Genomic DNA, 115343 nt, shown 5'->3' on the forward strand with positions numbered 1-115343 from the left:
GGCCGGCTCGCCCTCGCCCGTGGCCACGACCACGACCGTGTGGCCGCCGGCGCATGCCTCGATCAGCTGCTCGGCGGTCGGGGCGGTCTCGTCGACCGCTATCCCGGCCTCGCGCAGATACGGCAGCTGCGGATGCGCGCCGTCCGCGCACAGCACGCGGTCGGCGGCGTGCAGCGCCTGCCACGCGGGCCAGGACAGCAGGCCGGGCGCGACACGGTGGCTGGTGGTGAGCAGGACGATGCGGCCGGGGGCGGCTTCGGGGCTGGTTGCGTTCACGATCCGAACGTAACCCACGTCGCCGACGGCCCCCGAAGTTATCCACAGGCCCTACTTGTCCACGGGCTCTACTTGTCCACAGGCCCTACATCGTCGGCTGCGTCCCGGCCGCCGTCACCTCACGCACCCACGGCGTCTTCGCGTCGGCCCGGCTGCTCTTCTGGACGTCCCAGGTGCCGTAGCGCGGGTTGAGGTCGATGTCGAGTTTCTTGGACGCCGCGGTCAGGGCGTTCCAGAAGGCGGGCTTGCCGGTGTCGGTGCCGAGTGAGGTGGCGAGTTTCTGGGCCTCCAGCTGGAGGCGGAGGTTCTCGTCGAGGCGCTGCGGGGGGATGCCGTACTGCTGGAGCCAGGCCGTCTCCAGCGCCTTGGCGCCGCCGACCTGCTCCTCCAGGCCGCCGCGCATCCCCTGGAGCTCCTTGCGGGTGACGGTCACGCCCGCGTCCTGGGCGGCGCGGTGCAGCACCCGGTCGAGGACCATGGTGTGCAGGACGTCGCGCGGGAGAGTGCCGGACTTGGCGATGACCTGCGCGTACTGGGTCTCGTCGGGTACGGCCGCGCGCTGTGCGTCGCGCACCTCGCTCACCCTGTTCTCCAGCTGCGCGACGGTGATCCGCTGGCCGCCCACGACGGCCGCCGCACCAGGATGCGCATCGCTTCCGCAGGCGGTGAGGAGGGGGGCCGCAGCGGCGATCGCGGCGGTGAGGAAGAGCGCGGTGCGACGGCGGCGGTGCAAGGAAGCCTCCCGAGGAGATTGTGCGACGGTGCACAAAGTCTTGCGGTGATCGATGGTAGGCAGTGGGCAAGCTCTGGCCAACCCATTCGACCAACGATTCACCAGGACTTCGGGCACCGAAGCACCCCCGCCCGGCCCACTCGGCACACTCCGCCCCCTCAGGGCGCTCGGTCCGCCGGGCTCCGCACGGCTGGAACTAGCCGCGCACCTGCCCCAGCCACTGCAGCGTCCGGCGCACCTCTCCCGCCAGCGGGTGCCCCGGTCCCTTCAGGCGTTCCACGTCGAGCAGCAGCCGGGCCAGGGTGTCGTGGGCCGCGGGGCGGTCTCCGAGGGCGAGGAGGAGGTGGCCGATACGGCGGCGGACGTCGTGGGCGAGTTCGGGGTCGCCGCCGGAGACGTACTGGTTCTCGTAGTACGGCAGCAGCGCGCGGTACTCGGTGAGCGCGGCCGCCGGTTCGCCGAGCTGCTCCAGGCACTGGGCGGCGTCGCAGCGGAACCGCAGGGACTGCGGGTCGGCCTGGCCGGCCTCGGCGGCGCGTTCGTCTGCGAGGCGGCGCAGTTCGGGCAGCGCGCGCCGGTACTGGCCGTCGTCCATGAGCGTGGCCGCGTACTGCTTGCGCAGGGTGCGCACGACCGGGGAGTGCTCGCCGTGCTGCTCGGCCGCGGCGGGCAGGATCGCGCCGAGGATGTCGACGGCCTGGGTGATACGGCCCTCGCCGAGGAGCCGCTTGACCTCGTCGACGGCGCGGGCGACGTCGGGCTTCTCGGGCGCGGCCGGCGCGGGCGTGACGGGCGCGGGCTGTGGTGCGGGCGTACGCGCGCGGTCCGGCCAGGGGGCGTGGGGGCGCAGGAAGGGGCGGGTGGGGTCGAGGGGCGCTCCGGTGGGCGTCCCGCGCGTGGGCAGAAGCAGCGCCAGGTGCTCGTAGACCTCCTGTGCGGAGGCCGGGCGGTGCTGCGGGTCCTTGGCGAGCAGGCGCAGGACCAGGGCTTCGAGTGCCTCGGGGACCTCGGGGCGGATGCGCCGCACGGGGACCGGCGGCTCGTACAGGTGCCGGTGCAGCACGCCGAGCGCCGTCGAGCCGGAGAACGGGACGTCGCCGCTGAGGAGTTCGTGCAGCAGTACGCCGAGTGCGTACAGGTCGGTGTACGGGCCGACCGCGCCGCCCATCGCCTGCTCGGGGGCCATGTAGGCGGGCGAGCCGATGGGGGTGCCGGTGTGGGTGAGGCGGGTGGTGTCGGCGTCCATGACGGAGGCGACGCCGAGGTCGAGGACGGTGACCGTGCCGTCCTGCTTCACCATCACGTTGCGCGGCTTGAGGTCGCGGTGGACGATCGGCACGGCGTGCACGGCGCTCAGTACGGCGCACAGTTGCGCGGCGACCGCGACCGCCCACTGCCAGGGGTACGGGTCGTGCTCGATGAGGTGGTCGGAGAGGTCGGCGCCGTCGACGTACTGCATGACGAGGAACAGCTCCTCGCCCTCACTGCCCGCGTCGTGCACGGTGACCAGCCCGGGGTGGTCGACCTGCGCGGTGACCCGGCACTCGCGCACGAAGCGCCGGCGCAGCTCGTCCGCCTCCTGGCCGGCCACCTTGTCGGGGCGCAGCAGCTTCACCGCCACGCGCCGGTCGAGCCGTTGGTCGTACGCCGTCCAGACCTGCCCCATGCCGCCCTGTCCGATGAGCGTGGACAGTTCATAGCGGCCGGCGACGACACGTCCTGTCGTCACGGTCACCTTCCGCCCTCGGGGTTGCCGTCCTGCCGGGCGTCGTGCCGGCGCAGGTAGTCGCTGAGTTCGTCGAGCTCGGCGCGCACCTGGTCGATGCGCGCGGGCGCGGGGCGCTGCGGAGCCGGGGGCGGCGGTACGGGGCTGTGGGGGGCGGCGTCGCGGGGCGTCGGCGTGTGGGGTATCGGCGTGTGGGGCATCGGGGGCGACTGCGGCACGGTCGACGATGTGTACGGCGGCTGCGGATAGCCGTAGGCCGGGGCGGCCGGGGGCCGCTGCGCGGGGTAGCCGGAGAAGCGGAGCTGGTGGAAGTGGCGTATGTCCGCGGAGAGGTAGTACGAGATCGACAGGACCGTGCCGCCCAGGAGGAGGAAGAGGCCCAGCCAGCCAGCCGCTGTGTGGATCTCGTCGCCGGGCTCGGAGCCCAACAGGTACAGGCTGAGGATCTCCACCACGATCGACGCCACGAACAGGCCCCAGTCGAGCGCCTTGCGGGTCACGATGGCCAGGCGGAGCATCATCGTCCACATCAGCAGGCCGAAGCTGAGCACCGAGATCACGACGAAGCACACGCGCAGGAAGACCAGCCACCCGGTCGGCGGCGGCTGCTTCACCGGCTGCGTGTAGCCGTGGCCTTGCATGGCTGCTCCTGGTGCCTGAAGTGAACGTACGAGGTCCGCCGCCCTGCCCGCTGCGGGACGACCGGTGCGGGACAACCTCGGTCGTGCGATTGCGGCTTCGAGCGTATAGGTCGACACCGACATACGGTCACTGGTTGTACCGAACCGTTGTCGTGCTGATCACTCGGTACGACGGCGCAGGTGGGGCGGAGGCTCGGGTTCCGCGTCGGCTCACTGCGAGTGCCTTCATAGCGGACGCCGTCACAGCGGGTGCCGTCACAGCGGACGCCGTCACAGCGGGTGCCTCATCCACACGTTGGGCTCGACGTACACGGCGTAGTCCCGTTCCGGCTCGCACCGCACCGGCACCAGTGCGCCGGGGACCTCGATCTCGCCTGCGGTGTCGAAGGGCAGGCTGGTCCAGTCGCGCCACTGCTCCAGGGAGCCGGCGACGGTCATGGAGGCCGGGGCGATGGAGTCGATGGTGGCGCCGGCACGGGCGTGGACGCGCAGCCACGGGTCGTGGAGCAGGCCGTCGGGGCGTACGCGGTGGGCGTACTCCTCGATGGGGGTGTGCGGTTCGAGGTGCTTGGCGCTGGGGCGGACCGGGGCGACGACCTCGTCGAAGCCGTGGGCCCTGGCGTTGTCGCGCATCGCGGAGAGCATCCGGGCGGACAGTCCGTGGCCCTGGGCGTGCGGGGCGATGACGACGGAGATGGCGCTGACCGTGTCGGGCCGGGTGCCGCCGCGCAGGTCGGCGAAGGCCCACACCAGCACCTGGTCCCAACCACGCGCGGGCAGCCGGTGACGGCCCTCGGCGGCGAGCGCGAACGGCACGCTGTAGGCATGGGCGACGACCTCGCCCCGCTCGTCCTCGGCGAACTGCACGTACTGCGGGAGTTCGCGGGCGATCCGGCCGTAGTGGGCGTTGCCCACGAGGTCGTGGACCACGAACTCCGGCCATGTGTCCGCCATGTCGACGACCCGCTCGAACATCTCGGGGCGTTCGGCGAGGCTCCATACCTTCGGTTCCATGGCCGTCACCGTAGGCGCGGGCGACGTCACCGGGAAGCCGTTTTCGACCCGCCCCTCGGAGCACCGTCGCGTGCGGGGTCACCCCCCGCACTGGGTCAGCATCGTCTCCTTGTCCGCGGCCGTCACCGGCAGTTCGTACTTCAGCGACACCTGGGCGAAGCGCACCGCGTACGAGCAGCGGATCCCCTTGTTCGGGGGCAGCCAGGACGCGGGGCCGGAGTCGCCCTTGGAGCTGTTGGTGGGGCCGTCGACCGGTATGAGGTTGAGGGGGTCGTTGGCGATGTCCTGGCGTTTGCCCTTCGGCCAGCGGGAGGCGCCCATCTGCCAGTCGTACGACAACGGCATGACGTGGTCGATCTGTACGGTCGTCGCACGGGACTTGGCCCAGTCGATCGTCCGGCCCGTGTACGGGTCGTGCAGCGTCATGGAGCTGACGACGCAGTCCGAGCCGGAGCGGTAGCGGACGTCCTCGCCGTCGCGCTTGAGGAGGTCGTTGCGGGTGTCGCAGCCGTTGCGGGCGAACGGGATGCCGCCCGGGGCCGAGTCCATCCAGGCGTAGCCGAACTCGTCCCGGTCGTAGCCCGTCTTGGGGCCGCGGCCCTTGGTCGCCACCTTCTCGATGAGGGCCCGCGCCTCGGCCCTGTCGGCGTCGGACGACAGGGGCGCGAGCCCCGGTTTCGTGCCGTCGGGGTTGTCCAGCGGGCTGCTGGCGCGGCCGGAACCCGCGGCGGGGACGGAGCCGGAGGGCTCGCCGTCCACCGGTAGGTCGACGTTCTCGCACCCCGCCAGCACCAGCACCATGCCGAGCATCGCCGCGGCGCTCGCCGCCCCGCCCTTCAGACGCATCACGATGCGCCCCTCCCCTTGTTGCCCGTTCCGCCCCGCACAGGCGGTTTTCCCTGGTACGCCGTCGCGAACACGGTAGCGACCCGGCGCACGGCGGCATTCAAGAGGTCCAGACCCGGAATCCGGATCGGAAGTCCGGACCGGAGGCTCCGGCCACAATCGGGTTCCGGCCGCAATTGGGCCAATCGCGCATACTTCTCAACCCGGGCGTATCGTCGATGGTGAGTCACCTCCGGAAGGAGCTCTGGATGGGCATCTTCGACAGGTTCAAGAACCGCCAGGCCCAGGAAAAGGCCAGGAACGTCTCCGACACCGCGGAGCGGAAGGCCAACGAGAAGACGGGCAACAAGTACGAGAGCCAGGTCGACGACGCGCAGCAGAGGATGGAGCGCGAACTCGGCATGGACCGCGACAGGCCGCCCGAGCAGCCGTAAGGCCGGAGACCCACGGAGGACCACGAGCCCCGGTCGGGCACGGTGGCCGGCACGGGGAACACCCGCGAGGGAACCCACGAGGGCGCGCCCTCAACGCCTCGGCCGGTGCCGCCTCACGGGCGGGCTTCCACTGAACCACCTTGAGAACAGAGGCCGTCCGCGGAGACCCACCTCCCGCGGGCGGCTTCAGACCTTCCCGATCCCCAACGTCGTCTCCGAAGGCAGCAGACCGGAGGACAGCACCGCCACCCAGAACTCGCCGAGCAGTTCCACGAGGCGGTCGATCTCCTCGATCGCCAGGGCCTGCCAGGGGGCGGCGGCGAGTCGGTCGGTGTGTTCCTCGACCGTGCGGCGCAGGGCGCGGCCCGCATCCGTGGCCGAACCGTCGGCGTCGACCAGGCCTCGGCCGGTCAGGCGGGCGTGGGCGGCCGCCCATTCCTCGGGGCTCCAGCCTCGGCTTTCGAACCGTTCGGCGGATGCGGCGCCTATCGCGGCGAAGGACACCAGAGACTCGACGGGATCGAGGCCGGCCACGAGCAGGGCCGCTATGTGACCGTCGCCGCGGTGTTCACGCAGGAGTGTCGCCGCGTGCCAGAGCTGGAGGTGGGGCGCGTCCGGCCAGTCCAGGGCGGCGTTGGCCGCGGCGAGCGGACGGCCCGCGGTGTCGGCCGCCTCGGCGGCACGGCGGACCAGGGCTGCGGCTTCCGCCAGTTCGGGACTCTCCGTACGGTCGCCGAATATCGTGCGGTAGGCCCGGTCGATCCCTCGCACCCGCGCCTGCAGCAGGGCATCGGGGCTCGCGATCTTCCACGCGGAGTCGACATGTTCGGCGACCATGCGAGGGCTGAAGCTGTGGAAGGCGGACGTGACCTGTTCCGCGCCGACCGCACCCAACGGCGCGGCCCGGTACGGGAAGTAGCTCGACCAGCGCTCCTCCGCGGCGAAGCCGAGCGCTTCGGCCTCCTCGAAGACCTCCGGCGCGTAGTACAGCACCGCGTGCAACGGCTCCAGCAGGTGCCAGAGCTGACGGACGCGGCCCGATTCCATACCGACCTCGTGCTTCGCCATGACGCGACTCCCCAGTTCGATGTCGCGGGATCCCCGAGCCCCACAACTTGACACTGACAAGATTGCCTGACGCCACCTTAACTTGTCAATGCCTAGATTGTGCGTACGCTGCTGCTCATGACGCCCGCACATCAGCCGCCCCCGCAGCAGAAGCCGTCCGCCGCCCCACCGTCGCCCCCAGGCCGCCCTTACCACCACGGCGACCTGCGTCGCGCCATCCTCAGCACGGCGCTGGACGTCATCGCCTCCGACGGCCCCTCCGCACTCAGCCTGCGCGACCTCGCCCGCCGCGCCGGCGTCTCGCACGCGGCGCCGGCCCATCACTTCAAGGACCGCACCGGACTGCTCACGGCGATCGCCGCCGAGGGGTTCGGGCTGCTCGCGGGCGTGCTCACCGAGGCCGCGGACCTGAAGGACGCGGGCGTCCGCTACGTCCGCTTCGCACGCGAGCACCCCGCGCACTTCCAGGTGATGTTCACACCTGAGCTGCTGCGCGCCGACGACCTCGAACTGACCACCGCACGAGCCCTCGCCGGCGACGCACTACGCGCCGCCGTCTCCGCCGTACGGCCCGAGGGCCTCGGCATCGACACCCGCCTGGCCGGTGTCGCCGCCTGGTCCCTGGCCCACGGCTTCGCCACGCTGCTCCTCAGCCACAACCTCGACGGCCCGGTCGGCGACAAGGACCCCGAGGAGGTGTTCCGGGCGCTGGCGGCGATGCTGTTCCGGGGCGAGGTCTGAACGAGGCCCGCGGCCCGAGGTCGGAGGCCCCGGAGTCGCGGGAGCCCCGAGGCCGGAGCCACGGAGTCCGGAGTCCGAGCCCTGAATCCCGAGCCCTGAATCCCAACCCCGGAGGTCTACGTCCGGACTCCCCAACTGATCCCGAAACAACGCCAACTACGCTTGACCTCAAGTTCGCTTGAGGTCCCAGAGTGGTCGCCATGACCACCCAAACCACGGACGCCGAGTCCACCGAAGCCGTCGCCGACGCCAAGTCCACCGAAGCCGCAGCCCTCACCGCCATCGCAAAGGTCGTCGCCACCGTCGAACGCACCCAGCGCGCCAAGGACCCCGACGGCTTCCTCGCCCTCTTCCACCCCGACGCCCTGTGGACGACCGGTCACGGCAAGGTCCTCCTCGGCCTCGACGCGATCGCCGAGTTCACCCGTGCCGTGCTCCCCGCGGCGACCATGGACGGCGAGGTCACCTACGAGGTGACGCACACGCAGTTCCTGCGCCCCGACGTTGCGGCCGTCAAGGTCCGGCAGGTCTACCACTCACCGGAGGGCGACACGGAGGGCGCGCCGCTGTACGTCATGACCAGGCAGGACGACGGCAGGTGGCTGCTGCACGCCTGCCAGAACACCGAGGTGCGGGTCGACTAGTCGGCGACAGGGCCCGGCCGCCGCGTCCCGCACCCCGGGCCGGGTCACGACCCCAGGATCGACGCCAGGAACTCGCCGACCCACCCGAGCAAGTCCCGCCCGACAAGCGGCTTCCCGCCCACCTTCGCGGTCTTCGGGCGCGGCACCAGCACCTGGTGCACGGCCGGCTTGATGACGGTGCCCGGGTAGAGCCGCTTGAGCCGGAGCTCCTGCGACTCGCGCAACTCCACCGGCGCGAAGCGGATGTTGTTGCCCTGCAGGACGATCTCGCCGACTCCACACGCGCGTGCCAGCATGCGTAGGCCTGCCACCAGGAGGAGGTTCTCCACCGGCTCCGGCAACTTGCCGTAGCGGTCGGTGAGTTCCTCTCGTACGGCCTTGACGTCCTCCTCCGTGTTGGCGGAGGCGATGGAGCGGTAGGCCTGGAGGCGGAGTCGCTCGCCCGGCGCGTAGTCGTGCGGGACGTGGGCGTCGACCGGGAGCTCGATCTTGACCTCCAGCGGCGGCTCCTCCTCCACCCCGCCCTCCAGGGACGCCCGGTAGTCCGCGACCGCCTCGCCGACCATACGGACGTACAGGTCGAAGCCGACGCCCGCGATGTGGCCGGACTGTTCGCCGCCGAGCAGGTTGCCGGCGCCGCGGATCTCCAGGTCCTTCATGGCGACGTACATGCCCGCGCCCATCTCCGTGTGCTGGGCGATGGTCGCCAGGCGCTCGTGGGCCGTCTCCGTCAGGGGCTTCTCCGGCGGGTAGAGGAAGTAGGCGTAGCCTCGCTCCCTGCCTCGGCCCACCCGGCCGCGCAGCTGGTGCAGCTGGGACAGGCCGAAGTTGTCGCCGCGCTCCACGATCAGGGTGTTGGCGTTGGAGATGTCGATGCCGGACTCGACGATCGTCGTGGACACCAGGACGTCGAACTTCTTCTCCCAGAAGTCGACGACCACCTGCTCCAGCGCCTGTTCCGACATCTGGCCGTGGGCTGTGGCGATACGCGCCTCGGGGACGATCTCGCGCAGGCGGGCGGCCGCCCGGTCGATCGACTCGACCCGGTTGTGGATGTAGAAGACCTGGCCCTCGCGCAGCAGTTCCCGGCGGATCGCGGCGCCGATCTGCTTCTCCTCGTAGGGGCCGACGAAGGTCAGGACCGGGTGGCGCTCCTCGGGGGGTGTCGTGATCGTCGACATCTCCCTGATGCCCGTGACCGCCATCTCCAGGGTTCGGGGGATCGGAGTCGCGGACATCGTGAGTACGTCCACGTTCGCGCGCAGCTTCTTCAGCTGCTCCTTGTGCTCGACGCCGAAGCGCTGCTCCTCGTCGACGATGACCAGGCCCAGGTCCTTGAACTTGGTCTCCGAGGAGAACAGACGGTGGGTACCGATCACGATGTCCACCGAGCCGTCCTTGAGGCCCTCAAGGGCCGCCTTCGCCTCCGTGTCGGTCTGGAAGCGGGACAGGGCGCGGGTGTTCACCGGGAACTGCGAGTAACGCTCCGAGAACGTCCCGAAGTGCTGCTGCACCAGGAGGGTGGTGGGAACCAGTACGGCCACCTGCTTGCCGTCCTGCACGGCCTTGAACGCGGCTCGCACCGCGATCTCCGTCTTGCCGTAACCGACGTCGCCGCAGATCAGACGGTCCATCGGGACCGACTTCTCCATGTCCTCCTTGACCTCGGCGATGGTCGTGAGCTGGTCGGGCGTCTCGACGTACGGGAAGGCGTCCTCCAGCTCGCGCTGCCAGGGGGTGTCCGAGCCGAAGGCGTGCCCGGGCGCCGCCATACGCGCGCTGTAGAGCTTGATCAGGTCGGCCGCGATCTCCTTGACGGCCTTCTTGGCCCGCGCCTTGGTCTTCGTCCAGTCGGCGCCGCCCAGGCGGTGCAGCGTGGGGGCCTCACCGCCGACGTACTTGGTGATCTGCTCCAGCTGGTCGGTGGGGATGTACAGCCGGTCGCCGGGCTGGCCGCGCTTGGCGGGGGCGTACTCCACGACGAGGTACTCGCGCGTGGCGCCCTGCACGGTCCGCTGCACCATCTCGATGTAGCGGCCGACGCCGTGCTGCTCGTGGACGATGTAGTCGCCCGTCTCCAGAGTGAGCGGGTCGATGGTCTTGCGGCGGCGGGCCGGCATCCGGGCGCCGTCCTTGCCGGCCGCCTTCTGTCCGGAGAGGTCGGTCTCGGTCAGGACGGCCAGCTTGAGCAGCGGGTCCACGAAGCCGTAGTCGATCGAGCCGCACGCGACGTGCACGACGGACGGGGAGATCTCCCCCAGGTCCGCCTCCAGGCGCGCCGCCACGCCCTCGCCGCCGAGCACCTCGACCGTACGCGCCGCCGGGCCGTGGGCCTCGGTCACGAAGACCGTGCGCCAGCCGTCGGCGAGCCAGCCCTTGGTGTCGGCGAGGGCCTTCGCGGTGTCGCCGCGGTACGACTCGGGCGCGTGCATGCCGAGTTTGAGGGTGTCCGCGTCGAGCGTCTCGTCGGCCGCGAAGGGCGACACCGACCACCACATCATGTCCAGCTCGCGGGCGCGCTCACGGACGTCCGCGATGGACCACAGGGAGGCCGCGCCGACGTCGATGGGCGCCTCGCCGCCGCCGGCCGTGGCGGCCCAGGACGCCTGCAGGAACTCCTGGGACGTGGCCACGAGATCGGCCGCACGCGTGCGTACCCGTTCCGGATCGCATACGACGGCCATCGCGCCCTTGGGCAGGACGTCGAGGAGGAGTTCCATGTCGTCGACGAGGACGGGCGCGAGGGACTCCATGCCCTCGACGGCGATGCCCTCGGCGATCTTGCCGAGCAGTTCGCCGAGTTCCGGGTGCTGTTCGGCGAGGGCACGCGCGCGTGCGCGCACGTCGTCGGTGAGGAGGAGTTCGCGGCAGGGCGGCGCCCACAGGCCGTGCTCGGCGACTTCGAGGGAGCGCTGGTCGGCGACCTTGAAGTAGCGGATCTCCTCGATGTCGTCGCCCCAGAACTCGATGCGCAGGGGGTGTTCCTCGGTGGGCGGGAAGACGTCGAGGATGCCGCCTCGTACGGCGAACTCGCCACGCTTCTCGACGAGCTCCACGCGCGCGTACGCCGCGGCCGCGAGGGCCTCCACGGTGGCGTTGAGGTCGGCGGTCTGCCCGGTCCGCAGGGCTACCGGTTCCAGGTCGCCGAGGCCCTTGACCTGCGGCTGGAGGACCGAGCGGACGGGGGCTACGACGACGGAGACCGGGCCCGTCTCGGGGTCGTCGGGGCGGGGGTGGGCCAGGCGGCGCAGGACGGCCAGACGGCGGCCCACGGTGTCGCTGCGGGGGCTGAGGCGCTCGTGCGGGAGGGTCTCCCAGGACGGGTAGTCCACGACGCCCGCCGGGGGGAGGAGGGAGCGCAGGGCTGCCGCCAGGTCCTCGGCCTCCCGACCCGTCGCCGTCACCGCGAGGAGGGGGCGGGTGGTCTCGCGGGCGAGGGCGGCGATCGTGAACGGGCGGGCCGCCGGGGGGCCGACCAGGTCCACGTGCATGCGGTTGCCGTCTGCGGCGGCCGTGATCGCTTCCGCGAGGGCGGTGTCCTTGACTACGGCGTCGAGCAGACCGTGCAGGCTCATTCGGGGGCGCTTTCGTCCGGGGTGGGCAACGCGACGGGCCCGACGCGTGTCACGGGCCGGGGGGTTCCAGCGTACGTCGCTGCGCGGGCGGGTGCCGGGGCTGTGGATAACGTCCGTTCTCTGGTGGGGGGCGTTGTTGCGGGTGTGTGCGGCGCGGTTGTGCTGCGCTGCTCGGCGGGCGGTCGTTTCTCGCCCCCGCCGCCCCTACCCGTCCCATCCCCAGGGGCTGCCGCCCCTTCGACCCCGGGGCCTTTCTGGGGGCTGCCGCCCCCAGACCCCCGCTTCGGCCCCGAAAGGGCCTCGTCCTCAAACGCCGGACGGGCTGAAGGGCACGGACCGGCATCGAAAGGGGGACGGCTCACGGGACGAAGTCCCCCTCCCGTGCACCCGGGATTCCGCCCCGGTCCCCCCGGCGAGTGAAGGCCACGCATGTACACCGCGTAGGGTCCCCTCATGCCCACCCCCGCTCCCTCTGCGACGCCGAACACGTCCTCCGAGCCCCACATACCGACGCAGGCCACGTCCGGACGCTCGGGGGCCGAGCGGTCCGATGCGGGCCGGCGTGATCCGTGGCTGCTCGCCGCGGTGCTCTTCGTGGGGTATGCGGTCGTCTCCGTGGGGCGTTATCGGCATCTGGGGCAGCGGTCCTGGGATCTGGGCATCTTCGAGCAGGTCATCCGCTCCTACGCGCATCTGCAAGGACCCGTGGCCGACCTCAAGGCACCGGGCTTCAACATCCTGGGCGATCACTTCAGCCCGGTGACCGCCCTCCTCGCACCGCTCTACCGGGTCTTCCCGTCCCCGGTCACGCTGCTCGTCGCCCAGGCCGCGCTCTTCGCCCTCTCCGCCGTCCCGGTGACCCGCGCTGCCTCCCGGTTGCTCGGGCGGCCGCGTGGGCTCGCGATCGGCGTCGCGTACGGGCTGTCGTGGGGGCTGCAGCAGGCCGTGGACTTCGACTTCCACGAGATCTGTTTCGCCGTACCGCTCATCGCCTTCAGCCTGGAGGCGCTGCTCGCCCGGCGTTGGCGTGCCGCCCTGCTCTGGGCGCTGCCCCTCGTCCTCGTGAAGGAAGACCTGGGGATGACGCTCGCCGTCCTCGCCCTGGTCGTCGCCCTGCGGGCTCGACCGCACTCGGCGCGCGACGCCCGGTACGCGATCGGCGTCGCCGTCTTCGGCGTGCTGGCCGTCGCCGTCACGCTCCTGGTCGTCATACCGAGCTTCAACACCGCCGGCACCTACGACTACTGGAACAAGGTCAGCGAGTCGGACGGCGGTGGCCCCTTCGACGGCCTCGACACCAAGCTCCGCACCCTCGGCTGGCTGCTCATCCCCACCACCGGGCTGCTCGCCCTCCGGTCCCCGATCCTGCTCATCGCCCTGCCCACCCTGGGGTGGCGGTTCGTCTCCTCTTACTCGGAGTACTGGGGCACCGACTGGCATTACAGCGCCGTCCTGATGCCCGTCGTCACGCTCGCCCTCGTCGACGCCCTCGACAGCACCCGCAACAGCCCGCGCGCGTGGCTGCGGTCGTACGTCCATCACCTGCCGGCCGCCGTCGCCGCCGCCTCCCTCGCGCTGACCACCTCGCTGCCGCTGTCCGCGCTGACCGAGAGCGAGATCTATCGCAAGCCCGCGCGCGTGAGCGCCATCGAGCGGCTGCTGGCCGAGGTGCCGGACGGGGCCTCCGTCGAGGCGAACATCGCCCCGATCAGCCGGCTCACCTCGCGTTGCCGCGTCTTCTGGATCACCAACACGCGCGGCATCAACCCCGACTTCATCGCCCTCGACAACTCCCGCAAGCGCTACCGCGACGTCGAGGCCTACTCCAAGGCCCTCCACCCCGACGCCCGGTACACCGTCCAGGGCACCGCCTACGGAGTCGTACTCCTCAAGCGGCAGAGCCAATAGCCAAGAGCCAAGAGTCCATAGCCGATGGCCAACAGCGAATCATGACCTTGGGCCCGGTCCGGAAGGTGATCCCCTCCGGGCCGGGCCCGTCCCCCGCAACCCCCGTGTGCGGTGGCTACTCGGTCGGCCGATCGGTTGGTTATTCGGTGGCTATCGCGTTCAGTACGTTCATCCGGCCCGCCCGGAACGCCGGGATCAGTGCCGCGAACAGCCCCACGAACGCCGAGCCGATGAAGACCCCGATGATCGTCGGCCAGGGGATGTCGAGGACGTTCAGGCCCTCCAGAGCCAGCAGCTGCTGGGCCGTCGCGCCCCAGCCCATGCCGAGCCCCAGGCCCAGCAGGGCGCCGAACAGGGCGATCACCACCGACTCCATGCGGATCATGCGGCGCAGCTGGCGGCGGGAGAGGCCGATCGCGCGGAGGAGGCCGATCTCCCTCGTCCGCTCGACCACCGACAGCGCCAGGGTGTTCACCACGCCGAGGACCGCGACGATGATCGCCAGGGCGAGCAGGCCGTAGACCATGTTCAGGAGCTGGCCGACCTGGTCCTTGAGCTCCTGCTTGTAGTCGGTCTGGTCGCGGACCTGGTACTGCGGGTAGTCGTGCAGGGACTTCTTCAGGGCCGCGTACGCCGCCTCCTCCTGGCCCTCCTTCGCCTTGGCGAACATGATCACGCTCTGCGGGATCCGGTCGGCGGGGAGGTACTTCGACAGGGTCTCCATGCTCGTGTAGCGGGCGCCCTGGTCGATGGAGGTGTCGTCGTCCGTGATGGCCGCGACCTTCAGCTTGGCCGTCTCGCCGCCCTTGAAGGCGACCGTGATGGTGTCACCGACGTGCACGCCGTGCTTCTTGGCGTAGTCGGTGCCGACCGACATGGCGTCCTTGCCGTAGGCGGCGGAGAGGGTGCCCTCCGTGGTCGTACGGCGCACGTCCTCGGCGTAGGTCGGGTCCGCGGCCGTGAGCCCGGTGTCGTCGGTCTTGCCGTCCGGCGAGGTCAGGGTGGCGTCGACGTCCGTGTAGCGGGTGACGTGGGCGAGGCCCGGTGTCTCCTGCATCGCCTTCTCGGCCAGCGGCACGATCCGCTGCTGCTGGGTCATGACGATGTAGTCCGCGCCGACGGACTTGTCGAGCTCGCTCGTCGCCGAGGCGACCATCGAGGAGCCGACCACCGACAGGCACGCCACCAGCGCGAGGCCGATCATCAGGGCGGCGCCCGTGGCACCGGTACGGCGCGGGTTGCGCAGGGCGTTGCGCTCAGCCATGCGGCCGACCGGGCCGAAGGCCCGCAGCAGGACCGCGCTGATCACGCGGACGACGGCGCCCGCGAGCAGCGGGCCGATGACCACGAAGCCGATCAGGGACAGCACCACGCCGCCGCCCAGCATCAGCGCGCCGTCGCTCGCCTTGTCGGCGGTGGCCGCCGCGTAGAGGGCGAAGGCGCCCGCGCCGGTTAGGACCAGTCCGATCAGGCCGCGTATCCAGCCCGCCTTGCCGTCGGCCGGCGTGCCGGCGTCGCGCAGGGCGGCCATCGGGGAGACCTTTCCGGCCCGGCGGGCCGGGAGGTAGGCGGCCAGCACGGTCACCACGACGCCCAGGACCAGGCCGACGACAGGGGTCGTCACCTTCACCGTCAGGTCGTCGGTGGAGAGGTTCATGCCGGCCATCGACATGAGCTTCATCAGGCCGACCGCGATGCCGACACCGGCACCGACGCCGAGGATCGATCCGACGAAGCCCAGCAGCAGCGCCTCCACCAGCACGGACCGGTTGACCTGCCGGCGTGAGGAGCCGATCGCCCGCATGAGGCCGATCTCGCGGGTGCGCTGGGCGACCAGCATCGAGAAGGTGTTGATGATCAGGAAGATGCCGACCAGGAACGCGATCCCGGCGAAGCCGAGCATGGCGTACTTGATGACGTTCATGAACGCGCCGACGTCCTTGCGGTTCTCGTCGGCGTTCTCCTTGGCCGTCTGGATCTTGTACGGGCCGTCCAGGGCCGAGGCGACATTGCTCTTGAGCTGTGCGTCGCTCACGCCGGCCGCCGCCGTGACGGAGACCTGCGTGAAGCGGCCGGTCGCGCCGAGCAGGGTGCGCTGGGCGGTCTCGGTGTCGAAGTAGACGACGGCCGCGCCCGGGTTGGTCACCTTCCAGGAGGCGATGCCGACGATCCGCGCGCGGATGTCGCCGGTGGCGGCGATCGTGCGCAACTCGTCGCCCAGCTTGAGGTCGTGCTTGTCGGCGGTGTCCGCGTCGACCATGACCTCGGTGGGCCCGCGCGGGGCGTGCCCGGAGGTGATCTCCATGGACTTCAGGTCGTTCTGGGTCCAGTTGCCGGCGAAGGTGGGCGCGCCGGTGGTGGAACCCATGTTCTTGTTCTCGGAGTTGACGACGGTCACGCTCGTCGAGGCGACCGCGCCCTCCGCCTTCTTGACGCCGTCTACGGCCGCGACCTGCTCGACGGCCGAGGCGGGCAGCGAGACGGGCTTGCCGGTGCCGGCGCCGTTGTCCTCGTCCTTGGCGTCCTTGGGGCTGACGGTGACGTCGGACGAGGTGACGGCGAAGAGCTTGTCGAAGGTGGTGTTCATCGTGTCGGTGAACACCAGCGTCCCGCACACGAAGGCGACGGACAGCAGCACCGCCACGGCCGACAGCGCCATCCGCCCCTTGTGCGCGAAGAAGTTGCGCATGGAGGTCTTCAGGACGGTCATGACGTACGTCCCCGGGCGTCGAAGTCCTTCATGCGGTCCAGGACGGCGTCGGCGGTCGGCTTGTACATCTCGTCGACGATGCGCCCGTCGGCGAGATACAGCACGCGGTCCGCGTACGAGGCGGCGACGGGGTCGTGCGTGACCATCACGATGGTCTGCCCGAGCTCGTCGACGGATCGCCGCAGGAAGCCGAGGACTTCGGCACCCGCGCGCGAGTCGAGGTTTCCGGTCGGCTCGTCGCCGAAGATGATCTCCGGGCGGGCGGCCAGGGCACGGGCGACGGCGACGCGCTGCTGCTGACCGCCGGAGAGCTGGGTGGGCCGGTGCTTGAGCCGGTCGGAGAGGCCGACCGTGTCGACCACGCGACCGAGCCACTGGCTGTCCGGCTTACGGCCCGCTATGTCCATGGGCAGCGTGATGTTCTCCAGGGCGTTGAGCGTCGGCAGCAGGTTGAACGCCTGGAAGATGAAGCCGATCCGGTCCCGGCGCAGCTGTGTGAGCTTCTTGTCCTTCAGCCCGGTGATCTCGGTCTCGTCGAGGTAGATCTGACCGCCGGTGACGGTGTCGAGCCCGGCGAGGCAGTGCATGAGCGTGGACTTGCCGGACCCCGAGGGGCCCATGATCGCGGTGAACTGGCCACGCGCGATGTCCACGTCGACATGGTCGAGAGCGACGACACGGGTCTCCCCCGACCCGTACGCCTTGACGACCTGCCGCGCCCGCGCGGCAACGGCCGTACGCCCTCCAGTGCCCCCGTGCCTGGGAATGGTCACAGCCGATGTCACGGTATGTCTCCTAAGTCGCTCAACAGGTGAATCACGAGAACTTGCTACGACAGTCAGTCTCGTGGCGGGAGAGGGTCCGGCGCGCTGGTGCCCGGCCCCGTCTTGTGCGGGGGAAAACCCCACCCCCGTTGGTTCGGTCAGCCGCCCCCCAGCGGCGTAAAGCCAGGTTAAGGACGAGCCCTGCCCCGTCTCGTCCTCCGGCGGTACGAACCCTCCCCGAGACCTAGTACGGAGGTCCCCCTAGGGGCAGTCCTCCCACCGGTGGACCCCTTCTCAGGGTCGTCTCCCCCGTTGGACGCATCCAGGCTCCACCCTCCCGCGGCGTCAGGGTCAAGTGGGAAGCTGTTCGGCGGCAGATAGGTGCAAGGGGAAAGCAACAGGGAGGGACCGCGGTGGGCGGTACGACACCCGCGATACGCGACACCGCACAGCGCACCGGAACCGACAGGCGCCGAGCCGTGGTCGCGGCTCTGATGCTCGCGATGGCGCTGGCGGCACTCGACTCCACCATCGTCTCCACGGCCGTACCCCAGATCGTCGGTGACCTGGGCGGCTTCTCGGTCTTCTCCTGGCTCTTCTCCGGATACCTGCTGGCCGTGACCGTGACCCTCCCGGTCTACGGCAAGCTCTCCGACACCTTCGGCCGCAAGCCGGTGCTGATCGCGGGCGCCGTGCTATTCCTGCTGGGGTCGCTGCTGTGCGCGGTGGCGTGGAACATGGCGGCGCTGATCGCGTTCCGGATCGTGCAGGGGCTGGGCGGCGGGGCCCTTCAGGGCACGGTCCAGACGCTGGCCGCCGACCTGTACCCGCTCAAGGAACGCCCGAAGATCCAGTCCAAGTTGTCCACGGTGTGGGCGCTTTCGGCGGTGGCCGGACCTGGGTTGGGCGGGGTCCTGGCGGCGTACGCGGACTGGCGCTGGATCTTCCTCATCAACCTGCCCATAGGGGCGGTGGCATTGTGGCTGATCGTGCGCCATCTGCACGAGCCGGAACGCGAAACGACGGGCACACGCGCGCGTATCGACTGGGCGGGCGCGCTGGCGGTGTTCGCGTGCGGGGGCGTGCTGCTGACGGCGCTGGTGCAGGGCGGGGTGGCGTGGCCGTGGCTCTCGGCGCCGTCCTTCGCCCTCTTCGGTACGGGACTTGCCCTCGCGGCGGTCGTGGTGCTGGTGGAGCGCCGGGCGGCCGAGCCGATCATCCCCGGGTGGGTGTGGCGACGCCGGACGATCGCGGCGGTGAACCTGGCGCTGGGCGCGCTGGGACTGCTGATGGTGGCCCCGGCGGTCTTCCTCCCCACGTACGCGCAGGCGGTGCTCGGCCTGGCCCCGGTGGCGGCCGGATTCGTGCTGTCCGTCTGGACGTTGAGCTGGCCGGTGTCGGCCGCGCTCAGCCAGCACGTGTACCGAAGGATCGGCTTCCGCAACACGGCGATGCTGGGCATCGCAGCGGCCTCCTTGATCCTGCTGGCGTTCCTGTTCCTGCCGTATCCCGGGCAGGCCTGGCAGCCGACGCTGCTGATGCTGTTGCTGGGCGCGGCACTGGGCCTGTTCCAACTGCCGCTGATCATCGGCGTGCAGTCGACGGTCGGCTGGTCGGAGCGGGGTACGGCGACGGCGTCCATCCTCTTCTGCCGGCAGACCGGCCAGACGGTGGGCGCGGCGCTCTTCGGCGCGGTGGCGAACGGGGTGCTGGCGTCGCGGCTCGGCGGGGCGAGCGACCTGGACTCGGTGACGCGGGCGCTGGATTCCGGCGGCACGGCCCCGGAGGCCACCCGACGGGCCATCGCCGACGCGGTGCACGCCGTGTATCTGGGGGCGTCCTGCGCGGCCGCGCTGGCCTTCCTTGTGCTGTTGCTGCTGGCGCCGAGGCGCTTCCCGGTGCTCAAGGAAGACGGACAGTAACCCCGGATGACTCGGGTTCCCGCACGCGTGGGCAGCGACGCATGCTCATGCGTCAGCCCAGGGTGATGCGGGCCGCGACCGGCAGATGGTCGCTGCCGGTGGCGGGCAGGGTGCGGATGTGACCGACGGTCGCGGAGCGGGCCATCACCTGGTCGATCCGGGCCAGCGGCAGGTTGGCGGGGAAACTGAAGGCGAAGCCCCGCTCCGCCACGTTCATCCGTGAGGTCAGCGGGGCCAGCCCACGGTCGTCGACGGTGCCGTTGAGGTCGCCCAACAGAAGCACCGTTCCCAGCTTCTCGGCGGCGACGGCCCGGCCCAGCAGTTCGGCGCTCTCGTCGCGCCAGGAGGACGCGAGGCCGCTCGCCCGGACGCGGACCGAGGGCAGATGCGCGACGTACGCCGCGACGACGCCGTGCGGCGTGTGGACCACAGTCCGCAGCCCGCGACTCCAGGCCTCCGTGATCCCCCGGGGTTTTATGTCCACCAGCCGGACACCGGTGAGCGGATGCTTCGACCAGAGCCCGACGGTGCCCCGGACCGCGTGGTACGGGAAGTCCCGGGCGAGCGCCTTCTCATAGACCGGCAGCGCCCGCGGCACCAGCTCCTCCAGCGCGATGAGATCGGGCTCGGCGTCGGCGAGGGCGCGGGCGGTGCCCGCCGGGTCGTCGTTCTCGTCGCTGACGTTGTGCTGCACCACGACCAGCTCGCGCGCGCCGGGCTTCGCCGCGGGCAGGAGCAGCCCGCCGATGAGGTGCGTCCAGGCCGCGACCGGCAGCAGGAGGGCCACCAGTGCGATGGCCGACCGGCGCAGCAGGGCCGCGCCGAACAGCACCACGACCACCAGGCCGAGCCACGGCAGGAAGGCTTCCAGCAGACTGCCCAGCCGCCCCACGGAGTTGGGCACCGCCCGGTGGAACACCAGCAGCGCGGCGGTCAGTACGGCGAGTGCCGCGAGCACCCGTCCCCGCGCCCACGGGGCCGCCGTTACCGCATTCACCGCCTTCACCGCCGACGTCACACCACTGTCCGCCCGCTCGTCCGCCCGCTCCACCATGGCTTCCCGTCCTCTTGATCTCGCTTTCCAAGACGAGCCGCGCAGTGGATCAGTTTCGAGGACGGTTCAGCCGGACGCGGGTATCGCGTTCGCCAACTCCGCACCATCCACCGCCCCTAGGGCACCCCCTCATCCCCGTTCCGGGGACGGACCACCCTCCCGGAGGACGCCCGGTCGCCTTGCCGCCAGGTCTGCTGGAGTCATGGAATTCAACAGGCGTACGGCGATGGTGGCGGGCTTGGGCGCGACGGTGGCGGCGACGACGGGCATCGGCACGCGCACCGCCCGCGCGGCCGGCCCGGAAGGGATCACCGTCCCCGGCGAGTCCCCGACCCGCACGAACATCCCGGTCGCCCGCGACCGCCGCGCCTCCGGTGGCCGCTACCTCGCCCTGCTCACGAGCGAGCACCCCCCGCCGGACACCGGCTGGTTCGCCACGTACCGCGTCCACGTCCCGCACTCGCACTCCCACTCCCACTCCCACGTCTACGCGCTCACCGCCGTCGCGACCGCGCCCGTGGAGACACCGCACACGGAGGCCGTCGCCTCGTACCTCCAACTGTCGGTCAACGACGGCCCCTTCACCGACCTCGCCCGCTCCCAACCGCACTGGTACGGCTCTCCGCCCGCCTGGGGCGACCTGTCCGTCCTGGATCTCGGAACCTGGGAACTCCGCGGTGGGGACAACACGTTCACCTTGCGGGTCATCGAGCCCACGATCCTTGACAGCACAATTGCTTACGCCCTTTCTCTGGACCACCTCACCCTGCGCCCCCTGCCCGGCCCGGCTCTCCGCGAGGCCCATGTCCGCCGCCACCGCGTCGGCACCCAGGCCCACCTCCGCCTCACCCTCGACGGACACGCCACCCGCCCGCACCCCGTCCGCTACACCGTCACCGACCACTCCGGCCACCAGGTCACCGACGGCGGTACGACCATCCGCGCAGGCCACACCACCACGACGGTCCCCCTCCCCGCCGACCTCCCGCCCGGCCACTACCGCATCCGCACCGACGACGGCACGACCAGCACCTTCGCCCGCCTCCCGGCCCGCCCCGCGGTCACCGACGCGACCGCCAACCGCTTCGGCGTCAACGTCTGGGCGTCCTCCCTCCTGCCGCCCTCCCGGCTGGACGAATTCGCCGCCGCCGTACGGGACATGGGGGCCGCCTGGATCCGCGACGGACAGTCCTGGCCGGTCGCCGAGCCCGCACCCGGTGCGTACGACACCGCGCACCACGACCGCCTCACCCGCACGCTGCGTGCCCACGGTCTCGCGGTCCTGGACGTCCTCTCCCCCGCCCCCGAGTGGGCGATGACCGACGCCTCGCTCCCCCTCCCGGCGGACCTGCGCCACGCCTACCGCTACGCCCGCCGCCTCGCCCTGGCCGCCCCTCAGGCGCTCCAGCTCTCCAACGAGCCCGACGTCGACACCACCCGCAGCACCGGCGACGCCCACGCCGCGTTCGTGAAGGCTGCGGCGCTCGGCATCAAGGACGCCTGCGACGAACCGCCGCTCGTCGTCCTGCCCGGCATCGCGCAGTCCGGCCCCTTCCAGGACCTGATGCTCGCGAACGACGTCGTCCGGTACGCCGATGTGTGGGCCTTTCACGGCTATCCCGATCCCGCCGAGCAGGACGATCCCGCGTTCCCCGGCGCGGCGGACGAGCAGCACACGCTCGCCCGGCGGCACGGGGCCGATGATGTGCCGCTGTGGATGACGGAGTGCGGAGCGTTCCTGGAGACGTCGCGCGACCCCGATCCGGCGCAGGAGCGCGTCCAGGCACGGTTCCTGGTGCGGTCGATGGTGGAGGGCCTGGCCGCCGGGAACGGCCGGCAGTTCTGGTTCGCGGGGCCGCCGCTGCACGACGACGGCGTGTACTTCGGCCTCCTCGACCGGGACTTCGGGCCCCTCCCCGCCTACAGCGCCTTCGCCGCGCTGACCTCGCTGCTCGGCGCGGCGCACTTCGTCGGGCCGGTGCGGCATCTGCCCGACGGCGTCCGGGGGTTCGCCTTCGACGACGGATGCCGGCAGCGGGTGACGGTCGTGTGGGCCGAGCGGCACACGCGCGTGCGGCTGCGCGTGCCGGTGCCAAGGGTGGCCTACGACATCATGGGGCGGCCGTTGGCGGACCTGCCGGAGGGGGCCGCCGTGATCGCGTCGCCGGATCCGGTCTACGTCGTCTCGCCGCGTGCCGGATCTCCCGACCTACAGGGTGCCGGTGTGCGCCGCGGCCCCGGCGCGCTCTCCCGCGCACCCTCCCGCGCTCTCTCCCCCGCCGAGCACATCGTCCTCAGCCAGCGCTACGCCGCCCGCAACGCCGCGCCCGGCAAGGACAACGGCGACGCGCCGCCGCCGTACGGCTACCGCCTCGGCCGCCGTACGCGCATGACCGTCGACGTCTACAACTTCGGTGGCTCGGGGCAGTACGTGACCCTCGCGGCGGAGGCGATGGGGGCGGGATGGTCGGTGGAGCCGGTGGCGGGGACGCGGGTGTGGGTGCCGGCCGAGGGGCGGGTCGGTGTGGAGTTCGTGGTCGTGGCGGGGAGTTCGGTGCGGCGGCGGGTGGATCGGCGGCTGGCGTTCCGGGCGCGGCTCGACAACCTGGTCGGCGGGCGCGGCGAGGTGCCCGGCAGCGTGGCCCTCGTTCACCTCAAGTAGTGCCGCGGTCGCCTCCAGTAGCCCCACAGCGGATCCAAAAGTCCGAGTTAACCCGGGTAACACCCCAGGTCAGGCACGATTCGGTGGAGCAAGCGCGTACCGACCACTCAGTTTGGTGAAACCCTCGACCATCCCCGGTACTGCGCAGTAACGTGCGTGGTTCGCCCGCCCCCCACACTCCCTGCGGTCCGCCACACCGGACCCGAGCCGCGCAAGGAGCACCGGGATGTCCTCCCCGTACCACCCGTACGACCCGCACGACCCGCACGACCGGCACGACCGGCACGACCCGCACGACCCGTTCTCGCCGTTCCCGCGGTACCCGGCCACACCGGCACCCCCGTCTCCGTCCGCGTCCCCCTCGTACGCCACCTACCCCTGGCAACCCCCCACCCCGCCGGAGCCGACCGCACCCCCACGCCACCGAACCCCGGACCACCCGCCCCTCGGGCACCACAGCGACCTGCGGATCCTGCGCACCGCCTACCGCTGGCAGCGGCGCGTGGCCACGCTCACCGCGCTCGGGTACTTCACCCTCTTCCTGATCCTGTCCGCCTTCGCGCCGGGATTCATGACGAGCACGGTCACCGACGGGCTGCCCACCGGCCTGCTGCTCGCGCTGCTCCAACTGCCCGTCACCTGGCTGGCGATATGGCTGTACGAGCACACGGCCGGCCGTTACGTCGACCCGCTCGCGGACCGCATCCGCAAGGAGGCCGCGGTGGAGGCCAAGCGCGAGGCCGGCAACAGGGAGGCCCGGCGATGACAGACTTCAGCTCGGACGCGCAGGCCTGGTCGCTGGTCGCGTTCTGCACCGTGGCCACGATCACGCTGCTGCTGTGCGTGATGATGGGCCCGGACCGGGACGACCTCGACGAGTTCTACACGGGCTACAGCTCCCTGTCCCCCATGCGCAACGGCCTGGCGATCGCGGGCGACTACATCAGCGCGGCGACCGTTCTGGGCACGACCGGGGTGGTCGCGCTGTGCGGCTACGACGGCATCGTGCTGGCGCTGAGCACGGCCCTGTCGCTGATGCTGCTGATGTTCCTGCTCGCCGAACCCCTGCGCAACGCGGGCCGGTTCACGATGGGCGACGCGCTGGCGCGCCGGATGCCGGGGCGGGGCGTGCGCGTCGCGGCCTGCGCGGTGACGCTGGCCGCGCTGGTGCCGCTGATGCTGGTGCAGTTGGCGGGGACCGGGCAGCTGCTGGCGTTCATCCTGGGGTTCTCGGGCGACTCCCTGAAGACGGGGTGCATCGTCGGACTGGGTGTGCTGATGATCAGCTACGCGGCGATCGGCGGGATGAAGGGCACGGCCCTCATCCAGATCCTGAAGATGGTGATGCTGCTCGGGTCGGGCGCCGTGGTCGCCGTACTGGTGCTGGGGCGGTTCGACTGGGACCCGGGCGCGCTGTTCGACGCGGCGGCCGCGCAGAGCGGGGTCGGGTCGGCGTTCCTGGAGTCGGGGCTGCAGTTCGCGGGCGGTCCGCATCCCCGCCTCGACATGATCAGCTCCCAGATGGCCGTCGTCCTCGGCGGTGCGGTTCTGCCGCACATCACGATGCGTATGTACACGGCGAGCGGTGCGCGCCAGGTGCGACGGTCCATGTCCTGGGCGGTGTCCAGCGTGGCGCTGTTCGTGCTGGTCATCACGGTGGTCGGCTTCGGCGCCACGGCGCTGATCGGGCGGGAGGTGATCGCCGGGGCGGATCCGCAGGGCAACACGGCGTATCTGCTGGGTACCAGGGCCGCGTTCGGCGCCGACGTCTCCACCATGGAGACGCTCGTCTTCACCGCGGTCACCACGGCCATCTTCCTGACCGTGCTCGCCTCGGTCGCGGGCATGATCCTCGCCTGCGCGAACTCCCTCGCCCATGACGTGTTCGCCACCCGGCTGCGGGAGCTGTCCGGCCGCCGCGAGATGGCGGTGGCGCGACTGTCGGCGCTGGCGGTGGGCGTCCCGGCGATCGTGCTGGCGACGATGGTCCAGCACCGCAGCCTGCAGCCACTGGTGACCCTGTCCTTCACCCTCGGCGCCTCCGCCATCGCGCCGGCCCTCGTCTACAGCCTGTTCTGGCGCCGGTACACCCGCGCCGGCCTGCTGTGGACGCTGATCGGCGGCTCGGCGGTGGTGCTGGTCCTGATGCCGGGGACCAATCTTGTCTCCGGGTCACCGGTTTCCGCCTTCCCCGAGGCCGACTTCAACTGGTTCCCCTTCACGACACCCGGGCTCGTGTCGATTCCGGCCGGGTTCCTCCTCGGGTGGCTGGGGACGGTCGCGTCCGGGCGGGGCAAGTCGGAGGAACAGCGACGGCAGTACGAGGCCGTGGAGGGGTGGATTCTGGCGGGGGCGGTGCGGAGGGGGAGCTGAGCGGAGGGCCGAGCGAGGCCGAAGGAGGGCTGAGCGGAGGGCCGAGGGAGGCAGGGAGTGCCGTGGGGTGGCCCGGTGTTCGGGTCACTCGCCGGGCGGGGTGTAACTCGGCGTCCGGACGGGGTGCATCTCGGCGTCCGGGCGGGGTGCATCTCGGCGTCCGGGCGGGGTGCATCTCGGCGCCCGGGCCTTCGGGGCCCTTGCCCGAACGTACCGGCCCGCAACCGGCGTCACTCACTCCTGGGACGCCTGCCGGGTCAGCGTCATCAGGCTGTTGCGCATCTGGTCCATGTGCGTGCGCACCTCGTCCCACGTCTTCCCGTGCTCGTGCAGCATCCGATCCGTCTCCTGGGCGATCTCCTCCGCGCGCTTCCGAGCCTCCGCGAGCAGCTCGGTCGCGTGCGCCCGCGCCTCCTCCTGCAACCGTTTCGCCGAGTTCTCCGCGTCCGCCAGCACCAGCTCGGCCTCGGCCACCGAGGCCTCGGCCCGCGCCACCCGTTCCACCTCCGACGCCTGCAGCGCGGCCATCCGCTCCTCGGCCTCCCGCTCGACGTCGGCAGCCCGCGCGGCCTGGTCCTTCGCCTGGTCGGTGAGCAGACCGTTGGTGCGCTGCCGCGTCTCCCGCAACGGCCCGAGCACCTCCCCGCGCCCCTCCTTCAACGCCCGCCGGGCGGCGATACGGATCTCCCCCGCCTCACCGCGCGCCGCGAGCAACCGCTGACGGGCGTATTCATCGGCCTCGACGACCACGACCTCGGCGTGCGCCTGCGCCGATTCCCGCACGCCCTCCGCGTACACCTGCGCCTCCTCCACCACGCGCCGCGCGTCCTGCCGCGCCCCCTCCCGCATGACCGCGGCCTCCGCCTCCGCCAACTCGAAGATCCGCCGCGCGCCCTCCCCGAGCGTCTCGTACGTCTGCGGGGACAGTTGCGCCACCGTCTCCCGCAACCGCTCCGCCTCCTCCTCCATCTCCCGGGCGAGCACGGTGAGCCGGGCGGCCCGCTCCCAGGCGGCGTCACGGCTTCGAAAGACGGCATCGACGTAGGCGTCGACCTGGTCGGGACGGTAGCCACGCCCGCGTACGACCACGAAGTCGTGGAGTGAGCCCGGTGCGCCGCTCATCCTGAACCCCTCTCCGCCGAGGAAGCGAAAATGATGATTTAGCGCACATCTTGATGTATCGGGCGGAAGCGTTCATAACGCGACACTCCGCTTGCGGGACACGGGCGGAGGCACTGAGCCCGCAGGAAAAGCGCATATGGGCGCATACGAAAGGGCCGGCTCCCGGTCGCACAACCGAGAGCCGGCCCTTTCACCCCCGCACGCCGCTGTCAGCGGCAGCCGGGTGATGTCACGTCAGACGTCACTTCAGAAGGAGCGATCGGGTGGTGTCACAGCAACCCGTCCCACATCTGCTCCAGCAGCACCGACCACCAGCTCTCCGGCGACCCGAGCGCCGCCGGGTCGAGGGAGGCCAGCTGGGCCTGGAAGTCGACGGTCCAGCGGCCCGCCTGCTCCTGGTTCAGGCCGAAGCGAAGACGCCACATCCGGCCGAGCAGCGCCAGGCAGCGCTGGAACTCGGGCAGGCCCGTGTTCACGAACTGCGGCGGTACGGGCGCACCGCCCGGGCCCGCCTCCACCGGCACGGCGACGATGCTCGCCGTCCCGTACTGGACACAGAGCGCCTTGCCGAAGTCGCTGCCCATGACGAGGTACGACCCCGCGTCCGACGCCGGCTGCACCCCACGCTCCTGCGCCAGCTCCGCCAGCGTCGGAACGGGCCGCCCCGGCTGGGCCTGCGCCCAGAAGAACGGACCCAGGTCCATCGGCAGACCACCGACGACCAGGCTGTGCGCCACGACCGGCGGCACGCCCTGCCGGGACACGGCGGCCTGCTCGAACCGGAAGATCCCCGGCCCGAACGTCCCCGCCAGCTCCTGCGCCACACCCTCCGGCGGAATCGGCGGCGCCTGCTGCACCTGCGGCAGCGGGGCGCGCACCGGCGCCGGGCGGGCGGGCCCGTCGGCCACTTGGTGCAACTCACCCTGGTGGGCGAGCAGTTGCCGCATGCCCTGCTGCCGGCTCGCGTGGTCCATGCCGTACGGCGCGATGGACGTGATCCGCGCCTGCGGCCACTGCTCCCGGATCATCCGCGCACAGTACGCACCCGGCAGCTCGCACGACTCCAACTCCGTGTGCAGCTCCAGCACCTGGTCCGACGGCACGTTCATGCCCCGCAGCTCATGGAAGATCTGCCACTCCGGATGCGGAGTCCCCGGCGCCGAACGCCGAATCAACTGCTGCTCCGATCCGTCCTGCGCGCGGTAGCGGAGAACGGCCTGGTAGCCGGGGCCGACAGTCGGCTGGCCGGTGGGGGGCTGGGGGTAGCCGTAGGCCGGAGGTTGGCCCGGTGCGGAGGGCTGGGCCGGGGCCGGAGGGCCGGGGTGTCCGGGCTGGCCGGGCGGCGGTACGGCACCTGGCGGCATCGGGGGCTGGGGGGTGGCCGAGGGCATGCCGGGGGCGCCGGGTGGGGCGGGGACTCCCGGGGCCGGGGGCATGCCGGGAGAGCCGGCGATGCCGGGTGCGCCAGGCGGTTGTGGAGCGCCGGGGGCAGGCGGCATGCCGGGAGAGCCGGGTACGCCAGGGGGTAGCGGGGCGCCGGGGGCGCCGGGGGCGCCCGGGGCGGGAGGCATGCCAGGGGCACCGGGGGCGCCGGGCGCGTGGGGAGCACCAAGGGCGGCGCCGGGACCGGCTGGAGCGCCGGGCGCACCCGGAGGCTGCGGCAGACCGCCGGGTGCCTGCGGAGGCGGAGGAACACCAGGGCCGCCCACCGGGGGCGCGGCCAGCACCGTCTCCGCGTGGTGAACGGCACCGCGAGCGCCGCCTGCAGAGCCCTGGGCGCCCTGCCCACCGGGGATACCGGGAGGCTGCGGAGCGCCCGGGGAGTGCGGGGCGCCGGGAGCTCCGGGAGGCTGCGGGGCGCCGGGAATGCCAGGCGCACCCGGAACACCGGGGACTCCAGGAGGCTGCGGAGCGCCAGGCATGCCCGAAGCACCCGGACCACCAGGCCCGTTAGGGGCACCAGGCGGATTCGGGGCACCCGGAACACCGGGGACACCGGGCGGCTGCGGAGCGCCAGGCACACCCGAAGCACCCGGACCACCAGGCGCGTTGGGCACGCCAGGCGGATTCGGCGCACCCGGCGAACCAGGGGCACCCGGGGCACCCGGGGGCTGCGGCGGACCCCCCATCTGACTCGGGTCGGCCAGCATTGTGGCGGCATGGTGGACCCCGCCCGGAGGCGTACCGGGCGGATTCGGCGCGCCGGGCGCACCAGGAGCACCCGGGGCACCGGGCGGCTGCGGAGCGCCAGGCCCGTTCGCGCCCCCCGGCCCCTGCGGCGCACCCGACCCCGCAGCACCCTCAGGCCCATCCGGCCCCAACGCCGACACGAGCTGCGTCGGAACGTACCCACCCGCCGGCGGCGTACCCGGAGCACCCGGCGCAGGCGGAGGCGTACTCCCCGCCCGCGCACCCGGCATCCCCGGAGCACCCGGCGGAGGCGGCGGCGTCGCCCCACCCCGCGCACGCGAAGGAGGCGCCGCCTTACTGGTCGCCGCATCGGCGATGTCCCCGGCGTTCGGCGCGAGCGGCCGCCCCGGGGCACCAGGCGCCTGCGGCACACCCGCACCACCGGCCGGCCCGCCCTGCGGGTAGCCGTAAGACGGCGCAGGCGGCGGCGTCGCACCCGGCGCAGGCGTACCCGGCCCACCCGCACCCTGCGGATACCCGTACGACGACCCACCCGGCACCGGCGGCGGCGTGCTGCCCTGCGCACCCGGCGCGTCCTGGCCGCCGACCACCGTGGGCGGAAGCCCGCTGCCACCCGACATCAACGCCGTCTCGGCATCCGGGGGCGCACTGTCCTCACCACTCAACGGCGGCGCGAACACCGTCTCCGGCAACGGCACGGAACGGTCCTCACCGATATCGATGCTGGTGTCGGTCCCGGCCCACGGAGTCGCGCCCTCAGGCACACCCGGCACGGGAGTCGCCGAAGCCCCAGCCGCAGACGCACCGGCATCCGAGCCCGTCCCCACCGGAACCCCACCCGACGTACCGCCGGAGGCACCCGCACCCGCACCACCGCCAGAACTGTCCCCAGCCCCACCATCCCGCCGCTGATCCGAGATCCCCAACTTGTCCGCCGCCTCCTGCAACCACTCCGGCGGCGTCAGCAGGAACGACGTCTGGTTCAGGTCCACCCGAGCCGGAGCAGCCGGCGCCTGTTGCGCCGCCGCTCCCCCACGGCCGTACTCCTCCTCGTACCGGCGAATCACCTCGCCCACCGGCAGCGACGGCCACAACGTGGCCTCCCCGCTGTCCCGGGCGAGAACCAGCCGCTGACCGCCCCCGCCCGAACGGGGCCCGTCCGCCCGGTCCTCGGCCCACACCACGAACCCGAGCTCGAACTCCCGCACCCGCACCTCACGATGCTGGTACGACGGCACATCCCCGTTGATCCACTCTTCCGCGCGCTCCTGCGCCTGTGCGAACGTCACCATCGCGAAGCTCACTCCCCCACCGAAGCCGCAGAAGACGCAGAAGACGCAGCGGACGGCGAAGCCACCGGCACCGCCCGCGCGAACCCACCGTCCACCATCAGATTCGCCACCGTCTCCAACTCCGGCGGAGATCCCGCCAGCCGGGACAGGAACGTGTCGAAGTCCTCACCGCACGGCACCAGCAGGCGCTCCACCCGATCGGCCGCCGGCCAGGCCGGATCCACATCCCGCGCATCGTCGTACGCGCAGAACCACACCGAACCGAGCCGCTCGCCCCGCACCTTCACGGCCAACAACCCGCCCTGCACGAACCCGACACCCAGATAGTCCTTGGTCAGATGGTCCCGCAGGCACTTGTTGACGTAGACCAGGTCATTTATCGCCGCCTCGTCCCGAACCGTGAACAGCGGCTGATCGACCAACAGCCCCAACTCCGCGTCCAGAGCCGTCCCCACGGGAGCGCACCCGCCCGCCGCCTTCAGAAACGACCGATACGCACCCGGCAGCCGATACCCCAGGTCCTCCTCGACCCCCAGCACCTGCGACTCCGTCACCGCCACACCCGACTTCGGCAGCCCGAAATGCGCCGGCCGCGTGTCCTGCAACGGCCGCGTCCCCCGCTTGTTCTGGTCCACCGCCGACGTCGCGATCCCACCGTGATGCCGCAGCAACGCCTTCACCTCGACCGGAACCAACTCCAGCCGCCGCGAACCCATCACGTGATGCCACGTCCAGCCGTGCGGCGTCGCCACCGCCGGCACCGTGTCCCACAGATCGTGCCCCGACGCCGCCAGCGCCGCGTTCGCCGACACATAGTCCGTCAGCCGCAACTCGTCGACACCGAAGCCCTCCGGCGGCTCCGCGATCTCCGCCACCGCACGCGCGTACGGCGAGAAATCGGGGTAACCACGCTCGTCGACCCGTACTCCTCTCGGGTGACGGGACGCGCGTACCGGATCCGGGAAATGCACGACCTGCCCGGCGTAGGCCGCGTTCGGCGGCGCGGCTTGCTGCCCGAGCCGACCTGTCGTCATGGCGGTTGCCCCCTGCGGCGTTCTGATACGGGACGCCACGACCACCTTCGGTCGTGGCGCCCCGTATCGACTGTCTCGTCTGCGTCCACGCGTCACCGCATGGAAAGCGGTGCCGACAGCCTATGCGGTAGTACGACACCGGTCACCGGCGCCGGTCATGACCCCCTCCGCTTCCGTGACCAGCCGTCACCCCGCCGTGACAGCCCGCCCAAACCCGGGCGTGTCGCGCCGCCCCAGCTTCCGCACCCGCCACGCCGTTTGGCACTCTGTGACGTCCGAGAGCATGCCCGGGGGATGCTCGGGAGGGGATGACGATCATGAACACGACGCAGACGGGACCCGACGCGGCGAGGTCAGGCGACCCCCGCATCGGCTGGAGCGCCACCGAAACCCCCCACGCGCCCGCCCTCCGCCACCGCCGCGACGGCATACTCCCCACCGTCGCCGCGGCCCTCTCCGTCCGCGGCGCCACCCTCACCGGCACCGCCGCCCGCGGCGACCAGCCCCCGGAGCTGCACCACCTCGTCCAGGACTTCCTCGACACCCTCACCAGCGGCGAGCGCGACCGCTTCACCGGCCGCTGCGCCGAGACCATCCTCATCTCCCGCCACCTCGCCGCCGTCGACGCCACCCGCAGCAAACGCGCCGCCCGCAAACCCATGACCAACGGCGAAGGCCGCAAAGCCCTCAAACAGGCCAAGCTCACCGCCCGCCGCATCCGCGAGGACGGCGACCCCCTGCACGGCAGCTTCGCCGCCCCCTGCCGCGCCTGCACCGCGCTCAGCACCCATTTCGGCGTCTACATCGTCGACCCGAAAGCGGCAGGCGGCTGACCCACCCCACCCCACCCCACGAACGTCCCACCCCACGCACGCCCCCTCCACTCAACCCCCCGCACGTCCCATAGGCACCGACGAACGAAGGGCAGATGCACACCGACCGCACCTCCACCACCCGCTTCCCCGTCCCCGTGGACGCCGCCCTGCGCACCGCCGGCTGGCAACCCGGACGCTGGGACATCAAGCAGGCCGAGATCTGGGCCGACACCCTGCGCGAACACACCTCACCCGCCGGCCACCGCCACGCCGTCTTCCCCGCCGCGGTGGAAGCCTGGGCCGAATTCGGCGGCCTCCACATCACCCCCAACGGCCCCGGCCGCCAGGTCGCCCCCGCGAGCGTCCACTTCGACCCGCTGCACGGCCTCCACATGGCCCGCACCCTCGGCGACCTCGGCCGCGCCCTCGACACCGAGGTCTGCCCCCTCGGCGCCGAAACCGACACCCAGGCCCTCCTCGCCATCGACACCGAAGGCCGCGTCTACACCCTCGACCACACCGGCGACTGGTACCTCGGCCCCGACATCGACCAAGCCCTCTCCGGACTGGTCACAGGCATAGAACCGGTACGACTGACGGCGGGCTGACCCCCGAAAGAGCCGCAACAGCAACAGCCCGGGAAGGCAACGGGACCCGACACGCCGCGCGGCTACGCCGCCGCCGGAATCACCGCCGACACCCGAAAACCCCCCGCATCCGTCGGCCCGGACACGAACACCCCGCCCAACGCCACGACCCGCTCCTTCATCCCCACCAGGCCGTTACCCCCCGACGGCAACCGCGCCGACGACGCCGACGACACCTCCGGCGGCGGCTCGTTCTCCACCTGCATCGCGATCTCCGTCACCCGATGCGCCAGCCGCACGTGCGTCTTCGCCCCCGCCGCATGCTTGTGGACGTTGGTCAACGCCTCCTGCACCACCCGGAACGCCGTCTGCTCTATCTCCCGCGCATACGACCGCGAATCCCCCTCCACCGACAGATCCACCACCATCCCCGCGGCGGCCGACTGCCCGATCAACTCATCCAACTCGGACAGACAGGGCCCCTCGGCAACCCCCTCCTCCGGCCCGCCCCGCTCCCGGTCGGCCGCGGCGGCGGCAGCGGCCCCCACAGCCGCAAGCGGTACGACAGCCTGCTGAACCATCCCCCCACCGCCGGCAACAGCACTCGTACCGCCCCCACTCCGCAGCACCCCGAGCATCTCCCGCAACTCGGTCAACGCCTGCCGCCCCATGTCCCCGACCAACGCGGCGTTCTTCACCGCCTTCTCGGGGTCCTTCCGAGCCACCGCCTGCAACGCGGCGGCATGCACGACCATCAGGCTCACCCGGTGCGCGACGACGTCATGCATCTCCCGGGCGATCCGCGTCCGCTCCTCGCCGCGCGCCCACTCGGCCCGCTCCTCCGCCCGCTCGGCGAGCAGCTGAAGCTCCCGCTCAAGACTGTCGGCCCGCTCCCGAAGGCTCTCCATCAGCCGCCGCCGGGCCCCGACATACAGCCCGAGCAGGAGGGGCGGCGCGGTCATCCCGAGAGCGGTGGTGACCGAGGCGAACGGAATCACCCAGTCACCAAAGGTCAACGCCCCCCGGGCCACGTCCTGCCGCACCCACACGAACGTCACGATCAGCATGCCGACGAACGACATGCCCGCCAGCGAGGCGATGATCCGCCGCGGCAGTTCGGAGGCGGCGAGGGTGTAGAGCCCGACTATGCCCATCAGGAACCCCATCTGGGCGGGCATCACCGCGATCGACACGAGCACTACGGCGATGGGCCACTTTCGCCGCAGCACCAGCACCGAGCCGGCCAGAACCCCGAACACCACCCCCGCGGCCACCGGAATCCCGGCATCCCCCGCGAACCCGGCCCCCTCGACCCCGCACTCCAACGCTGACGCGACACCCAGCCCCACGTCCAGCACCGCACTGCGCAACCTGCCCCACCACCACGGCCCTGCCCCCGGTGGCGGAGCCTCGGCGTGGTCTTCCCCCGTCGTGGTCATGACTCCAGCCTACGGGCCGTACGGCGCCGATTTCCGGGGAGTTTTGACGACTGGCCTACACCACACTCCGTGACGGAACGTAAGCGAAACCACCCGATATCCCTCGTCACGAAGAGCGCCCATCCATACCGTCGCATGGAGGGCGCCCGGTACGGCATAGTGTTGGGTGCCGACTCGGCGGCCTGACCAACTGTCCGGTTTAGTCGAGTTTGATCCCCCGTGGTGTAATTGGCAGCACTGTGGCTTTTGGTGCCATCTGTCCGGGTTCGAGTCCTGGCGGGGGAGCCCATGCTCGGTTCGGGCCCTGACTGATCACAGCTCAGTCAGGGCCCGCTCCCATGTCCCCCACGAAACGCCCCGGTATCCTGCGGATGTCACCCCACCCCCTCCACAGCCGAAGGGCATCCCGTGAGCGCCATTCGCCCGGCAGCCGTCGTCGTACTCGCAGCGGGTGAGGGCACCCGTATGAAGTCGGCCACACCCAAGGTCCTGCACGAGATCTGCGGACGCAGCCTCGTGGGTCATGTGCTCGCCGCCGCGCGTGAGTTGCAGCCCGAGAACCTGGTCGTGGTCGTGGGGCACGCGCGGGAGAAGGTCACCGCGCATCTCGGTGAGATCGACCCCGGCGTGCGCACCGCCGTGCAGGCCGAGCAGAACGGCACGGGGCACGCCGTGCGGATGGCCCTGGAGGAGCTCGGCGGCTCGGTCGACGGGACCGTGGTCGTCGTCTGCGGCGACACTCCGCTCCTCACCGGCGAGACCCTGACCCACCTCGCGGCGACCCACTCCGCCGACGGCAACGCCGTCACCGTGCTGACCGCCGAGGTCCCGGACGCGACGGGCTACGGGCGGATCGTGCGCGACGGTGCCTCCGGTGCCGTGACCGCGATCGTCGAGCACAAGGACGCGAGCGAGTCGCAGCGGGCGATCCGGGAGATCAACTCCGGGGTTTTCGCGTTCGACGGGCAGCTGCTCGCCGACGCGCTCGGGAAGGTGCGTACGGACAACAGTCAGGGCGAGGAGTACCTGACCGACGTCCTGGGGATTCTGCGCGAGGCCGGTCACCGTGTCGGTGCCTCGGTCGCCGCCGATCACCGTGAGATCGCGGGGATCAACAACCGTGTGCAGTTGTCCCAGGCGCGTCGCATCCTCAACGACCGGCTCCTGACCCGCGCGATGCTCGACGGCGTCACGGTGATCGACCCCGCGAGCACCTGGGTCGACGTGGCCGTGACCTTCGAGCAGGACGCGATCGTCCACCCGGGCACCCAGCTCCAGGGTTCCACTCATCTCGGTGAGGGTGCGGAGGTCGGGCCGAACAGCCGGCTGAAGGACACCAAGGTCGGTGCGGGGGCGCGGGTGGACAACACAGTGGCCGACGGCGCCGTCGTGGGGCCGCAGGCGACTGTGGGGCCGTACGCCTATCTCCGTCCGGGGACGCGTCTTGGCGCGAAGGGCAAGATCGGTACGTACGTCGAGACGAAGAACGCCTCGATCGGTGAGGGCACGAAGGTGCCGCATCTCTCCTACGTCGGGGACGCGACGATCGGTGAGCACACGAACATCGGTGCCGCGAGCGTGTTCGTGAACTATGACGGACAGGACAAACACCACACGACTGTCGGTTCGCACTGCCGTACCGGTTCGGACAACATGTTTGTGGCTCCTGTCACGATCGGGGACGGTGCGTACACCGCTGCCGGGTCCGTGATCACGAAGGATGTGCCGCCCGGTTCGCTGGCCGTGGCCCGTGGTCAGCAGCGGAATATCGAGGGTTGGGTGGCTCGTAAGCGTCCGGGCAGCGGGGCCGCGAAGGCGGCCGAGGCGGCGTCTCGGCAGGTCGAGGGCAAGGACTGACCGGAAACGGGTGCGTCAAACACGGCGTACCGTGATAAGTGCAACCCAGTTGAGACACCTCTGAGGAGACAGCTGTGACCGGGATCAAGACGACCGGCGAGAAGAAGATGATGTTCTTCTCCGGCCGCGCCCACCCCGAGCTTGCCGAGGAGGTCGCCCAGCAGCTGGGGGTCGGGGTCGTCCCGACCAAGGCTTTCGACTTCGCGAACGGCGAGATCTACGTCCGTTACCAGGAGTCGGCGCGTGGCGCGGACTGCTTTGTGATCCAGAGCCACACGGCTCCGATCAACCAGTGGATCATGGAGCAGCTGATCATGATCGACGCGCTGAAGCGTGCGTCGGCCCGCTCCATCACGGTCATCGTGCCGTTCTACGGTTACGCGCGGCAGGACAAGAAGCACCGTGGGCGTGAACCGATTTCGGCGCGTCTGATCGCGGATCTGATGAAGACGGCCGGTGCGGACCGAATCCTGACCGTGGATCTGCACACGGACCAGATCCAGGGCTTCTTCGACGGCCCGGTCGATCACCTCTTCGCGCTTCCGCTGCTCGCGGACTATGTGGGCCAGAAGGTCGACAAGGCGAAGCTGACGGTCGTCTCGCCGGACGCCGGGCGGGTGCGGGTGGCCGACCGCTGGTGTGACCGGCTGGGTGCGCCGCTGGCCATCGTGCACAAGCGGCGCGACAAGGACGTGGCGAACCAGGTGACCGTCCACGAGGTCGTGGGTGAGGTCAAGGGCCGGGTGTGTGTCCTGGTCGACGACATGATCGACACCGGTGGGACGATCTGTGCCGCGGCGGACGCCCTGTTCGCGCACGGTGCCGAGGACGTCATCGTGACGGCGACGCACGGTGTGCTGTCCGGCCCCGCGGCCGACCGGCTGAAGAACTCCCGGGTGAGCGAGTTCGTGTTCACGAACACGCTGCCGACGCCGGGTGAGCTGAGCCGTGATCTGGACAAGCTGACGGTGCTGTCGATCGCGCCGACGATCGCGAGTGCGGTGCGTGAGGTGTTCGAGGACGGTTCGGTGACGAGCCTGTTCGACGAGCAGTAGAGATCCTCGCGGTAAAGATCCTTTTGGTACGGCCTTCCTGTCCGAGTAGACTGCTTCAGTTGCTCGGCGAGGGAGGCCGTACCTGTTGGCGCAGGTGTCGGTTGTCCGTTATCGACGCGCTCTTCGTAGCAGGCCGTTCGTGGCCGGGTGACCACGTCCGTTTCTAGTTCTACGAGGAGTGATCCGTATGTCCGAGGTGAAGCTGAGCGCCGAGACGCGCACCGAGTTCGGCAAGGGTGCCGCGCGTCGTATCCGTCGTGACAGCAAGGTTCCGGTCGTTCTGTACGGCCACGGTTCGGACCCGCTGCACCTGACCCTGCCGGGTCACGACCTGCTGCTCGCGCTGCGTACGCCGAACGTCCTGATCGCCCTGGACATCGACGGCAAGGCGAACGAGCTGGCCATTCCGAAGTCCGTGCAGCGTGACCCGATCAAGGGCTACCTGGAGCACGTCGACCTGCTGCTGGTCAAGCGCGGCGAGAAGGTCACGGTCGAGATCCCGGTGCACACCGAGGGCGAGCTGGCCGCCGGTGGCAACCTGCTGGAGCACGTCCTGAACGCGCTGCCGGTCGAGACCGAGGCCACGCACATCCCCGAGTCGGTCACGGTGTCCGTCGAGGGTCTGGAGGCCGGTGCCTCCGTCCTCGCGAAGGACATCACGCTGCCGAAGGGCACCACGCTGGCCATCGAGGAGGACGCTGTCGTCCTGCAGGTCCTGTCCGCGCAGGCCGAGGAGGCCCCGGAGGGCGAGGGCGCCGAGGGCGAGGAAGTCGCCGAGGCCTGATTCTCGGGTCTGGCAGAGGCGTGATCCTCGGCTCTGTCATCGGTTCGTCAGCCGCTGTTCCCGTACGGGGCAGCGGCTGGCGCGTATCAAGGAGAGATGGACGTGACGACCGATCCGAGCGCCCCCTGGCTGATCGCCGGCCTCGGCAATCCGGGGCCCGAGTACGCCATGAACCGGCACAACGTCGGCTTCATGGTGGCGGATCTGCTGGCGGAGCGGATCGGGGGGAAGTTCAAGCGGGCCGGTAAGGCTCAGGCGCAGGTCATCGAGGGGCGGATCGGGCCGCCCGGGCCGCTGAACCGGCGGGTGATCCTGGTGAAGCCGATGTCGTACATGAATCTCTCGGGCGGACCGCTGAACGCGCTGCGGGACTTCTACAAAGTGCCGTTGGGAAACATCGTCGCCGTCCATGACGAGTTGGACATCGACCACGGCACGCTGCGGTTGAAGCTGGGCGGTGGGGACAACGGGCACAACGGGCTGAAGTCGATGACGAAGGTGATGGGTTCGGACTATCACCGGGTGCGGTTCGGGATCGGGCGGCCGCCGGGTCGTATGCCGGTGGCGGACTTCGTGTTGAAGGACTTCTCGTCGGCGGAGCGCAAGGAGCTCGACTACTTCGTGGACCGGGCGGCGGATGCGGTGGAGTGTCTGGTGATCGAGGGGTTGGAGCGGGCGCAAAGCACGTACAACTCCTGACTTGTCCGCCCGCTCGATCGGGCCGAGGTTGACCGGGCGTAGGGGCATGGCCAAGGATCGCGGCCATGCCTTCTGCCGTTGTCTCCAGTCAGGGTGCCGTGGCCGCGCTGCGGTTCGGGCGCCTCGCGACGATGGGTACGGTCGCGGTGCTGATCCTGATCGCGGGTGTGTGGGCGTCGTGGGGCACCGCCCAGCATGTGATGCTCACGAAGGGGCGGGAGAGCGGCACGATCGAGGTGGCGCGGTGTGGTGCGGAAACGTGCAGTGGGCCGTACACGCCGATCTCGGCGGGGTCGCAGCGGCGTGAGTCGGTCGTCATCGAGAAGAACGTGGCCGTGCGCAAGGGGCAGACGTACACGGTCGTGATCAAGCCGGGCAGCGACGATGTCGTACGGTCCGGACCCGCGGGCATCCTCTATGCCTGGGTTCCCTTCGGCGGGGCGCTGTTGCTGGCGTCGGTCGTGGTGGCGGGCGGGCTGCGGCGGACGCGGGTGGCGTGGGTGCTGGCGGGGTCGGGGGTCGCCTTGCTCACGGCGGCATTTGTGGTGGTCTGACGGCATGCCAGGAGCGGCCGCACCTGTGGAAATTCTGTTCGTTCCCTGTTCGTGATTGACCTGGAGTCAGTCCCGGCCGGAAGCTGAGCCGCCCCCTCCACATCTTCCCGTTCCTTCTCGAAGATGGACTACTGCCCCATGCGTACCCTCAATCGCGCCGGTGCCCTGTCCGCCGTCGCCGCGGCCGCGTTGCTCTGCACTCCGGCCGCCGCCCACGCAACCGCTCCCGGAGACAACGGCACCGTAAAGATCCATGACGCCGCCACCGGCGAAGAACTGCGCAAGAACGAACCGCACGTGTGCGAGTTCTACCTGGACGCGTTCGGTTTCGACAGCGTCCAGCAGGTCAGCTGGCACATCGAGGCCTGGGCCCCGACGGCCGCCGTCAAGGGCGCGACCGTGAAGTCCGGCGCGATCACGCTGGACGGCGAAGGCCACGGCCGCACGCTGGACATGACCCTGCCCGACGGGCACTACAAGCTGTTCTGGAACTTCGAGGGAGAGAACGGGTCCGCCAAACACAAGGTGTTCTGGACGGACTGCGAGGACGGGGAGCAGGGCGGCGGCACCACGAACACGCCGTCCGCGCCCGCGTCCGAGACTCCGGGCGACTCCACGACCGAGCCGGCCGCGAGCCCGTCCCCGTCCGCCGAGGCCGCCCCGTCGTCGTCACCCTCACCGCAGGGCGGCGCCGAGGGTGACCTCGCCGAGACCGGGAACGGTGCCCCGGTGGGCCTGCTGTCCGCGGCTGCGGCGGCGCTGCTGGGTGCGGGCGGGTACCTGGTGTTCCGGCGTCGCAAGGCCTGACCCGGAGCGGAAGTAGAGCCGAAAAGAGCGGTGCCCCCGTGCTTCGTACGAGCACGGGGGCACCGCTCTTTTCGCTGGTCAGCCGGTGTTGCGCAGGCCTGCCGCCACGCCGTTCACCGTGAGGAGGAGGGCGCGGGCGAGGATCGGGTCGGCCTCGGCGCCCGCTGCCGCCGCGTCGCGCTGGCGCTTGAGCAGAGTGACCTGGAGGTAGGAGATGGGGTCCAGGTAGGCGTCGCGGATGGCGAAGGTCTGCTTGAGGACCGGAGCGGCGTCGAGGAGTTCCCTCTCGCCGGTGATCTTCAGGACTTCGGCGACGGTGAGGTCGTGCTCGGCGCGGATGGTGTCGAAGACGTGCTTGAGCTCGTCCGGTACGAGGGTGTCGACGTAGTGCGCGGCGATCCGCAGGTCGGTCTTCGCCAGCGTCATCTCGACGTTGGAGATGAAGTTGCGGAAGAAGTGCCACTGTTCGTGCATCTCGTCGAGCACGGTGTCCAGGCCGGCCTCGCGCAGCGCCCTCAGACCGGAGCCCACGCCGAACCAGCCCGGGACGATCTGCCGGGACTGCGTCCAGCCGAACACCCACGGAATGGCGCGCAGGCCGTCGAGCGAGACGCCCGAGCCGGGGCGGCGGGAGGGCCGCGAGCCGAGGTGCAGGTCGGCGAGCTGGTCCACCGGCGTCGACGCGAGGAAGTAGGACGGCAGGTCCGGGTCCTCGACGAGCTTGCGGTAGGCGGCGTGGGCCGCGTCGCTCGCCACGTCCATGGCGGCGTCCCAGCGGGCGAGAGCCTCGTCGGACTGGCGCGGCGCGGTGTGCAGGGCGGAGGCCTGCAGGGTGGCCGCGACGGTCAGTTCCAGGTTCTCCCGGGCCAGTGACGGCACCAGGTACTTGTCGCTGATCACCTCGCCCTGCTCGGTGACCTTGATCTCGCCCTCCAGGGTTCCCCAGGGCTGGGCGAGGATCGCGTCGTGCGAAGGGCCGCCGCCGCGGCCGACGGTGCCGCCGCGGCCGTGGAAGAGGCGCAGGCGCACCCCGTAGCGGTGGGCGACGTCGCGCAGGCGGCGCTGGGCGCGGTGGATCTCCCACTGCGAGGTGGTGATGCCGCCGAACTTGGAGGAGTCGGAGTAGCCGAGCATGACCTCCTGCACGTCCCCGTTGAGCGCGACCAGGCGCCGGTAGGACGGGTCGGAGAGCATGTCCTCCAGGATGGTGTCGGCGGCCTTGAGCTCGTCGGTGGTCTCCAGGAGCGGGACGATGCCGATCTTGGCCCAGCCGGCGTGCAGGTCGATGAGGCCGGCCTCGCGGGCGAGGACGGCGGCGGCGAACACGTCGTCGGCGCCCTGGCACATCGAGATGATGTACGACTCGATGACCTCGGGCCCGAAGACGGCGAGGGCCCGCTTGACGGTCTGGAAGACACCGAGGGTCTTCTCGCCGGCCGCGTCGACGGGTGCCGGGGTGGGCGCGAGGGGCCTGCGCGACCTGAGCTCCTTGGCGAGGAGCTTGGAGCGGTAGTCGCGGGGCATGTCGGCGTAGCGCCAGGACTCCTCGCCGAGGCGGTCGAAGAGCTGGCCGAGGGCGTGGTGGTGGGCGTCGGCGTGTTCGCGTACGTCCATGGTGGCGAGCTGGAGTCCGAACGCGGACAGGGTGCGGATCGTACGGTTCATGCGGCCGTCGGCGAACAGCGCGCCCCGGTGCTCGCGCAGCGAGGTCTGGATCAGGGTGAGGTCGGCGAGCAGTTCGCCGGTGCCGAGGTAGTCGCGGCCGGTCTCGTGCGGGATGCCCTTGGCGAGGCGCTGCTTGGTGTTCTCCAGCTTCTGCCGGATGCAGGTGGCCTTGAGGCGGTAGGGCTCCTCGGCGTTGAGGCGCTTGTAGCGGGGGCTGATCTCGGGGAGGTTTTCGAGGTCGGCCTTGAGGGACTCCAGGAGTTCCTCGGTGGCGCCGGTGTAGCGGATGGAGTTCGACAGGAAGCCGCGCAGCTCGTCGATCATCTCCAGGGCGTCGTTGATGCCGTGCTCGTGCTGGAGGATGAGGACGTCCCAGGTCACCTGAGGGGTGACGTTGGGGTTGCCGTCGCGGTCGCCGCCGATCCAGGTGCCGAAGGTGAGGGGGCGGGTGGTGTCGGGGAGCTGGTAGCCGACGCGCTCCAGTTCCGCGGTGAGGTCCTCCAGGACGTCGCCGACGGCGCCGGCGTGGAGTTCGTCGAGGTAGTAGATGGCGTTGCGGGCCTCGTCGGCGGGCTCGGGGCGTACGACGCGCAGCTCGTCCGTCTGCCAGACGAGGTCGATGTTCTCGGCCAGTCGGGTGTCGTGGCGGCGGCGGTCGCCTTCGAGGACCGGGGTCTCCAGGAGCGCCGCGATGCGCCGGAGCTTGTTGAGGACGGAGCGGCGGGCGGCCTCGGTGGGGTGGGCCGTGAACACCGGGCGAACGTTGAGGTGCTCGATCGTCTGGCGCAGGTGCTCGGGGTCGGCGTCCTTGAGACGGTCGGCCGTGCGGGCGAGGAGGCCGCCCTCGGCGGCACGCTTGGCGCGCAGCTCGCGGCCGCGGTGGACCTGCTCGGTGACGTTGGCCAGGTGGAAGTAGGTGGAGAAGGCGCGGACCAGCTTGGCCGCGGTCTCCAGCTCCGTGCCGCGCAGCAGCTCGGCGGCGGCGTCGCCGTCCTCGCGGGTCAGGCGGCGGACCTTCTCGACGAGGTCGAGCAGCTCGGGGCCCTCCTGCCGGACGAGGGTCTCACCCAGGAGGTCACCCAGTCGGCGGATGTCGGCTCGCAGCTCAGTGCTCGTGGTCGTCTGGGACACAGTCTGGTCGTCGGCACTGCTCACAGGTGCGGCTCCTTGCAGTGTTGAAGCTCGTCCGGGAGGGAACCCGGGGCCGAGGGCCGCGCGGCGAGTGCCGCATACGGCTCCTGACATCCGGGAAGAAATCAGAGCGGACCGCGCTGTCCGACCGACACCAGGATAGGTGTGCATGCGGACGCGCAGACTCTCGGGCTCTTGCCGCCGGGCAGCGCACTGCCATACTTACGACGCCGTAGGTTACGGAACCGTAGGGACCGTTTTAACGGAACCTGGGAACAGTTCCCACAGCCCCGGCATCTGCCACAACCCTCGAAACCCCACAGGGGACGCCCATGACCACGAGCTCCGATGTGATCGAAGACGCCCCGAAGGCGAACGACGACACCCAACTTCCCTCAGCCACCCTCGGCGGCGAGAAGAAGGGGTCGGTCGAGCAGTTCGCGCTCCTTCTCTTCATCGTCGTCCCGTTCCTGGCGCTCGCCGCCGCGGTGCCGATGGTGTGGGGCTGGGGCGTGAGCTGGCTGGACCTCGGTCTGCTGGCCTTCTTCTACTTCTTCGCCTGCCATGGCGTCACGATCGGGTATCACCGCTACTTCACGCACGGTTCCTTCAAGGCGAAGCGTCCGCTGCGCATCGCGCTCGCCGTCGCGGGCTCGATGGCGGTGGAGGGTCCGCTGGTCCGCTGGGTCGCCGACCACCGCAAGCACCACAAGTTCTCCGACGCGGAGGGTGACCCGCACTCCCCGTGGCGTTACGGGGAGACCGTCCCGGCGCTGATGAAGGGCCTGTGGTGGGCGCACATCGGATGGATGTTCGACGAGGAGCGGACGCCGCAGGAGAAGTACGCGCCGGATCTGATCAAGGACAACGCGATCCGCGCGATCTCCCGTCAGTTCATCTCCTGGACGATCCTGTCGCTGGCGTTGCCCGCGCTGATCGGCGGTCTGGTGACGATGTCCTGGTGGGGCGCGTTCACGGGCTTCTTCTGGGGGTCGCTCGTCCGGGTGGCCCTGCTGCACCACGTGACGTGGTCGATCAACTCGATCTGCCACGCGGTGGGCAAGCGGCCGTTCAAGTCGCGTGACCGTTCGGGCAACGTGTGGTGGCTGGCGGTCCTGTCGTGCGGTGAGTCCTGGCACAACCTGCACCACGCCGACCCGACGTCCGCGCGGCACGGTGTGGAGCGCGGGCAGATCGACTCCTCGGCGCGGATCATCCGCTGGTGCGAGATGCTCGGCTGGGCCTATGACGTGCGCTGGCCGTCACGCTCGCGTATCGATTCGCGCCGGAACACCGAGGAAGGCGGTTCCCAGCGCCGGAAGGAACCCGTAAAGACGGCATGATTGACGCCGTGGCGACCGACTCCAGCAGTACCCCCAGCAACGAGAAGCCTCGGCGGACGCGCCGTACCCGGATGACCGGTGCGGAGCGCCGCCAGCAGCTGCTGGAGATCGGTCGCACCCTGTTCGCCGCGAAGGGTTTCGAGGGCACGTCGGTGGAGGAGATCGCGGCGAAGGCCGGGGTGTCCAAGCCGGTGGTGTACGAGCACTTCGGCGGCAAGGAGGGGCTGTACGCGGTGGTGGTGGACCGCGAGATGCGGCGCCTGCTGGACGGGGTGACCGGCTCGCTGACCGCCGGGCATCCGCGTGAGCTGCTGGAGCAGGCGGCGTTCGCGCTCCTGGACTACATCGAGGAGTACACGGACGGTTTCCGCATCCTGGTCCGCGACTCGCCCATCCCCCAGTCGACGGGTTCCTTCGCCTCGCTGATCTCGGACATCGCGACCCAGGTGGAGGACATCCTGGGCCGCGAGTTCAAGAGCCGCGGCTTCGACCCCAAGCTGGCCCCGCTGTACGCGCAGGCCCTGGTCGGGATGGTCGCCCTGACCGGCCAGTGGTGGCTGGACGTCCGCCGTCCGAAGAAGGCGGAGGTGGCGGCGCATCTGGTGAACCTGGCGTGGCACGGGCTGGACGGCCTGGAGGCGAAGCCGCACTTGATAGGGCGCCGGAAGAACTGATGCGCGCGGCGCCGGGTGCGTCAGTTCCCGGCCCTGCGCGTCAGTGCTTGAAGGTGTCCTTGCCCTTCTCCTTCGCCTGGCGCGCGTCGCCCTTCATCTGCTCGGTTTTGCCTTCGGCGGTCATTCGCTCGTTGCCGACCATGCGGCCCATCGCTTCCTTGGCCTTGCCCTTGATCTGTTCCTTCTTGGCCCTGGCCTTCTCTTCCTTCGCCACGTTTCTCACTCCCGCAAGGTTCGACGTCGGGGTGTCACTCAGCGGGTGACCCTCCGCCGGACGGCTCAAACAGGGGTCACGGGCTCCAGGAACTCCAGCCGGTTGCCAAGGGGGTCGTACGAGTAGAACCGCCTGTGCCCCGGCAGGGTCTCGTCCCACTCCACCCGCGCTCCCCGCGCCGCCAGCCGCGCGGCGTACCGTTCGATCCCGGTGACCCGCAGCCCGGGATGCGCCTTCGTCGCGGGTCGGAAGTCGCTCTCGATGCCGAGGTGCAGCTGCACGCTCCCCGCCTGGAACCAGCAGCCCCCGCGTGCCGCGAGCGCGGCCGGCTTGGGGATCTCGGTCATGCCGAGGACGCCCACGTAGTACGTCCGCAGCCGCTCCTCGGATCCCGGCGGGGCCGCGAGCAGGACATGGTCGACGGCGGTGATCATCAGGCCTCCTTGCGGGCCACGGCGAAGATCCGGCGGAACGGGAAGGGCGTGCCGTGCCGGCCGGGCAGATAGGCCTCGCGCAGGGCGGTCCGGTAGTCGCGCAGGAAGGCCTCCCGCTGGTCGGGGGCGTCGGCGAGGGCCGTGAGGACGGGGCGCAGTCCGGTCCCCTTCACCCAGTCCAGCACCGGATCCTCGCCGGTCAGGAGGTGGATGTACGTCGTCTCCCACACGTCCGCCGTGCAGTCCAGGTCGGCCAGCTTGCCCAGATAGGTCTCCGGGGCGAGCACGGCGTCCTCGTGGCGCAGGGTGCCGGCGAGGTCGTGCCGGTGGGCGAGGTCGCGCATCAGGCGGTGGCTGGGGGCGTCGAAGTTGCCGGGGACCTGGAAGGCGAAGGTGCCGCCGGGGCGCACGCCCCGTACCCAGTCCGCGAACCGGTCCGCGTGCCCCGGCACCCACTGGAGCGTGGCATTGCTGACGATCAGGCCGTACGGCTCCTCGGGCGTCCACGTCCGTACGTCGGCGTGGGCGAAGTCGAGGCGCCCGCCGCCCGGCGTCGGCCCTTCGTGCTCGGCGTAAGCCTTGTCGAGCATCTCGGGAGAGTTGTCGTAGCCGGTGATGTGGGCGGTGGGCCAGCGCTGCGCGAGCAGGGCGGTGACGTTGCCGGGGCCGCAGCCGAGGTCGGCGATGCGGGGGCGTTCACCTGGCAGGTCGGGGACGCGGGCGAGGAGGTCGGTGAAGGGGCGGGCGCGGTGGTCGGCGTGGCGCAGGTACTGGGCGGGGTCCCAGGTGGGGGCGGCGGCAGCGGACATGGCGGAGGCCTCCTGTCTCTCGCTCTCCAGCCTGCCCCCATAGATATCTTGACGTCAAGAGACTTCACGTCGACACAACCACTACACTGATCGTCATGGAGGACGAGGTCGATCGGCTGGTCGCAGCGTGGCGCCGGGAGCGCCCGGACCTCGACGTGGAACCGCTCGAGGTGCTCAGCCGGGTGAGCAGACTGGCCCGGCATCTGGATCGCGCACGTCGGCTGGCCTTCTCCGAGCACAGCCTGGAGCCCTGGGAGTTCGACGTGCTGACCGCGCTGAGGCGCGCGGGGACGCCGTATCAGCTCTCTCCGGGGCAGCTGCTGACCCAGACCCTGGTCACCTCGGGCACGATGACGAACCGTATCGACCGGCTGGCCAAGAAGGGGCTGGTGGAGCGACTCCCCGACCCCAGTGACCGGCGTGGTGTGCTGGTCCGCCTCACCGACGAGGGCCGCGACCGGGCGGATCAGGCGCTCGCCGGTCTGCTGGATCAGGAGCGGGCGATTCTCTCCGAGCTCTCGCGGGCGCAGCGGGGGGAACTGGCCGGTCTGCTGCGGCAGCTGACGGCGCCGTTCGACAACATCCCTGGGTGAACGCTCCGCTGGGGAAGCCGCAAATAGGCCGTCTTGTTGTCTGCGGCGCCGTTTTGGCTTGTCGCGCAGTTCCCCGCGCCCCTGGAGCGGCGTTGCCGCCCAGGGCACTGGTCATGCGCTGCTGCTTTCCTCCGGCAAGATCCGTGCGGTCGGGCCCAGGTCCACCGGCCCTACCCCGGCCCGGCGCGCGAGCGCGACCGCGGCCAGGGTGGAGTGGACGCCCAGTTTGCCGAGGACGTTCTGCATGTGGGTGCGGACGGTGTGGGGGGAGAGGTACAGGCGCTCGGCGACTGCCTTGCGGCCCAGTCCCGCCACCATGCACCGCAGGACTTCACGCTCTCTCGGCGTCAGCGACTCCACCAGCCGTTCGCTCTCGGTGCGGTGCTTGCGCGCGGCCGTCAGCTCCCGCAGGACGCCCGTGAGCAGGGCGGGCGGCAGATGGGTCTCGTCGCGCAGGACGCCGCGGATGACGGTGAGCAGCCGGGACAGTGAGCAGTCCTTGGCCACCCAGCCGGACGCCCCGGCCTGCAGGGCGAGCGCGGCCCGGCGCGGATCGTCCTTCTCGGCGAGGACGACGATCCGTACGGCGGGCTGCCCGGAACGGACCCCGGCGACCAGCGAGATGCCGTCGACGAGCCCGTCCTCGCCCACCTCCTGAACGGGTACGGCCGGCCGGACGCCCGGCACATTGCCGCCCAGGTCGGCGTCGACGAGCAGCACGTCGTACCGTCGCCCCTCCGCCGCCGCACGCTCCAGACTGCGCAGCGCGGCCGGACCGCTGCCCGCGGCGGAGACGTCGACATCGGGCTCGGCTGCCAGTGCGGCGGCGAGCGACTCGGCGAAGATGCGATGGTCGTCGACGACCAGGACTCGGATGCGAAGCACGAAACCCCCTTCCCCAAGCTCTCGAAGAGCGGGGGATACCCCATCGTCACAGGACGACACCGGGAGACGAACACCTTCGCGGGCACGATGCCCGAAGCACGGATGGCCGCACGGCCGCCGCCGTGCAAGAACTGCTACCCCCACTTCGGGCGTCGTACCCGACCTGTCTCGCCCCCTGATCAGCACCGGCCCCCACCGGTGCTGCTCATCAGAGTACGGGCGGGGGGCAGGAGCGGAAGGTAATTTGCAGAACTGGTTGGCCGACGCGTTTATGGTGAGCCGCATGTTTCGTCTGGAGACAGAAGTCGACAAGTCACGGCAGGATCTGCTCCGTCGGCGGCTGCGGGACACCAACACCGCGGCCTCCCCGATCCTGCGCGCCCTGCGCGGAACCCCAGGTGAACGTGAACTTCCGCTCCAGGTATGGGCCTTGGACGACTCCGGCGACGTGGCCGGCGGGCTGGTCGGTCACACCTGGACCACCTGGCTCCATGTGACGTACCTCTGGGTCGACGAACGCCATCGCGGCGTCCGTCTCGGTTCGCATTTGCTCGCACGCGCGGAGCGCATGGCCCGCCTTGAACGGGGCTGCACGGCCGCACGCGTGGAGACGTGGGACTTCCAGGCGCCGGAGTTCTACAAGAAGCGCGGATATGACGTGGTGTGCGTGATCCCGGACTATCCGCCGGGGATCACGGAGTACACGCTCACCAAACGGCTGGGGTGAGCTGCGGGGGGGGCAGACAGGTGTGATGTCAAGGCGATGATCCGTCACCCTATGGACGCCCAGGTCGAGTTGGGATTTCATGACTGCATGACGAGCCGAGAGCGGTGGACCCTGGCTCTCTGGTTGGCCGGGATCGCGGTGGCCGTCTGGGCGGTGATCCGGTTCGGCCTTGAGCCGGTGACGGCGGCCCTGGGGATCGGTGGGACGCTTCTGATCGCCTCGCCCGCCAGGTCCCTCTTCCAGCGCACCTGGGCATGGAACGCCGAGCCCAGCGAGGGTGACCGGCTCGATGCCGCCGCGGCCGCGTTGAACCACGCGATCGAGCGGCACTGGACCACCGAGGCGGGCCGTCGCAGACAGCACCTGGAAGTGGACCGCATCCCCGTCCTGTGGGACACCGTCCGCGAACCGCCCTCCCGCACGACGCCCGCCGGGGACACCGGCCCACTGACCCGGCAGGGCGTCCTCGACGCGCTGGTCGACGACTACCTCGCCCACCCCTCCCGCCTGGTCATCGTCGGCGACGCGGGATCCGGCAAGACGGGCCTATGTGTCGAGCTGACCCTCGCGCTGTGCCGCCGGGGCGACCTCGCGCGCATCCCCGTACTGCTCCAACTCTCCGCCTGGGATCCGGAGACGAGCTTCCAGGACTGGATCGTCCGGCGCCTGACCGAGGACTACCGGTTCCTCGGCGACACCGTGAAGTACGGCTCCGGTGCGGCCAGGGAACTGCTCGTCCACCGCAGGCTGCTCCCGGTCCTCGACGGTCTCGACGAACTGCCTCCCGAGGCGCGGGGGCAGGTGCTGCGTGCCCTGCGGGAGAACACGCACCTGCCGACGGACACCGTCCTGACCTGCCGTACCGAGGAGTTCCACGCGACGACGGCCGAGGAGCCGCTGCCGGACAGCCGCATCGTGCGTCTGCTGCCCGTCGCGGTCGAGGACTCGATCGCCTATCTGGAGTCCCACTTCCCCGACGACCTGGACCGCTGGGCACCCGTCCTGCACAGTCTGCGGACCGACCCGACGGGGCCGTTGGCCACCGCGCTGTCCCGACCGCTGCTGCTCTTCCTGACCCGGGCCACCTACCAGCCCCGGGGCAGCTCACCGAGCGAACTCCTCGACGACGGCCGGTTCCGTACCGGCGAGGCGATCGAGGCGTATCTGCTCGACATGTTCGTCCCCGTCGTCTTCGACTCGCCGCCCGTGGGTGCCGACGACGGCAACCCGGGCCGTCCCGCACGCCACTGGCCGGCGCCCGCGGCGCTGCGGTATCTGCGGTTCCTCGCCGAACGGCTGGACTCCCGCCGCCGCGACGGGGAACACGGCGCCGCCGATCTGCGCTGGTGGGAGCTGCGCGAGCTGGCGGGTGTGCCGCGGTACGCCTTCGTCGTGATACCCGGGGTGATCGGCACGGTGGCCTGCTGTCTGCTCGGTCTGCTCCTGTTCGGCCTCTTCGGGCGGCCCGCGTTCGGCGCCCTCTTCGGCGGCTCGGTCGGCCTGGTCTTCAGCCCGCTCCTCGGCCTCGTCCGCACGGAGCCGCCACGGCGGTTCGCGCCACGCCGCTCCGCACAGCACCGGCGTCTGGTCCTGCGGCCCCTGTTCCTCGACCTCGCGTTCGGCCTGATCGGGGCGGTCACGGGAGGGCTCATCGCGGGGCTGCTGTACCCGGTGACGTACGGGATCGCGGCCGGTCTGGCCTACGGTGTCGTCTTCTCGACCGCTCGCCGGTTCACCCGCCCCACCGAGCCGAAGCAGGCGGTCACCCCGCTGAGGTCACTGCGGGACGACCGCGACGCGGTGCTGTACGCGTGGCTGTTCGGCTCCGTGGCGGGCGCGGCCGTGGGCGGCCTGCTGGCCACCGCCGGCATCCACAAGGCGCGCTACGACCTGGTCTTCTCGGCGTCCGCCACACTGACGGGCATCGCCGGCGCCCTGGTCGGCGCGCTGCTCGCCGGGGCCGGACTGGGCATGGTCGTGCTGTCGACGAGCGCCTGGGGCCACTTCAACACGACCCGGTGGTGGCTGGCCTGGCACGGCCGTACCCCCTGGCACCTGGTCACCTTCCTCGACGACGCGTACCGGCTGGGCGTGCTGCGCTCCACGGGCGCGCAGTACCAGTTCCGGCACGCGAGCCTCCAGCACCACCTGGCCGCCGTCCGCCCGGCCGTCGCCCCGGCGCCGACGGGCTCAGCCGATCAGACGGCCGCCGGCTGACGAGTCGGCCGGTGCGGGGAGCCCGTCGGGCGAGGCCGTGAAGAGCAGGGGTGTGCCCAGGACCCAGAACGTGGTGCGGCTCGGCCAGTAGCTGCCCTGCCGGGTCCGGGACGCCTCGGCGTGGTAGGCGGCCTCGGGGAAGCGGACGCCGCCGGAGCGCACCCGCCCCGCGGTGACGACCAGTTCGATGTCCGTGAGATCCGCGTAGACCGCGCCGACGGCCGAGTACTGTCGCCCGGGCAGCGGAAACCCGAACTCGACGGTGATCCGCGAGGTCGGCCCCGACTCCCGCTCCGCCGCCTGTCTGTCCAGCAGGTCCCGCACGTCGTCGGAGCGTGCCAGCTCGTAGCTCGACTCGTTCCGGCGAGCCGGCCCGGGTCCCTGGCGCCCCTGAACGGTGCAGCGTACGACCTCGAACCAGGTGTCGCGCAGGGCCGCGCTCTGCGTCGCCAGCCACCGCTGCTCGTAGTGGCGCTGCCGCTTCTCCGTCCTGCCCAGCGCGAACACGCGGGCCAGCAGCCACAGCGCCAGTGCCGCGACGACCCACCTCAGGTACGGCCGCGCCTCGGGTGCCACCACGAACTGCACGGCGACCAGGAGCACCAGGATCAGCGCGAAGCCCCGCCGGTTCGCCCGCTGCGCCTCGGCGAAGCGGGGCGCGGTCAGCCGTACGAGAAGAACCCTGGCCAGGGCCGCGGCTCTCGAATCCGTCGGATACAGCGGCACTTGCAGATCGGGCCTCAGCACGCCGCCACGGCGGCCCGGTCGGCCCGGCGATTCGGCTGCTCCTGGTGAAGTGTCCACATCGACCGTCCATTCCGGACCGGTGTTACCCCCGTTAAGACCGTACCCGAACGCCGCCCGCCGTCACCTCCCTCTTGGGTGCGCGAGGGGCGCACGGCGTTGCGACGGTATGGACTACGCGCAACGGCCCACGGTAAGGCTTCACGGCATGGGGGAGGCAAGGAGCGACACACGAGGTGATGCGGCGGCGGTCTTACGGTGTGCCGTCTCGGCGCGGGGCTGGGGTGCGCTCGCCAGGTTCCTGTGCGCCGACTCCCGGGAGGTGGTGCGTGCCTTCGACCGGACCGTGCTTCCCCTGGTCGAGCGCACGGTGCCCGACCCCGCCCTGCGCCGCACGATCCGCGCGACCCTGCTCGGCACCGCCGTGAAGGTGGGGTTCGCCATGTGGGGGTACGCGTCCATGGCGCACGTGCCCTTCGACGCCGAACTGACGGTCCTGGGCAGCTCGTTCACCCGCCTCTACGACGATCTCGTCGACCACGGCGACCGGGAGGGGCTCGACACCGACCTGGCGTCCCTGTTCGAGGGTGAGCCCTTCCGCCCGCACTCCCGTCCGGAGGAACTGCTGCTCCTCCTGCACGCCGCCCTCGTCGTACGGCTGCCCCACCCGCCCGACGACCCGATCCACCCCCTCCTGCGGGAGCTGCACGCGTTCCAACTGCGCTCCCGCGCCCAGCGGGACCCCGGGATCACCCTGCCGGAGGTCCTGGAGATCACGCGGGGAAAGGGCGGGCTCGGCATGGTCGCCCTGCTCTCCCTGCTCCGCCCCGGGATGTCCGGGCCGGAGCGGGAGCTGCTCAGCGAGCTGGGGTACGTCTTCCAACTCCTCGACGACCTGCACGATCTCGCCCTCGACCGGGCCGACGGCCTGACGACCAGCGCGACGCTGGGCGCCTTCTCCCTCACCGAACTGGCCGCCCGCGTCGAGGGCCTGCGCTCCCGTCTCACCGCCCACTACGGGAGCGCCCGCCCCTTGACCGTCCACCTCGCCCTGACCCTCGTCGGGGTCCCGCTGGCGGCTCGTCGACGAGCCGGGCGCCGCGGTCAGCCGCGGCCGAGGTCCGGCTCGCCCGCTCTGCTGTTCTCCCGGGCCGGGAACATCAGGCCTGAGGCCGGCTCACCCGCCGCGCCCCCGCCGCCGGCACCGCCTCGAACACCCGGGGCGCGGTGAACCCGGCGGAGGCGAAGGCCTCTTCGACGGCCTTGGTGATGGTCTCGACGTCGGCCTCCTCCGCCAGCACGATCGCCGAGCCGCCGAAGCCGCCGCCCGTCATGCGGGCGCCCAGGGCGCCGCTCGCCAGGGCTGTGTCCACGACCATGTCCAGCTCGGGGCAGGAGATGCGGAAGTCGTCCCGCAGCGAGGCGTGGCCCTCCGTCAGGACCGGGCCGATGGCTCGGGTCTCGCCCGACTCCAGCAGGGCGACGACGCGCTCGACGCGCTGGTCCTCGGTGACGACATGGCGCACCAGGCGGCGTACCTCCTCGTCGTCGCCGAGCCGGTCCAGCGCCGCGTCCAGGTCGTCGTAGGCGACATCCCTGAGCGCGTCGACGCCGAGCAGCGCGGCGCCCTTCTCGCAGCCCGCGCGGCGCTTGCCGTACTCGCCCTCGCTGTGGGAGTGCTTGACCTGGGTGTCGACGACCAGCAGGCGCATGCCCTCGGCGGCCAGGTCGAAGGGGATCTGCTTCTGGGAGAGGTCGCGGGTGTCGAGGAACAGGGCGTGGCCGGCCTCGCAGCAGGCGGACGCCGTCTGGTCCATGATCCCGACCGGGGCGCCGACGTAGACGTTCTCCGCGCGCTGGCAGAGGCGGGCCAGCTGCCAGCCCTTCAGGCCCAGGTCGTAGAGGTCGTTCAGGGCGAGTGCGACCACGACCTCCAGCGCCGCCGACGACGACAGGCCCGCGCCCGCCGGGACCGTCGAGGACAGGTGAATGTCGGCGCCGGTCACCGCGTGGCCGGCCTCACGCAGGGCCCAGAGCACGCCCGACGGGTACGCCGTCCAGTTCCGGTCCGACTCGGGGGCCAGGTCGTCGAGCCGCAGTTCCACGACGCCGCCCTCGACGTCCGCCGAGTGCAGCCGCAGCACGCCGTCCTCGCGCCGTGAGACCGCCGCGACCGCGGTGTGCGGCAGCGCGAACGGCATGACGAAGCCGTCGTTGTAGTCGGTGTGCTCGCCGATCAGGTTGACCCGGCCCGGCGCGGCCCACACCCCCTCCGGCTCGGCCCCGTACAGCTCCCTGAACCGCTCGGCGACCGCGGCTGCCGTGTCGACGCTCATCCCCTGACCCTGACCTTTCCGTACCTTCTACTTGCCGCGCTGCTGCGCGAACTCCCACGCGTCCGCCACGATCCCCGCGAGGTCCGCGCGGGACGGGTTCCAGCCGAGCCGCTCGCGGGCGGCGTCGGCGGAGGCGACCAGGACCGCCGGGTCGCCGCCCCGGCGCGGGGCCACGACCTCCGGGATCGGGTGCCCGGTGACCTGGCGGACGGTCTCGATGACCTCGCGGACGGAGAAGCCGTTGCCGTTGCCGAGGTTGCAGATGAGGTGCTCGCCCGGCCGGGCGGCCTTCAGCGCTAGGAGGTGGGCGTCGGCGAGGTCGGCGACGTGGATGTAGTCGCGCACGCAGGTGCCGTCCGGCGTCGGGTAGTCGTCGCCGAAGACGGAGATCGCGTCGCGCCTGCCCTGGGCGACCTGGAGGACGAGCGGGATGAGGTGCGACTCGGGGTCGTGGCGCTCGCCGCAGTCGCCGTAGGCGCCCGCGACGTTGAAGTAGCGGAGGCTGACCGCGCCCAGGCCGTGGGCCGCCGCCTCGCCCGTGATCATGTGGTCGACGGCGAGCTTCGAGGCGCCGTACGGGTTCGTGGGCTGCGTCGGCGCCGACTCGACGATCGGCACCTCCTTCGGCTCGCCGTACGTGGCCGCAGTGGAGGAGAAGACGAGCTTGCGTACGCCGGCCTCGCGCATGGCGCCGAGCAGGGCCATGGTGCCGCCGACGTTGTTGTCCCAGTACTTCTCGGGCTTCACGACCGACTCGCCGACCTGCGAGAACGCGGCGAAGTGGAGCACCGCGTCGAAGGAGGAGTCCAGCCACTTGGCGGCGTCGCGGATGTCGCCCTCGATGAACGACGCCCCGGACGGCACACCCTCACGGAAGCCGGTGGAGAGGTTGTCGAGTACGACGACCTCCTCGCCCGCCTCGATCAGGTGCTGCGCGACCACGCTGCCCACGTAGCCCGCGCCACCGGTGACCAGAAACTTCCCACTCATTGACTCGCTACCTCTCGCAGTCGCTCGGCCGCGCGCTCCGGCGGCACGTCGTTGATGAACACGCTCATGCCGGATTCGGAACCCGCGAGGAACTTCAGCTTGCCGGAAGTGCGGCGGATGGTGAAAAGCTCGAGGTGAAGCGCGAAGTCCTCACGCACGACGCCCTCGAAGTCCTCCAGCGTGCCGAACGGCGCCTGGTGCCAGGCGGCGATGTACGGCGTCGGAGGCTCCCCTTCCCCGAATATCCGGTCGAAGCGCCTCAAGAGTTCCAGATACACCTTGGGGAACTCTGTGCGCGCGTCCTCGTCGAGGGCGAGCAGATCGGGCACCCGGTGCTTCGGGTACAGGTGGACCTCGTACGGCCAGTGCGCGGCGTACGGCACGAAGGCCACCCAGTGTTCACTCTCCAGGACGACCCGCTCGTCGGCGAGTTCACGCTCCAGGACGGCGTCGAAGAGGTTCTCCCCGCCGGTCGCGTCCTTGTGCGCGGCGACGGAGCGCAGCATCAGGGCGGTGCGCGGGGTGGTGAAGGGGTAGGCGTAGATCTGCCCGTGCGGGTGGCCGAGGGTGACACCGATCTCGGCTCCGCGGTTCTCGAAGCAGAACACCTGCTCGACGGAGGGCAGCGAGGACAGCTCCGAGGTCCGGTCGGTCCAGGCGTCGAGCACGAGCCTCGCCTGCTCCTCGGTCAGGTCGGCGAAGGAGGCGTTGTGGTCGGACGTGAAGCAGACGACCTCGCAACGGCCGGAGTCCCCGGCGAGCGAGGGGAAGCGGTTCTCGAACACGGCGGCGTCGTACGACGAGTCCGGGATCTCGCTCAGCCGGTCGCCCTCGGAGGGGCACAGCGGGCACTCGTCGGCCGGCGGGTGGTACGTCCGCCCCTGCCGGTGCGAGGCGATGGCGACCGCGTCACCGAGCAGCACGTCATGACGGACCTCGGACGTCGTGACGGTCCGGTCCAGGGGACGGCGGTCGACCGCGTCGCGCACCGTGTCGTCACGCAGGTCGTAGTAGATGAGCTCACGACCGTCCGCCAGTCGGGTCGAGGTCTTCTTCACGCCGGACTCCATTTCGAGCCACTCAGGTCTTCCGAGACTCCATCAAACAGAACTAAACACAGAGAAACACAACTCACCACGGCAGTCAACATCACAATCAAACAAAGAGCGTCACAGGACGTGTTCAATTACTGAACGCAGGGGCGTAGGTTCCGCGCTGTATCGGTTCGCCAAACGAAGCGAGTACATATGAACACCCCCACACAAACCCCCACGTACTCCCCCACCCATCTCGCAGCCGAGCTACGGCTCCCCACGAACTGGCTCGACTACACGCTGCTCGGCATCTACTTCGTCGTCGTGCTGGGCATCGGCTTCGCCGCCCGCCGCTCGGTGAAGACCACCCTCGACTTCTTCCTCTCGGGCCGCTCCCTGCCCGCCTGGGTGACGGGCCTCGCCTTCATCTCCGCCAACCTGGCCGCCACCGAGATCCTCGGGATGGCCGCCAACAGCGCGCAGTACGGTGCGTACACCGTCCACTGGTACTGGATCGGCGCCATCCCGGCCATGGTCTTCCTCGGCCTGGTGATGATGCCCTTCTACTACGGCAGCAAGGTCCGCTCGGTCCCCGAGTTCCTGCTGCTGCGCTTCGACAAGTGGGCGCACCTGCTCAGCTCGGTCCTGTTCGCCTTCGCCGCGATCCTGATCGCCGGTGTGAACCTCTACGCCCTGGCGATCGTGGTGGAGGCCCTGCTGGGCTGGCCGCAGTGGGTGGCCATCGTCGTGGCGGGCTTCTTCGTGCTGGCGTACATCACCCTCGGCGGTCTGTCCTCCGCGATCTACAACGAGGTCCTGCAGTTCTTCGTGATCCTGGCGGCCCTCATCCCCATCACGGTGCTGTCTCTGAAGAAGGTGGGCGGCTGGGACGGCCTGAGCGACAAGCTGACCCAGACCCACGGCGACGACTTCGTCACCGCCTGGGGCGGCACCGGCATCGGCGAGGCGAACCCGCTGGGCGCCAACTGGCTGACGATCGTGCTCGGCCTCGGCTTCGTGCTGTCCTTCGGCTACTGGACGACGAACTTCGCCGAGGTCCAGCGCGCGCTGTCCGCGAAGAACCTCTCGGCGGCCCAGCGCACCCCGCTGATCGCGGCGTTCCCGAAGATCTTCATCGTGTTCCTGGTGATGATCCCCGGGCTGGCCGCCGCGGCCCTGATCCCCGGCTTCGGCACCGAGGAGTCGGGCTACCAGTACAACGACGCCATCCCCTACCTGATGGAGGGCCTGCTGCCGAACGGTGTGCTGGGCATCGCGGTGACCGGCCTGCTGGCGGCCTTCATGGCGGGCATGGCGGCGAACGTGTCGTCCTTCAACACGGTGTTCACCACGGACATCTGGGCGAGGTACGTGGTCACGGACCGCGAGGACTCCTACTACGTCCGCTTCGGCCGCCTCATCACGGCGATCGGTGTGATGGCGTCGATCGGCACGGCGTTCCTCGCCTCCTCCTTCTCCAACATCATGAGCTACCTCCAGACCCTGTTCTCCTTCTTCAACGTGCCGATGTTCGTGGTCTTCATCGTCGGCATGTTCTGGAAGCGGGCGTCGATGAAGTCGGGCTTCTGGGGCCTGCTGGCCGGCACGACGGCGGCGATGGTGAACTACTTCGTCCTCTACAAGCAGGACATCATCTCCATCCCCTCCGACCAGGGCGCGAACTTCGTCTCCGCGATCGCGGGCTTCGTGGCCGGCGGGGTCGTCATGGTGGCCGTATCCCTCTTCACGGCACCGAAGCCGGCAGAGGAACTCCAGGGGCTGGTCTACGGCACCCGCTCCCCCGGCATGGCCGAGCCGCCGGCACCGGGCGACGAGGCCTGGTACCGCAAGCCGGCGCTGCTGGGGTGGGGAGCGATCGTGCTGGCGGCCGCCTGCTACATCCCGTTCTCCTTCTGACGACCGGAGGTTGAGAGACCATGACCGAGAACTCCGACCGCTCCGAAAACCCCGAGCGCCCCGGCCGCTCCGGACACTCCGGGTACTCCGACAAGGACGTCCAGCGGGAAGTCACCGATCTGGAGGGGAAGTCCGCGACAGCCGCCCGTCTCTTCGACATCCGGCGCATCATCGGCGGCCTCTTCGTGCTCTACGGCGTCATCGTCACGATCACCGGCCTCACCGACGACGACGCCGCGATCGACAAGGCCGAGGGCGTCAACATCAACCTCTGGACCGGGCTTGGGATGCTGCTCCTCGGCCTGTTCTTCCTGGCGTGGCTGAAGCTGAGGCCTGCGGCTCCGCCGCCGCCGGACGTGCAGACGCCGCCGGACGTGCAGAATCAGTGAGGGAGGGTCGGCTCAGCGGCTGCGACGACGCTACCGACAGTAAAGTCTTGGGCAAGCGCAACTGATCTGCGCGCGGTCAAGAGTTTCTGTGGAGCGTTCGGGTGAGCAGTGGGTGGACCGTGGACCAGACTGCCCTGGACGGCACCGACGACGTGACCGGTGTCCAAAGCCTCGTCCGCAGCGGGAGATTCGTCGCCGTGGCCGCCCCGCTCGCCCTCGTGGCGCTGACCGCGGCGTGGCTCCTGCTGGGGGCCACGCCGGTGCGCGCCGCGATCATGTGGGGCTCCCTGGCACTGCTCACCGTATGCCTGCTGATCCTGGCCGTGGCGGTGGTGCGCGGAGGCAGCCGGTCCCGTAGGGAGACCTACCGGCGGGCCGAGCGGGCCGCATCGGCGACCCCGGGCCACGGCGAAGGCGCCGTGCCGTTGCGGCTGGGCGGTGCGCGCGGGCAGTCGATCCGCATGGTGGGCGTGCTGGTCGCCGTTCCCGCGCTGCTGGCGCTCGGAGGGACGCTGGGCGCAGCCGACGCGCGGGGCACCGGCACGAGTGCCGTGCTGGCCGAGGCGGATGCGGTGATCAAGCCGCTTCCGATCGTGAAGATCGAGAACGAGGTGGCGGACGGCAGCAGCCGACGCGCCGATGCCACCGCCGACTTCACCGTCCTGCTTCCCTCGACGACCGGGCGGGACGGTGCGCGCGCGACATTCGAGGCGACCACCAATCAACGCCAGGCCGTCGGCGGCGACCTGTACGTGGCGTACGTCCCGGACCGGCCCGATCTGGGGGCCATCGGTGACGACCAGCGCGAGGACGTGGAGCGCCAACTCGCCGGGCGGGCCGTGGAGGTCGGCACCGCCTGGCCGATCGCCGGGCTGTGGGTCCTGGTGACCCTCGCCCTGGTCATCGGCTGGTGGGTGACCGGCAGTACGCGGCGCCGCGCGCGCACCGTCGGCTCCGACTGGCATGCCCTGCGGGTCACCGTCACGGGGGCCGGCGAGCACGTCGACGCGCCGCCGGCCGGCGGTACCTCGGTGGCCGACGAGCGCAAGCAGCGGGAGAACACCCGGCGTCTGAAGGGCCTGGTCCTCCAGGGCGGCGGCAGTGAGATCCCCTTCCACTCCCAGATGTCCAGCGAGGCCGCCGGGGACGCCCTGTCCGGTACCCACGGCTGGCTGCTGTGGAATCCGCGGCGGCGCCGGGGCCGGGACGTCCTGGCCGACCTGGTGGGCGACGACGGCTGGCAGCTGCCCGGCGCGGTGCCGGTCCCGGTGGCCGAGCAGATCGCGAAGGCGGGGCTCACCGTCCCCGCGCAGCCTGACCCGCAGCGGCGCGTACGGCCCCTGGACCTCGGCGCGGGCTGGCTCGCCACGGCGTCCGTGCCAGTGCTCGCGGGCTGGGCGTTGGCACTCGGCTGCCTGGCCGCGCTGCTGCTGGTACCGGACGACGGCACCTGGCGGCCGTGGACCGCCGCCGCCGGAGTGCTGGTCCCGGCCCTCGGCTTCGCCTGGCAGGGCACGGCACGCGAAGAGGGCCGAGCGGATTGAGGCCCGCACGCGGGTGAGCGGGCGGGCTAGCTAGAGCTGCTTACTGATTGGCTGGCTGACTGGCTGACCGGCTGAGCGAGGCCAACGGCATCCGGTGAGGCCGGAGTTCTCAGGACTCCGGCCCCACCCCCGTCTCCGGTGACGAGTGCGGCACCGGCCCCGCCCGCTCCAGCAACCCCGTCCGCGCCGCCAACGCCGCCGCCTCCAGCCTCGAACCGACCCCCAGCTTCATCAGCACCCGCTGGACATGGGTACGAGCCGTGGACGGCGCGATGCCCATGCCCGCCGCGATCAGCCGTGTGTCCTCGCCGTCGGCCACCCGGACCAGGACCTCGACCTCCCGGGGGGTGAGCATCTGCAGCAACCTCTGCCCCTCGTCGTCCGGTTGGGCGGCCGGGTTGAGGAGTTCGCTGAACGCGCCCTGGAGCAACTGCGGTGCCACCGCCGCCTCTCCCGAGCGCGCCTTCATGATCGCCCGCTCGACACCCTCTATGCGCTCGTCGTGCCGTACATAACCGGAGGCGCCCGCCGCGAACGCCGCCGCTATGCCGCGCGGGCTCGGCACCGGGCCCAGGACGAGAACCGCCACCTGCGGGCGCTCCCGCTTGATCTTCACCACCGGGTCGAATATCCCCGGTTCCGCCGGTGTCGCCGTCCCCAGCAGGCACACTTCCGGCGCCCGTGTGATCACCAGCTCCGCCGCCCCCGCGGCGGGCGCCGCGGCGGCCAGCACCCGGTGTCCTCGCAGTTTCAGTGCCGAGGCCAGTGCCTCGGCGAGCAATCGGTGGTCGTCGACCACCATGAGCCGAACTCCCATCGAGCAACCCCCCAGTCCCCCCAATGGATCTCCATCAATACCCAGGACGGGCCAGGCCAGTCCGGATGCCCCACTCTGGATGCCCACTGGTCCGCGCGGGCAGAAGCCCCCTCCCGGCTCCCCCGCCCTTCATGCCCCCGGAAGCTACACGCTTGTTCGACGTTGCGCTCCCCCTACCGGTGAGAAGTGCCCCGGAACGGCGGAATTTCTGGCTTTCCGCGCATTAGAGGACGACGAGCAGCAGGCCCCTCATCAGTCACCCGCGCCGAACGCGATCACCAGGTACTTCCGCTCGCCCGGGCGGGCCGACCCGGCCGCAGTCGTCGCCGAGATCGCGGAGATCGCCGAGATGTACAGGTGCCCCTGCGTGTAGAGGTACTCGGCGCGCTCCGGGAGCATGCCGGCCTCGGCGTCCCGCACGGCCTGCGTGGCCGGGTTCTGGAGCAGCCGGGTCTGCTTGAACGTGCGGCCGTCGATGCTGACGACCTGCCCGCCCTGGGCGGCGTACGGCGCCCGCTTGTACGCGAGCAGGTTGCCGTCGTCCATCCGCAGCGGCGCGATCACATAGCCGTCGCCCGCGACCGCACGCTGCCCGGTCCGCCTGCCGGTGGTCAGGTCGAACGCGACGATCTCGTTGGTCTGCGCGGAACCGACGGCGCCCGCCCGCACCTTCGTCGGCAGATACAGCCGGTCCTTGCCGACCGCCGCCTGTGAGCACTGCTCGATCCTGCTGATGAGGTCGCACACCGCCGCGTACTGCTCGCTCGGCGCCGAGATCCGCGTACGCAGCCTGCCGGTCCTGTTGTCGAGGGAGAAGTACTCCGAGACGCCGCTGCCGTCACCCGCGGCGACCAGCAGCGGGTCGGTCGACACGATGCCGACGTGCTCGATGCCGTCGGGCATCCGGTACGCCGAGATCACCTGCCCGGACTGCGGGTCGATGGTCTGGATGTGCGGTTGGAGCCCACTCTGCGACCGGCACTTGCGCAGCGCCACCAGCTTGGGACCGCCGCCGTACCCGGCGTCGTAACAGGTGTCGTTGGCCTTCGGCGTCCAGAGCGATGCGCCCGAGGTGATGTCGAACGCGGCGCCACCGCCGGCACCGCCGACGGCGACCGTGCGCGCGCTGATGGTGATGTTGTCGAACCGGATCGGTGCGTTGCCGCGCAGGGCGGAGCCGGTCCACAGCTTCCGGCCGGCGTCGAGGTCGATCGCCGAGACCTGGGTGCAGCCGTGCGTGGGCTTCGCCTTGGTCGGCATCGCGGGCTCGTGGACGATCGCCGTCAGGTCGTCCTTGGTGGTGTGGCCGGTGACCGTGCACACCGGGCCGGGCAGCGGGATCGTCCACAGCTTGGTGCCCTTGTCCGGGTCGTAGCCGACGATCTCGGCGACGCCGGTCTTGACGTACGCCTTCCCGGTCAGCCAGGAGCCGGGCACCGCGCCGCTGCCGGCGTCCAGGGCCTTGGGCGACGGGATCTGGAAGAGGACCTTGGAGGCGGTCCGGGCGGGCACCTTCTCGCTGCCCTGGGACGTCGTGCCGTCGCCCCCGTCGACCTGGCCGCCGGTGCCGCCGTCGGCGCCGGCCGTGGCGTCCTTGGCGTCCCCGTCACCGGAGTTGGCGTACAGGACACCACCGCCGATGATCAGCGCGATCGCCACGACCGCCGCGACGACGACGGCCGACCAGCCCTTGGCCCGCCGCCCGCCGCCACCGGGCCCGGCGGGCGGGGTGGGCGGGGTGGACGGGGTGGGCGGGGACGGCTGCGGGATGCCGTAGCCGGAGTTCCAGTCGTACGGATCCTGCAGCCGGCCGTACGGGCCGGGGGGCGGAGGCGGCACGGGTGGCCGGGGAGGCCGTGGCGGCGTGTGCGGCGCGCCGTAGCCACCCGGTTGCGGTGGCTGGGTCATACGCGGCTCTCCCCTCGCGCACTGATGTGGTGCCGCTGCCGCGCCGTCGCGTTCTCGCCACACCGGCGGGTCTCGGCCCGTTGTCGAGCAAGTCTTTCTACCACTCGCCAGGTCGGGCGATCCGCTGCGGTTCGGCAGCGCCCCTGAAAGGGGCGCGGGGCTGTGTCGATATGCGGCTCCGCCGCGGGGCGCGACCAGCCACGATGGCGCCGCAGACGATCGACGGACCGGAGCGCCACTTCTAGCGGAGCGCTACGCGTCCTCGGCGAGCTCCAGCCAGCGCAGCTCCAGTTCGTCCCGCTGACCGGCCAAGTCGCGCAGTTCGGCGTCGAGTTCGGCGACCTTCCCGAAGTCGGTGGCGTGCTCGGCGATCTGGGCGTGCAGCTTGGTCTCCCGCTCGGAGAGCTTGTCGAGCTGCCGCTCGATCTTCTGCAGCTCCTTCTTGGCGGCGCGCTGATCGGCGGCGCTCTTCTCGGGGACGGCCTTGTCGGCGGCCGGAGCGGGGGTCGCGGCGGCGACCTGGGCCTCCATGCGGTGGCGGCGCTCCAGGTACTCGTCGATGCCGCGCGGCAGCATCCGCAGGGTGGCGTCGCCGAGCAGGGCGAAGACGCGGTCCGTGGTGCGCTCGACGAAGAACCGGTCGTGGGAGATGACGATCATCGAGCCCGGCCAGCCGTCGAGGACGTCCTCCAGCTGGGTGAGGGTCTCGATGTCGAGGTCGTTGGTGGGCTCGTCGAGGAAGAGGACGTTGGGCTCGTCCATGAGCAGCCGCAGCAGCTGGAGGCGGCGGCGCTCACCACCCGACAGGTCCCCGACCGGCGTCCACTGCTTCTCCTTGCTGAAGCCGAACGTCTCGCACAGCTGACCGGCGGTCATCTCGCGCCCCTTGCCGAGGTCGACGCGCTCGCGGACCTGCTGTACGGCTTCCAGGACCCGCGTGGCCGGGTTCAGCTCGGCGACCTCCTGGGACAGATAGGCGAGCTTGACCGTCTTGCCGACGGCGATCCGCCCGCCGGCCGGCTGCGTCTCGCCCTCGGTGCGCGCCGCCTGTTCCATGGCGCGCAGCAGCGACGTCTTCCCGGCGCCGTTGACCCCGACGAGGCCGATGCGGTCGCCGGGCCCGAGCTGCCAGGTCACGTGCTTGAGCAGCAGTTTGGGACCGGCCTGGACGGTCACGTCCTCCAGGTCGAAGACCGTCTTGCCGAGCCGGGACGAGGCGAACTTCATCAGCTCGCTGGTGTCCCGGGGCGGCGGTACGTCCTTGATGAGCTCGTTGGCCGCCTCGACCCGGAAGCGCGGCTTGGACGTACGCGCGGGGGCGCCGCGGCGCAGCCAGGCCAGCTCCTTGCGGACCAGGTTCTGCCGCTTGACCTCCTCGGTCGCGGCGATGCGCTCGCGCTCGGCGCGGGCGAAGACGTAGTCGGAGTAGCCGCCCTCGTACTCGAAGACGTCGCCCTTCTGCACGTCCCACATGCGGGTGCAGACCTGGTCGAGGAACCAGCGGTCGTGGGTGACGCACACGAGCGCCGAGCGGCGCTCGCGCAGGTGCTGGGCCAGCCAGGAGATGCCCTCGACGTCGAGGTGGTTGGTGGGCTCGTCGAGGACGATCAGGTCCTGGTCCTCGATGAGCAGCTTGGCGAGCGCGATCCGCCGCCGCTCGCCGCCGGAGAGCGGGGCGATGACGGTGTCGAGACCCTGCGGGAAGCCGGGCAGGTCGAGCCCGCCGAACAGTCCGGTGAGCACGTCCCGGATCTTGGCGTTCCCGGCCCATTCGTGGTCGGCCATGTCCCGGATGACCTCGTGCCGGACGGTCGCCTCGGGGTCGAGCGAGTCGTGCTGGGTGAGCACACCGAGCCGCAGTCCGCCGGAGTGGGTGACCCGGCCGGTGTCGGTCTCCTCCGCCTTGGCCAGCATGCGGATCAGGGTCGTCTTGCCGTCGCCGTTGCGGCCCACGACTCCAATGCGATCGCCCTCGGAGACGCCGAGCGAGACACCGTCGAGCAGGGCACGGGTGCCGTACACCTTGCTGACGTTCTCGACATTGACCAGATTGACGGCCATTTCTCTCCTGCCCAGGGGGACGATCAGCCTCCCAGCGTAGTCGGGCGCACCGACAGTTCCTCGCCCCGCGTCCGCCCGGGCCCCCGAACCCGTACCGAGCCCGCACCGAACACGCCCCGTACCCGCCCCCTTACGCGGACGTAGGGATTCCCCTAATTGACGTGATCACCTCAAGACCGTCACCGTATCGGCACAGGACAGGCCACCCCCCACCGCCCCGTCCGTGCACGTCTCCCGAGAAGGGGTCCCACCCCCATGTCGTTCGTGCAGCACGCCCCCATGTCCCGCCGCAGACGCACCGGCCTCGCCGCGCTCGTCTCGGCAGCGGCCCTGTTCGCCGTGGGCGCCGCCACCACCGCTCCCGCCTCGGCCGCCCCCGCCGAGGGCGTCGTCCAGGGCGCCGACGCCCCCGGCGCCATCAAGGACAGCTACATCGTCACCCTCAAGGACAACGCCGGCTTCCCCGCCGCCTCCGCCAAGGGCAAGGCGCTCGCGAACCGGTACGGCGCCGAGGTCGAGCGCACGTACAAGAGCGCGCTCAACGGCTACGCGACCGAGATGAGCGCGACCGAGGCCAAGCGGCTGGCCGCCGACCCGGCCGTCGAGCGGGTCGTCCAGAACAAGACGGTCCACATCAACGGCACCCAGACCAACCCGACCTGGGGCCTGGACCGCATCGACCAGGCCGACCTGCCGCTCGACTCCTCGTACACCTACCCGGACAGCGCGGGCAGCGGGGTGACGGCGTACATCATCGACACCGGCGTCCGCATCACCCACAGCGACTTCGGCGGCCGGGCCTCCTACGGCTACGACGCGGTCGACGGCGACTCCACCGCACAGGACGGCAACGGGCACGGCACACATGTGGCGGGCACCGTCGCGGGATCGACGTACGGCGTCGCCAAGGACGCGGACATCGTCGCCGTGCGCGTCCTCGACGACGACGGCTCCGGCACGACCGACGGTGTGGTCGCGGGCATCGACTGGGTGACCGAGAACGCGCAGTTCCCGGCCGTCGCCAACATGTCGCTGGGCGGCAGCGCCGACTCGGTGCTCGACGAGGCGGTCGAGAACTCCATCGCGGCCGGCATCACCTATGCGGTCGCGGCCGGCAACGACAACACCAACGCCTCCTCCAACTCCCCGGCCCGCGTCTCGGCCGCGCTCACCGTGGGCGCCTCGACCAGCGCCGACGCGCGGTCGTCGTTCTCCAACTACGGGTCCGTACTGGACCTGTTCGCGCCGGGATCGAGCATCACGTCCGCGTCCAACGCCTCCGACTCCGGCACCGCGACCTACTCGGGTACGTCGATGGCGTCCCCGCACGTCGCCGGCGCGGCGGCCGTCTACCTGGGCGAGAACCCGAGCGCCTCGCCCTCCGCGGTCGCCTCGGCCCTGACCTCGGCGGCGTCGTCCGGCACGCTCACCAGCGTCGGAACCGGCAGCCCCAACCTGCTGCTCCAGGTCACCCCGGCCGGTGACGACGACGGCGGCGACACCGGCTCCAGCTTCGAGTCGGCGACCGACGTCTCCATCCCGGACGCGGGCTCGGCCGTCTACTCGCCGATCACCGTCAGCGGCCTCACCGGCAGCGCGCCCAGCGACCTGTCGGTGTACGTCAACATCGTCCACACCTACCGCGGCGACCTGGTGATCGACCTGGTCGCGCCGGACGGCTCGACCTACCGCCTGAAGAGCAGCAGTTCCTCCGACTCGACGGACAACGTCGACGCCACGTACACGGTGGACGCGGCCGGCGAGACGACCGTCAACGGCACCTGGCAGCTCAAGGTCCAGGACGTCTACAGCGCGGACACGGGATACATCAACAGCTGGAAGCTGACCTTCTGAGCCCCGGCTGAGAGCACCTGGAACGAGCGTGCGCCCCGGGGCGGGATCCCCGGGGCGCGTCGCCGTGTTCGCTCAGGCCATTCGCTCAGGCCATTCGCTCTGGTCAGCGGCGCGCGGCCGCCGCGCGGACCTCGCCGAGGAGGTCGTACATGATCTGGCCGGGGCACTCGGTGGCGAAGTAGTCGCGGTGGCCACCGATGGTGTTCGTGTCCTTCTTCGTCCCGTTGACGGGGTTGGTGTACGTGACCTTCGCTTCCGGGTCCAGGCCCTTGAACCGGGTGATCACCTTGATCAGCCGGATCAGGGAGGCCTTGGCGGCCTCGGTGGGACCCTGCGCGTCGAGGTTGCCGATCAGGGCTATGCCGAGGGCGCCGGAGTTGTAGCCCACGGAGTGGAAGCCGGTGACGAGGTCGCCGTCCGGGTTGAAGGCGGGGATGCCGTCGTCGCCGGAGTAGCGGCCCTCGTAGACGTTGCCCGCCTCGTCGATGAGGAAGTGGTAGCCGATGTCGCCCCAGTCGTTGGTGATCGCGTGGAACTCGTAGATCGCGCGCACCGTGGCGGCCGGGTCGGGATCGGCGTTCGGCGTCGCCGTGTGGTGGACCGTGATGATCTGCAGCGGGTAGTAGGTCTCGGGCGAGTTGACCGAGCCGTCCGCCTTGAACCGCTTGGACTCGTCGGCGCCCCAGGCCGGCCGCGAGAGGTAGCGCACGCCACGCACGCGCGTGGGCTCGCTCGGCACCTTGAAGGTGCGGTCGGGGCCGTCGGTGGTGTCGATCGCCAGCGAGTGCACACCGTCGATGTCGGTCGGGGCCTTCACCTCGTACGCGGTGGCGTTCTGGGCGGCGACCAGGGCCGTGCCGCCGTCCTCGACGGCCGCGCAGCCGCTCGCGAGGGTCTGCCAGTTGCCGTCCGCGAGGCGGATGGCGGCGCCCTCCTTCGCACCGGACCAGCGCACACCGACGTAGGAGGCGGCGAAGGCGGTGGCGGCCTCGCCGGTGCCAGTGGCGGCCTCGGTCCGGGTGGCGGGGAACTTCTCCGGCGTCGTACCGGAATCGCCGGAGCCGGCGGCCGAGTTGTCCGTTTCGCCGGAGTCGGTGGCCGCGAACACCATCGGCGTCACCGCGGCACCGGCGGCCACGGCACCACCGGCGGCGATCACGCCACGCCGGGAGAGCGAGCGCTTTCTACGGTGGGACGGCTGTGCGGGGGTGGGGGTTTCGGACACGGGGAAGTACGCCTTCCAGAAGTGCAGATGACAGCGTCGAGCGGGGGGAGGCCCGACGCTTGAAACGTCAAGCGACCCTAACGTCCCCGCCCGCCCCACGCGTACTCCGATCGCAGTACATTCGTGTGAAGATCGGGCAAAGAAGCCCTACTTGTGAGTACGGCGTCACGCTCCGGCTCCGTCCACCCGCTGCTGTGGGATCAGCGCCGCCGCCGGGGCCAGGCCGCGCCCGTGGACCGTCTCCTCGCCGACCGGCATGTCGTCACGCAGCAGGCCCTCGGGGACGAGGAGGGCGGCCGTGACCCCGCCGTTCGGCGACGCCCGCAGCTCGACGCGCAGCCCCTGCCGCTCCCGCAGCCGGTTCACCACGAACAGGCCGATCTGCTTGGCGTCGAGGAGGTCGACCTTCTCGGACTGGATCTTGCGGTTGGCCTCGGCGAGGGCGTCCTCGTTCATGCCGAAGCCGCTGTCCTCGACCTCGATGAGGAGCCCCTCCCGCATCCGGGCCGCGCGCAGCTGCACCTGGGTGCTCGGCGGGGAGAACGACGTGGCGTTCTCGACCAGTTCGGCGAGCAGATGGATGACGTCGGCGACCGAGCCGCCCACCAGCGACACCCTCGGCACCGCCCAGATCTGCACCCGCTGCCCGCTCTCGATCTCGGCGACGGCCGCCCGCAGCACGTCCGCCAGCGGAATCGGGTCCCGCCAGCCACGGCCCGGCGCGATGCCGGACAGGATCAGCAGGCTCTCGGAGTGCCGGCGCATCCGGGTCGCCAGGTAGTCGACGCGGTACAGGTCCTGCAGCTCCGCCGGGTCCTGCCGGCGCCGCTGCATCCCCTCCAGCAGGTCCAGCTGACGGTGCAGCAGCACCTGGCTGCGGCGCGCCAGGCTGACGTACACCCCGGAGATCCCGCTCAGCAGCTCGGCGCGCTCGCTCGCGGCCTTCAGCGCCGCGCGCTGTACCGCGGTGAGCGCCGTGCCGACCTGGGCCAGTTCGTCGCCGACCAGGCGTCGCATGGGTGCCTCGGCGTCGATGTCGACGCCCTGCCCTGCATGCAGCTTGCGCATGGCCTGCGGGAGGCGGCGGCCGGCCACCTCCAGGGCGTCGTTGCGCAGGTCGAGCAGCTCGACGATGAGCCCGCGTCCGACCAGCACGGAGACCAGCAGCGACAGCAGCACACCCACCAGGCCGAGTACGACGGCCACGCCCGAGGCGCCGAGGGTGTCCCAGCCGAAGGGGTCGGCCTGCGCGGTGGCCCCCGTACCGGCCGCCGTCTCGGCCTCGGTCAGCCCCGTCAGCACACCGGACGCCGCCGTGTCCCAGCCCCCGAGCGACGTGCGCGTCACAGCCGCCGCACCGGGACCGGCATCGCGCACCCGGTTCTCGACGGCCCGCACGCGCGCGTACCCGTCGCCGTCCAGCACCTCCTCGTACGCCGCCCGGTGCCCGGCCTTCAGGTCGGCGACCGCCGACTCCAGCAGCTCGCGCTGGGTGGCGACGGCGCCCACGAACAGCGCGTACTCGCCCTGACTCAGCGTCCCGCGCGCGTCGGCGGCACCCAAGAGCGCCTGCTCGCGGGCCAGCGCCTCCCGCGCGCGGGCGAGTTCGAGCACCACGCGCGCCTCCGAGGCGGCGTCGGTGCCACGGTCGTCGGTGAGCGCGCCGGTGACGGCGAAGGCGTGCTCGACGATCGCCGAGTAGGCGGTGTACGCGGCCGAGGGCGCCCCCGCCTTCTTCGCGGTGGCCTCGGTACGCAGCCGAGCCAGGCTTCCGGCGTCGCTCTCCAGCCGCTCGATGCGCCCGGGCAGGCTCGCGTCGAGGAGGGCGGCATCCGAGCTGGAGGAGTTGATGCCGTTCAGCAGGGCGGTGGCGGACTTGTCCGTGACCTTGCGGGCCTCGGTGAAGCCGTCAGGAGCGGCCGCGTACCGCATCGCGGCGGTCCGCTCGGCCTGCAGCGCGGCGACGAAGTCGTCGACCGGGGTGAGGAGTTCGGAGTTGACGTCCTTGGCGCGCTCGGTGTCACCGATACCGGCCACGGTCGTCACAGCGGCGAAGCCCCACAGCGCCATGAGGGACACGATGGGCAGCATCAGCAGAGAGACGATCTTCGCCCGGACGGATCTGGGGCGCAGGCGGGCGGAGGTACGGGGGAGGCGCATGGGGTGGAACCTCGTTCAGGGAGGAAAACGGATCTATGGTCCGGCGGTTCGACAGCGCACCCAAGGGGCGCGGGGCTGTATCGATTTGCGGCTCCGCCGCGTGGGCGCGACCAGCCACAACGAGTCCGCAGACGGACGACAACCGAAAGCGGCACTACCTACGCCGTGGTGAGCTCCACCTCGCGGAGCAACTCCGCGGCGGCAGCCGACTCGTTCCGCTTACCCGTAGGCGACAGCGCAACGTACGCCGCGGCCAGGAACAGGAACGACCCGAGCAGCACGGCCAACGGAAAGATGAACTCCGTCGCGGTGGCCCCCGGCAACTCCGCGCTACTGGGAGCGAGGGAGATGCTCACGGCGTACATCGCGGTGTAGTGCATGCTGCTCACAGCGAGCCCCATCACCAGCGCGGCGACAACGGCCAGCACGGATCCCCGCACCACCAGCGTGAGCGTCAACGCGGCGGTGGCGGCCACGACCGCGATCGCCACGGAGGCGATGACGAACAGCGGGTCGTAGTCGACCTCGCCGTGCAGGTTGAGCGCGGCCATGCCGGTGTAGTGCATGGCGGCGACGCCGAGGCCGGTGCCGAGTCCGCCGAGCACGACCGACATCACGCGCGAGCGGCCGTATCCGGCGGTGAAGACGCCGGCCGCGACCACGGCGACGGCCATCAGCAGGCTCAGGACGGTGATCGGGACGTCGAAGCGGATCGGGGTGCCGTCGACGCTGAAGCCCATCATGGCGACGAAGTGCATGGTCCAGATGCCGGAGCCGATGGCGAGGGAGGCGAGCAGCAGCCAGTTCCGCTTGGAGGCGCCGTCCGCCTCAAGTGCCCTGACGGTGCAGCGCAGTCCGAGGGCCGAGCCGACGCAGGCCATCGCGTAGGAGAGGACGGGAGTGACCCATCCGGCGCTGAAGTGGTCCATGTGCCCCATGGGGACTCCTCAGGAGGTACCACCGGTAAGGAGGACCGGGGAGGGCCGATCATGCCAGCCGTCCCCATGACGCAGAGTGGCGTGAAAGGGACCATGAAGGGTGATGTAGAACAATCAACTACCGTGAACTAGCTAACACTTGACCTGCATACCTATGCAGGTCAAGGAGTCGCATTGCCCCAGGTGGAGATCCTGTGGGGGTTTTATGCAGGCAGTACGGTGGCGCCCGGCACCGGCCCCGACGCCGTACGCACCGCCCGACAGGTGCCCGACGACCGTAGGGTTTCAGCCACCTTCTCCGCGGACTCGGGATCACGGGCGAGGAACGCCGTGGTCGGTCCCGAGCCGGAGACGAGCGCCGTGAGCGCGCCCGCGCCCCGGCCGGCGGCGAGGGTGTCGGTGAGCTCCGGGAAGAGGGAGAGCGCGGCGGGCTGGAGGTCGTTGGAGACGGCCGCGGCGAGCGCGTCGGGGTCGCCCTTCGCGAGGGCGTCGAGCAGCGGCTGGGAGGCGACGGGCTCGGGGATGTCCGTGCCCTCGGCGAGCCGGTCGAACTCCCGGAAGACGGCCGGCGTGGACAGCCCGCGGCCCGCCATCGCGAACACCCAGTGGAAGGCGCCGCCCACGTCGAGCGTACGGAGCCGCTCGCCCCGCCCGGTGCCGAGCGCGGCGCCCCCGACGAGGCTGAACGGCACATCGCTGCCCAACTCGGCGCAGATGTCGAGGAGTTCCTCGCGGGAGGCCCGGGTGCCCCAGAGCGCGTCGCACGCGAGCAGCGCCCCCGCACCGTCCGCGCTGCCGCCCGCCATGCCGCCGGCGACCGGGATGTCCTTGGCGATGTGCAGATGCACATCGGGCGTACGGCCGTAGCGCGCGGCGAGCGACTCGGCCGCGCGGGCGGCGAGGTTCGTACGGTCGAGGGGGACCTGATCGGCGTCCGGGCCGTCACAGGTGACGCGCAGGCCGTCGGGCGAGGGGGTCACGGTGACCTCGTCGTACAGGCCGACGGCGAGGAAGACGTTGGCCAGGTCATGAAAGCCGTCGGGGCGGGCGGCACCCACGGCGAGCTGGACGTTGACCTTGGCGGGCACCCGGACGGTGACGCTCGCGCTCACTTACTCGGACTCCTTGTGCTGGGCGGCTTCCTTGTGCTCCGCAATGCGCACGAACTCCTCGACCGTGAGCGCCTCTCCGCGGGCCTGCGGGGAGACCCCGGCCGCGACGAGGGCCGTCTCGGCGGCCGCCGCCGAACCCGCCCAGCCGGCGAGCGCGGCGCGCAGGGTCTTGCGGCGCTGGGCGAAGGCGGCGTCGATGACGGCGAAGACCTCGCGCCTGGAGGCGGTGGTCTTGAGCGGCTCGGTGCGCCGCGTCAGGGAGACCAGGCCGCTGTCGACGTTCGGGGCGGGCCAGAAGACGTTGCGCCCGATGGCGCCGGCCCGCTTGACCTCGGCGTACCAGTTGGCCTTCACGGACGGCACGCCGTACACCTTGGAGCCGGGCGGGGCGGCCAGGCGGTCGGCGACCTCCGACTGCACCATGACGAGGGTGCGTTCGATGCTCGGGAAGGCTTCGAGCATGTGGAGGAGGACCGGGACGGCCACGTTGTAGGGGAGGTTGGCGACCAGCGCCGTGGGCGGCGGGCCCGGCAGCTCGGCGACATGCATCGCATCGGAGTGCACCAGCGCGAAACGGTCGGCGCGCTCCGGCATACGGGCCGCGATGGTGGCGGGGAGCGCGCCGGCCAGGACGTCGTCGATCTCCACGGCGGTGACGCGGTCGGCCACCTCCAGCAGGGCGAGCGTGAGGGAGCCGAGCCCCGGTCCCACCTCGACCACCACGTCGTCGGGGCGGACATCCGCCGTGCGGACGATACGGCGGACCGTGTTCGCGTCGATCACGAAGTTCTGGCCGCGCTGCTTGGTGGGACGCACACCGAGGGCTGCCGCCAGCTCACGGATGTCGGCGGGGCCAAGGAGGGCGTCGGGGGTGGGGCTACTCACCCGACAAGGGTACGGGGGTCGGGGACAAGGCCTGTCCAGCCGGGCTCGGCCGCACGTCGCCCGACCGAACCGGCGGCACGAAGGCACGCCCGCCCGCGGCCGGCCCTCACCCCTGCAGGCGGCCCCCGCAATGCGGCCAGGGACTCGTGCCCTGCCGCACATACAGCTTCTTCGCCCGAGCCGTCTGCTCCGCCGCCGGTGCGTCCTGCGGCCGCCCCGACCCCCCGAGGCTCCGCCAGGTCTCGGTGTCGAACTGGTACAGCCCGCCGTACGTCCCCGACGAGTCCACCGCGTCCGGCCGCCCCCCGGACTCGCACGCCGCCAGCCCCTGCCAGTTCAGCCCGTCCGCACCGCGCACGGACGTCGGCAGCGGCTTCGTCCCCACCTTCACGATCTGCGTCTGCGGCTCCCGCACCACCTCGGAGCGGATCCGCCGCGGCTTCTGCCGGACGCCGTTGACCATGCGGAGCGAGTACGTGATCCGTCTCAGCCCCGGCACCCCCGCCCGCTCGACGACCTCCGTGCCCTTGAAGACCGCGGGATCCTCGACCCGCTCCACGGCGAAGTCGATCGCCTCGTCGCGGATCTCCTTCCTGCCGGTGATCCTCAGGACCGTGACCGCCTGCCCGTCGCGCGGGAAGGTGTCGAGCGGGACGGACGTGGTGTCCTGCCCGCGCAGCGAGATGCCGGCCTGCTCCACGACCTCGCCCACGGTCGCCGCGTTCGTGCGGATGGTGCGCGCAAGACCGTCCGCCATGATCGTCACCGTGCGCTCGGTCCGCACGTCCAGCGCGAGCCCCTCGCGCCCGATGCGCCGGGAGCGCGACGTCGACAGATACGCCCCCTCCGCACGCACCCCCAACTGCCTGAGCGCCTCCTCCACCGTGTGCGCCGTCGTCCACACCTGACGCCGCTGACCGTCGAGCGTGAGCCGCACGGGCCGCCCGTAGCGCACCGCGACCTCGTCACCGCTGGTGAGCGGCGCGTCGGGAGCGGGCGCCACCACATCGTGCGCCCCCACCTCCACGCCCTCCTCGGTGAGCAGTTCGGTGACGTCGTCCGCGAAGGTGTGCAGGGTGCGCGGCTTGCCGTCGACCCTCAGCTCGATCGCCTTGTCCTTGGCGACGAAGGCCGACGTCCCACCCGCGAGGAACGCGACGACCAGCGCCTGCGGCACGAGCCGGCGCATGGACCCCTCCCCCCGCTCGGCGGTCCGCGCCCGGCGCCGATGCGCGGCCCGCCGACCACGCCCTGGGCGCACAACCGGCTCGGGCTCCGGCTCGGGGACCTCATAGGCGGGTTCGTACGGGTCGTCGTTCGCCTCGTACGCCCCGTACGTCCCGTACATCTCGTACGCGGGCCGGTAACTGTCCGTACGCATCCCGTACGGCCCGTGGGCTCCCTGCACCCCCTGGACCCCGTACGCCAGCGTCTGGGCACTGTACGGGTCGAAGCCGCCGTACGCCCGCGGCTCGTGGCCGGCCGGGCTGGGGCCATACGTCTCGAACTGCGCGTTGCTCACGAGGACACGCTCCAGCGGAGGACTCCGGATCGGGCCACCAGAACCTAGCGGAGGGGTGGTGACTCTCCAAAGCGACTCGGCTACGCACAGTCGCGAGGGGACCCGGCGTAAATCCGTACGAGGGCTGTCCGGCCGTGATCGGTCAGTAACCGAAGGCGCGAGCCGTGTTCGAGCCGAGGGCCGCCGCCAGCGCGTCCTCCTCGATGCCCCGAACGGCGGCCATGGCACGCACCGTGATCGGAATGAGATACGGCGCGTTGGGCCGTCCGCGGTACGGGGCCGGGGTGAGGAAGGGTGCGTCGGTCTCCACGAGGAGCAGTTCCAGGGGGGCCACGGCGACCGCGTCCCGCAGGTTCTGGGCGTTCTTGAAGGTGACGTTGCCGGCGAAGGACATGAAGTAGCCGGCGCCGGCGCACACCTCGGCCATCTCGGCGTCCCCGGAGTAGCAGTGGAAGACGGTGCGCTCGGGCGCGCCCTCCTCCTTGAGCACCCGCAGCACGTCCGCGTGTGCCTCGCGGTCGTGGATGACCAGGGCCTTGCCGTGCCGCTTGGCGATCTCGATGTGGGCGCGGAAGGACGCCTCCTGCGCCTCCTTGCCTTCGGGCCCGGTGCGGAAGTAGTCCAGGCCGGTCTCGCCGACGCCCTTCACCTGGGGGAGTGCGGCGAGGCGGTCGATCTCCGCGAGCGCCTCGTCGAGCGCCCGCTCACCTCCGGGCTCGCGCGCCCCCTGCCGCGACCAGCCGTCGGGGTCCCCGTGCACGATGCGCGGAGCCTCGTTCGGGTGCAGGGCGACGGTGGCGTGCACGGCGTCGTACCGCGCCGCCGTCTCGGCGGCCCACTGCGAGCCGCGTACGTCACAGCCCACCTGCACGACCGTGGTCACCCCGACCGACGCCGCCTTGGCCAGGCCCTCCTCCACCGTCCCGGACTGCATGTCGAGGTGGGTGTGGGAGTCGGCGACCGGCACCCGGAGCGGTTCCGGGAGGGGCGGGGCGGCGTGCTTGTCGGCGGCGTTCGAAGGCATGCCCCGATCCTACGAAAGGGGCATGCCCGGCCGGCCGGGGCGCTCGGCTCAGCTCGCCCTGCGGTGGAAGACGTGCAGCAGATCGGAGAGATGCCAGTGGTGGTCCGGCTGCTGCCCGTCCGCCGCCGCGTCCTGCTGCGAGGAATCCGCCTGCCGGGGAATGGGGCGGGGGCGGTGCAGGGAGTTCTGCACGGAGGACACCTGGCCGGGCCGCATGATGCGCACGACGTGGCCGTCGCAGTTCTGGCACGTGGGCCGGCTCAGCGGCGACGGCACGACCTGGCCGTTCGCGACGTACATCACGAACTCGTGGCCGTCACCGTCTATGTGGTGCTCTATCTCGTACGACTGCTCCCAGCCGTGCCCGCAGCGCATGCAGGCGAACGAATACGACTCGTGGACGACGGCGGTCGCGGCGCTGCGAAGGCCCGTGGTCTGCTGTGCGATCTCACTCATGCCAGCTCCTGTGGTCCGCTGGGTGGGACGGGTCGCGTCCCACAACCCAGTGGACTCCTCGGCAGGAGCGAAGGCACGCCATCTGTCCAGTGTTGGCGTCGACTTGGACGTTCCTTGCCGAAAGGGCCGGGTCCCTTTACCCCCGCATGGGGCGCACGCTCATGCGATATACGCCCTGCTCACACGGCGTCTCACGCCCCCGCGTTCTTGGCCGCCACCACAGCGTCGAAAACCTCCCGCTTCGGCACTCCGGCCTCCGTGGCCACCGCCGCGATGGCCTCCTTGCGCCGCTCCCCCGCCTCTTCGCGCACGCGAACACGCCGTACGAGCTCTACGGCGTCGACCTCCTCGGCCCCCTTCTCCGGGGCCCCCTCGACCACGACGGTGATCTCCCCGCGCACACCCTCGGCGGCCCACGCCGCCAGCTCCCCGAGCCCGCCGCGCTTGACCTCCTCGTACGTCTTGGTCAGCTCCCGGCACACGGCGGCCCGCCGCTCGGCGCCGAACACCTCGGCCATCGCGGCGAGCGTGTCGTCGAGCCGGTGCGGTGCCTCGAAGTAGACGAGCGTGCGCCGCTCCTCGGCCACCTCCCGCAGCCGCCCCAGCCGCTCCCCCGCCTTGCGCGGCAGGAACCCCTCGAAGCAGAACCGGTCGACGGGCAGCCCGGACAGGGCGAGCGCGGTGAGCACGGCGGACGGCCCCGGTACGGCGGTGACGCGGATGTCCTTCTCCACGGCCGCCGCGACCAGCCGGTACCCGGGGTCGGACACGGACGGCATCCCCGCGTCGGTCACCAGCAGCACCCGCGAGCCCTCCAGGAGCGCCTCGACCAGCTCGGGCGTCCGGGCCGACTCGTTGCCCTCGAAGTACGACACGACCCGCCCGGCCGGCTGCACGCCCAGCGCCTGGGTGAGGCGCCGCAGCCGCCGGGTGTCCTCGGCGGCGACCACGTCCGCGCCGGCCAGCTCCTCGGCGAGCCGGGGCGGGGCGTCCTTGACGTCGCCGATGGGAGTGCCTGCCAAAACAAGGGTTCCTGTCACGTTTCCATCCTCCCAGGGCGCATCCACGGGACTCCCACAGACCTGTTCCCTACGATGGCGCGGTGACCAGTACAGCGTCGTCCATGGACTCCACGGACACCCGGCAGGGCCAGGCACCGCACGAGCAGCGACCGTCGTGGCAGCAGCGGCTGCGCCGATTCGGCTACACGGCGGCGGCCGGAGGGGACGTACGCGACCGGCTGGTGCCGCCGTATGTGCGGCCCAGCCCGCGGATGTGGGAGTTCCTCGGCGTGTCGCGCCCGCTCGCGGAGCGGATGGTGCGCTGGTCGGCCTGGGGCGGTCCGCTGCTGGTCACTCTGCTGGCCGGGGTGCTGCGGTTCTGGAACCTGGGCAGCCCCAGGAAGGTGATATTCGACGAGACGTACTACGCCAAGGACGCGTGGGCGATCGTCCACCGCGGCTTCGAGGTCAGTTGGGACAAGAACGCCAACGACCTGATCCTGTCGACCAACGGCGACGTGCCCATCCCCACGGACGCGGCGTACGTCGTGCATCCGCCGGTCGGCAAGTACGTCATCGGGCTCGGCGAGCTGATGTTCGGGTTCAACCCGTTCGGCTGGCGCTTCATGACGGCACTGCTGGGCACGCTGGCCGTGCTGATGCTGTGCCGCATCGGCCGCCGTATCTTCCGCTCCACGTTCCTCGGCTGCCTCGCGGGCACGCTGATGGCGGTGGACGGGCTGGCGTTCGTGATGGCGCGCACCTCGCTGCTCGACGGGGTGCTGATGTTCTTCGTGCTGGCGGCGTTCGGGTTCCTGGTCCTCGACCGCGACCGAGCGCGCGCGAGACTGGCCGCCGCGCTGCCGGTCGACGCCGACGGCAGGGTCCGCCCCGACGCGCACATCGCCCAGACCCTGAGCCTCGGCTGGCGCCCGTACCGCTGGCTGGCCGGCCTGATGCTGGGCCTGGCCATCGGCACCAAGTGGAACGGCCTGTACTTCCTGGTCGCGTTCGGCCTGATGACGGTCCTCTGGGACGTCGGTGCCCGCAAGGTCGCCGGTGCGTACGCCCCGTACACGGCGGTCGTCAGGCGCGACCTGGGCCTGGCCTTCCTGGCGACGGTCCCGGTGGCGATCGTCACGTACATCGCGTCGTGGACGGGCTGGATCCTCTCCTCGACCGACGGCAGCGGCGGCTACTACCGCGACTGGGCCACCGCCAACGGCCGCACCAGCAGTTGGTCGTGGCTGTTCCCCGACTGGTGGCTCAGCCTGTGGCACTACGAGCACCAGGTGTACGAGTTCCACGTCGGCCTGTCGTCCCCGCACACCTACCAGTCCAACCCGTGGAGCTGGATCGTCGACGGCCGCCCCGTGTCGTACTTCTACGAGTCCCCGCTCCCCGGCAAGGACGGCTGCCCCGTCGACGCGGGCGAGAAGTGCGCCCGCGAGGTCCTGGCCATCGGCACCCCCCTGCTGTGGTGGGTGGCCGCCTTCGCGATCCTGTACATCCTGTGGCGCTGGGCCTTCCGCCGCGACTGGCGCGCCGGCGCGATCGCCTGCGGCGTGGTGGCGGGCTACCTCCCCTGGTTCCTCTACCAGGAACGCACGATCTTCTTCTTCTACGCCATCGTCTTCCTCCCCTTCCTCTGCCTGGCCGTGGCCATGCTCCTCGGCGCGATCATCGGCCCACCGGGCGCCGGCGACACCCGGCGGGTGGCGGGGGCGACGGGCGCGGGTGTGCTGGTGCTGCTGATCGCGTGGAACTTCATCTATTTCTGGCCGATCCACACGGGGACGGCGATCCCGGTGGACGACTGGCGGTCGCGGATGTGGCTGGATACCTGGGTGTAGCTGGACGGATGCCGTCACGGCGCGACGGGCCCGGGTCACGCCGTGACGGTCGTTGTTGGACCCACGCCTCATGATGTGGCTGCCGTCCCGTCAAGGTCGCATGGCCACCGGGCTCCCGTCGCTCGTTGGCGCCCGCGCTGCCACCACGCGGGCCTCAGCGTCGTCAAGTCACGAGTTTCCGTGCCATGACCTGAAGCTGTCGGCGAGGCGCAATGGAGTCATGGACGAGAGCGCGGGCAGGCCGCCCCCGCCTCGGCCCCCACCGACACCTATCCGCCTTGAGGAACGACCAAATGACTCTCAGCAATCAGCATCGCTACGCCTTCTTCACGGCCATGACCGACTCGGCGCCCGGTCGCTCCCCTCCCTGGCCCTCACGCTGCCCCGGGCGCCTCGAAAAGGCAGCTTGGCGAGCGATTGATGATGTCTATGTTGGAACTCCTCGGGAGCGGCACCAGCGCCGCACTCATCCTTGCCGCCACTGTGGCGGGGTCGCGCGTACTACTCGTCTTGATCGTGCTGATCAGCCCCAGCAGCACCAGGGGGAAGGCAGCCAGGGATCTACTGGGTCTGCTCCTCTCCAAGAGCAGCCGGGACGGCGAGGAGAGCGAGCCCCCTTCTCCGTGAGACTTTTGCAGACGTGGACCACCCCGGAATGAAGCGCTTCCTGGACCTGCGCCAGGCCCCGGACGCATAGGAACCGCTCAACACGCCGCCCCTCCCTCATGCGGCTGCGATGGCATCCAGCTTCCGCTGGATCGCGTTCTCGGCTCTCTGCTCGGAGTTCTTCAGCAAAGCCAGTAGCAGAACGCCACCAGTGCCAGGCAAATGGCATAGAAGGGCAAGGAGCTGGTGAAGGCGGCCGCTGCTTCGGACAGACGCTTGAACCACACCGTCCGCGCCGCAGGATGTCGAGCGGTCATAGCCACTGCCTTCCACGCTGTGGTCGGGCCGGCCGACCACGACTCGCCGGCAATGGCACCAGCGTGTGGCCTGGGCCGGGAGCGCGCATGCGGGGCGCGCTTGGCGCTCATGGGCTGGCGCTGCTCGGGGCTAACAGGTGCAACAGGTGCAACAGGTGTCGTGGTATCGCCAGTTCAGGGGAAGCCCGGCTGCAGCCGGGCCAGGCAGGTCCCATTCCGGGTGCGGTAGGAACGTGTGGCGATCTGTCACAGCGGTTCCTCCACCCATCGGTTGGCCCCCGCCCGGGCGGCGGGACCGGGACGCGGGCCGGTCACCGGCGCTGCGCCGTGCCCAGCTCGTCGGTGTACCGGCCGAGGGCGTCCTCGGCCGTGGGGGCGGGGCCGAACAGCTGCTCCTGGCGGCTCGGATCGGCGACGTAGCGGCCGCTGTCGAACCAGCCGAACATCGCGGCCATGTCCTTGACCAGGGGCATGAAGCGGCCGGCGACGGCTCCTGCGGCGCGGGCGACGGCGGAAGGGACGGCCCACACCTTGATCTTCCTTCCGGCCCGGTTGCCCATCAGGTCGGCCATCTCGCGCATGCTGACCGGACGGTCCCAGCCGATGTCGACGCGCTCACCGTTGTCGGCCTCGGCGTCGACGGCGGCCGCCAGGTACGCCGCGAGATCGGAGGTGTGGACAAAGGTCAGCGGAACGGTGGTCTTGCCGATCCACATCAGGCGGCCCTTGTCGATCGGGTTCCCCGCCATGGTCGCGATCTGGTCGAGGAACGCCCCTGGCCGCAGTGCGACGAACGGGACGCCGAGCTGTTCGAGCTTGTCCTCGGCGATCTTCTTGTGCCAGAAGTGCGGGACTTGGGGTGTCTGGTCGCTGGTGAGGATGCTGGTCAGGACGAAGCGCCGGATGCCGGTGCGGTGGGCGGCCTCGGCGAGGTTGGCGTTGCCGACGGTGTCGATGTCGTGCGCGTTCTTGCCGCCGCGGGTGTAGCCGGCAGCGGTGGTGATGACGGCATCGGCGCCGTTCATGGCGGCGACGAGTGAGTCGAGGTCGAGCATGTCGCCGCGGGCGATCTCGACACCCCGGCTTTCGAGCCTGCTCGCGTCGGTGGTCGGTCGGACCAGGGCGCGGACGTTCTTACCGCGTTTGAGTAGTTCGTCGACGACCTTGCCGCCGAGGGAGCCGGTCGCACCGACGACGAGGACGGGGAGGGTGGTGGTCATGGGGGTCTCACTTTCCATCAGGTCAGTGGTGGGGGGATTGGGTGGGCAGGCAGGGGTGGCCGGGGACGTGGGCGCCGTCGGCCCGGGTCGCTCAGAGGGCCGAGGCTGTGGTGGACGGATCCGCGGCGCGGGTCACCGTCGGCCTTCAGGAGCTTGCGGAGGTCGAAGGTGCCCCGGACGGGGGTAATGCGGCCGTCCTTGATGTGCGGCCGACCGGCGACGGGGAAGGGCTCGCCGGCCCCGCCGGGTGTTGGCCTTTCCCCCGGATGAGTTCCGTCCTGCTTGCACCGGGACAGCTCGCGCTTGCCCCTTACGCCGAGGCCCCGATCACCCCGTTCTCCCTGACGTGCGGGGGTGATCGGGCGGGTTCCGCCACATCCGCCGGCTCGGCTCACCGGGCTTCTTGCGACAGTCGGGGAGCCTGGCTCCGTTCAGCACGGGCCTTCGTGAGCCGACTGCGCTGCAGCACTGTCCACTTCGCAGGAACGCTGGAAACGATGCGCACTCCCGGCCGGAACCGGGGTGCAGGCCGAGGGGAGTTACTCGGACTCTTCTTGCGGAACAGCGCGGCTGTTGATCGCGTCGGCGATGGCGTAGGCCGTGCGGACGAATGACTCTGCCTGCTGCGCCGACAGGTTCCGCGCGGAGGTCTCCTCCAGGGCCTGCCACATGGCTGCGATGGGCTCGCGCATGGCACGGCCCTTGTCGGTGAGGTGGACCACCATGACGCGCCGGTCGTGTTCGGCCGGCTCGCGGATGAGCAGGCCGGCGTCCTGCATGCGGCGTAGGGACTTGGAGACGGTGGAGTGGTCCAGGCCGACGCTTTCGAGCAGCTCGGACTGGGTCTGGCCGTCCCGGTCGAGGAGTTGCATCAGCAGCAGTTCCTGTCCGGGATGCAGGTCCATCTCGCGGAGCATGGCGGCGGCGCGGGCGCGGTGAGCGCGGGCGAGCTGGAAGATCGCGTAGCTCATCGGCCCCTCGCTGGCCGTGCTGGGGGTGCGGGGTGTGGGGGCGGGCATGGGTCGGTTCCTCAGACGGTGTAGGTGGGGTAGTCGGTGTAGCCGGCCACTCCGCCGCCGTAGAAGGTCGCCGGGTCGGGGGTGTTCAGCGGCGCGTCAGAGCGTAGCCGCTCGACGAGGTCCGGGTTGGCGAGCGCGAGGGCGCCGACGGAGACGAGGTCGGCCGTGCCGTGGTCGATGTCCTTGGCGCGGGTGGGCAGGTCGGTGCCGGCCCGGTTGAGGATCAGCGTGGTCGGCCACAACTCGCGCAGGGTGCCCAGCAACTCCTCGTCGCCTGCGTGCATCACGTGGAGGTAGGCGAGGCCGAGCCGGCTGAGGGCGCGCAGGAGCGCCGGATACAGCTCGACGGTGTCGGACTCGGCGATGTCGTTGTAGGGGTTGCCGGGGGAGATGCGCAGGCCGGTGCGGTCGGCGCCGATCTCGTCGGCCACGGCGGCGGCGACCTCGATGGCGAAGCGGATGCGGTTGTCGAGGGAACCGCCGTAGCGGTCGGTGCGCTGGTTGGTGTTGTCGGACAGGAACTGGTGGACCAGGTAGCCGTTGGCGCCGTGGATCTCCACGCCGTCGGCGCCTGCCGTGACGGCAGCCGCTGCGGCGCGGCGGAAGTCGTCGACGGTCGCCGCGACCTCCTGCGTCGACAGAGCACGGGGTGTCGGCATCTCCTGGGGACCGGACGCGGTGAACATCGCGCCCTGCGGCCGGATTGCCGATGGGGCGACGGGCTGGCGCCCGTGGGGGGTGTTGTCGGGGTGGGAGATGCGTCCGGTGTGCATCAGCTGGATGACGATCCGGCCGTCGGCCGCGTGCACGGCGTCGGTGACCTTGCGCCACCCTGCGATCTGCTCGTCATTGTGGATGCCGGGGGTGAGGAGGTAGCCCTGGCCGTCGGCGGAGGGCTGGGTTCCCTCGGTGATGATGAGCGCGTGCGAGGCCCGCTGGGCGTAGTACTCGGCGTTCAGTTCGGTCGGTACGCCTTCAGGGGTGGAACGGTCACGGGTCATGGGGGCCATGACCAGGCGGTGCGGGAGGGAGATGTCACCGACGGTGGTCGGTGTCCACAGGGAGTTCAGCATGAAGGGTCCTTGGGTGCGGTGATGAACAGGTGGTGTTCGGGAAAGCGCGGGCGCGACGGCAGGAGAGGCGGGCGTGATCAGTCGAGGGTGAGGACGAGCTTGCCCCGGACATGCCCGGCGTCGCTGACCTGCTGGGCCGTGGCTGCCTCGGCGAGCGGGTAGGCGGTGACGGTGGTGACGACCTTGCCGGTCGCGGCATCTTGCGCCAGGGCGGCCAGGCGGGCGGCCGAGCGTTCCTGGCCACCGCTGGAGAAGGTGATGCCGAGCTGGTGCGCGCGGAAGTCGGCGATGGTGACGATGCGCTCGGTGCCGCCGCGCAGGGTGATGGAGTCCTCCAGGGCTCCCTTCCCGGCCAGGTCGAACACCGCGTCCACGCCGTCGGGGGCGAGTGCCAGGACCCGCTCGACCAGGCCCTCGCCGTAGAGGGTCGCGGTGGCGCCGAGCGAGGTGAGGTAGTCCTGGTTGGCGGGGCCGGCGGTGGCGATGACAAGCGCTCCGCGGGCCGTGGCAAGCTGGACCGCCAGGGTTCCGACCGCTCCGGCCGCGCCGTGCATCAGCACCGTCTCCCCGGCGGCGACGCCCAGCAGGTTCAGGACCCGCTCAGCCGTCTCGCCCGCCACCGGCAGCGCGACCGCGTGCTGCCAGTCGAGGCCGGCGGGCTTGGGGGCCACGGTGGTGGCCAGCGCGTACTCGGCGTACGAGCCGGTGTCCGACCAGCCCAGCACCTCGTCACCCACCTGCACATCCCGCACGCCCTCCCCCAGGGCGTCCACCACGCCGGCGAGCTCGTGACCGGGGAGGGAGGGGAGCGGCGTGGGGAACACGGCCTCCAGTGCCCCGGAGCGGATCTTGCCGTCCAGCGCGTTCAGCCCGGCCGCCTTGACGCGGACGCGGATCTGCCCGGGACCGGGCTGCGGGACCTCGATGTCCGCCTCGCGCAGCACTTCCGTGCCTCCGAAACGGTCGAACAGGATGGCTTTCATGACGACTCCTCTCGTGTCGCCGCCCGATTAGGTGGCTGGACACATAACTAACGTAACAGTAAACATGTGGCTAGCCAAGTATTTGCTTGCAATCGCCGAGTACGCCTGGCCAGGGCGTGAACGGCTGGGTCTGCCGCAGGTGAAGGACGACGTGATTGTTCTGTACGCCATGCGCCGGCCGGACGAGATCCGCGACCCCGCCGAGCTGCCGCCCCCGCCCATGGAACTGACCCCGGACGAGATCGACGGCGCGCCGGCACTCATGGACTCCATGACCCGAGACGACCTCGACAGCCCTCAGTTCCTCGACACGTACACCGATGCGCGGCGCAGATCATCGAGGCGAAGCGCGAGGACAGGCCCCTGCCCGAGGCGCCCGAGCCCGAGGCGCAGAGCGACAAGGTGTTCGACCTGGTGGCCGCCCTCAAGGAGTCCGTGCCCGCATTCCCCGGCCCAACCAAGGGCTCGGCCCGACTCCAGGCGGACGGCGGCGCGTTTGGGGCCCGCATGCGTGGGCCGTGGCGCGGATCTACGTTGTTTCCATGCGTGCGCTGGGTAGCTCAGTGTGCTGGCCGCGGTCCTGGCCGCTTTGCAGTCCTTTCTCGGCTATCCCCAGCTCGCCGAACACCACCGGCAGGCAGTCCTCGAATACGGCCGTATCCGGCGCCGGATGGAAGTCGCCCTCGCCGGAGATCCAGAGCGGATCACGGGCGACCTGCTGAGCTCGTTCGCCACGGAGCTGGATACCTTGCGCCTGACGGCTCCCTCTCTGCCCCAGCGAGTTCACGACCGCGCGGTGCAAGCTGTGGAAGAGACGGAAGGCCGGGACAGGGCAGCGGCCGCATGGGCATGACGGGTGGTGCCACTTCTGCAGCCACCCTGGCAGGTCCCCGTTGACGACCGGCGGTCGCGGATGTGGCTGGATACCTGGGTGTAGGCATACCTGGGGTCCAGCCTGCGTAACAGGAGACGGCGATGATCGTTCACTTGGGCATGAACGTAACCAAACGGACAATTGCCGTCATCGCCCTCGCCGGTGCGGCCATCATGTCGGCCGCCACCCTCGCCGGCGCCGACACCCCCAGCGCGCAGCCCGCGAGCACCAACCTGGTGTACCCGTACTCAGCCGCCTACCCGCCGGGCGTTCTCCCCCTGGCGGCCGCCGTTCCCGCGGTCGCCCTCCTCGGCATCAACCCCCTGGGCGTCCTCTGAGGTCGTCTCCCGCTCTGAGCGCCGCAGTCGGCCGGTCGGTCCGACTGCGGCGCTCAGCCATATCCGCCAACAAAGGAAAACACCGCCACAGGTTCCCCTCGCACCACTTACAGTTCGGGTGACTAACGGGGAGGGGACCATGTCCAAGGGGGTCAAAGTCGCCGTAATAGGCGGCGTGTTCGCCGTGATGGTGGGCGGTGCCGGGTACGGCGCGTACAACATCATGTCCGCGTTGAACGGGGGTGGGGCGACGGGGGCCGCGGGGCCGGCGCCCGTGCGGTCGGGGCCGCCCAGTGCGGAGGAGGTCGAGGAGACCACGGGGAAGTTCTTCGCGGCCTGGGAGAAGGGGCAGGCGGCGCAGGCGGCGTCGTACACGAACAATGACGCCGCCGCCGAGCGGGTGCTGACGTCGTACGGCGAGGGCGCCCACATCACCGGCGTGAAGATCACCCCGGGGAGCGCGAGCGGCGACACCGTGCCCTTCAGCGTGAAGGCGAAGGTGTCCTACGGCGGGAAGTCCAAGGCGCTCGACTACAAGAGCGAGCTCACCGTCGTCCGCGGGCTCACCACCGGCAAGGCCCTGGTCGACTGGGAACCCACCGTGATCCACCCGGAGTTGAAGCGGGACGACACCCTCGTCACCGGCGAGGCGGCGAGCCCGCCCATCGAGGCCGTCGACCGGAACGGCACCGTGCTGACGAAGGAGAAGTACCCCTCGCTCGGCCCCGTCCTGGACACCCTGCGCGAGAAGTACGGCGACAAGGCCGGCGGCGAGGCCGGTGTCGAGCTCGCGATACGGCACGCCGACGAATCGCCGGACACCTCGCTGCTGACCCTCGCCAAGGGCAAGGCAGGCAAGCTGGAGACGACGCTCAGCGCGAGCGTGCAGGCCGCCGCCGAGCAGGCCGTGAAGAAGTACGCCCAGTCCTCGGTGGTGGCCCTCAAGCCGAGCACCGGCGAGGTGCTGGCGGTGGCGAACCACCGCGACGACGCCTTCAACGCGGCCTTCGAGGGGCGCGTCGCCCCCGGCTCCACGATGAAGATCATCACCGCGGCGATGCTCATCGACAACGGCGTGACCACGATGAACGGCCCGGCCCCCTGCCCGCCGACCGCCATATGGCAGAGCCAGACCTTCAAGAACCTCACGGGCCTGGAGCCCGACGAGAGCGCGAACGCCACGCTGGCCAGTGGGTTCATGCGCTCCTGCAACACCGCCTTCATCAAGCTCGTCGACGAGGACCCGCTCACGGACGCCTCGCTGACGGCGGAGGCCGAGGAGCGGTTCGGACTCGGCCGCGGCGACTGGAAGACCGGCATCACGTCCTTCGACGGCAGTGTCCCCGCCGCCACCGGCCCGGACCGCGCGGCAAACGCGATCGGCCAGGGCCAGGTCCAGATGAACCCGCTGAACATGGCCTCGGTGACGGCCACCGCGATCACCGGCGACTTCCGGCAGCCGTATCTCGTCTCGCCGGAGCTCGACGACCGCCAACTGGCCACCGCCAAAGGGCTCCCGTCGAGCACCGCCGCCCAGCTGAAGCAGATGATGCGGCTGACCGCGACCGCGGCCCAGGGCACCGCCGTACAGGCCATGTCCGGGCTCGGCGGCGACATCGGTGCCAAGACCGGTTCCGCCGAGGTCGACGGCAAGGCCACCTCTGACAGCTGGTTCACCGGATTCCGTGATGATGTGGCGGCCGCGGCCATGTCCGAGCAGGGCGGCCACGGCGGCGACGCGGCGGGGCCGATTGTCGCAGCCGTGCTACGAGCGTCCGGCTGAACTTATCCCTCGCGGCACGGGACTCTAGTGTGGTCGTCGTCGTTGGTATGCGTGAGGTCGGCGGGGCGGCGGGGGCCCCTGAATACGCGAGGGAACTGAAGGCAGTGGGTAACAGAAGGCGCGTCGCCGAGCGACGGAAGACCAACCCCGCGGTGCTCGGCGGGATGATCGCCGTGGTCGTCGGCGGCGCCGGGTTCGGCGTCTACGCCCTGTACGGCGGTGGGGCGGCGGCCGACAGCCGTACGCCGACGGCGTCCGCCGCCGACCAGAAGGCGAAGAAGGTCAAGACCGGCCCGCTGTCCGCCAAGGAGGTCAGCGGCGCGGCCGAGGCCTTCCTCACCGCCTGGCAGCAGGGCAAGGTGACCCAGGCCGCCGCCGCAACGGACGACACCACGGCCGCCCAGTCGCTGCTGACGGGCTACACCAAGGACGCCCACATCACGGACGTCACCCTCACCGAGGGCACCCGCACCGGCGCCAAGGTCCCCTTCACCGTGAAGGCGACGGTGACGTACAAGGGCACCAGCAAGCCGCTGACGTACGACAGTTCGCTGACCGTCGTGCGCCGCGCCGAGGACGGAAAACCGCTGATCGAGTGGCACTCCGCGATCGTCCACCCCGACATGAAGGACGGCGACACCCTCGTCACCGGCGAGTCCGGTACCCCGCCGGTCAAGGCGCTCGACCGGGACGGCGGCGAGCTGACGGAGAAGGAGTACCCGTCGCTGGGCTCGGTCCTGGACGGGCTACGCGAGAAGTACGGCGAGAAGGCCGGCGGCAAGGCGGGCGTCGAGCTCCAGGTGGTCCGGGGCAAGGAGTCCAAGAAGGCCGAACTGTCCGACAAGACCCTGCTGGAGCTGAGCAAGGGCACGCCGGGCACGGTGAAGACGACGCTGAGCCCGGCGCTGCAGGAGGCCGCGGAGAAGCAGGTGGCCGCCAAGTCGAAGGCGTCGGTGGTCGTCCTGCGCCCGTCGACCGGCGAGATCCTGGCGGTCGCGAACTCCTCGAAGGGCTTCAACACCGCCTTCCAGGGCTCCCTCGCCCCCGGCTCCACGATGAAGGTCATCACCTCGTCGCTGCTGATCGAGAAGGGCCTCGCGTCGGCGGACAAGCAGCACCCCTGCCCGAAGTACTTCACGTACGGCCACTGGAAGTTCCAGAACGACGACAAGTTCGAGATCAAGGGCGGCACCTTCAAGGCGAGCTTCGCCCGCTCCTGCAACACGGCCTTCATCAGCCAGGCCCCCGAGCTGGACAACGACAGCCTGACCAAGCAGGCCCAGCAGGTCTTCGGGCTGGCGATGAACGACTGGTCCGTCGGCGTCCCGACCTTCGACGGCGCCGTCCCGGTCCAGTCCCAGGCCCAGATGGCGGCCTCACTGATCGGCCAGGGCGGGGTGCGGATGAACCCGCTGAACATGGCGTCGGTCTCGGCGACGGTGAAGACGGGCACCTTCAAGCAGCCCTACCTGGTGTCCCCGACGGTCGACAACCGCACCCTCGCCACCGCCTCCCGCAACATGTCGGCGGGCACGCTCTCGCAGTTGCGCGAGCTGATGGCCTACACGGCGGCGTACGGCACGGCGGCGGAGGCGATGGCCGGGGTCACCGGTGACGTCGGCGCGAAGACGGGCTCGGCGGAGGTCGACGGCCAGAAGAAGCCGAACGGCTGGTTCACCGCGTACCGGGGCGACCTGGCGGCGGCGGGCGTCGTGCAGTCGGGCGGCCACGGCGGCGAGACGGCGGGGCCGATCGTGGCGGCACTGCTGAAGATGGGCGGCTGAGTCTCAGCCGATGAATGGCTGAGACTCAGCGCCGCAGCTGGGACTCCGGCTGCCGCGTGGGTGCAGCGGCGGCCAGATACGTCCGCCGCAGAAACCTCATCAACGCCTTCGACTCGAACTGGACCACGGAAACACCCTGGGCCGAGTGGAACTCCACCACGGCCTGCACCCGCCCGCACGGCCACACCCGTATCTCGCCGCTCTCGGTCGGCGCCCGCAGCCCCTGCTCCAGCAGGGAGCGCGAGAACGTCCACTCATGTGCCTCGCGGCCGGGCAGACGGATGCGCACCGCGCGCGGATCGGTCTCGGGGTCGTACTTCAGGACGACCGGTACGGCGTCCTGTTCTTCCACCAGAATGTCCGCGTCCGTGACGATGTGGGCTCGTGCGTACTGCTCGACTACAGACATCGGACCGGCCCCTTACCCTGGGTGACCTGTGCGAAAGCTATGCATTCGCTCCCCCTCCAATGTCGCATATCTTCCGGAATGCGCCCCCTGGAGCAGGCATATATCACGTGTGCGATACACAAGCAGACCGCTCTTGCGAACGGTTCGCATTTGGCCACATCATCGAACAGTGCATGTACCTGATGGATTCATAGACGCCCCCACCTCGGTCGCGACCGGCGTGGTCGCCGCTGCCGCCGTCGCCGTGAGCCTGCGCGGCGCACGCCGTGAGCTCGACGAGCGGACCGCCCCGCTGGCCGGCCTGGTGGCCGCGTTCATCTTCGCGGTGCAGATGCTGAACTTCCCGGTGGCGGCCGGGACCAGCGGACATCTCCTCGGCGGCGCCCTGGCCGCGATACTCGTCGGCCCCTGCACCGGCGTGCTGTGCGTCTCCGTGGTCCTGCTCATGCAGGGCATCCTCTTCGCGGACGGCGGCCTGACCGCGCTCGGCGTGAACATCACGTGCATGGGCATCGTCACCGTGGTCGCGGCGTACGGCCTCTTCCGCGGCCTGGTCAAGATCCTGCCGCGCACCCGCCGCTCCGTGACCGCCGCCTCCTTCGTCGCCGCGCTCGTCTCGGTCCCGGCCTCGGCGCTCGTCTTCACGGCGCTGTACGCGGTCGGCGGCACCACCGACGTCTCTCTCACCAAGGTCGCCACCGCGATGGTCGGCGTGCACATCCTGATCGGCATCGGCGAGGCCGCGATCACCTCGCTGACGGTGGGCGCCGTGCTCGCCGTACGGCCGGATCTCGTCCACGGCGCCCGCGACCTGCGCCAGCGCCTCCAGCTGCGGGTGAACGGCGAGCTGGTCGACGCCCCCGCCGCCGAGCCGGCGGTCCCGGTCGCCGCCCGTTCCCCCCGCAGGATCTGGGCCGTCGGCCTCGTCACCTCCCTGGTCCTCGCCGCGTTCGTCAGCTTCTACGCCTCCGCCAACCCGGACGGCCTGGAGAAGGTGGCCGCCGACAAGGGCATCGACAAGAAGGTCGAGGAGCACGCGGCCGCCGGCTCGCCGCTCGCCGACTACGGCGTCAAGGACATCGAGAACACCCGGCTGTCCGGAGGTCTCGCGGGTGCCATCGGCGTCGGCGTGACCGTGGTCGCGGGTACGGCCGTCTTCTGGGCGGTGCGCCCCCGTCGTACGACCGACACGCCCGCCCCGTCGACCGCGTCCACGAGCGCCTGACATGGGCACCGGGCACGCCGCCCACCAGCTCTACCGGCCCGGGCACTCGCCCGTACACGCCCTGCCCCCGCACACCAAGCTGGTCGCCACGTTCGCCTTCGTGCTGGTCGTGGTGTCGACGCCGCGGGAGGCGATGTGGGCGTTCGGCCTGTACGCCGTGCTGCTCGGGCTCGTCGCGTACGCCGCGCGCGTGCCCGCCGGCTACCTGCTCAAGCGGCTGCTGATCGAGGTGCCGTTCGTCGCGTTCGCCGTGCTGATGCCGTTCGTGGCGGAGGGCGAGCGCGTCGAGGTGCTGGGCCTGTCGCTGAGCGTCAACGGACTGTGGGGCGCGTGGAACGTGCTGGCCAAGGGCACCCTGGGCGTCGCCGCCTCCGTCCTGCTCGCCTCCACGACCGAGCTGCGCGCACTGCTCCTCGGCCTCCAGCGGCTGAAGCTCCCGCCCCTGCTCGTGCAGATCGCGTCCTTCATGATCCGGTACGGCGACCTCATCACGGACGAGATGCGGCGGATGCGCATCGCCCGCGAGTCGCGCGGCTTCGAGGCGCGGGGCATCCGGCACTGGGGCGTGCTCGGCAAGTCGGCGGGCGCGCTGTTCATCCGGTCCTACGAGCGCGGCGAGCGGGTCCATCTGGCCATGCTCAGCCGCGGGTACGCCGGTTCGATGCCGGTGATCGACGAGGTGACCGCGTCCCGGGCGCAGTGGTCGTACGCCCTCGCTCTTCCGTTCGCGGCCCTCGCGGTCTGCCTGTTGGGATGGACCCTGTGACTGACACGCCCACCGCACTTTCGACTGACACCGCACCCTCGCTGGAAGTCTCCGGCCTCGCCTTCGCCTACCCCGACGGCCACCAGGCCCTGTTCGGCGTGGACTTCTCCATCGCGCGCGGCGAGCGGGTCGCGCTGCTCGGGCCGAACGGCGCCGGGAAGACGACCCTCGTCCTGCATCTCAACGGCATCCTGACCGGCGGCGCGGGCACGGTGAAGGTCGCCGGGCTGCCCGTCGGCAGGCAGCACATGGCCGAGATCCGACGCCGGGTCGGGATCGTGTTCCAGGATCCGGACGACCAGCTCTTCATGCCGACGGTCCGTGAGGACGTCGCCTTCGGGCCGGCGGCGGCCGGGCTCAAGGGGCCCGAGCTGGAGGAGCGCGTCGACCGGGCGCTCGGCCAGGTCGGCATGGCGGAGTTCAAGGACCGGCCCCCGCACCACCTCTCCTTCGGCCAGCGGCGCCGGGTCGCGGTGGCGACGGTGCTCGTGATGGAACCGGAGATCCTCGTCCTCGACGAGCCCTCCTCCAACCTCGACCCCGCCTCCCGCCGTGAACTGGCCGACATCCTGCGCTCGTTGGACGTCACGGTTCTGATGGTCACGCACGACCTTCCGTACGCCCTGGAGCTGTGCCCGCGCTCCCTCGTCCTCAGCGAGGGCGTGATCGCGGCGGACGGAAAGACCGGGGAACTCCTCGGGGACGAGGAGCTGATGAGCGCCCACCGGCTGGAGCTGCCGTTCGGTTTCGACCCTCGCTCCGTGACAATGGGCGCGTGACGGAACAAGAGGACGCCGGGTCACTGCTCCTTGACGAGCAGCTGTGCTTCGCGCTGTACGCCGCCCAGCGCGCGGTGACAGCCGCGTACCGCCCCCTTCTCGACGAACTCTGCCTCACCTACCCCCAGTACCTCGCCATGCTGGTCCTGTGGGAACGCGGCGAGACGACGGTGAAGGAGCTGGCGGCGGCGCTTCGCCTCGACTACGGCACCGTCTCCCCGCTGCTGAAGCGCCTGGAGGCGGCGGGGCTGGTCCGTCGTGAGCGTTCGGCGCGGGACGAGCGGTCGGTGCTCGTCGCGGTCACCGGGGAGGGCGAACGGCTGCGAGAGCGCGCCGAGTGCGTACCAGGGACGCTGCTCACGGAGACCGGGCTCGGCGGCCCGGAGGTCGCCCGGCTGCGGGAGGAGTTGTGGCAGCTGGCGGCGAAGGCGTCGGCGGCGGCCGAGCGCAACCGCTGATCCCGGAACCACTGATCCCGCAATCGCTGACCTCGGGTTACCGACAGTTGCCCACCCCACATACCGGCGGGATTGCTACCGACCAGTACCTTGTGCACGATGTACTTGTGCGCGCTTTGTATGGGGGAGGGCCAAACATGACCGCCGAGGGCACCGCCGTCGACACCCGTCCGACGAAGATCACGTACGTCGCCGAGGCCACCGCGCACGGCGGCCGGGACGGCTTTGTCAGCAGCCAGGACGGCCAGATCGACCTCAAGGTCGCGATGCCCCCGGAACTGGGCGGCGACGGCAACGGCACCAACCCCGAGCAGCTCTTCGCCGCCGGATACAGCTCCTGCTTCCACAACGCGCTGATCCTCGTCGGCAACCGCGAGGGCTACGACCTCACCGGATCCACGGTCGCCGCGAAGGTCGGCATCGGCCCCAACAAGCATCGCGGCTACGGCCTCGCGGTCGCCCTCAGCGTCTCGCTGCCGGTGCTGGACCCGGACATCGCGGCCAAGCTGGTCGACGCGGCGCACGACGTCTGCCCGTACTCCAACGCGACCCGTGGCAACATCGACGTCACGATCCTGCTCGGCTAGCGAGACGTCGGCCACACATCGGAATCCAAGGCCACGGACCCGTGTTGGACTGACCGTCGAAGGCGCACGAGAGGTGCGGGACGGTCGCAGAGGGAGCACGGGCGTGGACGTGAACGGCACAGTGGCCGAGGGCTTCGAGCCGGTCAGGGAGGCGTTCGCACGGAACTTCGACACGCTCGGGGAGCGGGGCGCGGCGGTCGCCGTGTACCGGGACGGGCGCAAGGTCGTGGACCTGTGGGCCGGAACGAAGGACGTCGACGGTACGCAGCCGTGGGAGCGCGGCACCGCGCAGGTCGTGCGCTCGGCGACGAAGGGCGTCGCCGCCGCCGTACCCCTGTTGCTGCACCAGCGTGGGGAGCTGGACCTGGACGCGCCGTTGGCCGAGTACTGGCCGGAGTTCAAGGCACATGGCAAGGAACGTCTGCTGGTCCGGCACGTTCTGAACCACCGCGCCGGGCTGCCCGTCCTCGACCGCCCACTCACGCCCGAGGAGGCGCTCGACCCGCACCGCGGCCCCGCGGCGGTGGCCGCGCAGGCGCCCGCGTGGGAGCCGGGCACGGATCACGGCTATCACGCGCTGACGTACGGCTGGATGCTCGACGAGCTGGTCCGGCGCGTGACGGGACGGTGGGCCGGCGAGTGGCTGGCGACGGAGGTCACCGGCCCGCTCGGCGCCGACCTGTGGCTGGGCCTCCCGGAGGCTGAAGCCACCCGAGTCGGCCGGACCGGCCGCGTAGAAGGTCCCGAGCCGACGGGCGGGTTGCGCTCCCGCCCGAAGCGCTCCGTCACCGAGGCCTACGACGACCCGAACTCCCTCACCCGCCGCGCCTTCGCCGCCATCACCCCGTTCCCCGACCAGAACACCCCCGCGTACCACGCCGCCGCCCTCCCCGCGACGAACGGCATCGCCACGGCCGACGGTCTGGCCCGCGTCTACGCGGCCCTGATCGGCGAGGTCGACGGCATCCGCCTCTTCGACCCGCCCACGGTGGATCTGGCCCGCACCGAGGAGTCCTCCGGCCCCGACCGCGTCCTGATCGTGAACACCCGCTTCGGCCTCGGCTACATGCTCCACGGCACCGCGTCCCCCTTCCTGGCCCCCGGCTCCTTCGGCCACCCCGGCCGCGGCGGCGCCCTCGGCTTCGCCGACCCGGAATCAGGCATCGCGTTCGGCTACGTGACGAACGGCTTCCGCAAGACGGTGACGGCGGATCCGAGGGCGCAGGCGTTGGTGCGGGGGGTGCGGGCGGCGCTGGGGTGATCGGCGGGGCGGGGGGGGGCGGCCGGACGTCGAGGGGCGCGGCCCGCGCCCGGGCCGATGACGGCCGATCCAGGGGCGCTGGCGTTGGTACGGGCGCTGCGGGTGGCGCTGGGGAACCGCCCCGCCGGGTGGCGGGCGGGTGTGGAGGGGCGCACTGCACCTGCGGGCATGCAGGCCTCGTCGACCGCGCGGGCGCGGACCGGGCCCGTGACGGCAGGTCCGAGGGCATAGGCGTCGGCGCAGGCTGTGCGGGCAGCGCTGGCGTTGGTGCGGACAATGCGGGCAGCACTGACGTAGCCACCACGTCGGGCGCCGGAGCGGGCGGCGGGCGGGCGTCGACGGGGCGCGTGGCATCCACGGACGCGCAGCCCTCACTGACCGCGCCGGGGCATCTCAGCCACGCAGGCGTGCATCGGCCGGCCGGGCCGGCGACGGCGGATCCGAAAGCACAGGCCTTGTCACAGGCACCGCGGATGACGCCTACGCAACCAGCCGGGCCGCGCGCCGGGGCGGGCAGCGGGCGGGCAGCGCCAACGGGCGCGCGGCGTCAAGGGCGTATAGCCCTCACCGACCGCGCGCAGGCGTCATCGGCCACGCGGGCGCGACCCGACGCTCGGACCAGTGACGGCCGCTCGGGCCGGCGACGCCGCCCAGGCATGTGACGCCGCCCAGGCACGTGACGCCGCCCAGGCCAGCAGCGGCACCCCAGCCAGTCGCGGCGCCCATGCCGATGACGCCGCTCGACGGATCTCCAACCGCTCGGCGGCGATGAAGACAGGACGGGGCCGGCGTGGTCAGACGTGGATCGGGTGGGACGTGCGGCCCGAGGCCTGGTCGATTTCGCCGTGTGCCTTGGTGAGTAGTTGCATCGCCAGTTCGTTCAGGGCGCGGGCCGCGGCGACCTCCTCGCCGACCCGTGGCTGATTGGAGTCGGTGTGGTGCCGTGTGGCGTGTCCGTGGGCGCGTACCTCGGAGCCGTCGGGGAGACGCACCAGCGCGACCGCCCGCGTGTGCTGATCGTCCTCCAGGAACTCCAGCTCGACATGCCATCCCACTGTGGTGTGCATCATGACGATCACCTCCGGAAGACCTGCTTCCAGGGTGCGCCCGAGAGGGCACCGGCGACCAGTCGGGCTCGGCATACTCTTGCGACACTTCAGAGCGACAGGAAACGACAGGGAACGGCAGGGAACGACAGGAATGGTCCATGGGCGCCCTTGAACAGGACTGCGTCTTCTGCGAGATCGTCGCCGGCACCGGCGAGGCGCGGGTGGTGCACGAGGACGAGCACACCCTCGCCTTCTTCCCGCTGGCGCCCGCCACCCGCGGGCACACCCTGGTCGTGCCGAAGGCGCACACGGCGGACCTCTGGGTGATGGACGAGGCAGCGGCTCAGCGGCTCTTCCACACCGTGATGCTCGTCGGCAGGGCGCTCCGCGAGGTTCTCCGGCCCGCCGGCATGAACGTCGTCAACTCCACGGGCGCGGTGGCAACCCAGACCGTGTTCCACACCCATGTGCACCTCGTGCCGCGCGGCCCCGGCGACACGATGGGGTCCATCTGGCCGCCGAAGGGCGCGGGATTCCGGTACGAGGACGAGGCCGCGACCGACGCCCTCGCCACCCGCCTCTCCGCGGCCATCGGCCCACCGCCGCCCACGCCCACTCACAGAGCGAACACGACCAGCGCCAGGTCGGCCAGCAGCAACGGCGCGTAGAACAGCAGCAGCGTCGGCGTCAGCCACACCTCCGGCCAGGGCATCCGGACCAGATACGGCGCCACGTTCATGGAGAGCATCTCGACCGTGCTGTCGGGCCTGCGCGCATCGTCGTAGAGCCGACGGAAGGCCCGCTCCTGGCGCAGGAAGTAGCAGTCCAGGTACCAGAAGCAGAGCAGCGGCACGAGACCGACGCTCGCGATCTGCCAGCTCAACCGGCTCGCGGACAGCGCGAACAGGCCCGCGGCCAGGGTCAGCGCCCAGCCCTTCACCAGGAACGAGTTGGTCCCCAATCGCGTGATCGTCGCCTGGATGAACTCAAGGTGCTTGATCCGGTCCGCGCCCAACGGCTCGCGCACCCCGATCTCCGCCCCTTCCGCACCCTCCGACCCCTCACTCAACGCAGTCACTGCCCGCCCCCTCGGTGAGCCCTCACCCGGCCCGACCGATCGTAGTACCGGAGCAAAGCCCACAACTCGGGATCAGTGAGACTCGGCACACTCCCTACGATGACCGCCTTCGCCCTGCTTCCATGGAGATGTCGCGTTCCGTTCCATGGAGATGTCTCGCGCCGGACCTGGCCCCGCCGCCACCGCCACCTCCCCCGTTCACCGCTCTGGGCCATATCGAGGACATGCGCTGCTGTTTCTCCGCCCACCTCCCCGCACTCGCGGCCCTGTCGGCGTTCCCCGGCCCCTGCGAGGTGCTGCGCTCCGGCGCCCGCCTCGCCCCTGCCCTCATGCGCTCGGCCTCCGCCGCCGTGCAGCGGGCGCGTTCCTCCCACCCCGACGACCTGACCGCCGTCAACCTCGAACTGGTCACCCTCACCGAGGACCGCGCGGTCATCACCTGGTACACCGGCATCCCCGGCTCCAATGACGGCCTGGGCCACCCCCTCCCCGCGATCACCGAGGGCGAGATCGTCTACGGCACCCACCCCTCCCGCCTCAACCGCACCGCGTCCGAGGGCCGCCCGACCGCCCACCACCAGGTCGAGCTCACGGACCTGGAGCCGGGGCAGACGTACTACTACCAGGCCCGTTCACGCGGCGTCGCCGCCACACCCACCCCGCTCCACCTGGTGCGCGGCAACGCGGTGGGCACCTCGACGTTCGGGTTCGGCCACAGCGGCGGCCCGTACTCGTTCACCACCCCGCAGCCCCCGCCCGGCCGCCACCTGCTCACGGTCGCGCTCTGCAACGACCTGCACCTCGGCGAGACCACCGCGGGCCTGGTCGGCGGCATTCCTCTGCTGCGCGGGGTGGTGCAGCAGCCGGGGCGCGCGCCGTACCCGGAGCTGATGAGCCGGGCCCTGGTCGAGGAGGCCCGGCGGCGCGGGGCGGACGTCCTGCTGGCCGGGGGCGACATCTCGGCCGGCGGGGCGGCGCACGACCTCGGCGAGGCCCGGCGGATCCTGGACGGCTTCGGCACGCACGGGCGGGACTACTTCGTCGTACGCGGCAACCACGACCGCTCAAGGGACAGCGCCGATGCCTTCCATACGACGTTCCCGGGCTTCCCGGGCGGGGGCGACGGGCTGGGGTTCTTCGCCCGTGACCTCGGCGGGCTGCGGATCATCGGCCTCGACACCTACGCCAAGACCGGCAACGGCGCCGACGCGGGCGGGCTGGGCCCCGACCAACTGGCTTGGTTCCAGGCTCGGTTGATGGAACAACCGGACCAGCCGACACTCGTGTTCGGGCACCATCCGCTGACCGTGCGGGACTCGGTCTTCCCGGTGACCCGCGGCCAGTGCCTGGAGCGCCGTCAGGCCCGCACGATCGTCGACGCCTACGCGCAGGCCCCCGGCGTCTTCCTCCACCACGCGGGCCACACCCACCGCAACAAGCGCACCGTGCTGATGCGGGCCCCGCACGTCACCCAGCAGGAGGTCGCCGCCGCCAAGGAGTACCCGGGCGGTTTCACCCTCCTGCGCATCCACTCCGGCGGTTACGCCCTCAACCACTACAAGGCCGACGCCCCGGCGGCCCGCCAGTGGAACGAGCGCAGCCGCCGGGTCGCCGCGGGCCTGTGGCCGCACCACGCCCTGGGCCGCTCGGTCGCCGACCGCAACAGCATGACGGCGCACGACCTGTCCGGCGTCACCGCGCACGGTCTGCGCACAGACAGCGCACTGTAAATAGCAGCCGGCAGGGAGTGTCCGTAGCGTCGGAGCATGGCGACCCTCTGGGACCTCATGCGCGACTGCATCCCCGACGACCATGCCCGTCAGGTCACCTCGCGGTACTACGTCGACGAGGTGATGGGCGCCTCAGGCGCACCCGGGCTGGTCGTCGACCTGGGGTGCGGCCGCGGCACGTCCGCCGGGCTCTTCCGTCGGCACGACCCTCAGGTGCGCTGGGTCGGCGTCGACATCGGTGACTCGCCGGAGGCCGGCCAACACACCCCGGGCGGCGACCCGGTGGTGCACTACGACGGCGTCCACCTCCCCCTCGGCACGGACTCGCTCCCCCTCATCTACTCCCACCAGGTCTTCGAACACGTCGCCCGCCCACGCGAACTGCTCGCGGAGATCGCCCGGGTGCTGGAGCCGGGCGGTGTGTTCATCGGATCGACATCCCAGTTCGAGCCGTACCACTCCTTCAGCCTGTGGAACTACACCCCGTACGGCTTCCGGGTCCTGGTCGAGGAGGCGGGGCTCGCGCTGCAGGAGATCCGGCCCTCGCTCGACGGGGTGGCGCTGATCATGCGCAGCTACCTCGGCCGGCCGCCCGAGTACAGCCGGTACTGGGACGAGCAGTCCCCGCTCAACACGGAGATCGACGAGTGGGCGGCGCAGAACGGCCGCCGCCGCAGGACGGCCCTGGTGAACCTGCGGAAGCTGACGTACTGCGGCCAGTTCGCGTTCCGCGTGGCCAAGCCGGTGCAAGATCGCGAAACTCGGCGCGCCGCAGGATGATTTGGGGCATTTCTTACTTAATCTCCCTTAATCGTAAGGGATCGCCCCTGCACAAACCCCGTACGCGCCCTGTGCGCACCCGGTGCGAAGAGTCGTCCCTTCACGCAGTGCATCCACTTGCATCCACCTCACTCCACCGGAGATGACATGCAGAAGCTTCGCAAGGCCGCCGTGCTGATCGCCGCCCTCAGCAGCGTGGCGCTCGTCGGCGCGGGCACCGCCCACGCCGACGGCCACGGCCACCGTGGCGGCAACGACGTCAAGGTCCAGCAGAGCACGTCGTGCAAGTCCCACGACCTGAACATCGACATCCTCGGCACGGTCGGGCTGCTCAACGGCCTGCTGGGCGGCGCCCTCAACGGCGAGGGCTCCGAGGGCAGCCAGAACACCCACCTCGGCTCGACGATGGGCTGCAGCAACGCCGCGTTCAGCAAGTGACCGTCTGACTGGTGCGGAAGCCCCGGCCAACCGGCCGGGGCTTCCGCCTAACTCGCGTGCAGCATCATCCCGATGCCCACCACCAGCAGCGCCGCCGCCGCGATCCGGGCCCGCCCGAACCGCTCCTTGAAGAAGACGGCCCCGATGGCGGCGCCCACGATGATCGAGGACTCCCGCAGTGCGGCGATCGGCGCCAGTTCCGCCTTCGTCTGGGCCCACAGGACCAGCGCGTACGCGGTCACGGACAGCGCGGCGCCGAGCAGCCCCAGCGCGGCGAACGGCCGTAGCACGGCGACGGTCTGCCCGCGCCGGCGCCAGACGGCGTACGCGGGAATGGCGAGCCCCTCGACGGCCATCAGCCAGGCGATATAGCCGAGCGAGGACCCGGAGGCGCGTACGCCGAGCCCGTCGAGCACGGTGTACGCCGCGATGCTCAGCCCGGTCGCCAACGCGGCGCCGATCGCGGCCCAGTTGGGCCGGCTCCCGCGCAGGCCCCACAGGGCGACGCCGACGAGTCCCGCGCAGGACACGACGATCCCGGCCGCCGCCCACCCGTCAGGCACCTCGTGCGCGAAAACCGCGGCGAACAGGGCGACCACGAGCGGCGCGGTGCCGCGTGCGATCGGATAGGCCTGCCCGAAGTCGCCCAGCCGGAAGGACTTCATCAGCAGCGCGAAGTACACGATGTGCACGACGGCCGAGGCGAGCAGATACGGCCAGGCCCTGGCCGCCGGGAACGCCCCGAACGGCATCAGCGCCAGCCCGATCAGCACCCCGCCGCCCGCGATGAGCGTGAACCCCACCAGCTTGTCGGTGATCTTGTGGGCGATGGCGTTCCAACTGGCGTGCGTCACGGCCGCCAGCAGGACGGCGGCGGTGACCAGCGGAGTCACGAAGTCTGCGCCTGCTCGCGCACGTCCACAAGGGTGGCACCGGCATGGGCGACAAGGTCCTTGGGCCCCATCGGGAAGACCGCGTGCGGGTTCCCGGCGGCGGCCCACACGACCTCGTGCTCCAGCAGCGACCGATCGGCGAGCACGCGCGTCTTCGTACGGTGCCCGAAGGGCGGTACGCCGCCGATGGCGTACCCCGTCGTCTCCCGTACGACATCCGCCTTGGCCCGCGTGACCTTCTGGACGCCGAGTTCCTTGCGCACCAGCTCGACGTCGACCCGCGACGCCCCGTCCATCAGCACCAGCACCGGCTCCCCGTCCGCCGCGAAGATCAGCGACTTGCAGATCTGACTGAGCTCGCACCCGATGGCCGCGGCGGCCTCGGCGGCGGTACGGGTGGCATCCGGGAAGCGACGGATCCGGGTGTGCAGTTCGGCCAGCCCGAGCTCACTCAGGGCCTCGGCGAAAAGGGGGTGGGCGGCTGTCGTCATGGGGGCACGCTAGCGGTGCGTGCATGGGCCATGCGACCGATTACCCGCTCTCAGGGAGTCAGGAGGGCGACCACCCAGGCAAGGGGCAGGAAGATCAGGGGAACCGACATCAGCCAGCCCATGCCCCAGGACGTTCGCGAGCCGACAAGGACGCAGAACGGCCCCATGAGGAGCACGTAGAAGAAGAACACCGCCAGGACGATGACGCCCGCACCCGACCCCATGGCTTCCTCCCCGCGGTACCTGCCACGCCATAATTTGAACACGTTCAAACGCGCCTCGTCCACCTCGCCCCGGGACTCCCTGCTCGCGCGCGCCCCGCACTCCCCCGAAGATGACGGTATGTCCCGATATCTCTTCGACAACACGGACACCCGCACCCCGGACCGCTTCGCCGTCCTGGAGTCCTGCTACGACCACGTCTCCCGCCGCCGGCTCGAACTGGCCGGCCTGGCGCCCGGCTGGCGCTGTCTCGAAGTGGGCGGTGGAGGCGGCTCGTTGGGCGACTGGCTGGCCGACAGAACCGGCCCCGACGGCGAGGTCACCGTCACCGACATCGACCCCCGCTGGGCCGAGTCCCGCCCGCACTCGCCCCAGGTCCGCCTTCTGCACCACGACATCGTCAACGACCCGATCCCGGGCGACGGCTACGACCTGATCCACGCCCGGCTGGTCCTCATTCACCTGCCGGAACGGCTCCAGGTCCTCGACCGGCTGGTCGCGGCCCTGCGCCCGGGGGGCACCCTGGTCCTGGAGGAGTTCGACTGCCACTGGTCGCCGGTGCTCGCGACCCCGGACGAGGCGTCCGAGGCCCTCTTCGACCACGTCCAGGCGGCCCTGCTCACGCAACTGGAGAAGGCGGGTGCGGACACCCTCTGGGGCCGGCGGGTGCTGGGCGCCATGCGACGGGCGGACCTGGAGGACGTCACGGCGACGACATACGCCGAGTCCTGGCAGGGCGGCAGCCCGGGCATCGACCTGCACCGCGTCAACGCGCAGCAGACGGAGGCGGGGCTACGGGCGGACGGCGTGACGGAGGCCGAACTGCAGCGCTTCTACGCGCTGCTGAGGGACCCGGGGTTCGTGGTCAACTCCCCTCCCTTGATCAGCGCACAGGGAAGGCGCCGAGGAAGGTAGTCCAGGTGGACGGGGCGACCGTGAGGTGGGGGGCCTCGGGGGGTCTCCCAGCGCTTGCTCGATGAAGGCCAGCCCAACTGCGGTGCCGTCGCCGAACTTCAGCGTCTGAATTCCGCCCCCCGTCCCGGGGTGGTTCGCCCGGGAGGTCGGCATCACGTGAAGCTCCACGAACGGCAAGTTGGCCACCTCCAGCAGGTGTTCGAGCTGTCGGCGCAACACCATTGCGTCCCCGACCGGGCGGCGTAGCGTCACCTCTTCCTGGACAAAGCTGAGTTCCGGCGCCGGGGACCTGTCGAAGATGGCCTTACGGGCCATGCGCCCCGCCACCATTCGCTCAAGCTCGTCCGCCGAGTAGGCCGGACGCCAGGTCGAAAGCAGCGCCCGCATGTACTCCTCGGTCTGCAACACCCCGTGGAGGTTGTGATTGCCGTACATCAACAGCCCGACGGCACGCCCCTCCAAATCCGCCAGCTCACGCACCTTCTTCGGATACCGGGCCTTCTCCATGTCCCGCTTGAACGCCTTGAGATGCCCCTGCGCCCTCAGGACGTCGTCCGCCTTGTCGGGGCCTGCTCCTCGTGGACGCGCTAGCGGACCGGTGGGGCGCGGCGCCGGGGCCGTATCCGCGCAAGACGGTCTGGGCCGAGCTGCAGCACAAACGTGGCCGGTGAAGGCAACCCGTCCCCACGGAGCCCTCACCGGCCGGTCTGTTCTCAGAAGCGGCTCGTCAGACGCGTGCCAGCTCCCGCTCCCCGTCCGTGTCGGCCTCCGCCTCCGTGCGCAGGGCCTCGCCCTCCACGTCGACGTTCGGCAGCACACGGTCCAGCCACTTCGGCAGCCACCAGGCCCTCTTCCCGAGGAGGGCAAGGACCGCCGGGACGATGGCCATGCGGACGACGAACGCGTCGAAGAGGACGGCGATCGCGAGGCCGAAGCCGATCATCTTGACCATCGACTCGCTGGCGCCGATGAAGCCGGAGAACACCGCGATCATGATGATCGCCGCCGCAGTGACGACCCGAGCGCTGTGCCGGAAGCCCGTCACCACGGCCTGGGTCGGCCGCTCCCCGTGGACGTACGCCTCACGCATCCGCGTCACGAGGAACACCTCGTAGTCCATGGCAAGACCGAAGACCACGCCGACCATGAAGATCGGCATCATCGACATGACCGGGCCGGTCTCCTGGACGCCGAAGAGGTCGGCGAGCCAGCCCCACTGGAAGACCGCCACGACCGCGCCCAGGGCCGCCAGGACCGAGAGCAGGAAGCCGAGGGCCGCCTTCAGCGGGACCAGGATCGAGCGGAAGACGAGGATCAGGAGGAGGAAGGCGAGGCCCACCACCAGGATCAGGTACGGGACGAGGGCGTCGTTCAGCTTCTGCGAGAAGTCGATGTTCATCGCCGTCGTGCCGGTGACCAGCACCTTCGCGTCCGTGTCCGCCTCGATCCCGGTGCCCGCGTCACGGATGGAGTGCACCAGGTCCTCGGTCGAGACCGACGACGGCTTGGAGTCGGGGATCACGGTGATCGTCGCCGTGTCGCCGGACTTGTTGTACGTCGCCGGCGTCACCGTGACGACGTCCTTGAGGCCCTTGATCTCGTCGGAGACCTGGGTGACCGCGCCCTTCGGGGCATCGCTCGACTTCGCGTCGACGACCACCACGAGCGGGCCGTTGAAGCCGGGGCCGAAGCCCTCGGAGAGCATGTCGTACGCCCGGCGCTGGGTCGTCGACGTCGGCTGCGAGCCGTCGTCCGGGAGGCCCAGTTCGAGGGAGGTCGCCGGGAGGGCGGCGGCGCCGAGGCCGAGGACGGCGAGCACGAGGACGGCCACGGGACGGCGTACGACGAAGCTCGCCCAGCGCGTGCCCATGTTCGGCTTGTCGGAAGCCGGCTCATCGGCTCCGGCGGCTGCCTTCTTCCTGCCACCCCCGAAGAGCCTGCCCTTCGCGCCCGCCGGCTTGACCTTGCGGCCCGCGTAGCCGAGCAGTGCCGGGACCATGGTCAGCGCGATCAGTACCGCGATGACGACCGTGCCCGCCGCGGCGACACCCATCTTCGTCAGCATCGGGACGTTCACGACCGCGAGGCCGACCAGCGCGATCACCACCGTGAGACCCGCGAAGACCACCGCGGAGCCCGCGGTACCGGTGGCGCGGCCCGCCGCCTCCTCGCGGTCGCGGCCCTCGGCGAGTTCGGCGCGGTAGCGGGAGACGATGAACAGGGCGTAGTCGATGCCGACCGCGAGGCCGATCATCATGGCCAGGGTGGAGGTGGTGGAGCCGAGGTCCAGGGCGTTGGCCAGCGCGGTGATCACCGAGACGCCGATGCCGACGCCGATCAGCGCGGTGAGCAGCGGCAGACCGGCCGCGATCAGCGAGCCGAAGGTGACGACGAGGACCACCGCGGCGACCGCGAGGCCGATGATCTCGGAGGAGGCCGCCTCCGGCGTCGTCTGGAGCGCGTCACCGCCGATCTCGACCGTCAGTCCGGCGTCGCGCGCCTGCTGCCCGGCGTCCTCCAGGGCGTCCCTGCTGGCGTCCGTCAGCTCCATGCCGGGGACCTCGTAGCGCACGGAGGCGTAGGCGATCGTGCCGTCCTTGCTGACGGCGTGCGCCTTGTAGGGGTCGGCGACGGAGACGACCTCGGAGCCGTCGGACAGTTCCTTGACGGTCTTCTTGACGGTCGCCTTGTTCGCGGCGTCCGTCATCTTCTCCCCGTCCGGCGCCTTGAAGACGACCCGGGCGGTCCCGCCGTCCGCGCTGCCGCCCGGGAAGCGCTGGTCCAGCAGGTCGAAGGCCTTCTGCGCCTCGGTGCCGGGGATGGAGAAGGAGCTGGATCCCGCGCTGGGGGCGCTGGCCGCGCCTACGCCCGCGAGGGCGAGCAGCGCGACCCATATGAGGGCGACGAAATGCCGTCGCCTGAAGGCGAGCCGGCCGAGTTTGTAGAGAAACGTGGCCACGAGAGCGACTCCCGGTCAGGTCGTTTAGTTGGTTCTGGGCAGGGGTGATCAGCCCGACGACGTGAGCGGTTACGTCAGGTGGAGGGCTTGCTTGGGGAACCCGTCAGCCAGGGGGACTCGTCGGCTGCGGGGATGCGTCAGTTGAGGGGACTCGCCGGCTGAGGGGATGACTCGTCAGTTGACGGGACTCATCAGTCGACGGGTGCGCCGAGGGCGGGGAGGACCACGGCGTCGATGTACGACATGAGGAACGCCTGCGTCGGCGGCCGGTCGTCGATCAGTGTGCGGGTGGCGAACGCGCCGACGAGCATGTGCACCACGTAGTCCAGCGCGGGACAGTCGGCGCGGACCTCGCCGCGGTCGACGGCCCGTTGGACCACCCGGTGGAACTCCTCCATCTCCGGCTCGATGAGCAGTTCCTTGAAGGCCTGGAGAAGGTCCGGGTTGGCGTGCACCGCCATGAACAGACCCCGCATCAGCGCGGCGTTCTGCTGCATGGCGCAGTCGTCCTCACGGGAGGTGAGGGTGTGCAGGTCGCCCCGCAGGGTCCCGGTGTCGACGTCGGCGATGTTGCCCGGCTTGTTGTGCCGGATCGCCTTCGCCACCAGCTCCGGCTTGCCGCCCCACTGGCGGTAGAGCGTCGCCTTGCTGGACCGGGTGCGGGCCGCCACGGCGTCCATGGTGAGGGCGTCGTAGCCGACCTCGCGGAGCAGGTCGAGCACGGCGCCGTACAACTCGGCCTCGCGCTCAGGGGTGATACGACTGCGCCGTGCTGTTGCCGCCTCGGTCACGGTCCTCACCTTCCCACTCCGAACGACACGGTTTCGTACACCACGACGATAGCGCACCCTGCGTGCGAAACGAAACGGTTTCGTTCGTGTTCTGACTCACTCGACGCCTTTACGTGAGCAGATGTCACGAGTTGCTCAGGTACGTCCATGGGAAAAGCATGGGGACGTGAGCTATCTGCGCCTGCCGCACCTCCATGACGACCTGCTGTGCTTCGTGGCCGAGGACGACCTGTGGCTGGCCCCCCTCGACGGCCCTGGCCGCGCCTGGCGACTCACCGTGGACCGCACCAAGATCGGCCACCCCCGCTTCTGCCCCGAGGGCCGGCGCATCGCGTACACGAGCTGGCGCAGTCTGGTCCCCGAGATCCATCTGGTCCCGGTGGACGGCGGCCCCGGCGAGCAGCTCACCCACTGGGGGTCGGCGGACACCCAGGTGTGCGGCTGGACGCCCGACGGAGTGATCCTCGCCGTCGCCTCCCACGGCGAGCCCTTCTCCCACTTCACCTGGGCCTACAAGGTCCGCCCCGACGGCGACCCCGGCAGCAGGCTCCCCTGGGGCCCGTGCTCCGACATCCAGGTCGCCGACCTCGACGGCGAGCGCAAGAGCCTGCTCCTGACCGGCACCCCACCGCACGAACCGGCCTCCTGGAAGCGCTACCGAGGCGGGGCCACGGGCCGCCTCTGGCTGCACGGCGAACGCCTGCTCCCGGACATCGGCGGCCATCTGCACTCCCCCATGTTCGTCGGCGGCCGGATCGCCTTCCTCTCCGACCACGAGGGCGTCGGCAACCTCTACTCGTGCGCGTACGACGGCTCCGACCTGCGCCGCCACACCGACCACGACGCCTTCTACGCCCGGCACGCCTCCGGCGACGGCACCCGGGTGGTGTACCAGTGCGCGGGCGACCTGTGGATCGTGGACGACCTCGCCGCGGACAGCAAGCCGCGCAAGCTCGACGTACGGCTGAGCGGGCCGCGCGCGGGACGCCGTACGTACCAGGTGCCGGCCGCCCATCACATCGACGGCATCTCCGTCGACGAGACGGGCCGCGCGAGCGCGGTGGTCGTACGCGGCAGCCTCTACTGGCTCACCCACCGGGACGGCCCGGCCCGGACCATCACCGACACCCCGGGTGTACGGGTCCGGCTCCCGGAGATGCTCGGCTCGGTCGGCCAGGTCGCGTATGTGACGGACGCCGAGGGCGAGGACGCCATCGAGATCGCGTACCTCCCCCGGGCGTCCGGTGACCGGGAACCCCGCCGGCTGGCCTCCGGCGAGCTGGGCCGGGTCCTGGAGATGGTCGCCGACCCGGGCGGAGAGCGCCTCGCGATCGCGGCGCACGACGGCCGGCTGCTCCTCCTCACTGTGCCCGAAAATGCGGCTGACGCCGCGGGCACGGAGGACTCGAACGGCGAGGTCACGGAGCTGATCCGGTCGATCAACGGCCCGGTCCGGGACCTGGCCTTCTCCCCGGACGGCACCTGGCTGACCTGGTCGCACCCGGGGATCGGCCGCTCGCTGCGCCAGATCAAGCTGGCCCGCATAAAGGACACCCTGATCGTCGACGTCACCAACGGCCGCTTCGAGGACGAGAACCCCGTGTTCACCCGGGACGGCCGCTACCTCGCCTTCCTCTCCTGGCGCGGCTTCGACCCGGTCTACGACGTCCACACCGGCGACCTGTCCTTCCCGCTCGGCTGCCGCCCCTACCTGGTCCCCCTGTCCTCGGCCACCCCCTCCCCCTTCGCCCTCAACCCCGAGGGCCGCCCGGCGGCCGGCGGTCTGGACCCGGTGGAGGACGAGGAGGGCGGGGACGCCGGCACGACGACCGTCGAGTTCGAGGGCCTGGAGAGCCGGGTCACCCCCTTCCCGGTCGCCGCCTCCAAGTACTCGGCGCTGTACCCGGTCGCGGGCGGCGGACTGGTCTGGCTGCGCTGGCCGATCTCGGGCGCGCTGGGCGAGACGTTCGCCAACCCGGACGACACGACCGGCCGGCCGACCCTCGAACACTTCAACATCAGCAAGGCGAAGAAGTCCGAACTCGTCGACCATCTGGACTGGTTCGCGGTGAGCGGCGACGGCAGCCGCCTGGTCCTGGTCGACGAGGGCGACCTGCGGGGGGTGCCCGCGAGCGAGTCCGGCGACATCGACACGACGGTGTGGATCGACCTGCGCCGCATCCTGCACGAGGTGGACCCGACGGCGGAGTGGAGACAGTCGTACGAGGAGGCGGGCCGTCTGATCCGGGCGTACTTCTGGGAGCCGGACATGTGCGGCATCGACTGGGACGGAGTGCTCGCCCAGTACCGCCCGCTGGTCGACCGCGTGGCATCCCCCGACGAGTTCGCGGACCTCCTGCGCGAGGTACTGGGCGAACTCGGCACCTCCCACGCGTACGTCTCCGCCGCCCGCCGCAACGAGGGCCCGCCCCACTACCAGCGCCGGCAGGGCCTGCTGGGCGCCAACTTCGTCCGCAGGGAGGAGGGTTGGATGGTCAGGCGCATCCTCCCCGGCGAGTCGTCCGACTCCAAGGCCCGCTCCCCCCTGGCGGGCACCGGAATCCGCGAAGGGGCGGTGCTCACCCACGTGGACGGCCGCCCCGTGGACCCGGTCACTGGCCCCTATCCACTGCTGGCCGGCTCCGGCGGTACGACGGTGGAGCTGACGTTCAGTCCGGCGGAGGGCGAGGCGGGCAGGTCACGCCGAGTCGCGGTGGTCCCCCTGCTCGACGAACGCCCCCTGCGCTACCAGGACTGGGTGGCCAAACGGCGCGCCGTCGTACGGGAGTTGAGCGGCGGCCACTGCGGCTACCTGCACATCCCCGACATGGGCGGCTCGGGCTGGGCCCAGTTCAACCGGGACCTGCGGATGGAGATGTCACGCCCCGCACTGATCGTCGACGTACGCGGCAACGCGGGCGGCCACATCAGCGAGCTGGTCGTGGAGAAGCTGACCCGCACGATCCTGGGCTGGGACCTCACGCGCAACGCCCAGCCGGTGTCGTACGCGTCGAACGCCCCGCGCGGCCCGATCGTCGCCCTGGCCGACGAGGCGACGTCCTCGGACGGCGACATGATCACGGCGGCCTTCAAACTCCTGAAACTCGGCCCGGTGGTCGGCCAACGCACCTGGGGCGGAGTGGTCGGCATGACCGGCCGCCACCGCCTGGGCGACGGCACGGTGATCACGGTCCCGATGAACGCGGCGTGGTTCGACGCGTACGGCTGGACCATCGAGAACAAGGGCGTAACCCCCGACCTTGAAATCCTCCGCACCCCCCTGGACTGGGCGGAGGGCAGACACGCCCAACTGACGGACGCGGTGGAACTGGCCCTGAAACTACTGGAGTCCAACCCCCCGGCAACGCCCCCGGGCTACGCCCACGTCCCGAACAGATCGAGGCCAGAGCTTCCCCCACGCTCTTGAGGCACGGGAGGGCAGCCAACCTTTTAGGGGCGCGGGGAACTGCGCGACAAGCCCCCACCGGCCCGCAGCCGACAACGAACCCCAAAAGCAAAACGCGGGGCACCCCCCAAACCAGGGGGCACCCCGCGTCCATCGGCTCAGCCGACCACGACAGACAACTACCGGTCGTAGTCCTGGTCGAACCGCTCCTCATCGTCACGAGTCGGGCGCTCGCGCTCGTCCTCGCGCTGCGGCCGCTGACGACCCCGCTCCGGCTGACCCGGCTGACCCGGCTGACCGGGGTGGGCCGGCTGACCCGGACGCCCCTGCTGACCCTGGCGCTGCTGCTGCGCGCGCTGCTTCAGCTGCTCGGACTTCTCCTGGAACTGGTCCTTCATACCCATGTGGGTTCACTCCCGTAGTGAGTGGGGGGGGTTGACCCCTCGCTGGGGCCTCGACCAGATTCACACGGGCGATAACCCCACGCATGTCGATCAGTTACGCGGCGTTATCCCCCCAGTTCGCTCCCGCTCATCGGCGGAGCCCCCCGCCCCGACCAGCCCCGTCCGCATCCCCTCCAGCCGGTCCGCGAACCGCCGCATCTCCCGCTGCCCCACTGTCCCGATGACCCCCGGCAGATACCCGCGCACGCCCTGCATCCCGCGCAGCCACCACTGCCCGTACACATGACTCGACCGCCGCTCGATCCCGGCCACGATCCGGTCGACCGCCGGCCCCAGCGGATACGTCTTGTTGGACGGCCACGGCAGCCGCTTCCTCAACTCCCGCATGACGTCGTCCTGATCGGCCCCGCGCACCATGTCGGTGTCGGTCCAGGACAGATACCCGACGCCCACACGCACGCCCTTGTACCCGACTTCGGCGCGCAGGCTGTGCGCGTACGCCTCCACGCCCGACTTGGACGCGCAGTACGCGGTCATCATCGGCGCCGGAGTGATGGCGGCCAGCGAGGCGATCTGCAGCAGATACCCCCGGCTCTCCAACAGCACCGGCAGAAACGCACGGGCCGTCACCGCAGACCCGATGAGATTGACCTCGATGACCCGCCGCCACGCGTCCGGATCGGAGTCGACGAAGGGCCCACCGCTGGCAACCCCCGCGTTGGCGACCACGATGTCGACCTTCCCGAACCGCTCCTTGACCTCCCGAGCGACCCGGGACATGGCCTCATGGTCCGTCACATCGGCGTACCAGTGGTCGCTGTCGCTGTGCAGCCGCTCGGAGACCTGCTTGAGCTCGTCCGGCTCCAGCCCGACGAGCGCCACCTTCGCCCCGCGCGCGGAGAGCTTGCGGGCGAGCAGCTCACCGACACCCCGCGCCGCCCCGGTGACGACGGCGACCTGCCCTTCGAGACTCACCCTGCTCATGCGCCCTCCTTCACCTGCGTGTACGTCGCGTCCTGCGGAGTCGTCGTGGCCTTGGCATACGTCGTGACCAGCTGCCGTATCTTCCCGGTCACCAGCTCGGGCGCCTCGACGGGCGTCATGTGCCCTAGGCCGGGCAGTTCGGTGACGCCGAGGCAGTCGGGCAGCGCGGCGGCCAGCGCGCGGGCGTGCACGGGAGGCGTCAGCCGGTCGGCCGTACCGACGACGACCTCGGTCGGCACCGCCAACTCCCGTACTCCGTGGTCGAGATCGAGCAGGTCGAGCACATGCGACCAGGCGTGCCGCACCGTGCGCGGGCACGCGTGCACGATCCGCGCGCACGCCTCGACCATGTGCGGGGCCGAACCGGGGCCCATCGTGGCGTACTTGAGGATCGCCCGCGCGATCGGCGTGACCGGCCCGAGCGGCGCCCGCGACCCGAGGATGTGCTTGGTCAGCCAGGTCCGCAGCCGCCCCGGCCGCATCGGCAGGACGGTCGACTCGGCGACCAGCCGCGAGGAGCCGGTGCTGCACAGCAGGACGGCGGCGGCATGCTCTCGCAGGGCAGGGCGCGTGGCGGCGGCCATCACCGTCATGCCGCCCATGGAGTGCCCGGCGATCACCGCCTGCTCGCCGGGTGCGAGGGTCGCCTTCAGTACGGCTTCGAGGTCGTCGGCGAGCGCGTCGGAGGTGCAGCCGGAGCCGGCCGGGCTGCGTCCGTGGCCGCGCTGGTCGTAGGCGATGACGCGGTGGTCGGCGGCGAGGTCCCGTATCTGCGCCGCCCAGAAGGCGGTCGAGCAGGTCCAGCCGTGCGCGAGGACGACGGCGGGCGCGTTCTCGGGCCCGTGCACCTCTATGTGCAGCCGGGCGCCGTCGGCGGACACGGCCGTCAGCTCACGGGCGGGGACGGGTGGGGCGTACGGCCCGGAGGCCACGTGCATGAGACGGCTCATGCCGTCACCTCCGCGTTCTCGTTGCTGTCGTTGCTTCCCTTGCCGTCCTGTGCGCTCGCCCGGACAACGGTGTACTCCGCGAGATCCACCCGCCGCGTGGCCCGCCGGAACTCCGAGGTCGTACCGGGCCAGATGGTGGTGTTGCGGCCGTTGGCATCCAGGTACCAACTCGTGCACCCACCCGTGTTCCACACCGTCCGCTTCATGCGCTCCTGCACCCGCCGGTTCCAGGCGCGCACGGCGCTGGGCCGCGCGTCGAGGGCGACCCGCCCACCGAGGACGTCCAACTGCCGTACGAAGTCGGCCATGTAGTTCAGCTGGGACTCGATCATCAGGATCATGGACGAGTTCCCGAGCCCGGTGTTGGGCCCGATGACGGTCATCCAGTTCGGGAACCCGGCGGCGGAGGCACCCCGCAGGGCCTCCATCCCGCCCTTCCACGCCTCGGCGAGCGTCCGGCCGTCCGCGCCCACCACCCGGTCCGCGATGGGCATGTCGGTGACATGGAACCCCGTACCGAAGACGATCGCGTCGACCTCGGCCTCGGTGCCGTCGGCGGCGACGACGGTCGAGCCGCGGATCTCGCTGAGCCCGTCGGCGACGACGTCGACATTGGGCTGGGCGAGCGCCGGGTAGTACGTGCTGCTCAGCAGGATCCGCTTGCAGCCGATGCGGTAGTCGGGGGTGAGCTTGGCGCGCAGGGCGGGGTCCTTGATGGAGCGCCCCATGTTCCGCTTGGCCAACTGCTCGATCAGGCCGAGTTCATTGGGGTGCTTGGTGAACGCCTGGACCTGCAACTCCCGCAGACCCCACAGCAGTCCGCGGCGCACCTGCGCGGTGAAGGGCAGGGCCCGGTGCAGGGAGCGCTCGGCACCGCTGATGGCGCGGTCGACGCGCGGCATGACCCAGGGCGGGGTGCGCTGGAAGACGGTCAGCCGGGAGACGTCGGGCTGGATGGCCGGCACGATCTGGATGGCGGAGGCGCCGGTGCCGACCATGGCGACGCGCTTGCCGCGCAGGTCGTAGTCGTGGTCCCAGCGGGCGGAGTGGAAGACCTTGCCCGGGAAGGAGTCCAGCCCCGGGATTTCGGGGATCTTGGGGTCGGACAGCGGCCCGGTGGCGGAGACGACGAAGTCCGCCGACAGATTCCCCCCGCTGGTCTCGATGTCCCAGCACAGCCGCTCGCCGTTCCAGGTCATCCGCTTCACCTCCGAGTTGAAGCGGAGGTGCGACCGCAGCCCGAAGACGTCCGTCACGTGCTCCAGGTAGGCGCGGATGTGCTCCTGGCCGGAGAAGGTGCGCGGCCAGTCGGGGTTGGGCGCGAAGGAGAAGGAGTACAGGTGGGAGGGCACATCGCAGGCGCACCCCGGATAGCTGTTGTCCCGCCAGGTGCCGCCGACGCTGTCGGCCCGCTCCAGGACGACGAAGTCGGTGACGCCCTCGCGTCGAAGCCGGACGGCGGCCCCCAACCCACCGAACCCGGACCCGACCACCGCGACCCGCACATGTTCGCGTTCGGCCATGCCTGTGCCTCCACACTTCAACACGACAACACTGCAACCGGAACCACGCCAGTGAACACTGGCGCAATGGGAGAGTAGAGGAGCTCCGTACCGACCGGTAGGGGTCGTTCGGGGTTCGTTTACATCAGCGGCTGCCGCCGCGGGTACCGCCAGTACGAATTAAGGTGCCGGAGTGACCGAGAAGCGCGAGTACCGCATGGAGGAGCTGGCCCGCCTGGCCGGCATCACAGTGCGCACCCTGCGCTTCTACCGCGAACGCAAGCTGATACCGCCGCCCCGCCGCGAGGGCCGTATCGCCTGGTACAACGACCACCACCTGGCCCGCCTGCGCACGATCGCGGCCCTGCTGGAGCGCGGCCACACCCTCACCGGCATCGCGGAACTCGCGGAGGCCCTCGACCACGGCCGGGACGTCGCCGACCTGCTCGGCGTCGCCGCGCCGACCGAGGAGGAGCCGGTCCGCCTCACCCCCGAGGAACTCGCCGCCCGCTTCGAGGGCCAGGTCACCCCCGAGAACCTCGCCGCCTCCCTGGAACTCGGCTACCTCGGCACCGACGGCGACGAGATCGTCCACGTCAGCCGCCGCCTGCTGGACGTCTCCTCGGCCCTGGTCCGCGAGGGCATCCCGCTCGCGGAGGTCCTGGCGGCGGCCAAGCGGGTCCGCGCACACGTGGACGACCTGGCGGAGATGTTCGCCGACCTGGTGCTGCGCCACACCCACGAGGACGACCTCCAGCGCCTGCGCCCGCTCGCCCGGAGCGTGGTGGAGGCGGAACTGTCCCTGGCACTGGACCGCCGCCTGCGCAAGCAGACCGAGCGGGCCCGGCCGCCGGGCTAACGGTCGTAGACCACCGTCACCGGCGCATGGTCCGACCACCGCTCCGCGTGCGTCGCCGCGCGCTCGACGTACCCCTTGAGGGCCTTGCCGGCGAGCCCCGGCGTCGCGATCTGGTAGTCGATACGCCAGCCGGTGTCGTTGTCGAAGGCCCGCCCGCGGTACGACCACCACGAGTACGGCCCCTCGACGTCCGGGTGCAGCGCTCGCACCACATCCACATAGCCGCCGTCGGCGGGGTCGAGCACCTGCGTGAGCCACTCCCGCTCCTCCGGCAGGAAGCCGGAGTTCTTGGTGTTGCCGCGCCAGTTCTTCAGGTCGGCCTGCTGGTGGGCGATGTTCCAGTCACCGCAGACGACGACCTCACGCCCGTCGGCGGCGGCCCGCTCGCGCAGGTCCTTCAGATAGGCCAGGAACTCGCCCATGAACCGGACCTTCTCGTCCTGCCGCTCGGTGCCGACCTCGCCGGAGGGCAGATAGAGCGAGGCGACCGTCACACCCGGCAGATCGGCCTCGACGTACCGCCCGCTGCCGTCGAACTCACTCGACCCGAAGCCGACCTGGATACGGTCGGGCTCCCGGCGGGTGTAGAGGGAGACGCCGGCGCGGCCCTTGGCGGCGGCGGGGGCGTGCACGACATGCCAGCCATCGGGCGTCCGCACCTGCTCCGGCAACTGCTGCGGCTCCGCACGCACCTCCTGCAGACACAGCACATCGGCTTCCGTACCGCCGAGCCACTCCACGAAGCCCTTCTTCGCGGCGGCCCGCAGTCCGTTCACATTCACAGAGGTCACAGTGAGCACCCGGGCACCTTACCGGCACACTGGACGGTGTCCGGTTCTGGAACCTCTTGATCTTGAATTGACATACGGTAGGCAGCATGCATATACGCCCCGTTTCCTTCGCCCACCCCGACGCCGTCAAACTCAACGACCAGGTCCAGGCCGAGTACGGCGTCCGCTACGGCGACGGCGGCGACGCGACGGCCATGGACGCGGCGGACTTCGAGCCGCCGAACGGCCACTATCTGATCGCGTACGACGACCTCGGCACCCCCGTCGCCTCCGGCGGCTGGCGGGTCCAGGACGAGAACGGCGAGGGCAACCGGGACGGGGACGCCGAGCTCAAGCGGATGTACGTCGTCGAGTCGATGCGCGGCCGGGGCCTCGCGAGACGCATCCTGGCCGCGCTGGAGGAGGACGCGCGGGCGGCGGGCCGCATCCGCATGGTGCTGGAGACCGGCGCCAAGCAGCCGGAGGCGGTGGCGCTGTACGCGTCCAGCGGGTACGAGCCGTGCGAGAAGTTCGGCTACTACCGCCACCACGAACTGAGCCTGTGTTACGCGAAGACGCTGTGAGCGTCACTTCCGTGGCGCGCTGCCCCGCTCCGCGGCGTTGGCGGGTGCCACGGCGTCGACGCGTTTCACGGCGTTGATGCGATACACGTCCCGCACACAGAGGTTGAGGACGGCGGAGGCGACGACCAGACCGGCGCACGCCACCAGCACCGTCCGGTTGCCCCATACGCCGACCGCGAGGGCGGTCAGCAGATAGCCGAGCGGAATCGCCAGCCGCTCACCCACACTGTTGAACGCGCTCATGCGCCCCAACTCCCCCTGTGGCACATGCTGTTGGAAGGCGGTCGTCCACGCGACGATCGCCACGTCCAGCCCGATCCCCGCGAGCAGCATGGCCAACAGCAGCCAGGGCAGCGGCAGTCCCCAGCCCATGACGAGCAGGGGCGCGGCGAGGGGCGCACCGGCCACGACGGCCACGACCAGCAGGCGGTACGGCCGCCAGCGCAGGCACACCACCGTCCCGGCCAGCAGCCCCGCCGCGAACGCGCCCTGCACAAGCCCCCAGTCACGCGCCCCGGCGTACTGCTCCGCCGCGACGACCGGACCCAGCAGCTGAAAGCCTGCCAGCCACGCGGCGACAAGGACGGTCCCCGCGACCGTGTACGTCCACAACCAGGTCCGCGCCCAGAAACCGGCCCATCCCTCGCGCAGGTCACTCAGCGCACTGGTGGCGGTGACGGGCGCGTCCAGGCGCAGCCCGAGCAGCAGGAAGGCGGCGACGGCGAAGGTGAGCGCGTCCCAGGCCAGCGCCCAGGCCGGACCGCTGACCGCGACGACGACTCCGCCGACCGCAGGACCGAGCACCTTGACCGCGTTGGTCGGCAGCCTGAGCAGGGCGTTGGCCCGCTGCAACTGCTCCGCGGGGACGATCTGGGCGACGGCCCCCTGAGTGGCCGGCACGGTGAAGGCCACGGCCGTCCCCGAGACGAAACCGCAGGCGGCGATGGTGGCGGTCGTCGCATGCCCGGTGGCCACGATGACCGCCAAGGCCCCCTGGGCGACGGCCGCCAGCAGATTGCCGAGGAAGAGCAGCCGGCTGCGGGACACACGGTCCGCGAGCACTCCGCCCACGAGGAGGAAGACGACGGTCGGCACGGTGTTCACGGCGAGCACCACACCGAGGGCCCCGGCTCCTCCGCCCTCTTCGATGACGGAGTAGGCGAGCGCGAGGGTGGCCATCGCGGACCCGGTGGCGGAGATCAGACTGGCGGCCAGGAACCGCCAGAAGTTCGCCCTCAAGACACGCCCCCCCTGCGCACTAGCCGGGCTGGGAACAAGCTGGGAACAACAAAGATCCCGTCCGATCA

Annotated in this window: 99 protein-coding genes, 1 tRNA gene and 1 pseudogene (1 of these 101 running past the window's edge); 46 read left to right on the forward strand and 55 right to left on the reverse strand. The window is 70.8% G+C overall.

Going from position 1 to position 115343, the window contains the following annotated elements; genetic code table 11:
• The 6 genes from ACIA8X_RS28640 to ACIA8X_RS28665 all read right to left on the reverse strand — a co-directional run.
• Positions 1-276: the start of a nucleoside triphosphate pyrophosphohydrolase gene (locus ACIA8X_RS28640; RefSeq protein WP_399459441.1), read on the reverse strand. 714 nt of this gene lie to the left of the window's left edge; only the first 276 of its 990 coding nucleotides appear in the window; the start codon lies at positions 274-276; its stop codon lies off the left edge, out of view.
• An 85-nt stretch (positions 277-361) separates the two neighbouring features.
• Positions 362-1009: a SurA N-terminal domain-containing protein gene (locus ACIA8X_RS28645; RefSeq protein ID WP_393455293.1), complete on the reverse strand. Its 648-nt coding sequence runs from the start codon at positions 1007-1009 to the stop codon at positions 362-364.
• A 196-nt stretch (positions 1010-1205) separates the two neighbouring features.
• Positions 1206-2702 carry a protein kinase gene (locus ACIA8X_RS28650; protein WP_399459532.1) on the reverse strand — a complete coding sequence of 499 codons (1497 nt, stop codon included), beginning with the start codon at positions 2700-2702 and terminating at the stop codon, positions 1206-1208.
• A 38-nt stretch (positions 2703-2740) separates the two neighbouring features.
• Entirely contained in the window at positions 2741-3376 is a 636-nt protein-coding gene (locus ACIA8X_RS28655) for a hypothetical protein (RefSeq protein ID WP_399459442.1), read from the reverse strand.
• A gap of 270 nt (positions 3377-3646) precedes the next feature.
• The gene (locus tag ACIA8X_RS28660) at positions 3647-4390 is read right to left on the reverse strand and encodes an N-acetyltransferase (RefSeq protein WP_393455287.1); all 744 of its coding nucleotides are present in this window, start codon (positions 4388-4390) and stop codon (positions 3647-3649) included.
• A 78-nt stretch (positions 4391-4468) separates the two neighbouring features.
• On the reverse strand, positions 4469-5236 hold the full coding sequence (locus ACIA8X_RS28665) for an HNH endonuclease family protein (protein WP_393455563.1): 768 nt from the start codon (positions 5234-5236) through the stop codon (positions 4469-4471).
• A gap of 248 nt (positions 5237-5484) precedes the next feature.
• Between ACIA8X_RS28665 and ACIA8X_RS28670 the strand changes: the two genes are divergently transcribed.
• The gene (locus tag ACIA8X_RS28670; RefSeq protein WP_393455284.1) at positions 5485-5670 is read left to right on the forward strand and encodes an Rv0909 family putative TA system antitoxin; all 186 of its coding nucleotides are present in this window, start codon (positions 5485-5487) and stop codon (positions 5668-5670) included.
• A gap of 186 nt (positions 5671-5856) precedes the next feature.
• On the opposite strand, the gene ACIA8X_RS28675 is transcribed toward ACIA8X_RS28670, so the two are convergent.
• A complete protein-coding gene (locus ACIA8X_RS28675; RefSeq protein WP_393455281.1) occupies positions 5857-6738 on the reverse strand; it encodes a hypothetical protein in 882 nt (293 codons plus the stop codon).
• Between the two features lie 117 nt (positions 6739-6855).
• Here ACIA8X_RS28675 and ACIA8X_RS28680 point away from each other — a divergent pair, with 117 nt between their 5' ends.
• Together ACIA8X_RS28680 and ACIA8X_RS28685 are read left to right on the forward strand one after the other, a co-directional pair.
• Positions 6856-7479: a TetR/AcrR family transcriptional regulator gene (locus ACIA8X_RS28680; RefSeq protein WP_393455278.1), complete on the forward strand. Its 624-nt coding sequence runs from the start codon at positions 6856-6858 to the stop codon at positions 7477-7479.
• Between the two features lie 200 nt (positions 7480-7679).
• Complete coding sequence (locus ACIA8X_RS28685) at positions 7680-8123, forward strand: SgcJ/EcaC family oxidoreductase (protein WP_393455275.1); 444 nt, start codon at positions 7680-7682, stop codon at positions 8121-8123.
• A gap of 44 nt (positions 8124-8167) precedes the next feature.
• Here ACIA8X_RS28685 and mfd read toward each other — a convergent pair whose 3' ends face one another.
• Positions 8168-11698, reverse strand: a complete 3531-nt coding sequence (gene mfd / locus ACIA8X_RS28690; protein ID WP_393455272.1) for a transcription-repair coupling factor — start codon at positions 11696-11698, stop codon at positions 8168-8170.
• 453 nt (positions 11699-12151) lie between these two features.
• On the opposite strand from mfd, the gene ACIA8X_RS28695 reads away from it, so the two are divergent.
• The gene (locus ACIA8X_RS28695) at positions 12152-13606 is read left to right on the forward strand and encodes a DUF2079 domain-containing protein (RefSeq protein ID WP_393455269.1); all 1455 of its coding nucleotides are present in this window, start codon (positions 12152-12154) and stop codon (positions 13604-13606) included.
• A 139-nt stretch (positions 13607-13745) separates the two neighbouring features.
• On the opposite strand, the gene ACIA8X_RS28700 is transcribed toward ACIA8X_RS28695, so the two are convergent.
• Complete coding sequence (locus ACIA8X_RS28700) at positions 13746-16316, reverse strand: ABC transporter permease (RefSeq protein WP_393455266.1); 2571 nt, start codon at positions 16314-16316, stop codon at positions 13746-13748.
• A complete protein-coding gene (locus ACIA8X_RS28705; RefSeq protein ID WP_393455263.1) occupies positions 16313-17101 on the reverse strand; it encodes an ABC transporter ATP-binding protein in 789 nt (262 codons plus the stop codon). The genes ACIA8X_RS28700 and ACIA8X_RS28705 overlap by 4 nt, the downstream gene beginning before the upstream one ends.
• A 392-nt stretch (positions 17102-17493) precedes the next feature.
• Between ACIA8X_RS28705 and ACIA8X_RS28710 the strand changes: the two genes are divergently transcribed.
• Positions 17494-19002, forward strand: coding sequence for an MFS transporter (locus ACIA8X_RS28710; RefSeq protein ID WP_399459443.1), 1509 nt, complete (start codon positions 17494-17496; stop codon positions 19000-19002).
• 52 nt (positions 19003-19054) lie between these two features.
• Here the strand turns inward: ACIA8X_RS28710 and ACIA8X_RS28715 are convergent, their stop codons facing one another.
• Entirely contained in the window at positions 19055-20056 is a 1002-nt protein-coding gene (locus ACIA8X_RS28715) for an endonuclease/exonuclease/phosphatase family protein (protein ID WP_399459444.1), read from the reverse strand.
• Between the two features lie 202 nt (positions 20057-20258).
• Here ACIA8X_RS28715 and ACIA8X_RS28720 point away from each other — a divergent pair, with 202 nt between their 5' ends.
• The 3 genes from ACIA8X_RS28720 to ACIA8X_RS28730 all read left to right on the forward strand — a co-directional run bounded on the left by ACIA8X_RS28720 (position 20259) and on the right by ACIA8X_RS28730 (position 25091).
• Positions 20259-22718, forward strand: a complete 2460-nt coding sequence (locus ACIA8X_RS28720) for a hypothetical protein (RefSeq protein WP_399459445.1) — start codon at positions 20259-20261, stop codon at positions 22716-22718.
• Between the two features lie 226 nt (positions 22719-22944).
• On the forward strand, positions 22945-23484 hold the full coding sequence (locus ACIA8X_RS28725; RefSeq protein ID WP_399459446.1) for a DUF485 domain-containing protein: 540 nt from the start codon (positions 22945-22947) through the stop codon (positions 23482-23484).
• Positions 23481-25091 carry a cation acetate symporter gene (locus ACIA8X_RS28730; protein WP_393455249.1) on the forward strand — a complete coding sequence of 537 codons (1611 nt, stop codon included), beginning with the start codon at positions 23481-23483 and terminating at the stop codon, positions 25089-25091. Before ACIA8X_RS28725 ends, ACIA8X_RS28730 begins: the two co-directional genes overlap by 4 nt.
• Positions 25092-25325: 234 nt before the next feature.
• On the opposite strand, the gene ACIA8X_RS28735 is transcribed toward ACIA8X_RS28730, so the two are convergent.
• From ACIA8X_RS28735 to ACIA8X_RS28745, 3 genes are all read right to left on the reverse strand, one after another.
• On the reverse strand, positions 25326-26213 hold the full coding sequence (locus ACIA8X_RS28735; protein ID WP_393455246.1) for a cellulose-binding protein: 888 nt from the start codon (positions 26211-26213) through the stop codon (positions 25326-25328).
• A 269-nt stretch (positions 26214-26482) separates the two neighbouring features.
• Positions 26483-29656: an SUKH-4 family immunity protein gene (locus ACIA8X_RS28740; protein ID WP_393455243.1), complete on the reverse strand. Its 3174-nt coding sequence runs from the start codon at positions 29654-29656 to the stop codon at positions 26483-26485.
• An 8-nt stretch (positions 29657-29664) separates the two neighbouring features.
• Entirely contained in the window at positions 29665-30690 is a 1026-nt protein-coding gene (locus ACIA8X_RS28745; RefSeq protein ID WP_393455240.1) for an SMI1/KNR4 family protein, read from the reverse strand.
• Between the two features lie 308 nt (positions 30691-30998).
• Here ACIA8X_RS28745 and ACIA8X_RS28750 point away from each other — a divergent pair, with 308 nt between their 5' ends.
• Together ACIA8X_RS28750 and ACIA8X_RS28755 are read left to right on the forward strand one after the other, a co-directional pair.
• Complete coding sequence (locus tag ACIA8X_RS28750) at positions 30999-31523, forward strand: YwqJ-related putative deaminase (RefSeq protein WP_393455237.1); 525 nt, start codon at positions 30999-31001, stop codon at positions 31521-31523.
• 95 nt (positions 31524-31618) lie between these two features.
• Entirely contained in the window at positions 31619-32113 is a 495-nt protein-coding gene (locus ACIA8X_RS28755; RefSeq protein ID WP_393455234.1) for an SUKH-3 domain-containing protein, read from the forward strand.
• Between the two features lie 62 nt (positions 32114-32175).
• On the opposite strand, the gene ACIA8X_RS28760 is transcribed toward ACIA8X_RS28755, so the two are convergent.
• Positions 32176-33531, reverse strand: coding sequence for a sensor histidine kinase (locus tag ACIA8X_RS28760; protein ID WP_393455231.1), 1356 nt, complete (start codon positions 33529-33531; stop codon positions 32176-32178).
• A 213-nt stretch (positions 33532-33744) separates the two neighbouring features.
• Here ACIA8X_RS28760 and ACIA8X_RS28765 point away from each other — a divergent pair.
• From ACIA8X_RS28765 to ACIA8X_RS28795, 7 genes are all read left to right on the forward strand, one after another.
• A tRNA-Gln gene (locus tag ACIA8X_RS28765) sits at positions 33745-33816 on the forward strand.
• A gap of 123 nt (positions 33817-33939) precedes the next feature.
• Positions 33940-35388 (forward strand): bifunctional UDP-N-acetylglucosamine diphosphorylase/glucosamine-1-phosphate N-acetyltransferase GlmU, encoded by a 1449-nt coding sequence (gene glmU / locus ACIA8X_RS28770; RefSeq protein ID WP_399459447.1) that lies wholly within the window; start codon positions 33940-33942, stop codon positions 35386-35388.
• Positions 35389-35462: 74 nt separating this feature from the next.
• Complete coding sequence (locus tag ACIA8X_RS28775; RefSeq protein ID WP_393455225.1) at positions 35463-36443, forward strand: ribose-phosphate diphosphokinase; 981 nt, start codon at positions 35463-35465, stop codon at positions 36441-36443.
• A gap of 187 nt (positions 36444-36630) precedes the next feature.
• Complete coding sequence (locus ACIA8X_RS28780; RefSeq protein ID WP_393455222.1) at positions 36631-37227, forward strand: 50S ribosomal protein L25/general stress protein Ctc; 597 nt, start codon at positions 36631-36633, stop codon at positions 37225-37227.
• A 96-nt stretch (positions 37228-37323) separates the two neighbouring features.
• On the forward strand, positions 37324-37926 hold the full coding sequence (pth, locus tag ACIA8X_RS28785; protein WP_393455219.1) for an aminoacyl-tRNA hydrolase: 603 nt from the start codon (positions 37324-37326) through the stop codon (positions 37924-37926).
• Positions 37927-37991: 65 nt separating this feature from the next.
• Complete coding sequence (locus ACIA8X_RS28790; RefSeq protein WP_393455216.1) at positions 37992-38480, forward strand: hypothetical protein; 489 nt, start codon at positions 37992-37994, stop codon at positions 38478-38480.
• A gap of 138 nt (positions 38481-38618) precedes the next feature.
• Entirely contained in the window at positions 38619-39287 is a 669-nt protein-coding gene (locus ACIA8X_RS28795) for an LPXTG cell wall anchor domain-containing protein (RefSeq protein WP_393455213.1), read from the forward strand.
• Between the two features lie 78 nt (positions 39288-39365).
• On the opposite strand, the gene ppc is transcribed toward ACIA8X_RS28795, so the two are convergent.
• A complete protein-coding gene (gene ppc / locus ACIA8X_RS28800; protein ID WP_399459448.1) occupies positions 39366-42107 on the reverse strand; it encodes a phosphoenolpyruvate carboxylase in 2742 nt (913 codons plus the stop codon).
• 308 nt (positions 42108-42415) lie between these two features.
• Here ppc and ACIA8X_RS28805 point away from each other — a divergent pair, with 308 nt between their 5' ends.
• Positions 42416-43426 carry an acyl-CoA desaturase gene (locus ACIA8X_RS28805; protein ID WP_393455207.1) on the forward strand — a complete coding sequence of 337 codons (1011 nt, stop codon included), beginning with the start codon at positions 42416-42418 and terminating at the stop codon, positions 43424-43426.
• Complete coding sequence (locus ACIA8X_RS28810; protein WP_393455204.1) at positions 43423-44100, forward strand: TetR family transcriptional regulator; 678 nt, start codon at positions 43423-43425, stop codon at positions 44098-44100. Before ACIA8X_RS28805 ends, ACIA8X_RS28810 begins: the two co-directional genes overlap by 4 nt.
• Before the next feature lie 40 nt (positions 44101-44140).
• Here ACIA8X_RS28810 and ACIA8X_RS28815 read toward each other — a convergent pair whose 3' ends face one another.
• The 3 genes from ACIA8X_RS28815 to ACIA8X_RS28825 form a co-directional block, all read right to left on the reverse strand.
• Positions 44141-44314, reverse strand: coding sequence for a CsbD family protein (locus tag ACIA8X_RS28815; RefSeq protein WP_393455201.1), 174 nt, complete (start codon positions 44312-44314; stop codon positions 44141-44143).
• Between the two features lie 65 nt (positions 44315-44379).
• The gene (locus ACIA8X_RS28820; RefSeq protein WP_393455198.1) at positions 44380-44748 is read right to left on the reverse strand and encodes a glyoxalase; all 369 of its coding nucleotides are present in this window, start codon (positions 44746-44748) and stop codon (positions 44380-44382) included.
• On the reverse strand, positions 44748-45557 hold the full coding sequence (locus tag ACIA8X_RS28825; RefSeq protein ID WP_399459449.1) for a trans-aconitate 2-methyltransferase: 810 nt from the start codon (positions 45555-45557) through the stop codon (positions 44748-44750). The genes ACIA8X_RS28820 and ACIA8X_RS28825 overlap by 1 nt, the downstream gene beginning before the upstream one ends.
• 95 nt (positions 45558-45652) lie before the next feature.
• Here ACIA8X_RS28825 and tamR point away from each other — a divergent pair, with 95 nt between their 5' ends.
• Entirely contained in the window at positions 45653-46150 is a 498-nt protein-coding gene (gene tamR / locus ACIA8X_RS28830; protein WP_093904744.1) for a MarR family transcriptional regulator TamR, read from the forward strand.
• Positions 46151-46261: 111 nt separating this feature from the next.
• On the opposite strand, the gene ACIA8X_RS28835 is transcribed toward tamR, so the two are convergent.
• Positions 46262-47035 (reverse strand): LuxR C-terminal-related transcriptional regulator, encoded by a 774-nt coding sequence (locus tag ACIA8X_RS28835; protein WP_393455191.1) that lies wholly within the window; start codon positions 47033-47035, stop codon positions 46262-46264.
• A gap of 271 nt (positions 47036-47306) precedes the next feature.
• Between ACIA8X_RS28835 and ACIA8X_RS28840 the strand changes: the two genes are divergently transcribed.
• Both ACIA8X_RS28840 and ACIA8X_RS28845 read left to right on the forward strand, forming a co-directional pair.
• Positions 47307-47762, forward strand: a complete 456-nt coding sequence (locus tag ACIA8X_RS28840) for a GNAT family N-acetyltransferase (protein WP_393455560.1) — start codon at positions 47307-47309, stop codon at positions 47760-47762.
• A gap of 87 nt (positions 47763-47849) precedes the next feature.
• Entirely contained in the window at positions 47850-49979 is a 2130-nt protein-coding gene (locus ACIA8X_RS28845; RefSeq protein WP_393455188.1) for an NACHT domain-containing protein, read from the forward strand.
• Here the strand turns inward: ACIA8X_RS28845 and ACIA8X_RS28850 are convergent.
• Positions 49953-50726 (reverse strand): hypothetical protein, encoded by a 774-nt coding sequence (locus ACIA8X_RS28850; RefSeq protein WP_393455185.1) that lies wholly within the window; start codon positions 50724-50726, stop codon positions 49953-49955. The two genes, ACIA8X_RS28845 and ACIA8X_RS28850, sit on opposite strands and share 27 nt — an antisense overlap.
• A gap of 205 nt (positions 50727-50931) precedes the next feature.
• Between ACIA8X_RS28850 and ACIA8X_RS28855 the strand changes: the two genes are divergently transcribed.
• A complete protein-coding gene (locus ACIA8X_RS28855; protein WP_393455182.1) occupies positions 50932-51954 on the forward strand; it encodes a hypothetical protein in 1023 nt (340 codons plus the stop codon).
• Here the strand turns inward: ACIA8X_RS28855 and galK are convergent.
• The 3 genes from galK to galT are packed head-to-tail and all read right to left on the reverse strand — an operon-like array spanning position 51884 to position 55107.
• Positions 51884-53059: a galactokinase gene (gene galK / locus ACIA8X_RS28860; protein ID WP_393455179.1), complete on the reverse strand. Its 1176-nt coding sequence runs from the start codon at positions 53057-53059 to the stop codon at positions 51884-51886. The two genes, ACIA8X_RS28855 and galK, sit on opposite strands and share 71 nt — an antisense overlap.
• A 27-nt stretch (positions 53060-53086) precedes the next feature.
• Complete coding sequence (galE, locus tag ACIA8X_RS28865; protein ID WP_393455176.1) at positions 53087-54049, reverse strand: UDP-glucose 4-epimerase GalE; 963 nt, start codon at positions 54047-54049, stop codon at positions 53087-53089.
• Positions 54046-55107, reverse strand: coding sequence for a galactose-1-phosphate uridylyltransferase (gene galT, locus ACIA8X_RS28870; protein WP_393455173.1), 1062 nt, complete (start codon positions 55105-55107; stop codon positions 54046-54048). Before galT ends, galE begins: the two co-directional genes overlap by 4 nt.
• A 189-nt stretch (positions 55108-55296) precedes the next feature.
• On the opposite strand from galT, the gene ACIA8X_RS28875 reads away from it, so the two are divergent.
• The 3 genes from ACIA8X_RS28875 (at position 55297) to ACIA8X_RS28885 (ending at position 58933) form a co-directional block, all read left to right on the forward strand.
• Positions 55297-57000: a sodium:solute symporter family protein gene (locus tag ACIA8X_RS28875; protein ID WP_393455170.1), complete on the forward strand. Its 1704-nt coding sequence runs from the start codon at positions 55297-55299 to the stop codon at positions 56998-57000.
• Between the two features lie 20 nt (positions 57001-57020).
• Positions 57021-57389 (forward strand): hypothetical protein, encoded by a 369-nt coding sequence (locus ACIA8X_RS28880; protein WP_399459450.1) that lies wholly within the window; start codon positions 57021-57023, stop codon positions 57387-57389.
• 101 nt (positions 57390-57490) lie between these two features.
• Entirely contained in the window at positions 57491-58933 is a 1443-nt protein-coding gene (locus tag ACIA8X_RS28885) for a hypothetical protein (protein WP_399459451.1), read from the forward strand.
• A gap of 109 nt (positions 58934-59042) precedes the next feature.
• On the opposite strand, the gene ACIA8X_RS28890 is transcribed toward ACIA8X_RS28885, so the two are convergent.
• The 3 genes from ACIA8X_RS28890 to ACIA8X_RS28900 form a co-directional block, all read right to left on the reverse strand.
• Entirely contained in the window at positions 59043-59750 is a 708-nt protein-coding gene (locus ACIA8X_RS28890; protein WP_393455161.1) for a LuxR C-terminal-related transcriptional regulator, read from the reverse strand.
• Positions 59751-60002: 252 nt separating this feature from the next.
• On the reverse strand, positions 60003-61589 hold the full coding sequence (locus ACIA8X_RS28895) for a PQQ-binding-like beta-propeller repeat protein (RefSeq protein ID WP_399459452.1): 1587 nt from the start codon (positions 61587-61589) through the stop codon (positions 60003-60005).
• Between the two features lie 321 nt (positions 61590-61910).
• Positions 61911-63719: an ABC-F family ATP-binding cassette domain-containing protein gene (locus tag ACIA8X_RS28900; RefSeq protein ID WP_393455155.1), complete on the reverse strand. Its 1809-nt coding sequence runs from the start codon at positions 63717-63719 to the stop codon at positions 61911-61913.
• A 255-nt stretch (positions 63720-63974) separates the two neighbouring features.
• Between ACIA8X_RS28900 and ACIA8X_RS28905 the strand changes: the two genes are divergently transcribed.
• Positions 63975-65573 carry a S8 family serine peptidase gene (locus tag ACIA8X_RS28905; RefSeq protein WP_393455152.1) on the forward strand — a complete coding sequence of 533 codons (1599 nt, stop codon included), beginning with the start codon at positions 63975-63977 and terminating at the stop codon, positions 65571-65573.
• A gap of 103 nt (positions 65574-65676) precedes the next feature.
• Here ACIA8X_RS28905 and ACIA8X_RS28910 read toward each other — a convergent pair whose 3' ends face one another.
• The 9 genes from ACIA8X_RS28910 to rsmI all read right to left on the reverse strand — a co-directional run bounded on the left by ACIA8X_RS28910 (position 65677) and on the right by rsmI (position 75935).
• Complete coding sequence (locus ACIA8X_RS28910) at positions 65677-66798, reverse strand: peptidoglycan recognition family protein (RefSeq protein ID WP_399459453.1); 1122 nt, start codon at positions 66796-66798, stop codon at positions 65677-65679.
• 165 nt (positions 66799-66963) lie between these two features.
• Positions 66964-68958, reverse strand: a complete 1995-nt coding sequence (locus ACIA8X_RS28915) for a nitrate- and nitrite sensing domain-containing protein (protein WP_399459454.1) — start codon at positions 68956-68958, stop codon at positions 66964-66966.
• A gap of 158 nt (positions 68959-69116) precedes the next feature.
• On the reverse strand, positions 69117-69896 hold the full coding sequence (locus ACIA8X_RS28920) for an MHYT domain-containing protein (protein ID WP_393455143.1): 780 nt from the start codon (positions 69894-69896) through the stop codon (positions 69117-69119).
• A gap of 203 nt (positions 69897-70099) precedes the next feature.
• A complete protein-coding gene (locus ACIA8X_RS28925) occupies positions 70100-71008 on the reverse strand; it encodes a 4-(cytidine 5'-diphospho)-2-C-methyl-D-erythritol kinase (RefSeq protein WP_399459455.1) in 909 nt (302 codons plus the stop codon).
• Complete coding sequence (gene rsmA / locus ACIA8X_RS28930; protein WP_399459456.1) at positions 71009-71893, reverse strand: 16S rRNA (adenine(1518)-N(6)/adenine(1519)-N(6))-dimethyltransferase RsmA; 885 nt, start codon at positions 71891-71893, stop codon at positions 71009-71011.
• Positions 71894-71999: 106 nt separating this feature from the next.
• Positions 72000-73415 (reverse strand): ubiquitin-like domain-containing protein, encoded by a 1416-nt coding sequence (locus ACIA8X_RS28935; protein ID WP_393455134.1) that lies wholly within the window; start codon positions 73413-73415, stop codon positions 72000-72002.
• A gap of 142 nt (positions 73416-73557) precedes the next feature.
• Complete coding sequence (locus ACIA8X_RS28940) at positions 73558-74439, reverse strand: TatD family hydrolase (protein WP_393455131.1); 882 nt, start codon at positions 74437-74439, stop codon at positions 73558-73560.
• A 48-nt stretch (positions 74440-74487) separates the two neighbouring features.
• The gene (locus ACIA8X_RS28945; protein WP_393455128.1) at positions 74488-74895 is read right to left on the reverse strand and encodes a hypothetical protein; all 408 of its coding nucleotides are present in this window, start codon (positions 74893-74895) and stop codon (positions 74488-74490) included.
• A gap of 191 nt (positions 74896-75086) precedes the next feature.
• Positions 75087-75935, reverse strand: coding sequence for a 16S rRNA (cytidine(1402)-2'-O)-methyltransferase (gene rsmI / locus ACIA8X_RS28950; protein WP_393455125.1), 849 nt, complete (start codon positions 75933-75935; stop codon positions 75087-75089).
• A 62-nt stretch (positions 75936-75997) separates the two neighbouring features.
• Here rsmI and ACIA8X_RS28955 point away from each other — a divergent pair, with 62 nt between their 5' ends.
• Complete coding sequence (locus tag ACIA8X_RS28955; RefSeq protein ID WP_393455122.1) at positions 75998-77749, forward strand: dolichyl-phosphate-mannose--protein mannosyltransferase; 1752 nt, start codon at positions 75998-76000, stop codon at positions 77747-77749.
• 1234 nt (positions 77750-78983) lie between these two features.
• Here ACIA8X_RS28955 and ACIA8X_RS28960 read toward each other — a convergent pair.
• From ACIA8X_RS28960 to ACIA8X_RS28975, 4 genes are all read right to left on the reverse strand, one after another.
• On the reverse strand, positions 78984-79892 hold the full coding sequence (locus tag ACIA8X_RS28960; RefSeq protein ID WP_393455119.1) for an SDR family oxidoreductase: 909 nt from the start codon (positions 79890-79892) through the stop codon (positions 78984-78986).
• 539 nt (positions 79893-80431) lie between these two features.
• Positions 80432-80911 (reverse strand): MarR family winged helix-turn-helix transcriptional regulator, encoded by a 480-nt coding sequence (locus ACIA8X_RS28965; RefSeq protein ID WP_393455116.1) that lies wholly within the window; start codon positions 80909-80911, stop codon positions 80432-80434.
• Positions 80912-80922: 11 nt separating this feature from the next.
• Positions 80923-81984: an alkene reductase gene (locus ACIA8X_RS28970; RefSeq protein WP_393455113.1), complete on the reverse strand. Its 1062-nt coding sequence runs from the start codon at positions 81982-81984 to the stop codon at positions 80923-80925.
• A 77-nt stretch (positions 81985-82061) separates the two neighbouring features.
• Positions 82062-82967: an NADP-dependent oxidoreductase gene (locus ACIA8X_RS28975; protein ID WP_393455110.1), complete on the reverse strand. Its 906-nt coding sequence runs from the start codon at positions 82965-82967 to the stop codon at positions 82062-82064.
• Positions 82968-83532: 565 nt separating this feature from the next.
• Here ACIA8X_RS28975 and ACIA8X_RS28980 point away from each other — a divergent pair.
• From ACIA8X_RS28980 to ACIA8X_RS28995, 4 genes are all read left to right on the forward strand, one after another.
• Positions 83533-83820 carry a hypothetical protein gene (locus ACIA8X_RS28980; RefSeq protein ID WP_399459457.1) on the forward strand — a complete coding sequence of 96 codons (288 nt, stop codon included), beginning with the start codon at positions 83533-83535 and terminating at the stop codon, positions 83818-83820.
• A gap of 122 nt (positions 83821-83942) precedes the next feature.
• Positions 83943-84179 carry a hypothetical protein gene (locus ACIA8X_RS28985; protein ID WP_399459458.1) on the forward strand — a complete coding sequence of 79 codons (237 nt, stop codon included), beginning with the start codon at positions 83943-83945 and terminating at the stop codon, positions 84177-84179.
• 139 nt (positions 84180-84318) lie between these two features.
• Positions 84319-85962, forward strand: coding sequence for a penicillin-binding transpeptidase domain-containing protein (locus tag ACIA8X_RS28990; protein WP_399459459.1), 1644 nt, complete (start codon positions 84319-84321; stop codon positions 85960-85962).
• 104 nt (positions 85963-86066) lie between these two features.
• On the forward strand, positions 86067-87746 hold the full coding sequence (locus ACIA8X_RS28995; protein WP_399459460.1) for a penicillin-binding transpeptidase domain-containing protein: 1680 nt from the start codon (positions 86067-86069) through the stop codon (positions 87744-87746).
• 25 nt (positions 87747-87771) lie between these two features.
• Here the strand turns inward: ACIA8X_RS28995 and ACIA8X_RS29000 are convergent, their stop codons facing one another.
• Positions 87772-88155, reverse strand: a complete 384-nt coding sequence (locus ACIA8X_RS29000) for an SsgA family sporulation/cell division regulator (RefSeq protein ID WP_399459461.1) — start codon at positions 88153-88155, stop codon at positions 87772-87774.
• A gap of 169 nt (positions 88156-88324) precedes the next feature.
• Here ACIA8X_RS29000 and ACIA8X_RS29005 point away from each other — a divergent pair, with 169 nt between their 5' ends.
• The 6 genes from ACIA8X_RS29005 (at position 88325) to ACIA8X_RS29030 (ending at position 93231) form a co-directional block, all read left to right on the forward strand.
• Positions 88325-89380, forward strand: a complete 1056-nt coding sequence (locus ACIA8X_RS29005; RefSeq protein ID WP_399459462.1) for an energy-coupling factor ABC transporter permease — start codon at positions 88325-88327, stop codon at positions 89378-89380.
• 1 nt (position 89381) lies between these two features.
• The gene (gene cbiQ, locus ACIA8X_RS29010) at positions 89382-90146 is read left to right on the forward strand and encodes a cobalt ECF transporter T component CbiQ (RefSeq protein ID WP_393455090.1); all 765 of its coding nucleotides are present in this window, start codon (positions 89382-89384) and stop codon (positions 90144-90146) included.
• A complete protein-coding gene (locus ACIA8X_RS29015) occupies positions 90134-90925 on the forward strand; it encodes an energy-coupling factor ABC transporter ATP-binding protein (RefSeq protein ID WP_393455087.1) in 792 nt (263 codons plus the stop codon). The genes cbiQ and ACIA8X_RS29015 overlap by 13 nt, the downstream gene beginning before the upstream one ends.
• Positions 90922-91383: a MarR family winged helix-turn-helix transcriptional regulator gene (locus ACIA8X_RS29020; RefSeq protein WP_393455084.1), complete on the forward strand. Its 462-nt coding sequence runs from the start codon at positions 90922-90924 to the stop codon at positions 91381-91383. Before ACIA8X_RS29015 ends, ACIA8X_RS29020 begins: the two co-directional genes overlap by 4 nt.
• Positions 91384-91520: 137 nt before the next feature.
• Entirely contained in the window at positions 91521-91970 is a 450-nt protein-coding gene (locus tag ACIA8X_RS29025; RefSeq protein ID WP_093904712.1) for an organic hydroperoxide resistance protein, read from the forward strand.
• Positions 91971-92073: 103 nt separating this feature from the next.
• Entirely contained in the window at positions 92074-93231 is a 1158-nt protein-coding gene (locus ACIA8X_RS29030; protein WP_393455080.1) for a serine hydrolase domain-containing protein, read from the forward strand.
• Between the two features lie 794 nt (positions 93232-94025).
• Here ACIA8X_RS29030 and ACIA8X_RS29035 read toward each other — a convergent pair.
• Entirely contained in the window at positions 94026-94301 is a 276-nt protein-coding gene (locus ACIA8X_RS29035) for a DUF1876 domain-containing protein (protein WP_393455077.1), read from the reverse strand.
• A gap of 137 nt (positions 94302-94438) precedes the next feature.
• Between ACIA8X_RS29035 and ACIA8X_RS29040 the strand changes: the two genes are divergently transcribed.
• Positions 94439-94948 (forward strand): HIT family protein, encoded by a 510-nt coding sequence (locus tag ACIA8X_RS29040; protein WP_399459463.1) that lies wholly within the window; start codon positions 94439-94441, stop codon positions 94946-94948.
• Here ACIA8X_RS29040 and ACIA8X_RS29045 read toward each other — a convergent pair.
• Positions 94897-95358, reverse strand: coding sequence for a hypothetical protein (locus ACIA8X_RS29045; RefSeq protein ID WP_393455071.1), 462 nt, complete (start codon positions 95356-95358; stop codon positions 94897-94899). The two genes, ACIA8X_RS29040 and ACIA8X_RS29045, sit on opposite strands and share 52 nt — an antisense overlap.
• A 224-nt stretch (positions 95359-95582) precedes the next feature.
• Between ACIA8X_RS29045 and ACIA8X_RS29050 the strand changes: the two genes are divergently transcribed.
• From ACIA8X_RS29050 to ACIA8X_RS29060, 3 genes are all read left to right on the forward strand, one after another.
• Positions 95583-97088 (forward strand): metallophosphoesterase, encoded by a 1506-nt coding sequence (locus ACIA8X_RS29050; RefSeq protein ID WP_393455067.1) that lies wholly within the window; start codon positions 95583-95585, stop codon positions 97086-97088.
• Positions 97089-97124: 36 nt separating this feature from the next.
• Entirely contained in the window at positions 97125-97868 is a 744-nt protein-coding gene (locus ACIA8X_RS29055; RefSeq protein ID WP_393455064.1) for a class I SAM-dependent methyltransferase, read from the forward strand.
• Positions 97869-98015: 147 nt separating this feature from the next.
• Positions 98016-98306, forward strand: coding sequence for a hypothetical protein (locus ACIA8X_RS29060; RefSeq protein ID WP_393455061.1), 291 nt, complete (start codon positions 98016-98018; stop codon positions 98304-98306).
• Between the two features lie 47 nt (positions 98307-98353).
• Here the strand turns inward: ACIA8X_RS29060 and ACIA8X_RS29065 are convergent, their stop codons facing one another.
• The 3 genes from ACIA8X_RS29065 to ACIA8X_RS29075 are packed head-to-tail and all read right to left on the reverse strand — an operon-like array spanning position 98354 to position 99914.
• On the reverse strand, positions 98354-99199 hold the full coding sequence (locus tag ACIA8X_RS29065; RefSeq protein ID WP_393455058.1) for an EamA family transporter: 846 nt from the start codon (positions 99197-99199) through the stop codon (positions 98354-98356).
• Positions 99196-99690: a YbaK/EbsC family protein gene (locus tag ACIA8X_RS29070; protein ID WP_399459465.1), complete on the reverse strand. Its 495-nt coding sequence runs from the start codon at positions 99688-99690 to the stop codon at positions 99196-99198. Before ACIA8X_RS29070 ends, ACIA8X_RS29065 begins: the two co-directional genes overlap by 4 nt.
• 50 nt (positions 99691-99740) lie before the next feature.
• Positions 99741-99914: a hypothetical protein gene (locus tag ACIA8X_RS29075; RefSeq protein WP_393455052.1), complete on the reverse strand. Its 174-nt coding sequence runs from the start codon at positions 99912-99914 to the stop codon at positions 99741-99743.
• Between the two features lie 118 nt (positions 99915-100032).
• On the opposite strand from ACIA8X_RS29075, the gene ACIA8X_RS29080 reads away from it, so the two are divergent.
• Positions 100033-100827 carry a class I SAM-dependent methyltransferase gene (locus ACIA8X_RS29080; protein WP_399459466.1) on the forward strand — a complete coding sequence of 265 codons (795 nt, stop codon included), beginning with the start codon at positions 100033-100035 and terminating at the stop codon, positions 100825-100827.
• 66 nt (positions 100828-100893) lie between these two features.
• Here ACIA8X_RS29080 and ACIA8X_RS29085 read toward each other — a convergent pair.
• From ACIA8X_RS29085 to ACIA8X_RS29095, 3 genes and pseudogenes are all read right to left on the reverse strand, one after another.
• A pseudogene (locus tag ACIA8X_RS29085) lies at positions 100894-101409 on the reverse strand (DUF5753 domain-containing protein); the annotation flags it as partial.
• Between the two features lie 145 nt (positions 101410-101554).
• Positions 101555-103786 (reverse strand): MMPL family transporter, encoded by a 2232-nt coding sequence (locus ACIA8X_RS29090; protein WP_399459467.1) that lies wholly within the window; start codon positions 103784-103786, stop codon positions 101555-101557.
• Positions 103787-103977: 191 nt separating this feature from the next.
• Complete coding sequence (locus tag ACIA8X_RS29095; protein ID WP_393455043.1) at positions 103978-104577, reverse strand: TetR/AcrR family transcriptional regulator; 600 nt, start codon at positions 104575-104577, stop codon at positions 103978-103980.
• 166 nt (positions 104578-104743) lie between these two features.
• On the opposite strand from ACIA8X_RS29095, the gene ACIA8X_RS29100 reads away from it, so the two are divergent.
• Complete coding sequence (locus ACIA8X_RS29100) at positions 104744-108004, forward strand: S41 family peptidase (protein WP_393455040.1); 3261 nt, start codon at positions 104744-104746, stop codon at positions 108002-108004.
• A gap of 158 nt (positions 108005-108162) precedes the next feature.
• Here the strand turns inward: ACIA8X_RS29100 and ACIA8X_RS29105 are convergent, their stop codons facing one another.
• The 4 genes from ACIA8X_RS29105 to ACIA8X_RS29120 form a co-directional block, all read right to left on the reverse strand.
• Positions 108163-108387 carry a hypothetical protein gene (locus ACIA8X_RS29105; RefSeq protein ID WP_393455037.1) on the reverse strand — a complete coding sequence of 75 codons (225 nt, stop codon included), beginning with the start codon at positions 108385-108387 and terminating at the stop codon, positions 108163-108165.
• 90 nt (positions 108388-108477) lie between these two features.
• Positions 108478-109371: an SDR family oxidoreductase gene (locus tag ACIA8X_RS29110; RefSeq protein ID WP_399459468.1), complete on the reverse strand. Its 894-nt coding sequence runs from the start codon at positions 109369-109371 to the stop codon at positions 108478-108480.
• The gene (locus tag ACIA8X_RS29115) at positions 109368-110321 is read right to left on the reverse strand and encodes an alpha/beta fold hydrolase (protein ID WP_399459469.1); all 954 of its coding nucleotides are present in this window, start codon (positions 110319-110321) and stop codon (positions 109368-109370) included. Before ACIA8X_RS29115 ends, ACIA8X_RS29110 begins: the two co-directional genes overlap by 4 nt.
• Complete coding sequence (locus ACIA8X_RS29120) at positions 110318-111844, reverse strand: flavin-containing monooxygenase (protein WP_393455028.1); 1527 nt, start codon at positions 111842-111844, stop codon at positions 110318-110320. The genes ACIA8X_RS29115 and ACIA8X_RS29120 overlap by 4 nt, the downstream gene beginning before the upstream one ends.
• Before the next feature lie 196 nt (positions 111845-112040).
• Between ACIA8X_RS29120 and ACIA8X_RS29125 the strand changes: the two genes are divergently transcribed.
• A complete protein-coding gene (locus ACIA8X_RS29125) occupies positions 112041-112682 on the forward strand; it encodes a MerR family transcriptional regulator (RefSeq protein ID WP_399459534.1) in 642 nt (213 codons plus the stop codon).
• On the opposite strand, the gene ACIA8X_RS29130 is transcribed toward ACIA8X_RS29125, so the two are convergent.
• Positions 112679-113482: an exodeoxyribonuclease III gene (locus ACIA8X_RS29130; protein WP_393455025.1), complete on the reverse strand. Its 804-nt coding sequence runs from the start codon at positions 113480-113482 to the stop codon at positions 112679-112681. The two genes, ACIA8X_RS29125 and ACIA8X_RS29130, sit on opposite strands and share 4 nt — an antisense overlap.
• Before the next feature lie 77 nt (positions 113483-113559).
• Between ACIA8X_RS29130 and ACIA8X_RS29135 the strand changes: the two genes are divergently transcribed.
• Positions 113560-114036, forward strand: coding sequence for a GNAT family N-acetyltransferase (locus ACIA8X_RS29135; RefSeq protein ID WP_399459470.1), 477 nt, complete (start codon positions 113560-113562; stop codon positions 114034-114036).
• 3 nt (positions 114037-114039) lie between these two features.
• Here the strand turns inward: ACIA8X_RS29135 and ACIA8X_RS29140 are convergent, their stop codons facing one another.
• On the reverse strand, positions 114040-115215 hold the full coding sequence (locus ACIA8X_RS29140) for an MFS transporter (protein WP_399459535.1): 1176 nt from the start codon (positions 115213-115215) through the stop codon (positions 114040-114042).
• Between the last annotated feature and the right edge of the window lie 128 nt (positions 115216-115343).

Source organism: Streptomyces sp. NPDC051738, from assembly GCF_044453205.1.
In the GTDB taxonomy this organism is placed as follows: domain Bacteria; phylum Actinomycetota; class Actinomycetes; order Streptomycetales; family Streptomycetaceae; genus Streptomyces.

Coding starts and splice junctions, on each gene's coding strand:
- ACIA8X_RS28655 (WP_399459442.1), bottom strand. CDS start 3,376: ATGCAAGGCCACGGCTACACGCAGCCGGTGAAGCAGCCGCCGCCGACC.
- ACIA8X_RS28660 (WP_393455287.1), bottom strand. CDS start 4,390: ATGGAACCGAAGGTATGGAGCCTCGCCGAACGCCCCGAGATGTTCGAG.
- ACIA8X_RS28665 (WP_393455563.1), bottom strand. CDS start 5,236: ATGCGTCTGAAGGGCGGGGCGGCGAGCGCCGCGGCGATGCTCGGCATG.
- ACIA8X_RS28670 (WP_393455284.1), top strand. CDS start 5,485: ATGGGCATCTTCGACAGGTTCAAGAACCGCCAGGCCCAGGAAAAGGCC.
- ACIA8X_RS28675 (WP_393455281.1), bottom strand. CDS start 6,738: ATGGCGAAGCACGAGGTCGGTATGGAATCGGGCCGCGTCCGTCAGCTC.
- ACIA8X_RS28680 (WP_393455278.1), top strand. CDS start 6,856: ATGACGCCCGCACATCAGCCGCCCCCGCAGCAGAAGCCGTCCGCCGCC.
- ACIA8X_RS28685 (WP_393455275.1), top strand. CDS start 7,680: ATGACCACCCAAACCACGGACGCCGAGTCCACCGAAGCCGTCGCCGAC.
- mfd (WP_393455272.1), bottom strand. CDS start 11,698: ATGAGCCTGCACGGTCTGCTCGACGCCGTAGTCAAGGACACCGCCCTC.
- ACIA8X_RS28695 (WP_393455269.1), top strand. CDS start 12,152: ATGCCCACCCCCGCTCCCTCTGCGACGCCGAACACGTCCTCCGAGCCC.
- ACIA8X_RS28700 (WP_393455266.1), bottom strand. CDS start 16,316: ATGACCGTCCTGAAGACCTCCATGCGCAACTTCTTCGCGCACAAGGGG.
- ACIA8X_RS28715 (WP_399459444.1), bottom strand. CDS start 20,056: ATGGTGGAGCGGGCGGACGAGCGGGCGGACAGTGGTGTGACGTCGGCG.
- ACIA8X_RS28720 (WP_399459445.1), top strand. CDS start 20,259: ATGGAATTCAACAGGCGTACGGCGATGGTGGCGGGCTTGGGCGCGACG.
- ACIA8X_RS28725 (WP_399459446.1), top strand. CDS start 22,945: ATGTCCTCCCCGTACCACCCGTACGACCCGCACGACCCGCACGACCGG.
- ACIA8X_RS28730 (WP_393455249.1), top strand. CDS start 23,481: ATGACAGACTTCAGCTCGGACGCGCAGGCCTGGTCGCTGGTCGCGTTC.
- ACIA8X_RS28735 (WP_393455246.1), bottom strand. CDS start 26,213: ATGAGCGGCGCACCGGGCTCACTCCACGACTTCGTGGTCGTACGCGGG.
- ACIA8X_RS28740 (WP_393455243.1), bottom strand. CDS start 29,656: ATGGTGACGTTCGCACAGGCGCAGGAGCGCGCGGAAGAGTGGATCAAC.
- ACIA8X_RS28745 (WP_393455240.1), bottom strand. CDS start 30,690: ATGACGACAGGTCGGCTCGGGCAGCAAGCCGCGCCGCCGAACGCGGCC.
- ACIA8X_RS28750 (WP_393455237.1), top strand. CDS start 30,999: ATGACGATCATGAACACGACGCAGACGGGACCCGACGCGGCGAGGTCA.
- ACIA8X_RS28755 (WP_393455234.1), top strand. CDS start 31,619: ATGCACACCGACCGCACCTCCACCACCCGCTTCCCCGTCCCCGTGGAC.
- ACIA8X_RS28760 (WP_393455231.1), bottom strand. CDS start 33,531: ATGACCACGACGGGGGAAGACCACGCCGAGGCTCCGCCACCGGGGGCA.
- ACIA8X_RS28780 (WP_393455222.1), top strand. CDS start 36,631: ATGTCCGAGGTGAAGCTGAGCGCCGAGACGCGCACCGAGTTCGGCAAG.
- pth (WP_393455219.1), top strand. CDS start 37,324: ATGGACGTGACGACCGATCCGAGCGCCCCCTGGCTGATCGCCGGCCTC.
- ACIA8X_RS28790 (WP_393455216.1), top strand. CDS start 37,992: ATGCCTTCTGCCGTTGTCTCCAGTCAGGGTGCCGTGGCCGCGCTGCGG.
- ACIA8X_RS28795 (WP_393455213.1), top strand. CDS start 38,619: ATGCGTACCCTCAATCGCGCCGGTGCCCTGTCCGCCGTCGCCGCGGCC.
- ACIA8X_RS28805 (WP_393455207.1), top strand. CDS start 42,416: ATGACCACGAGCTCCGATGTGATCGAAGACGCCCCGAAGGCGAACGAC.
- ACIA8X_RS28810 (WP_393455204.1), top strand. CDS start 43,423: ATGATTGACGCCGTGGCGACCGACTCCAGCAGTACCCCCAGCAACGAG.
- ACIA8X_RS28820 (WP_393455198.1), bottom strand. CDS start 44,748: ATGATCACCGCCGTCGACCATGTCCTGCTCGCGGCCCCGCCGGGATCC.
- ACIA8X_RS28825 (WP_399459449.1), bottom strand. CDS start 45,557: ATGTCCGCTGCCGCCGCCCCCACCTGGGACCCCGCCCAGTACCTGCGC.
- tamR (WP_093904744.1), top strand. CDS start 45,653: ATGGAGGACGAGGTCGATCGGCTGGTCGCAGCGTGGCGCCGGGAGCGC.
- ACIA8X_RS28840 (WP_393455560.1), top strand. CDS start 47,307: ATGGTGAGCCGCATGTTTCGTCTGGAGACAGAAGTCGACAAGTCACGG.
- ACIA8X_RS28845 (WP_393455188.1), top strand. CDS start 47,850: ATGACGAGCCGAGAGCGGTGGACCCTGGCTCTCTGGTTGGCCGGGATC.
- ACIA8X_RS28855 (WP_393455182.1), top strand. CDS start 50,932: ATGGGGGAGGCAAGGAGCGACACACGAGGTGATGCGGCGGCGGTCTTA.
- galK (WP_393455179.1), bottom strand. CDS start 53,059: ATGAGCGTCGACACGGCAGCCGCGGTCGCCGAGCGGTTCAGGGAGCTG.
- galE (WP_393455176.1), bottom strand. CDS start 54,049: ATGAGTGGGAAGTTTCTGGTCACCGGTGGCGCGGGCTACGTGGGCAGC.
- ACIA8X_RS28875 (WP_393455170.1), top strand. CDS start 55,297: ATGAACACCCCCACACAAACCCCCACGTACTCCCCCACCCATCTCGCA.
- ACIA8X_RS28880 (WP_399459450.1), top strand. CDS start 57,021: ATGACCGAGAACTCCGACCGCTCCGAAAACCCCGAGCGCCCCGGCCGC.
- ACIA8X_RS28890 (WP_393455161.1), bottom strand. CDS start 59,750: ATGGGAGTTCGGCTCATGGTGGTCGACGACCACCGATTGCTCGCCGAG.
- ACIA8X_RS28900 (WP_393455155.1), bottom strand. CDS start 63,719: ATGGCCGTCAATCTGGTCAATGTCGAGAACGTCAGCAAGGTGTACGGC.
- ACIA8X_RS28905 (WP_393455152.1), top strand. CDS start 63,975: ATGTCGTTCGTGCAGCACGCCCCCATGTCCCGCCGCAGACGCACCGGC.
- ACIA8X_RS28915 (WP_399459454.1), bottom strand. CDS start 68,958: ATGCGCCTCCCCCGTACCTCCGCCCGCCTGCGCCCCAGATCCGTCCGG.
- ACIA8X_RS28920 (WP_393455143.1), bottom strand. CDS start 69,896: ATGGGGCACATGGACCACTTCAGCGCCGGATGGGTCACTCCCGTCCTC.
- ACIA8X_RS28940 (WP_393455131.1), bottom strand. CDS start 74,439: ATGCCTTCGAACGCCGCCGACAAGCACGCCGCCCCGCCCCTCCCGGAA.
- ACIA8X_RS28945 (WP_393455128.1), bottom strand. CDS start 74,895: ATGAGTGAGATCGCACAGCAGACCACGGGCCTTCGCAGCGCCGCGACC.
- ACIA8X_RS28960 (WP_393455119.1), bottom strand. CDS start 79,892: ATGACCACCACCCTCCCCGTCCTCGTCGTCGGTGCGACCGGCTCCCTC.
- ACIA8X_RS28965 (WP_393455116.1), bottom strand. CDS start 80,911: ATGCCCGCCCCCACACCCCGCACCCCCAGCACGGCCAGCGAGGGGCCG.
- ACIA8X_RS28970 (WP_393455113.1), bottom strand. CDS start 81,984: ATGCTGAACTCCCTGTGGACACCGACCACCGTCGGTGACATCTCCCTC.
- ACIA8X_RS28975 (WP_393455110.1), bottom strand. CDS start 82,967: ATGAAAGCCATCCTGTTCGACCGTTTCGGAGGCACGGAAGTGCTGCGC.
- ACIA8X_RS28985 (WP_399459458.1), top strand. CDS start 83,943: ATGATCGTTCACTTGGGCATGAACGTAACCAAACGGACAATTGCCGTC.
- ACIA8X_RS28990 (WP_399459459.1), top strand. CDS start 84,319: ATGTCCAAGGGGGTCAAAGTCGCCGTAATAGGCGGCGTGTTCGCCGTG.
- ACIA8X_RS29000 (WP_399459461.1), bottom strand. CDS start 88,155: ATGTCTGTAGTCGAGCAGTACGCACGAGCCCACATCGTCACGGACGCG.
- cbiQ (WP_393455090.1), top strand. CDS start 89,382: ATGGGCACCGGGCACGCCGCCCACCAGCTCTACCGGCCCGGGCACTCG.
- ACIA8X_RS29015 (WP_393455087.1), top strand. CDS start 90,134: ATGGACCCTGTGACTGACACGCCCACCGCACTTTCGACTGACACCGCA.
- ACIA8X_RS29025 (WP_093904712.1), top strand. CDS start 91,521: ATGACCGCCGAGGGCACCGCCGTCGACACCCGTCCGACGAAGATCACG.
- ACIA8X_RS29035 (WP_393455077.1), bottom strand. CDS start 94,301: ATGATGCACACCACAGTGGGATGGCATGTCGAGCTGGAGTTCCTGGAG.
- ACIA8X_RS29040 (WP_399459463.1), top strand. CDS start 94,439: ATGGGCGCCCTTGAACAGGACTGCGTCTTCTGCGAGATCGTCGCCGGC.
- ACIA8X_RS29050 (WP_393455067.1), top strand. CDS start 95,583: ATGCGCTGCTGTTTCTCCGCCCACCTCCCCGCACTCGCGGCCCTGTCG.
- ACIA8X_RS29055 (WP_393455064.1), top strand. CDS start 97,125: ATGGCGACCCTCTGGGACCTCATGCGCGACTGCATCCCCGACGACCAT.
- ACIA8X_RS29060 (WP_393455061.1), top strand. CDS start 98,016: ATGCAGAAGCTTCGCAAGGCCGCCGTGCTGATCGCCGCCCTCAGCAGC.
- ACIA8X_RS29070 (WP_399459465.1), bottom strand. CDS start 99,690: ATGACGACAGCCGCCCACCCCCTTTTCGCCGAGGCCCTGAGTGAGCTC.
- ACIA8X_RS29075 (WP_393455052.1), bottom strand. CDS start 99,914: ATGGGGTCGGGTGCGGGCGTCATCGTCCTGGCGGTGTTCTTCTTCTAC.
- ACIA8X_RS29080 (WP_399459466.1), top strand. CDS start 100,033: ATGTCCCGATATCTCTTCGACAACACGGACACCCGCACCCCGGACCGC.
- ACIA8X_RS29105 (WP_393455037.1), bottom strand. CDS start 108,387: ATGGGTATGAAGGACCAGTTCCAGGAGAAGTCCGAGCAGCTGAAGCAG.
- ACIA8X_RS29110 (WP_399459468.1), bottom strand. CDS start 109,371: ATGAGCAGGGTGAGTCTCGAAGGGCAGGTCGCCGTCGTCACCGGGGCG.
- ACIA8X_RS29115 (WP_399459469.1), bottom strand. CDS start 110,321: ATGAGCCGTCTCATGCACGTGGCCTCCGGGCCGTACGCCCCACCCGTC.
- ACIA8X_RS29120 (WP_393455028.1), bottom strand. CDS start 111,844: ATGGCCGAACGCGAACATGTGCGGGTCGCGGTGGTCGGGTCCGGGTTC.
- ACIA8X_RS29125 (WP_399459534.1), top strand. CDS start 112,041: ATGGAGGAGCTGGCCCGCCTGGCCGGCATCACAGTGCGCACCCTGCGC.
- ACIA8X_RS29135 (WP_399459470.1), top strand. CDS start 113,560: ATGCATATACGCCCCGTTTCCTTCGCCCACCCCGACGCCGTCAAACTC.
- ACIA8X_RS29140 (WP_399459535.1), bottom strand. CDS start 115,215: ATGGCCACCCTCGCGCTCGCCTACTCCGTCATCGAAGAGGGCGGAGGA.